Annotated in this window: 81 protein-coding genes, 1 other RNA gene and 1 other annotated feature (1 of these 83 only partly in view); of the genes, 5 read left to right on the top strand and 77 right to left on the bottom strand. The window is 52.9% G+C overall.

Annotated elements, in window-relative coordinates:
• Positions 1–450: 450 nt before the first annotated feature.
• The 37 genes from ileS to J2Z18_RS20940 all read right to left on the bottom strand — a co-directional run bounded on the left by ileS (position 451) and on the right by J2Z18_RS20940 (position 42,584).
• Positions 451–3,540, bottom strand: coding sequence for an isoleucine--tRNA ligase (gene ileS / locus J2Z18_RS21120; RefSeq protein WP_210095274.1), 3,090 nt, complete (start codon positions 3,538–3,540; stop codon positions 451–453).
• Positions 3,541–3,605: 65 nt separating this feature from the next.
• Positions 3,606–3,885: a binding site (T-box leader), on the bottom strand.
• A 64-nt stretch (positions 3,886–3,949) separates the two neighbouring features.
• Positions 3,950–4,444 (bottom strand): DivIVA domain-containing protein, encoded by a 495-nt coding sequence (locus J2Z18_RS21115; protein WP_007129483.1) that lies wholly within the window; start codon positions 4,442–4,444, stop codon positions 3,950–3,952.
• Positions 4,445–4,616: 172 nt separating this feature from the next.
• On the bottom strand, positions 4,617–5,399 hold the full coding sequence (locus J2Z18_RS21110; protein WP_007129482.1) for a YlmH family RNA-binding protein: 783 nt from the start codon (positions 5,397–5,399) through the stop codon (positions 4,617–4,619).
• Between the two features lie 6 nt (positions 5,400–5,405).
• Complete coding sequence (locus J2Z18_RS21105) at positions 5,406–5,681, bottom strand: YggT family protein (RefSeq protein WP_007129481.1); 276 nt, start codon at positions 5,679–5,681, stop codon at positions 5,406–5,408.
• An 8-nt stretch (positions 5,682–5,689) separates the two neighbouring features.
• The gene (locus tag J2Z18_RS21100) at positions 5,690–6,136 is read right to left on the bottom strand and encodes a cell division protein SepF (protein WP_007129480.1); all 447 of its coding nucleotides are present in this window, start codon (positions 6,134–6,136) and stop codon (positions 5,690–5,692) included.
• Positions 6,137–6,139: 3 nt separating this feature from the next.
• Positions 6,140–6,829 (bottom strand): YggS family pyridoxal phosphate-dependent enzyme, encoded by a 690-nt coding sequence (locus J2Z18_RS21095; protein WP_040738455.1) that lies wholly within the window; start codon positions 6,827–6,829, stop codon positions 6,140–6,142.
• 8 nt (positions 6,830–6,837) lie between these two features.
• Positions 6,838–7,695: a peptidoglycan editing factor PgeF gene (gene pgeF / locus J2Z18_RS21090; RefSeq protein ID WP_007129478.1), complete on the bottom strand. Its 858-nt coding sequence runs from the start codon at positions 7,693–7,695 to the stop codon at positions 6,838–6,840.
• Positions 7,696–7,808: 113 nt separating this feature from the next.
• On the bottom strand, positions 7,809–8,150 hold the full coding sequence (locus J2Z18_RS21085) for a YlmC/YmxH family sporulation protein (RefSeq protein ID WP_028406598.1): 342 nt from the start codon (positions 8,148–8,150) through the stop codon (positions 7,809–7,811).
• A gap of 161 nt (positions 8,151–8,311) precedes the next feature.
• On the bottom strand, positions 8,312–9,094 hold the full coding sequence (sigG, locus tag J2Z18_RS21080) for an RNA polymerase sporulation sigma factor SigG (RefSeq protein WP_007129476.1): 783 nt from the start codon (positions 9,092–9,094) through the stop codon (positions 8,312–8,314).
• A 77-nt stretch (positions 9,095–9,171) separates the two neighbouring features.
• The gene (gene sigE / locus J2Z18_RS21075) at positions 9,172–9,894 is read right to left on the bottom strand and encodes an RNA polymerase sporulation sigma factor SigE (protein WP_007129475.1); all 723 of its coding nucleotides are present in this window, start codon (positions 9,892–9,894) and stop codon (positions 9,172–9,174) included.
• 144 nt (positions 9,895–10,038) lie between these two features.
• Positions 10,039–11,055, bottom strand: coding sequence for a sigma-E processing peptidase SpoIIGA (gene spoIIGA / locus J2Z18_RS21070; RefSeq protein WP_084046871.1), 1,017 nt, complete (start codon positions 11,053–11,055; stop codon positions 10,039–10,041).
• 389 nt (positions 11,056–11,444) lie between these two features.
• Positions 11,445–12,563 (bottom strand): cell division protein FtsZ, encoded by a 1,119-nt coding sequence (gene ftsZ / locus J2Z18_RS21065; RefSeq protein ID WP_007129473.1) that lies wholly within the window; start codon positions 12,561–12,563, stop codon positions 11,445–11,447.
• Positions 12,564–12,620: 57 nt separating this feature from the next.
• Positions 12,621–13,904, bottom strand: a complete 1,284-nt coding sequence (ftsA, locus tag J2Z18_RS21060; protein ID WP_007129472.1) for a cell division protein FtsA — start codon at positions 13,902–13,904, stop codon at positions 12,621–12,623.
• A 213-nt stretch (positions 13,905–14,117) separates the two neighbouring features.
• Positions 14,118–14,873: a cell division protein FtsQ/DivIB gene (locus tag J2Z18_RS21055; protein ID WP_007129471.1), complete on the bottom strand. Its 756-nt coding sequence runs from the start codon at positions 14,871–14,873 to the stop codon at positions 14,118–14,120.
• A 58-nt stretch (positions 14,874–14,931) separates the two neighbouring features.
• Positions 14,932–16,215: a UDP-N-acetylglucosamine 1-carboxyvinyltransferase gene (murA, locus tag J2Z18_RS21050; protein ID WP_007129470.1), complete on the bottom strand. Its 1,284-nt coding sequence runs from the start codon at positions 16,213–16,215 to the stop codon at positions 14,932–14,934.
• Between the two features lie 16 nt (positions 16,216–16,231).
• A complete protein-coding gene (murB, locus tag J2Z18_RS21045; RefSeq protein WP_007129469.1) occupies positions 16,232–17,137 on the bottom strand; it encodes a UDP-N-acetylmuramate dehydrogenase in 906 nt (301 codons plus the stop codon).
• Between the two features lie 157 nt (positions 17,138–17,294).
• Positions 17,295–18,404 carry an undecaprenyldiphospho-muramoylpentapeptide beta-N-acetylglucosaminyltransferase gene (murG, locus tag J2Z18_RS21040; protein WP_210095273.1) on the bottom strand — a complete coding sequence of 370 codons (1,110 nt, stop codon included), beginning with the start codon at positions 18,402–18,404 and terminating at the stop codon, positions 17,295–17,297.
• A 5-nt stretch (positions 18,405–18,409) separates the two neighbouring features.
• Positions 18,410–19,507, bottom strand: a complete 1,098-nt coding sequence (spoVE, locus tag J2Z18_RS21035) for a stage V sporulation protein E (protein WP_028406602.1) — start codon at positions 19,505–19,507, stop codon at positions 18,410–18,412.
• Positions 19,508–19,556: 49 nt separating this feature from the next.
• On the bottom strand, positions 19,557–20,990 hold the full coding sequence (gene murD / locus J2Z18_RS21030) for a UDP-N-acetylmuramoyl-L-alanine--D-glutamate ligase (protein ID WP_210095272.1): 1,434 nt from the start codon (positions 20,988–20,990) through the stop codon (positions 19,557–19,559).
• A 3-nt stretch (positions 20,991–20,993) separates the two neighbouring features.
• Positions 20,994–21,959 (bottom strand): phospho-N-acetylmuramoyl-pentapeptide-transferase, encoded by a 966-nt coding sequence (gene mraY, locus J2Z18_RS21025; protein WP_007129465.1) that lies wholly within the window; start codon positions 21,957–21,959, stop codon positions 20,994–20,996.
• A gap of 4 nt (positions 21,960–21,963) precedes the next feature.
• Complete coding sequence (locus J2Z18_RS21020) at positions 21,964–23,382, bottom strand: UDP-N-acetylmuramoyl-tripeptide--D-alanyl-D-alanine ligase (protein ID WP_210095271.1); 1,419 nt, start codon at positions 23,380–23,382, stop codon at positions 21,964–21,966.
• Entirely contained in the window at positions 23,382–24,866 is a 1,485-nt protein-coding gene (locus tag J2Z18_RS21015) for a UDP-N-acetylmuramoyl-L-alanyl-D-glutamate--2,6-diaminopimelate ligase (protein WP_007129463.1), read from the bottom strand. Before J2Z18_RS21015 ends, J2Z18_RS21020 begins: the two co-directional genes overlap by 1 nt.
• 61 nt (positions 24,867–24,927) lie before the next feature.
• The gene (locus J2Z18_RS21010) at positions 24,928–26,874 is read right to left on the bottom strand and encodes a stage V sporulation protein D (RefSeq protein WP_007129462.1); all 1,947 of its coding nucleotides are present in this window, start codon (positions 26,872–26,874) and stop codon (positions 24,928–24,930) included.
• Positions 26,875–26,961: 87 nt separating this feature from the next.
• Positions 26,962–29,262 (bottom strand): penicillin-binding transpeptidase domain-containing protein, encoded by a 2,301-nt coding sequence (locus tag J2Z18_RS21005; protein ID WP_210095270.1) that lies wholly within the window; start codon positions 29,260–29,262, stop codon positions 26,962–26,964.
• Positions 29,263–29,279: 17 nt separating this feature from the next.
• The gene (locus J2Z18_RS21000; RefSeq protein ID WP_077565021.1) at positions 29,280–29,690 is read right to left on the bottom strand and encodes a cell division protein FtsL; all 411 of its coding nucleotides are present in this window, start codon (positions 29,688–29,690) and stop codon (positions 29,280–29,282) included.
• 31 nt (positions 29,691–29,721) lie between these two features.
• On the bottom strand, positions 29,722–30,675 hold the full coding sequence (rsmH, locus tag J2Z18_RS20995; RefSeq protein ID WP_210095269.1) for a 16S rRNA (cytosine(1402)-N(4))-methyltransferase RsmH: 954 nt from the start codon (positions 30,673–30,675) through the stop codon (positions 29,722–29,724).
• Between the two features lie 84 nt (positions 30,676–30,759).
• Complete coding sequence (gene mraZ, locus J2Z18_RS20990; protein WP_007129458.1) at positions 30,760–31,197, bottom strand: division/cell wall cluster transcriptional repressor MraZ; 438 nt, start codon at positions 31,195–31,197, stop codon at positions 30,760–30,762.
• 209 nt (positions 31,198–31,406) lie between these two features.
• Complete coding sequence (locus J2Z18_RS20985) at positions 31,407–32,675, bottom strand: adenosylhomocysteinase (protein ID WP_144878354.1); 1,269 nt, start codon at positions 32,673–32,675, stop codon at positions 31,407–31,409.
• 41 nt (positions 32,676–32,716) lie between these two features.
• A complete protein-coding gene (gene bshC, locus J2Z18_RS20980) occupies positions 32,717–34,348 on the bottom strand; it encodes a bacillithiol biosynthesis cysteine-adding enzyme BshC (protein ID WP_210095268.1) in 1,632 nt (543 codons plus the stop codon).
• Positions 34,349–34,518: 170 nt separating this feature from the next.
• Positions 34,519–35,457 (bottom strand): ABC transporter ATP-binding protein, encoded by a 939-nt coding sequence (locus J2Z18_RS20975; RefSeq protein WP_007129455.1) that lies wholly within the window; start codon positions 35,455–35,457, stop codon positions 34,519–34,521.
• On the bottom strand, positions 35,454–36,449 hold the full coding sequence (locus J2Z18_RS20970) for an ABC transporter ATP-binding protein (RefSeq protein WP_007129454.1): 996 nt from the start codon (positions 36,447–36,449) through the stop codon (positions 35,454–35,456). The genes J2Z18_RS20975 and J2Z18_RS20970 overlap by 4 nt, the downstream gene beginning before the upstream one ends.
• A gap of 13 nt (positions 36,450–36,462) precedes the next feature.
• Entirely contained in the window at positions 36,463–37,413 is a 951-nt protein-coding gene (locus J2Z18_RS20965; RefSeq protein WP_007129453.1) for an ABC transporter permease, read from the bottom strand.
• 2 nt (positions 37,414–37,415) lie between these two features.
• Entirely contained in the window at positions 37,416–38,348 is a 933-nt protein-coding gene (locus J2Z18_RS20960) for an ABC transporter permease (protein ID WP_007129452.1), read from the bottom strand.
• A gap of 263 nt (positions 38,349–38,611) precedes the next feature.
• Complete coding sequence (locus J2Z18_RS20955; RefSeq protein ID WP_007129451.1) at positions 38,612–40,273, bottom strand: peptide ABC transporter substrate-binding protein; 1,662 nt, start codon at positions 40,271–40,273, stop codon at positions 38,612–38,614.
• A 148-nt stretch (positions 40,274–40,421) separates the two neighbouring features.
• Positions 40,422–40,808, bottom strand: a complete 387-nt coding sequence (locus J2Z18_RS20950; RefSeq protein WP_007129450.1) for a DUF3397 domain-containing protein — start codon at positions 40,806–40,808, stop codon at positions 40,422–40,424.
• 13 nt (positions 40,809–40,821) lie between these two features.
• Entirely contained in the window at positions 40,822–41,781 is a 960-nt protein-coding gene (locus tag J2Z18_RS20945) for a ketopantoate reductase family protein (RefSeq protein ID WP_210095267.1), read from the bottom strand.
• A 152-nt stretch (positions 41,782–41,933) separates the two neighbouring features.
• Positions 41,934–42,584, bottom strand: coding sequence for an RsfA family transcriptional regulator (locus J2Z18_RS20940; RefSeq protein ID WP_007129448.1), 651 nt, complete (start codon positions 42,582–42,584; stop codon positions 41,934–41,936).
• Positions 42,585–42,927: 343 nt separating this feature from the next.
• Between J2Z18_RS20940 and J2Z18_RS20935 the strand changes: the two genes are divergently transcribed.
• Together J2Z18_RS20935 and J2Z18_RS20930 are read left to right on the top strand one after the other, a co-directional pair.
• Positions 42,928–43,164, top strand: coding sequence for a DUF2626 domain-containing protein (locus J2Z18_RS20935; RefSeq protein ID WP_007129447.1), 237 nt, complete (start codon positions 42,928–42,930; stop codon positions 43,162–43,164).
• Between the two features lie 269 nt (positions 43,165–43,433).
• Positions 43,434–44,543, top strand: a complete 1,110-nt coding sequence (locus J2Z18_RS20930; RefSeq protein ID WP_210095266.1) for a coiled-coil domain-containing protein — start codon at positions 43,434–43,436, stop codon at positions 44,541–44,543.
• A gap of 222 nt (positions 44,544–44,765) precedes the next feature.
• On the opposite strand, the gene J2Z18_RS20925 is transcribed toward J2Z18_RS20930, so the two are convergent.
• Positions 44,766–46,025 carry an extracellular solute-binding protein gene (locus tag J2Z18_RS20925; RefSeq protein WP_210095265.1) on the bottom strand — a complete coding sequence of 420 codons (1,260 nt, stop codon included), beginning with the start codon at positions 46,023–46,025 and terminating at the stop codon, positions 44,766–44,768.
• Between the two features lie 377 nt (positions 46,026–46,402).
• Complete coding sequence (locus J2Z18_RS20920; RefSeq protein ID WP_040738501.1) at positions 46,403–47,734, bottom strand: PhoH family protein; 1,332 nt, start codon at positions 47,732–47,734, stop codon at positions 46,403–46,405.
• A gap of 87 nt (positions 47,735–47,821) precedes the next feature.
• Here J2Z18_RS20920 and J2Z18_RS20915 point away from each other — a divergent pair, with 87 nt between their 5' ends.
• The gene (locus J2Z18_RS20915; RefSeq protein WP_007129443.1) at positions 47,822–48,520 is read left to right on the top strand and encodes a YhcN/YlaJ family sporulation lipoprotein; all 699 of its coding nucleotides are present in this window, start codon (positions 47,822–47,824) and stop codon (positions 48,518–48,520) included.
• Between the two features lie 71 nt (positions 48,521–48,591).
• Here the strand turns inward: J2Z18_RS20915 and J2Z18_RS20910 are convergent, their stop codons facing one another.
• The 6 genes from J2Z18_RS20910 to J2Z18_RS20885 all read right to left on the bottom strand — a co-directional run bounded on the left by J2Z18_RS20910 (position 48,592) and on the right by J2Z18_RS20885 (position 53,975).
• Complete coding sequence (locus J2Z18_RS20910) at positions 48,592–48,891, bottom strand: hypothetical protein (protein ID WP_007129442.1); 300 nt, start codon at positions 48,889–48,891, stop codon at positions 48,592–48,594.
• Positions 48,892–48,966: 75 nt separating this feature from the next.
• Positions 48,967–50,070, bottom strand: coding sequence for an LCP family protein (locus J2Z18_RS20905; RefSeq protein WP_007129441.1), 1,104 nt, complete (start codon positions 50,068–50,070; stop codon positions 48,967–48,969).
• 168 nt (positions 50,071–50,238) lie between these two features.
• Positions 50,239–50,532, bottom strand: a complete 294-nt coding sequence (locus J2Z18_RS20900) for a YlaH-like family protein (protein WP_007129440.1) — start codon at positions 50,530–50,532, stop codon at positions 50,239–50,241.
• 47 nt (positions 50,533–50,579) lie between these two features.
• Entirely contained in the window at positions 50,580–52,421 is a 1,842-nt protein-coding gene (typA, locus tag J2Z18_RS20895) for a translational GTPase TypA (protein WP_007129439.1), read from the bottom strand.
• A gap of 138 nt (positions 52,422–52,559) precedes the next feature.
• Positions 52,560–53,072, bottom strand: coding sequence for a hypothetical protein (locus tag J2Z18_RS20890; RefSeq protein ID WP_028404311.1), 513 nt, complete (start codon positions 53,070–53,072; stop codon positions 52,560–52,562).
• Between the two features lie 237 nt (positions 53,073–53,309).
• Positions 53,310–53,975, bottom strand: a complete 666-nt coding sequence (locus J2Z18_RS20885) for a TerC family protein (protein WP_007129437.1) — start codon at positions 53,973–53,975, stop codon at positions 53,310–53,312.
• Between the two features lie 130 nt (positions 53,976–54,105).
• On the opposite strand from J2Z18_RS20885, the gene J2Z18_RS20880 reads away from it, so the two are divergent.
• Positions 54,106–54,792, top strand: a complete 687-nt coding sequence (locus J2Z18_RS20880; protein ID WP_007129436.1) for a TerC family protein — start codon at positions 54,106–54,108, stop codon at positions 54,790–54,792.
• Between the two features lie 204 nt (positions 54,793–54,996).
• On the opposite strand, the gene thiI is transcribed toward J2Z18_RS20880, so the two are convergent.
• The 6 genes from thiI to J2Z18_RS20850 all read right to left on the bottom strand — a co-directional run bounded on the left by thiI (position 54,997) and on the right by J2Z18_RS20850 (position 59,890).
• The gene (thiI, locus tag J2Z18_RS20875) at positions 54,997–56,235 is read right to left on the bottom strand and encodes a tRNA uracil 4-sulfurtransferase ThiI (RefSeq protein WP_007129435.1); all 1,239 of its coding nucleotides are present in this window, start codon (positions 56,233–56,235) and stop codon (positions 54,997–54,999) included.
• Positions 56,232–57,392 carry a cysteine desulfurase family protein gene (locus tag J2Z18_RS20870; protein WP_028404315.1) on the bottom strand — a complete coding sequence of 387 codons (1,161 nt, stop codon included), beginning with the start codon at positions 57,390–57,392 and terminating at the stop codon, positions 56,232–56,234. Before J2Z18_RS20870 ends, thiI begins: the two co-directional genes overlap by 4 nt.
• Positions 57,393–57,553: 161 nt before the next feature.
• A complete protein-coding gene (locus J2Z18_RS20865; RefSeq protein WP_210095264.1) occupies positions 57,554–58,246 on the bottom strand; it encodes a lytic transglycosylase domain-containing protein in 693 nt (230 codons plus the stop codon).
• A 157-nt stretch (positions 58,247–58,403) separates the two neighbouring features.
• The gene (locus J2Z18_RS20860; protein WP_007129432.1) at positions 58,404–58,766 is read right to left on the bottom strand and encodes a hypothetical protein; all 363 of its coding nucleotides are present in this window, start codon (positions 58,764–58,766) and stop codon (positions 58,404–58,406) included.
• 95 nt (positions 58,767–58,861) lie between these two features.
• Positions 58,862–59,086, bottom strand: coding sequence for a DUF1540 domain-containing protein (locus J2Z18_RS20855; RefSeq protein ID WP_007129431.1), 225 nt, complete (start codon positions 59,084–59,086; stop codon positions 58,862–58,864).
• A gap of 297 nt (positions 59,087–59,383) precedes the next feature.
• A complete protein-coding gene (locus J2Z18_RS20850; RefSeq protein WP_007129430.1) occupies positions 59,384–59,890 on the bottom strand; it encodes a YpuI family protein in 507 nt (168 codons plus the stop codon).
• A gap of 256 nt (positions 59,891–60,146) precedes the next feature.
• On the opposite strand from J2Z18_RS20850, the gene J2Z18_RS20845 reads away from it, so the two are divergent.
• A complete protein-coding gene (locus J2Z18_RS20845) occupies positions 60,147–62,072 on the top strand; it encodes a S8 family serine peptidase (RefSeq protein WP_210095263.1) in 1,926 nt (641 codons plus the stop codon).
• A 142-nt stretch (positions 62,073–62,214) separates the two neighbouring features.
• Here the strand turns inward: J2Z18_RS20845 and J2Z18_RS20840 are convergent, their stop codons facing one another.
• The 26 genes from J2Z18_RS20840 to J2Z18_RS20715 all read right to left on the bottom strand — a co-directional run.
• Positions 62,215–62,499, bottom strand: a complete 285-nt coding sequence (locus tag J2Z18_RS20840) for a hypothetical protein (protein ID WP_007129428.1) — start codon at positions 62,497–62,499, stop codon at positions 62,215–62,217.
• A 208-nt stretch (positions 62,500–62,707) separates the two neighbouring features.
• Positions 62,708–63,114: RNase P RNA component class A (gene rnpB / locus J2Z18_RS20835), an RNA gene on the bottom strand.
• A 164-nt stretch (positions 63,115–63,278) separates the two neighbouring features.
• Positions 63,279–64,394, bottom strand: coding sequence for a Nif3-like dinuclear metal center hexameric protein (locus J2Z18_RS20830; RefSeq protein WP_210095262.1), 1,116 nt, complete (start codon positions 64,392–64,394; stop codon positions 63,279–63,281).
• Complete coding sequence (locus J2Z18_RS20825; RefSeq protein WP_210095261.1) at positions 64,370–65,131, bottom strand: tRNA (adenine(22)-N(1))-methyltransferase TrmK; 762 nt, start codon at positions 65,129–65,131, stop codon at positions 64,370–64,372. Before J2Z18_RS20825 ends, J2Z18_RS20830 begins: the two co-directional genes overlap by 25 nt.
• A 370-nt stretch (positions 65,132–65,501) precedes the next feature.
• Positions 65,502–66,632, bottom strand: coding sequence for an RNA polymerase sigma factor RpoD (gene rpoD / locus J2Z18_RS20820; RefSeq protein ID WP_007129424.1), 1,131 nt, complete (start codon positions 66,630–66,632; stop codon positions 65,502–65,504).
• Between the two features lie 41 nt (positions 66,633–66,673).
• Positions 66,674–68,491, bottom strand: a complete 1,818-nt coding sequence (gene dnaG, locus J2Z18_RS20815) for a DNA primase (RefSeq protein WP_007129423.1) — start codon at positions 68,489–68,491, stop codon at positions 66,674–66,676.
• A gap of 41 nt (positions 68,492–68,532) precedes the next feature.
• Complete coding sequence (locus tag J2Z18_RS20810; RefSeq protein ID WP_210095278.1) at positions 68,533–69,006, bottom strand: YaiI/YqxD family protein; 474 nt, start codon at positions 69,004–69,006, stop codon at positions 68,533–68,535.
• Positions 69,007–69,239: 233 nt separating this feature from the next.
• Entirely contained in the window at positions 69,240–71,315 is a 2,076-nt protein-coding gene (gene glyS, locus J2Z18_RS20805; RefSeq protein ID WP_007129421.1) for a glycine--tRNA ligase subunit beta, read from the bottom strand.
• Positions 71,308–72,195, bottom strand: a complete 888-nt coding sequence (glyQ, locus tag J2Z18_RS20800) for a glycine--tRNA ligase subunit alpha (RefSeq protein WP_007129420.1) — start codon at positions 72,193–72,195, stop codon at positions 71,308–71,310. The genes glyS and glyQ overlap by 8 nt, the downstream gene beginning before the upstream one ends.
• Positions 72,196–72,557: 362 nt before the next feature.
• Positions 72,558–73,310 carry a DNA repair protein RecO gene (recO, locus tag J2Z18_RS20795; RefSeq protein WP_007129419.1) on the bottom strand — a complete coding sequence of 251 codons (753 nt, stop codon included), beginning with the start codon at positions 73,308–73,310 and terminating at the stop codon, positions 72,558–72,560.
• 36 nt (positions 73,311–73,346) lie between these two features.
• Complete coding sequence (locus J2Z18_RS20790; protein WP_210095260.1) at positions 73,347–73,487, bottom strand: YqzL family protein; 141 nt, start codon at positions 73,485–73,487, stop codon at positions 73,347–73,349.
• Between the two features lie 152 nt (positions 73,488–73,639).
• Entirely contained in the window at positions 73,640–74,542 is a 903-nt protein-coding gene (gene era, locus J2Z18_RS20785) for a GTPase Era (protein WP_007129417.1), read from the bottom strand.
• A gap of 195 nt (positions 74,543–74,737) precedes the next feature.
• The gene (gene cdd, locus J2Z18_RS20780; protein ID WP_007129416.1) at positions 74,738–75,145 is read right to left on the bottom strand and encodes a cytidine deaminase; all 408 of its coding nucleotides are present in this window, start codon (positions 75,143–75,145) and stop codon (positions 74,738–74,740) included.
• 19 nt (positions 75,146–75,164) lie between these two features.
• Positions 75,165–75,503 (bottom strand): diacylglycerol kinase family protein, encoded by a 339-nt coding sequence (locus tag J2Z18_RS20775; protein WP_244869129.1) that lies wholly within the window; start codon positions 75,501–75,503, stop codon positions 75,165–75,167.
• Positions 75,504–75,547: 44 nt separating this feature from the next.
• Positions 75,548–76,045: an rRNA maturation RNase YbeY gene (gene ybeY / locus J2Z18_RS20770; protein ID WP_007129414.1), complete on the bottom strand. Its 498-nt coding sequence runs from the start codon at positions 76,043–76,045 to the stop codon at positions 75,548–75,550.
• Between the two features lie 3 nt (positions 76,046–76,048).
• Positions 76,049–78,355, bottom strand: coding sequence for an HD family phosphohydrolase (locus J2Z18_RS20765; protein WP_007129413.1), 2,307 nt, complete (start codon positions 78,353–78,355; stop codon positions 76,049–76,051).
• 14 nt (positions 78,356–78,369) lie between these two features.
• Positions 78,370–79,341, bottom strand: a complete 972-nt coding sequence (locus J2Z18_RS20760; protein ID WP_007129412.1) for a PhoH family protein — start codon at positions 79,339–79,341, stop codon at positions 78,370–78,372.
• Between the two features lie 6 nt (positions 79,342–79,347).
• Positions 79,348–80,541 carry a sporulation protein YqfD gene (gene yqfD, locus J2Z18_RS20755; RefSeq protein WP_144867004.1) on the bottom strand — a complete coding sequence of 398 codons (1,194 nt, stop codon included), beginning with the start codon at positions 80,539–80,541 and terminating at the stop codon, positions 79,348–79,350.
• Positions 80,538–80,831, bottom strand: coding sequence for a sporulation protein YqfC (gene yqfC, locus J2Z18_RS20750; RefSeq protein ID WP_007129410.1), 294 nt, complete (start codon positions 80,829–80,831; stop codon positions 80,538–80,540). Before yqfC ends, yqfD begins: the two co-directional genes overlap by 4 nt.
• 271 nt (positions 80,832–81,102) lie before the next feature.
• A complete protein-coding gene (locus tag J2Z18_RS20745; protein ID WP_144867002.1) occupies positions 81,103–81,684 on the bottom strand; it encodes a YqfB family membrane protein in 582 nt (193 codons plus the stop codon).
• A gap of 18 nt (positions 81,685–81,702) precedes the next feature.
• Entirely contained in the window at positions 81,703–82,716 is a 1,014-nt protein-coding gene (gene floA, locus J2Z18_RS20740; RefSeq protein WP_007129408.1) for a flotillin-like protein FloA, read from the bottom strand.
• Positions 82,717–82,823: 107 nt separating this feature from the next.
• Positions 82,824–84,185 (bottom strand): NfeD family protein, encoded by a 1,362-nt coding sequence (locus tag J2Z18_RS20735; protein WP_210095259.1) that lies wholly within the window; start codon positions 84,183–84,185, stop codon positions 82,824–82,826.
• A 245-nt stretch (positions 84,186–84,430) separates the two neighbouring features.
• Entirely contained in the window at positions 84,431–84,871 is a 441-nt protein-coding gene (locus J2Z18_RS20730; RefSeq protein WP_007129405.1) for a GatB/YqeY domain-containing protein, read from the bottom strand.
• A gap of 16 nt (positions 84,872–84,887) precedes the next feature.
• Positions 84,888–85,061 carry a 30S ribosomal protein S21 gene (gene rpsU / locus J2Z18_RS20725; protein WP_005547957.1) on the bottom strand — a complete coding sequence of 58 codons (174 nt, stop codon included), beginning with the start codon at positions 85,059–85,061 and terminating at the stop codon, positions 84,888–84,890.
• A gap of 181 nt (positions 85,062–85,242) precedes the next feature.
• Positions 85,243–85,602, bottom strand: coding sequence for a histidine triad nucleotide-binding protein (locus tag J2Z18_RS20720; RefSeq protein WP_144866998.1), 360 nt, complete (start codon positions 85,600–85,602; stop codon positions 85,243–85,245).
• Between the two features lie 288 nt (positions 85,603–85,890).
• Positions 85,891–86,371, bottom strand: partial view of an AAA family ATPase gene (locus J2Z18_RS20715; RefSeq protein WP_210095258.1) — the end only. Its footprint extends 2,972 nt past the window's final position; 481 of the gene's 3,453 nt are visible here — the last part of the coding sequence; the start codon falls outside the window, past its right edge; it ends in the stop codon at positions 85,891–85,893.

The raw sequence follows: 86,371 nt of genomic DNA, 5'->3' as shown, positions 1-86,371 counted from the left end.
TACCGGTACCTTGAATTTTTTTACAACCGAAAACGTTCTAACAGTACGATTGGGTATATGTCCCCGGTGCGTTTTGAGCAGTGCTATTACGAGTGCATAGCTTAGCTTAGAGGTGTCTACTTTCTTGACAGAAGAGCATTTAGGTACTTCTGGTGCGGAAACCGCCCTCCCTGGACCGAGCAAGTCCCTTTTAGGTACTTCTGGTGCGAACAATCGCTCACATTTGCCCAGTTCAGCCAATACAAGTTCTTTTAGGCTCCAATATAAAAAAGACCATGGAGGCCGCTTTGCCGCTCCATGGTCTTGTCGTTCTTATAAAGATTCGCGTTCAGGATTATAAGCTCTTGGCGATACTGCCCTGTCTTATTGATCCGAATTTAAGCAATCATCCCGAATTTCGTAATCATCCGGAATCTCGCAATCATCAGGACTTTCGCCTTCATACCGGATTTAAGCAATGGAAATCCCGATTGTCTTTCCACCGAGCTCAACCCGTTCCATATCGCCCGCTTTGCCGAAATGCAGCTCATTGACGAGCACATTCTCGCGCAGCACTTGTTCGAATGCCGTAATCGCCGCCTTCAGTTCCTCATCCGTATCCAGCGTCAGATTGACACGCTTCTCGATCGCGAGGTCCAGCTTCTTCCGGGTGTCTTGCACGGCCCGCACGACCTCGCGCACCCAGCCTTCCTGCTCAAGCTCAGGCGTAATGTCGGTGTTGAGGGCTACCGTCAATCCATAGCCGGACGCGGAAGCGAAGCCTTCCTTCGCTTTTTTCTCGATCAGCAGCTCTTCCGACGTAATCTGCAGCTCTTCCCCATCCGGCGAAGTGACGTTCACGCCGCCGTTCTGAACGACCGCACGCGTTTCATCGCTGCTCATGCCCTTCAGGAAGCCTTGCAGGAAGCCGACATTTTTACCGTACTTTTTGCCCGCCACCTTCAGGTTCATCTTCAAGGTAAAATCAACAAAGCCGCTGTCGCTCGTTTCCACGATGATGGACTTCACATTGATTTCGTCCCTGATGATCGCCTCATACCCGGCAAGATCAAATTGGCGATCCATCGAGATAATCAGCTCGGAGAGCGGTTGACGTGTCTTAATGCCGGTCTCGTTGCGGACATTGCGGGCAAGCTCGACGATCTGTCTTGCCGTCTCCATGTCCTGCTCGAGCGACTTGTCGATCAACGCTTCGTCCGCTTCAGGGAAGTCGGCCAAATGCACACTCTCTCCGCCGCCAAGGTTTACGAAAATATCCTCTGACAGCATCGGCGTAAACGGAGCCATCAGTTTGGCAACCGTCAGCAGCACATGGGTCAGCGTTCCGTAGGCGGCCAGCTTATCTTCACCGAGGCCGCTGCCCCAGAAGCGGTCCCGCGAACGACGGATATACCAGTTGCTCAGCTCATCGACAAACGCTTCGATCGCTTTCGCCGCATTCAAGAAGTCGTTCACCGACAGCCCTTTGTCCACGACTTGAATCAAGCTGTTCAGGCGGGACAGAATCCAGCGGTCGAGCTTGTTGTCCGAGCCCTTGAATGGATGCTCCGCCGGATTGTAGCCATCGATTCCGGCATACAACGTCAGGAAGGCATGGGTGTTCACAAGGGTATCGATGACCTTCGACTTGGCTTCCCCTACGATGCCCTTGGAGAAGCGTTTGCTGTTCCATGGCGCACTGTCGGCAAGCAGTGCCCAGCGGAACGCGTCGGTGCCGTATTCCTCGATGATTTCCCAAGGATCGATGACGTTTCCTTTGGATTTGGACATTTTTTGCCCGTTCTCGTCCAGGATATGCCCCGTAGCCATAACCGCCTTATATGGCGCCTTGCCCGTAAACAGCGTCGATACCGCGAGCAAGCTGTAGAACCAGCCCCGTGTCTGGTCAATCCCTTCGCAGATCATATCGGCAGGGAACTGCTGCGCGAATTTCTCATTATCCTCGAACGGATAATGGTACTGCGCGAACGGCATCGATCCACTGTCAAACCAGACGTCGATCACTTCGGAGGTCCGTTCCATGACGCCGCCGTCGCAATGCGGGCATTTCACCTTGACTTCATCCACGTACGGCTTATGCAGCTCCAGATCCTCGGAGACCTCGCCTACCGCTTGGGCACGAAGCTCCGCGATGCTGTGCGGCGCAAATTGTCCGTCGCATGTTCCGCACACCCACACGTTCAGCGGCGTTCCCCAATACCGGTTCCGGCTGATATTCCAATCCACCAGATCCTCAAGGAACTTGCCAAAGCGGCCTTCGCGCACATGGCCAGGATACCAGGTCACCTCGTTGTTGTTCGCGATGAGCTGATCCTTGACCGCGGTCGTTTCGATAAACCAGCTTTCCATTGCATAGTAGAGCAGCGGCGATTTGCAGCGCCAGCAGAACGGATAGCTGTGCTCGTACTTCTCTTTGCTGTACAGCAGCCCCTTCTCCGAAAGGGTCTTCACGATGTCCAGATCGCAATCCTTCACGAAGCGTCCGGCAAAATCCGTGACCTCGTCCGTATACCGTCCCTGACCGTTTACGACGCTTACGAAGCTGATGCCGTTCTCACGGCATACGCGGTAGTCGTCTTCCCCGTGGGCCGGAGCCATGTGCACGATCCCCGTACCGCTTGCATCCGTAACAAACGATGCTCCGACAACGATATTCGCCTTCTCGGCCTTCACATAGGTGAAAGGAGGTGTATAAGATTGGCCGACCAGCTCGGAGCCTTGGAGCGTAGACAGGACGGTGTACTCGCCCTTCATGACGTCTTCCACCAGGTTTTTCGCCACGATGTAGATGCCGTCCTCCTGCTGGACACGTGCATATTCCATATTCGGGTTCACCGCAAGCGCGACGTGGGATGGCAGCGTCCATGGCGTCGTCGTCCATGCAAGGATGTACTCACCGCTGTCATGCAGCTTGAACTTCGCCGTTGCACTCAAATCCTTCACATCTTCATAGCCCTGGGCCACTTCGTGGGAGCTCAGCGTCGTCTGGCAGCAAGGGCAGTACGGGCTGACGCGATGTCCGCGATACAGCAGCCCCTTGTCATGAATCGTCGCCAAAATGTTCCATACGCTCTCGATATAGTTGTTCTCCAGCGTGATGTAAGGATGGTCCAGATCGGTCCAGTAGGCAATCGCTTCAGTCAGCTCGCGCCACTTATGCTCATATTCGAACACGCTGGCTTTACATTTCTTGATGAACGCCTCTACGCCGTAATTCTCGATCTCCTGCTTGCCGGAAATGCCGAGCTGCTTCTCAACACCCAATTCAACCGGAAGCCCGTGCGTATCCCAGCCCGCTTTGCGGACAACATGGTAGCCCTTCATCGTTTGGTATCGGCCTACGAAATCCTTGATTACCCGGCCTAACACATGGCCGATATGCGGTGCACCGTTAGCTGTCGGCGGCCCTTCATAGAAAACATAGTTCGGCTTGCCCGCCCGGAGCTCGATCGACTTCTTGAACGTGTTCTCCTTATTCCATTTGTCGAGGATGCGAAGCTCTCTGGCCCGCGCCTTCTCTTTCACGTCTACTCTGTTCATTGCAGATCTTCCTTTCACTAATGTGAGTAAAGTTCCTCAAGGGAATAAAAAAAGGCCCTCATCCCGAAAGGGACGAGAACCTGTTCTCGCGCTACCACCCTAATTCCGCCCGCAAATCCAGCCGTGAACGACTGTGCCGGGCGACACCTCATTGTCCATGCCTATAACTACCGGCATGGTCCGATATAACGTTCGGCGGACGGCTCAGCTTACGCACGTTACGATAACGCTTCAGCTTCGCTTCTCCGGGATGATCTTCAGCCCAGGACTGACCGCCGACTCTCAGCAAATGCCGGCTCTCTGAAGGACAATTCCTCTGCCTACTGTTCCCATCAACAAATTTTCATCATAATCAAGAATATGATATTAGTTATAGACGACTTGAGGGGAAAAGTCAAGGCCGCCCCGCCTAGTACACCTCTTTAGGCTCCAGGCTCGGTTCGCGGCTTTCTAGGGTCTCCCATCCGTCCTGCTTCAGCAGCTCCAGCTGAGCCTCTACAAGAGAACGGAACCGGGTGCGGTAGATCGACGCCTGCTTCTTGAGCTCTTCTACTTCCAACGCAATTTTACGGGATTTTCCGAGCGCCTCGTTAATGATCCGGTCCGCGTTCTTCTCCGCTTCCTTCACGATAAGCTGCGCTTCCTTCTTCGCATTATTCTTTACCTCATCGGCAGCCTCTTGGGCTACGATGATTGTCTTGGACAAGGTTTCTTCGATGTTGGCGAAATGATCCAGCTTCTCCTGCATCGCCATCAGCTGATTTCCGAGCTCTTTATTCTCCCGAATGACGCTCTCGTAATCTTTAATGACCTGGTCCAAAAACTCGTTGACCTCGTCCTCATCATAACCGCGAATTCGACGGGCAAATTCTTTGTTATGTATATCAAGCGGTGTCAATGGCATGGTGTGCACCTCCTAAATATATGGGCCTCACAAGACGGTTTATCCGCTGTATAAGCCAGACCACCCGTCCATGAGGACAATAGCGGTCATTCTGATTTATCGGCAATTCATTCCGCATTTTGAATGTACGTCCTAAATGATTTCGACAAAAAAACGGCAATTCCTTCAAAGGTCAGACATATTTACCAACCTTGACACGGTACCGCCCTTTCTTCGTCAGGCCGCCGATCTCCAGTACGGCAAATCTGCCCATTCCCTGTATGGAGACGACATCGCCTTCTTTTAAATTGGTTGACGGATCCTCTTCTACCTTCCAGTTCACCCGGCACCGTCCGGCTTTGATCGGAACGACGATCTTCGTCCGGCTGATCCGGTGTGCATCGCTGGCAATGCCATCGAGTCTAAGCGAGGATACCGTAATGTCCATCGTTTCAAGCTTCGTCTCGGCTGCCTGCAGCTTGTCCATCGGCAGAAGCTCAGTCATCACATGCACCCTGTGCACCTGGCTCAGGTTTAAGTTCAGGAAAGAGCCGATCTCCTCCGATACGACGGCATGGCATCCGCTTTCGATGACATGAATATCTCCAATTTTCGAACGCTTGATGCCGAGGCCGAGAATCGAGCCCATATAATCCCCGTGCTCGAGCTCCAGGAGCTTCTGATCTCCCGACGTGATGCTGAGCACCTTGATTTTGAAGTCTTCGCCGTCCAGCTCGCGGTAATCGGGCGCAATGATTGCGCGTACCCGCTCGGCATCCGCATAGCCGCCCTCAAAAGCGGCATGGACGTCAGGGTGCCGGTTCACAAGCGTCTCCAGAATGAAGCGTTGGCGAGGGTCGAGAAAGTCCGTCAGCTTCACCTCGTGATACTGTCCTGCGTTGGCGACCCATTCCCAGGCCCGGTCGACGAACTCGCGCTCGTCTTGGTGAAAATGCTCATAGATGCCCGGTTTCATCGTTCGTCACCTGCTAAGAAAGAATTCCAGAATAGCATAAACTCCCCGCTCGGCTAGCTGCAGGACGAATAATGCAATGATCGGGGAGATGTCGATCATGCCCATGATCGGCGGAATAAACCGGCGAAACGGGGACAGATACGGCTCCACGAGCTTGCCCAGGAGCTCCCCGACAAAGCTCTCCCTCACATTCGGAAGCCATGACATTAACACATAGATCAAAATCATATAAAAATAGATTTGGAACAGCGTACGTACAATTTGGAAAATTTCCACTGACAAAGTCTAGGTCACCTCATTCTCGTATAGTCATGCTCGTCTGCCAATATCTCCGAGATGGAGCCCTGGATTTCAACCGTATCCGGGGTGCACAGAAAAATATTGCCGCCTACCTTCGATATGCCTCCGCTCAGCGCGTACACCGTCCCGCTAAGAAAATCGATGATGCGCAGCGCTTGATCGTTGCGGACGCGCTGCAGGTTCACGACGACGGTCCGGAAGGATCGGAGATGGTCTGCAATCTCCTGTGCTTCATCATATGAACGAGGCTCGACTAATACTACCTTAACATTCTTCTGGGAATGGATGCTGACGATATTGCCGCCCTTTTGGCTTTTGCGCTGCTCGAACGGCGTCGGCTCCACCGGCTCGTCCTGTGCGGCAAGCACTTCACGCTCCACAACCTCTTCCTCATCCTGCAATCCCAAGAAATTCATAAACCGGTTCATCACGCCCATCCCTCACTCCTCCTCTTTCCCTACTAAAATCGAGCCGAGACGCACCCAGGTCGCCCCTTCCTCAACAGCCACTTCAAAATCGTTTGACATGCCCATAGACAATTCCGTCAACGGCTCCTTCGTCAGCGCCTGCCGATTCAGCTCATCTCTTAGTTGTCTTAAGCCGCGGAATACGGGACGCGTATGCTCCGCCAATGATTCATAGGGAGCCATTGTCATCAATCCGATGACCTTTACATGGGACAAATCCGCGATCCCCTTCAAGAAATCTGCCGCTTGCTCGGGAGGAAGGCCGTATTTCGATTCCTCGCCCGAGATATTCACCTGCATGAACGCAGATACCTGAAGATCCAGGGCTGCAGCCCTCTTGTTAAGCTCCTTCGCCAGCGATAAGCGGTCCAGTGAATGAATATATTGAAATTTATCGATCACGTCTTTGACCTTGTTCGTCTGGAGATGGCCGATAAAATGCCATGTACCGCGGTCTCCAAGGGCCTGCCATTTGTGCTGGGCATCCTGCCAGCGGTTCTCGCCGATATGCCGGAGCCCCTGATCCAGTACCGAAGCTGTCGTATCCAAGGAGACATACTTCGTTACGGCGATGACATTGACCTCACTCCGGTCCCGGCCGCTGCGCGCGCATGCCTCCGTGATTCGCTGTTCTACCTGATCGATACGTTCCTTCAAACTCAAGGGACGACTCACCTCTTTCTCATCCCGATCCAGCTTGCCATACGACCTGTCGTTCCCCCGTCCTTGCGATACGAGAAGAACAAGTCGTTATTACAGCTTGTACACCATGTTGTACATTCGATATGTTCCGCCAATATTCCTGCTTTAATCATAATGCGTCTGTTTATTTCTTTCAAGTTCAGCATGTATTTCCCGTTTCCCTTGTCGATATACATGGCAGATTGCGGGTTCTCCTCGGAATCCTGCGGCGACAGGAGCAGCTGTCTTACGCGCTCCATGACGCGATCATCAACCTCATAACAGCAGGCTCCAATCGAGGGGCCGATCGCAGCCCGAATCTGGCTCGGATCGCTGCCATATTCGCTTGTCATCGCGCTGACCATGTTTCCGGCAATGCCGGCCACCGTACCCTTCCAACCGGCATGGGCAAGACCGACCGCCTCCGTTGCCGGGTCCCAGAAATACAGCGGTACGCAATCCGCGTAAAAGGATGTCAATAGAATGCCCGGCACGTTCGTAACCAGTCCATCCGTATCCTGAAAGGCGGAATCACGGTCGAGGCTGCCTCTTCCCCGATCCCCTGCCCGGACAATCGCGACATCCCCGCTGTGGACCTGCTCGCCGCACGTCCAGTCTTCCAGGGAGAAGCCAAGCGCTCCGGCTATCCGCCTCCGGTTCTCAATGACATGTTCGGGAACGTCCCCTACATGAAATGCCAAATTCAGGCTGTCATAGGGCTTCGCGCTGACCCCGCCATGCCGCCCGGTAAACCCCGCGGCGAGCCTACCATCCGGCGCACCGCGCTCCCAGCTTTCCAGCACAAACCGTCCGCATTCCTGCTGATGTTGTTTTACGAAAGGTTCCATCGAATCACTCACCTCTATCCCAGTGTAACAGAAAACGCAGCCCGGAGACACCGCTATCCGTTGCTGCATTTGCAAATCGCTGGATAGGATAATCCATTTCCTTTCTGACATGTTCAAAAATTTCTTCTGTCATGCCCGTTCGGCCGGTCCAAATATTCCACCGCGCCCTCTTCCTCCGGCACGCGTCTAAGCTCCTCCATTTTAACCAGGACAACGTCCGACCCGATCTTTACGATATTGCGCCAAGGAATGATCAGATCGCTTCCGCCCCCGAACAACCCCATAAACTTTCCGTAGCTGGGCACCACGATCGCCTCGATCCGTCCTTGACGCAGGTCAAGCTCCAGATCGCTGATCTGGCCGAGCCGCTTCCCGTCGATAATATTAATAACATCCTTCGTTTGAAAATCGGATATTTTCATCTTTTTCCCCACCATCTGATTATCTGGTATCATCCGCATCACACCTTAGATGTATTTAATCGGAGCTCAATCAAAGCCCTCTGGAATCCCTTGGTATACTATATGAGCAAAACGCGTAAAATAGCTTATTTTCATTAAAAAAACGATCCCGTAAATGGGGATCGTTATGTTTTGGGTTTGATAGCGGTACAACTTTAAGTTTTTACGTGCTTCTGCATCTGTTTGATCGCTGACTTCTCCAGTCTGGACACCTGCGCCTGCGAGATGCCGATTTCGTCGGCGACCTCCATCTGGGTTTTCCCTTCATAGAAACGCATGGACAAAATCATTTTCTCGCGCTGTCCGAGCTTATGCATCGCTTCCCGGAGCGCGATTTCCTCGATCCAGGAAATATCCTTGTTCTTGTCGTCGCTAATCTGGTCCATCACATAAATCGGGTCGCCGCCGTCATGGTAGATCGGCTCGAACAAGGAGACAGGATCTTGAATGGCATCAAGTGCAAATACAACATCTTCCTTGGGCACGTTCAGCGCTTCGGAAATTTCAAAAATGGTCGGTTCGCGCGAATTCGCATTCGTCAGCTGGTCTCTGACCTGCAGCGCCTTGTAGGCGATATCACGCAGGGAGCGCGAGACGCGAATCGGATTGTTATCCCTTAAGTAACGGCGTATTTCTCCGATAATCATCGGTACGGCATACGTGGAAAATTTTACGTTTTGCGACAAATCGAAATTGTCGATGGCTTTCATCAGACCGATGCAGCCGACCTGAAACAGATCGTCAACAAATTCCCCCCGATTGTTAAAACGCTGGATGACGCTGAGGACCAGCCTCAAATTTCCATTCACCAATTTTTCTCGAGCTGACCGTTCGTTGTTCTGCTGCAGATCATGGAACAGCTCCCTCATTTCCACATTCGTCAAAACCGGCAGCTTCGACGTATCCACACCACAAATTTCAACTTTGTTTCGCGTCATGATGACTAACCTCCCAAGGAGAAACATTACTGTACATTATCTCCGAGGGGGGTTATTTTATTCCTTGCCTTTTCCAGTTACACCATCTTGTTGAATTCCTTCCGGAGCCGCTTTATAATTCTCTTCTCCAATCGGGAAATGTAGGATTGCGAGATGCCAAGCAGGTCGGCAACGTCCTTTTGCGTCTTTTCCTCCCCGTCCTGGAGGCCAAATCGAAGCTCCATAATCATCCGCTCCCGGTCGCTCAGCTTATCCAGCGCCTTTTGCAGCAGCTTTCGGTCAACCTGCTCCTCGATGTTGCGGTAGATGGTATCATTCTCGGTGCCGAGCACGTCGGAGAGCAGCAGCTCATTGCCGTCCCAGTCAATATTGAGCGGCTCGTCAAAGGAAACCTCGCTCCGCGTTTTATTGTTGCGCCTCAAATACATCAAAATCTCGTTTTCGATGCAGCGGGAGGCGTAAGTGGCCAGCTTGATTTTTTTCTCGGGATCGAATGTATTGACCGCTTTAATCAATCCGATGGCGCCGATCGACACCAAATCCTCGATATTGATGCCCGTGTTCTCGAATTTGCGGGCAATATACACGACAAGACGAAGATTGCGTTCGATCAGCATGGCCCGGGTTGCCGCATCGCCTGACGGCAGCTTTTTCAGCAGGTATTCTTCTTCCTCTTTCGTAAGCGGAGGCGGAAGGGCCTCGCTTCCTCCGATATAGTAGATTTCCTGACTTTTCAAGCCTAGCAAAAACAATACGCGATAATATTGAAGCTGCAGCGCTAATCTCCATTTTACGGGCATCTCTTATCCTCCTAAAAGTTTTCCTGATGGGAAACGAACGTTTGATACTATGCCTGCGGGCTTTCCCGAAGGGAAAACGGACATGAATCATAGGTTTCATAGAAAGCGGTATACACCCAAGTTTTCAAAGACTCCTTCATAAGCTCATCCTGCCGGCTTGGCTTGCTCCGGTCCTGCACCATGGGTGCTCCCTACCGCTGCTGCCGCATCTGCTGCGGCATTCGAAGAAGTATTCGGAGTTCCCTCACCTTCCGTTAGCGCCGGGTGGATAATAGCCCGATAGGCTCTGTCCCCGGACAGGGTGCCTCCGTCTAGACCGATCAGTACTTTGGTAGTCGTATATTCGATGCCGCCGAGCTCAATTCGGACTGCATCCGGTTTCAAGGCGAGCATGAAGGCTGCTCCGCGGTTCACGCCGCGATAAGGAACGAGCCGCAGGCGATCCTGCCATTCAAATTCCTCCATCCCCAGATCCATAATCAGCCGGTCAGGCTCTCCTTCTACCAGCCGCTCGCTCCATCCCTCCGGCAGGAACGATTCCCAGAGCGAGGCCTCCATGACCATTACGGGTGTACGAGTCAAAGGATCGCTGAGCTGATTGCCGGTATCCAGTAGGCCTCTGCAGCTTATTTTCACGCTTCCGATCCAAACCGTTACCTCTCCCAGGAGCGTTTCCCTGCTCTCCATTTTGCGTTTCGTGGTCTGAACGGCCTTAAACCCGAATACAACTACAAAAAAGGTAATACACGCAGCCCAAAACCCCACTTTCAGCTCGAACGATAATCCCCCGGTTGCCGTATACCATATCCCGCTAAACAGCTCCCCCGAATTCTGAACCAAATAATGAACGCCGATAATTCCCCCGGCCGCAGCGAAATTGACCATGTAAAAGGCGCCTAAATGGTGAATATAGCTTTGCAGGCTGGTAAAGCCGAATGCGATCCACAGCATCAGCAGGGACAGTCCAAATTTGATCAGAAAGGTGTACAGAAAGGAAAGCTCCGGGACAAACATCATGACGACATAGAGAGCCCCTGCCGCGGATGACAAGGCAAGCCTCCACCACTTGAGCTTGGTCCTTCGCATCCAGGCCGTCAGCGCCAGCAGGACCCCGTCAATCAGCAGGTTCACGATAAAAATCAGATCGATATAAACAACCAGGATCTTCACCCGCCTAGTCTGAATTCCTTTTTCGCTCTTTGTTCGCTCGGATGCGTCTGTTCTTTTCAAGGCTTTGGGAGATGCTACTAGTATAAGAAGAATAGGGATCAAAGTCTGTCTAAACCTGTGGGCCGTTCGCAGACTTTTTTTGTCGATGGAGGGCAGTTTTTAGAGACAGGGATACGGTGCACGGGAAGCCCGCCCCGCCAATGCCGGGTGGACGGCGTTACAGGCTGCTCTGGGACGGCGCTTTGAGCCGGATGATCTCGTATAAGCGATATTCGCGAAAGTCTGACACTGGAGGGCTCTTCCTAAAACTTGCGGCGGATTTCATAACAAAAAAAACCTGCGCTTTAGCCGCAGGGGCAACAAGCGCAGGCTTATTCGTATTAATCATTATTACGCGAACGATTTCGAAGGAATGTAGGAATATCAAGCTGGTCATTGGTGCTCTGATTCCCGAATGGTCTCAGATTCACATTGCCCTTGTCGGAGGCCGGCTGCTGTTCGCTTTGCGGCATCGCTGGGCGCCGTCCCGGCGGTGTCGGCATCGGCTTGCTCTCAAAACCGGTCGCAATCACCGTTACCTTGATTTCTTCCTTCATGCTATCATCGATGATGGCACCGAAGATCATGTTCACTTCCGGATCCGAAGCGGAGGTTACGATCTCGGCCGCTTCATTGACCTCGTACAAGGAGAGATTGTTTCCTCCGGTAATATTCATGATGACGCCGCGTGCGCCCTCGATGGACGTTTCCAGCAGCGGGCTCATGATGGCCTTGCGGGCCGCCTCGGATGCGCGGTTCTCGCCGGTCGCCATTCCGATTCCCATCAGGGCCGATCCGCGTTCTGTCATAATCGTCTTCACGTCGGCAAAGTCGAGGTTGATGAGACCCGGTACCGCGATCAAGTCGGAAATACCTTGAACCGCTTGGCGGAGAACGTTGTCCGCTTCACGGAACGCTTCCAGCATCGGAGTCTTCTTGTCCACAATCTCGAGAAGCCGGTCGTTTGGAATGACAATAAGCGTATCCACCTTCTCCTTCAAAGCCTCGATGCCCAGCTCTGCATGAGAGGAACGCTTGCGTCCTTCAAATGTGAAAGGGCGGGTTACGACGCCGACCGTCAATGCTCCGCATTCCTTAGCGATTTCAGCAATGACAGGAGCAGCTCCGGTACCCGTGCCTCCGCCCATACCGGCGGTCACGAATACCATATCCGCACCTTTTAAGGTGTTCATAATCAAATCGCGGGATTCCTCAGCGGCTTTTTTGCCTACTTCCGGGTTGGCGCCGGCTCCGAGTCCTCGAGTCAGCTTGTCCCCGATTTGCAACTTGTGTTCGGATTTAGCAAGATGGAGCGCTTGGGCATCCGTATTTACCGTAATAAACTCAACGCCCTGCACGCCGTTTTCAATCATTCGGTTGACGGCATTGCTTCCGCCGCCGCCAACACCGATTACTTTAATTTGAGCTAAGCTCTCCATTTCGAAATCAAATTCCAACATCTATTCCATCTCCCCCTCAATGTGCGTGGATGGCACGTCCACAGTCAAATGAATCCGCTATATAAACTCGCTGAACATTTTTTTCAAGCGTTCAATAAATCCCGGCTTCTGGCTGGTCTCCTGAGTTGCTGCGACAGGATTTTGCGGCTTAGCGCGGTTCACCGGTTTCTTGCTATTTCCGCTGTTGCTGCTTCCTCCTGCACTGCTGCGCACTCGGACATTCCGGATTGCATTATGGAGGATGCCGACTCCGCTGCAGTATCCCGGATCACGCACGCCGATAAAATCGGGAACGGCAATCCGAACGGAAGTCGCCAGCTCGTTCTGTGCCACCTGCAGCACACCAGGCATGGACATCGTGCCCCCGGTAAGTATATAACCACCCGGAAGCTCATTGTAACCCAGGCGTTTGATTTCCTGACGCACCAGCTGGAATATTTCCTGAACCCGAGGCTCGATGATGGCGGCCAGGTCCTCTTGGTTAAACTCCTTGTCCACATTGCTTCCGATCCTCGTTACTTTAAACGTAACTTCAGGCGCAGCGCTCTCCATGAGCGCACAGCCGTATTTCAGCTTGACCTTCTCCGCCTGATCGGTTAACGTCCGCAATCCGTACGCAATGTCATTCGTCACGAAATCTCCGCCTACCGGCAGCGTGGAGGTCGCTGCAATGCTTCCCTCTTCAAACACCGCAAGCGTCGTTGATCCTGCGCCTACGTCCACGAGCACCGAGCCCATCGTCTTCTCGTCCTTCGAGAGAGCCAATTGGCCGGCGCCTAGCGGAATCAGCACAAGATCCTTGACCTTCAAGCCTGATTTCTCCACGCATCGGAGCAGATTATGTATTGCCGTCTTCGCGCCGGTAATGATCGTCGCTTCAACCTCAAGCCTTACACCAATCATGCCACGAGGGTCGGAGATTCCTTCTAACCCGTCTACTACGAATTGCTTTGCCACCACATCGATTATTTCCCGATCGGGAGGAAGCGCCACAACCTCCGCGGCTTTCAGCACGCGGTCGATGTCTTCTTCCCCAATCTCGCGATCCTCGTTCGATACTGCCACAACGCCGTGGCTGGATTGAAGTCCGATATGATTACCGGATATGCCGACATATACTTCGGATATTTGAATACCGACCATACGCTCCGCATGATCAACAGCGTTGCGAATGGATTGTACGGTCTGGTCGATATCTACGATTGCACCCTTACGAATTCCCTCCGAGTCGGCAGATCCAACTCCAATAATATTAAAGGTTCCATTATTAACTTCCCCAATAATAGCACGAACTTTGGATGTACCGATGTCCAAACTAACAATGATGTCATTGTTGCTCAAGCTCTGGCACCTCCTGTTTAACAAAATAAAGTCGTCATTCAAGATTTACATTTTTACTTATTCAACATGGAAGGGGCTATCCCTCTTTTTTCTACATTATTTTTACTGCCAACATTTACTATTGAGAGCCGTAAAACACATAAAATATAAATGAGAGCCCAATGTTGTCAATACTTTCAATTGTACCATTTATTCCTACGCCTGAGTAGGGGGTTATTCCCCTTCCGGAGCCTCTTCTTCAACTTCTTCCTCGAAAGGTACGTAGGAGTCAGCTTCCAGCATCGTTATGATACCCGGCTGTTCCAATTCCGTCACTTGATTGAGATACTCCACCTTATCCCGAAGCAGCGAAATGGAGGTGATGACTTCGAACTTGGAGCGCGTGTACAGCTTGATCCTGTCCGGGAAGGAAAGCGTGGGCGAAGGCATAATCTCCGAAATGTCGGAGGTCATGCTGCTCGGTATTTCGGCCAGCACCTGGCTGAGCTTCGCCTTGTTCGGATCGGCCGGGTCCCACTTGGTCAGAATCGGCTTTTCTACGGCGATTCCGCTGGCCGCAACGGGAACCGAAGTCCCGCTGGACAGGATAGCTTGAAAATCGCCGTCGGCGGACAGCTCATAGGCGACTGTAGGATACTCGGTGATCACGATGCTGATCTCGCCGGGAAAGCTCTTATTCACCTCAGCGGATTTAATCGTGCCGAGCTCGGCTAATCGCTGCTTGACCTCATCGGGATCGACTCCGAAATACTGCTCTCCGATCCGGAGTCCGCTTTGCTCCATCAGCTGCTCTTTGGTATTCAGTGTATTGCCCTTGATTTGAATCTCAGAAACCTGGCTGATCGGCGAGCGAAAGAATAGAATCGTCAGCAGGGCTATGAACAATAGCAGCAGAATCCATATAATCTTTCTCGCCGCCCTCGGTTTGGGCTTGTCCTGTTTCAGGACAGGTATATGAGTATTAGACATATCCTCTCTCTCCATAAAGACCTGCCACCCCCTCCGCAAGGAGGGGATGACCAGGACCTCAATTGGCTAAATCAAGCGGCTTCGGTACGGAAGTCTGGCGGTAAATACGCGCTCCCAAGCCTTGGAACATGTTTTCAATCCGATCATAACCGCGGTCGATGTGGTGCACTTGCTCAACCACCGTCGTCCCCTGCGCAGCCAATCCGGCGATGACTAGAGCCGCACCTGCCCGCAGGTCGGTTGCCTCTACGGTCGCTCCATAAATTCGCTGAACACCGCGTATAAAGGCATAGTTCATATCCGTGGAGATATCGGCTCCCATCCGGGAAAGCTCCTCCACATGCTTAAATCGTCCTTCAAATACCGTTTCTTTCATCACGCTGAAACCATCCGCTACAGACAGCAGCACCATCACCTGGGACTGCAGGTCGGTAGGAAAGGAAGGGTACGGCGAAGTCACGATTCGTTCCACCGCTTTTGGACGGCTCATGCAGCTTATGTTTATTATATCATTGCATACACTGGTTTGAACACCGGCGCGCTTCAGCACATGCATAAGGGAGGTCAGATGGGACGGATTCGTCTTCGTCAGCGTTACGCTCCCCCGGGTGACGGCAGCGGCGATCATAACGGTTCCCGCCACGATCCGGTCGGGAATAATCTCGTATTCGCAAGGCGTCAGGCGCTCCACGCCGTGGATCGTAATGGTATCGGTTCCCGCCCCGATGATGTTAGCACCCATTTTGTTCAGAAAATGCTGAAGATCCTGAATTTCCGGTTCCCTTGCGGCATTCGAAATGACCGTTGTGCCGTGCGCCGTTGCCGCTGCCATCATGATATTCTCGGTTGCTCCGACGCTGGCAAAATCCAGATGAATATCCGTTCCGACCAGCCGGCTGGCTCTGCAATGGATTTTATCGCTGCTTTCCTCGATTTGCGCACCCAGCGCCTGGAGCCCTTGCAGGTGAAGGTCGATCTTCCGCTCCCCGATCGCGCAGCCGCCTGGCTGATAAATGGTAACTTCACCGAAACGGGCCAGCAGAGGTCCCATCAAGAAGATGGAGGATCGCATCTGCTTCATTAAATCTTCCGGGACATGAAACGAATTGGCAGACGAGGTATCCACGGTAACCGTCTCCAGCTCGTGCTTGCATTTGGAACCGAGACGGCTGAGAATGCTGAGCATCACTTCAATGTCCAGCAGATGCGGGACGTTGCTTAATTTCACGGTCCCCTCTGCAAGCAGACTTGCGGCCAAAATAGGCAAAGCTGCATTTTTCGCACCATGGATACGTATGGTTCCTGATAGGGGCCTTCCACCCTCAATCACCAATTTGTCCAATGTATCACCTCCGAGTTTACCGCTCGCCTAGAACATACACCTCGGGTACCATATGAATTCCGTTCTTCTTCGCAATGGTCTCCTTGATATGCTCAATCAAGGCGAGCACGTCCTCTGCTGTCGCTTGACCGGTGTTTTCGATGAAATTGGCATGCTGCAACGAAATTTCCGCCCCTCCGATCCGCAGCCCCTTAAGACCCGCTTCTTCGATCAACCTCGCGGCATGGTCGCCGGGCGGGTTGCGAAATACACTGCCTGCCGTTGCCGATTGGAGCGGCTGCGTGCGCCGGCGGCGGTCCTTATAGGAAGCCATCCGAGCTGAAATTTCTTTGCGGTCCCCATACTGGAGCTCAAATACCGCTTCCGTCACAATCCCTTTTCGTTCGTGCAGAATGGAGTGCCGGTAATCGAACGCCATATCTTTGGTAGCATACGTAACCAATTCCCCTGTTTCCAGTACAATGTCAGCGGACTTAAATATGCGTGACACATCAGACCCGTGAGCGCCTGCATTCATGTAAACGGCCCCTCCGACCGATCCTGGGATGCCTCCGGCGAATTCAAGACCCGATAATCCTTGTTTCCCGGCCAGAACACTGAGCTTGACGAGCGACAGGCCGCCGCCTGCCGTCACCGTCTCCCCCTCGAAACGAAACTCCTCGAAGCCCTGGCCCAGCTTGATCACCGCTCCCCGAATGCCCTTATCGGATACCAGCATGTTCGAGCCGCGTCCCAGTTGTGTCCAAGGAATGCGATGGGCATGGAGAAGGGCGACCAGCTCAGCGAGCTGCTCTTTATTCTCGGGAACAACTAGGCAATCGGCTGGTCCGCCTATTTTCCAAGTTGTGTATTTGGCCAGCGGTTCATTCCATAAGACGGCTCCGACATTGGCTTCAGATAGTAGCGATTTCCACTGCTGCATTGTAAATAAACCTCCCTTGACTTTCAAAACAAAAGGCCATTCCCCCGAAACTGGCGGGAAGATGGCCGCTGTCTGTAATGCCGGCCTCATGGGTGTGTCACGATTATAGAGTATCTTATGTCAGGCTCCATAGGTGTGTGACAATCGCCCAGCCGATTTAGCGTTTACCGGTAAGCCGGCGGATTTCCTCCACAATGACGGCAGCGGAATCCGGTTTCCCGAGCTTTCGGGAAGCCTCGGACATCGACTTCCGGACATCGGGGCTTGTCATGATTTCCTCAAGCCGCCCAAACAAAGTTTCCGCGGTAAGGTCCTTCTCAAGGATCATCCTCGATGCGCCTGCATCCTCCAATTGTCTGGCATTGGCCTCCTGATGATTGTTGGTCACATTGGGTGACGGTATGAGGACCGAAGGAATGCCGAGCGAAGTGATTTCGGCCAGAAAGGAAGCTCCGGCACGGTTTACAATCAGGGAAGTCGCAGCAAGCACTTCCGGCATGTTATGAACATAAGGCATGATATGAAGATGGTTCGGCATCGTGCCGAGGCGGCTGCGTATCTCCTCGCGCGTGCGCTCAAAATAAGTATCGCCCGTTACGAACACAAAATGAATACCTGGCAGACGGCCGATATGAGAGGCCATGCCGATCATGGCATCATTGATCGCCTTGGCCCCCCGGCTTCCGCCGACGATCAGAACGACCTGACTGTCCATCGGGATGCCAAGCGAAGCAAATCCACGCTCACGATTGGCGGATTGGACCGTCGTCGCGCGTGGATTCCCTGTATACACCGCTCTTTTAGCTTTGGGGAAGGCCTTTTCGGAGCCCTCGAAGCTCACCGCTACCGTATCCGCGTAGCGGCTCAAAAACTGATTCGTCAGCCCGGGAATCGCATTCTGCTCATGGATCATGGTCGGAATCCCTAATTTTGCAGCTGCGTATACGACCGGTCCGCATACGTAGCCGCCGGTGCCGATCACAACATCGGGCTTAAACTGCGATAGCACCGCTTTCGATCGATGGACGCCTTTGAAAAAGCGCATGATCGTTTTCACATTTTCAAACGACAGCTTGCGCCGAAAGCCCGTAATATCAATGCTTTCAAACGGGAGCTTCTCCTGGGGCACCAGCTTGCTTTCCAGGCCCCGCTCCCCGCCGATATATAAAAATTCCGTCTTCGGATCTTCCAATTCACATTGCCTTGCAATGGCGACAGCCGGGTAGATATGCCCACCCGTCCCGCCGCCTGTTAATACGACACGCATACTGTTCACCTCGCATAACGGGAAATATTTAATAGAATGCCGAGCGCGGTCAGCATCAGTGTCAACGAGCTTCCTCCGTAGCTGATCAGCGGCAGCGTAATGCCGGTTACCGGCATCATTCCGATGACAACGCCGATATTAATGACAACCTGAATCGCGACCATTCCGACAATCCCTACGGAGAGCAGGCTGCCGAAGCCGTCCGGAACCGTCATGGCGACCCTCATGCCTCGCCATACCAAAGCCGCGAACAACAGCAGCACGATCAGCCCGCCAATGAAGCCGAGCTCTTCGGCCAAGATGGAAAAGATAAAGTCGGTTTGCGGTTCAGGCACATAAGCATATTTCTGGCGGCTCATGCCAAGACCGAGGCCGCCAAGGCCGCCGGGGCCGATTGCATACAGCGACTGAATGATCTGGTAGCCGGTCCCGAGCGGATCCGACCATGGATCGAGAAAGCCCGTAATCCGCTTCAACCGGTACGGAGCCGTAAGGATTAGTCCGGCAAAGCCCGCGACACCGCCTAAAGCAAGAAATCCCAGATGCTTCATTCGCGCACCGGCCGTGAACACGATCATCATGGCAGCCCCGAGCATAACCGCGCCGGTGCCGAGATCCGGCTGCAGCATGATCAATCCGAAAGCAAGGCCGATCAAACCTAGCGGCGGGAGCAGTCCCTTGCTGAATGAAGTAATATCATAGTCTTGTTTGCTGAGCCACCGAGATAGAAACAGAATCATCCCTAGTTTCATAAACTCGGAAGGCTGAATGCCGAACGAGCTGATGCCGAGCCAGCTTCTCGCGCCGCCCCGAACGACCCCGATCCCCGGGATCAGAACGATAACGAGCAGGAAGAAGCAGACGAGCAGCACCAGCTTGCTGTATTTCATCCATACTTTATAGTCGATTTTGGAAGTGAAATACATGGCCGCAAGCCCGAGGCAAGCAAAAAACGCCTGCCGTTTCACAAAATAAAACTTATCGCCGTAATCATGGAAGGCGAGCACGGAGCCTGCGCTGTATACCATTACGATCCCGATGGCCAGCAGGGCCAAAATGCATATAAGCAGCCACAGATCGGGCGCCTGGCGGTTCTTGTTCATGGAAAGGCCACCTCGTACATCCTTAGTAGGGGCTTATCCACCCCCCTACTTAAAGGTTATGCACCGCCTCTTTAAAAATGCGTCCTCTGACTTCAAAGGAAGGGAACATGTCCCAGCTGGCGCATGCCGGCGACAGAAGAACAATATCGCCGGGCTCGGCAAGCCGGGCCGCCTCCTGGACAGCCATAGTCAATGTATCGGCGGCGTCCTTTCCATTATCGACGAGGATAATTTGCTTTAACCCGGCTTTTTCCGCCGCAGCCGCGATTTTCTCCTTCGTCTGGCCTAGGAGGACGACAGCCTTCACCCGCTCTCTAAGAGAAGGCACGAGCTCCTCGTAATCCGAGCCGCGGTCAAGACCGCCTGCAATGAGCACGATGGGCTCCTTGAACGAGGTTAGCGCCATGTTGGTTGCTTTGGAGTTTGTCGCCTTGGAGTTATTGTAATAGGCAATGCCGTCCCGCTCGTCAACGAATTCAAGCCGATGCTCTACGCCGCGGAAGCTGGACAATACCGGCTCGAGTCTATCCGGACTCACGCCGGCCGTAATTGCGATTGCCGAAGCCGCGAGCGCGTTCCCGACATTGAATCTGCCGGGCAATCCGATGTTCTCCACACGGATGATCTCATGCGTAAAGCCTTTTTCGTCCGTATAGACGACAGTCCTCTCCGGCTCCTCGCCGCCCGGCATTTGACCCTCAGCCCCGTATGGCGGCATCACGTAAACACCTTCACGAAGGACTTCGTTCATCGAGAATGGCAAAATGCGGGCCTTGATATACGGGACGAGGCTCCTGCACACGGGATCATCCCAATTGAGCACAGCGGTATCGTCCGCCGTCTGATTCGCGAACAGCTTGGCTTTGGATGCGATATAATCGTCCATCCCGCCATGATAGTCAAGATGCGTTTCAGCTATATTCAGCAGCGCGGCGATGCGCGGCCGGAAATCCTCGGTTCCTTTGAGCTGGAAGCTGCTGAGCTCCACGACCATCCAATTGTCCGGATTCGCCTCCTGGGCGGCCTCCGACAGCGGTGTGCCGATATTGCCCGCAACGATCGGGGACAGACCGGCGTCCTCCAGCAGCTGACCGACCCAGGTCGTCGTCGTTGTCTTGCCGTTGGAGCCGGTGATGCCGATCATCGGCGCTGCACAAATATGATAGGCGACCTCTACCTCGGTTACGACCGGAACTCCCAGCTCCATTGCATTCTGAACAGGAGGAACCGAATAAGGAATGCCGGGATTTTTGACGAGGAGCGCCACGCCGGGATGAATCAAGTCATCCGGATGCCCCCCGCAAATAACAGAAATGCCCAAAGCTTCGAGCTCCGACGCTTCGGGACACTGCTCTCTTTCTTTTCGATCATTCACCGTGACCTCCGCCCCGGCTTTATGCAGTACTTTGGCTACTTGGACGCCGCTTCTGGCAAGTCCGAGTACAACGACGGTCTTTCCCCGGTATTCATCTGGATGCTTCATATGCTACAACCCCTTGTTGATATAGAGCCCGAGTCCCGCCAATACCAGTCCCACGGCCCAAAATGTGATGACGACGCGCCACTCCGACCATCCGGACAGCTCAAAGTGATGGTGGATCGGGCTCATCTTGAAGATGCGTTTGCCTCTTGTTTTGAACGAGATGACCTGGAGCACGACGGAAAGCATCTCGATGACGAATACGCCTCCGAGGATAAGGAACAACAGCTCGCTTTTCGTCACGATGGCGATGGCTCCGATCGCGCCCCCGATCCCCAGCGAGCCTGTATCTCCCATGAACACCTTGGCCGGATGCGCGTTAAACACCAGAAACCCGAGCACCGCGCCGATCATCGCCGCCGCGCAGAAGGCCGCCGCGAACGAAGTCGACTGGATCGCCACAATGGCATAGGCTCCGAAAGCAATCGCACTGACGCCGGATAACAGTCCGTCCACACCGTCCGTGAAATTGACCGCGTTGCTGATGGCCATCATCATCAGAACGATGAACGGATAATAGAACCACGGCCCCCAGTCGAATGACCAGTTCATCCCCGGTACCCCGATCGCCGTGCTGTGTCCGTTGGAAATGAGCAGCCAGCACATGATCCCCGAGAACAGAAGCTGTCCGAACAGCTTCTGCCGAGGGGTCAGTCCCAACGATCGGCGGAATACGATTTTAGTATAATCATCCAGAAATCCGATCAGGCCAAAGCCCAATGTTGCCACTAGAAGCACATAAAAGTCGGTATCGACCGGCGAAAACTTGATAAACGTCAGCGTGAACGCAAGCAGAATGACGACGCCGCCCATTGTCGGCGTACCTGCTTTTTTGAGGTGGCTTTGAGGACCGTCGTTTCGCACTTGCTGTCCGAACTTCAACCTGCGAAGCAGCGGAATCAGCAGCGGGGCCGAAATGACAGCCAGTATAAACGCTACACCGATGGTCAATAACAGCAGCTGAAAGTCCATAAGCTCACCCCCTCACTCCGTTGTTGCCGCCAGGCAGAGCTCTAAGCGCATCGACCACATGCTCCAGCTTCATTCCCCGCGAAGCCTTCACCAATACGATGTCCTTCTCGGTCACCCGCTTCAGCAGCTCCGTTATAAGCTGTTCCTTGTCCGTGAACGCAAGAACAGCCCCGTCCGGGTAATTCGCCTTTGCCGCCTCCGCCGTGTGCTGAGACAATGGACCGTAGGTCAATACGAGCTCCACTTGATCCGGCGAAAGGTAGCTTCCGATCTCTTCGTGGAATTCCCGCTCGCGCTGCCCAAGTTCAAGCATGTCCCCAAGAACGGCAATGCGGCACCGGTATCCCTTCATGTCGCCCAGCACATCGATCGCAGCCTTCGCGGCCGTCGGGCTGGAATTGTAGGCATCGTTCAGCACCGTCACCCCATGGTTCGTCTCAATCGCCTCGATCCGCATGCTCGTCAGCTTGAGACCAGCGAAGCCGCGGCGAATCTCCTCGTCGCTGACGCCCAGATGGGTCGCTACCGCCATGGCAGCCAGAGCGTTGATGACATTATGGCGTCCGAGCAGCGGAAGGCTGAAGCCCTCGCCCTCATACCGGTTCGAGGTGAACACAATGCCGCGGGCGTGAAACATCATGCCTGTCGGATAAGCGTCATTGGTGTCCCGGCTGCCGAACGTAAAGGTGTTCATGGACGCCGGCTTGACCGTTCCCGGCTCCTGCAGCACCTGATCGATCAGCGGCTCATCACCATGGTATACCAGCAATCCGCCGGGCTTCATGCCGCTCACGATTTCAAGCTTGGCCCGGGCAATCTCTTCCCGCGAGCCGAGCTGAAGCAAATGCGCTTCGCCGATATTCGTGATAACCGCGATATCCGGGCGCGCAATCGAAGAGAGCAGCTCAATCTCATGCCGGCCGCTCATCCCCATCTCGAGCACCGCGATATCCGTATCTTCCTTCATCGCAAGCACCGTTAACGGAAGACCGATATGATTGTTATAATTGCCCTGCGTCTTATGAACTTTGTAACGGGTTTCGAGGAGCGCGGTCACCATGTCCTTCACGGTTGTCTTGCCGTTGCTGCCAGTGATGCCGACCACCTTGGCGCGGCTCTCTGCCAAATAAGCGGCTGCAAGTTTCTGGAGAGCCGACAGCGTGTCATCCACAAGGATGACAGGACCGTCAGGGACCGGCCCATGATCCCGCTGCCATAGCAGCGCGCCGGCGCCGGCTGCAAGCACAGCCGCCCCGAATTGATGTCCGTCGAATTTTTCGCCGACAATCGGAACAAACAGATTGCCCGGCTGTATCGTGCGGGAGTCGGTTGCGACTCCTTGAATTACAATATCGTCGTCTTGGTTTCGTGAGAGCGTACCGCCGCACATGTCGGCAATGCTCCGCAATGATTTATGGATCACTATTGTCTGCCCCTTATCGCGTCTTTGGCTACGATGCGGTCGTCAAAATCAAGCACTTCGCCCGCAATCAGCTGGTAGGTCTCATGACCTTTCCCCGCAATCAATACTACATCGCCCGGGCTTGCCATTTCAATAGCCTTTTGAATGGCTTCGCGGCGGTCGACAATGAGCTTGTAGCGGTCTTCGGACACGCCGTCCTCAACCAATCCCGCCTCAATATCCTTAAGGATCGCTCCCGGGTCCTCGGTTCGCGGATTATCCGAAGTAACAAGCACGATATCGCTGTATTTGGCAGCGATCTTACCCATGATCGGCCGTTTGGTGCGGTCACGGTCGCCGCCGCAGCCAAACACGGTCAGCACCCGTCCTTCCGCAAATTCATTGACCGTCCGCAGCACGTTTTCGAGCCCGTCGGGCGTATGCGCATAATCGACGATCACCGCATACGGCTGGCCCTCATCGACAACCTCAACCCGGCCGTCGACACCCGGAACGGATTCCAGGCTGCTCTTAATGTCCTCAAGCGGAACGCCTTCAAGCAGCGCTGCAGCAATGGCAGCCATCGCGTTATATACATTGAACTTGCCTACCATCTTGATGGATATATCCGTGCTTCCTCGGAAGGTATCCACATGGAACGACGTGCCCTGCGCAGTAATCGCGATGTTGCTGGCCCGCACATCCGCCTGCTCGCCGAGGCCGTAATAGATGACTTCCGCAGCCGTCTGCTTGGCAAAATATGCGGAAGCCTCGTCATCGGCATTCAGGACCGCATATTTGCGGGACTGTTCGTCCTTGGGAAAAGCGTTGCCAAGGCGGGAGAAAAATAACCCTTTGGCCGCCCGGTATTCTTCCATCGTATGATGATAGTCAAGATGATCCTGCGTCAGGTTCGTAAATATCGCGGTGCGGAAATCCGTGCCCTTGACGCGTCCCTGCTCCAGCGCATGGGAGGAAACCTCCATCACGCAGCACTGCATGCCTGCTTCGGCCATCTCGTTCAGGTTCCGCTGAAGCTCCAGCGCTTCAGGCGTCGTGCGCGGCATTGGGAACGACTTGCCGGCGTATCGCATCTGAATGGTTCCGATCAATCCGGTCTTTAAACCATGATCATTCATGATTTTCTCGATCAGATAGGTGGTCGTTGTCTTGCCGTTCGTTCCCGTCACGCCGATGATCTTCATCCGCGAGCTAGGCTGATTGAAGAACGCATTGGCCAGCCCGGCCATCGCGAATCGGCTGTCCTTTACGATGATCTGGGGAAGGTGGATGTCAAGCTTCCGCTCCACGACCAGGGCAACTGCGCCCCGCTCGGCAGCCTGGGCGGCAAAGTCATGGCCGTCCACGGTATGACCCGGAAGGCATATAAACAGATCGCCCGGCTTTACTTCCCGAGAATCAACTTGGATTCCGGTAATTTCAACGTCACCGGCGCCGTCGATCACGGCGGCTGCCAGCACGGATGATAATTCGTTCAATTTCATGGATATCCCTCTCTCTATATATCCGTATCATCCGGCACGGCGTCTATCCGGATGATACGGCTTAATGTTCGTGTTTCGCTTCGTCCGGAGCCTCGCCCATGTAGATACGGATCGTGGATCCCCGCTCCACTCGGCTTCCCGGCTTCGGCGCCTGGGAAATGACCGTGTTGCCGGTCCCCGACTTGGCCAGGTTAAAGTTCATGTTCAAGTCCTCGTAGAGCTCCTGAACCGTCGCTCCAACCAGATCCGGCACGGTTACGGTCGGCACTTCCCCATATTTGTAATCGCGGGGAAGCTGATCCTTCCGCGGCGGAATATTCATATAGTGCAGCGCATCCTCCAAGATGTTCTGCACGATCGGAGCCGCAACCACGCCCCCGAATTGAATTCCCTTCGGATTGTCGACCGCGGTATACACAACGATCTCAGGATCGTCCGCCGGCGCGAAGCCGATAAAGGATACGATATGCTCGGTGGAGGAATAACGTCCGTTCACGACCTTCTGGGCCGTCCCGGTCTTCCCGCCGACGCGGTAGCCGTCGATGAAGGCAGGCCGTCCGGTTCCTTTGGCCACGACGCTTTCCAGCGCTTCGCGGACCTGCTTGGACGTCTCTTCCGAGATGACCTGCCTCACCATCTGCGGCTTCACTTCCTCCACCACCTCGCCGGTTTCCGGATGGATCCATGCCTTGGCCACATAAGGTTTGTAGAGCTTGCCTCCGTTAATGGCGGCAGATACTGCGGCCACCTGCTGGATCGGAGTCACCGAGACCCCCTGGCCGAAGGCCGTCGTCGCAAGCTCAACGGGCCCGACGTTGTCCAGCTTGAACAGGATGCCGTTCTCCTCCCCGTTCAAATCGATCCCCGTCTTCGAGCCGAAGCCGAAATCGCGGATATATTGGAACAGGCTTTCCTTGCCGAGCTTCTGGCCGAGTGCCACAAAGCCCGGGTTGCAGGAGTTCTGGACGACTTCCAAATAGGTCTGGCTGCCATGTCCGCCCCGCTTCCAGCAGCGGAGGCGAGCGCCCCCAACTTCGACTGCGCCTGAATCAAAGAAATGATCATGTTTCAGATCCACCTTCCCCTCTTCCAGCGCTGCGGCCAGCGTGATGATCTTGAAGGTCGACCCCGGCTCGTACGTCATCCAGATCGGAAGATTCCGATTGTACGTCTCGGGGGAGAATTCCTGATAATTCGCTGGCGAGTAGCTCGGACGGCTGGCCATGGCCAAAATCTCGCCCGTCTTCGGATTCATGGCGATGGACCAAGCCCCATTGGCCTGGTATTTCACCATCGCCTGATCAAGCTCCCGTTCCATAATGGACTGAATCGATTTATCGATCGTCAGCTCCAGATTCAAGCCGTTACGCGGTTCCTTATACGTCTCGGTGGAGCCCGGCATCAGCCTGCCCCCCGCATCCGACAGGTACGAGATATTCCCGTTGAACCCTTTCAGCTTATCGTCATGCTTCGCTTCCAAGCCGGTAAGTCCCTGATTGTCAATTCCCGCAAATCCCAGAATATGTGCGGCAAGATCGCCGTATGGATAATAACGCTTGTTGTCTTCGGCAACAACGATACCCGGCAGCTTCAAATCACGAATTTCCTGCGCCAGCTCCATCGTAATTTTACGCCCTCCGGGTTTGATTTGTTCCACCATGGATTTCCGTTTGGTAATGGCCTTCTTCACATCGGCTTCGCCTACCCCCAACATCCCGGAGAGCGTCTTGGCTGTTTCATCGGGGTTTTGGATCTGCGCCGGAATGGCCCATATGGTCGGCGTCGTGATGTTGGTTACAAGCGCGGTGCCGTTTCTATCGAGAATCTCGCCCCGCTTCGCCGAAAACGGAATGGCCCGGCGCCACAGCTCCTCTGCTTTCGCTGACAGCTCCGCGCCCTTTCCGATTTGGACATACCCCAGCCTGACGATCAATGCCGAGAACAGCAGGAGCAGCAGCAGCAGGCTCCAGAGCAGACGGCGCCGCTGTGATACCTTGGATACTTTCACCTTAAGCTTCCCTCCCCGTTTGAACCCGAAAGCTCATGAAATGCCTTCATCACATGAGTATTCGGGACAAACCGGGGATAGAACAAGCTATTCCTTGTCCTCTTCGCTTCCCGCCGCCTGGTCGGCGGCATCGGTTGCCTTCTCTTCTTGAGTTGCGGTTCCGGATTCAGCTTCGTTTTCGTTTTCGTTTTCGGTTTCGATTTCAGCTCCGGTTCCGCTGTCGCTTGCCTCCGACTTATCCTCGGCAGGCGTCAGTGTCAGATGCACGGTCCGCTGGCCGTTCTCACTCGTTTCCATTTGCTTGGTAACGTAGCCTTCGCCCTGGACCATGACCTTGACCCGCATCAAGGTCAGAACCTCCATCGCATCGCGAAGCGACTCGCCCTGCAAATTCGGAATTGACATCGTTGCTTCATCCTCGGTCAAGAGATAGATGCGCTGCGCGCCGCTGATCGGCGTGCCTGGCTCCGGAAACTGCTTCTTCACGGTGCTTCCGCTGCCGAGCGTCTCGAATACAACGCCCTCCTCGAGCAGCTTGGCCTTCGCTTCGCTTACCTTCATGCCCGTCATTTTCGGAGCTTCATAAGCCCCGTCGGGAATTACGGTCTCCTTCGACTTGCCCTTCTCCTCTGCATTCGATTTCGGGACGCCCCAGTAAGTCAGCGACTTGGATACGATCTCTTTGAAAATCGGGGCAGCGAGCTTACCTCCACCGACTTCCTCGTTCGGCTCGTCGATAATGACCAGGACGGCGATCTTCGGATCCTCCACCGGCGCGTAACCGATAAAGGAGACAACCTGTTTGGTCGTATCCTTATAACCGCCAGTGGATTTAACGGCAGTACCAGTCTTCCCTGCTACCCGGTAACCGTCGATATATGCCGCGTGCCCCGTACCTTTGTCTTCGTCGGCAACGACCTGCTCGAGATATTTGCCGGTTTCCCTGGCTGACTCGGGCGAGATGACCTGGCGGACCATCTCCGGCTCGATCTTCTCGGTCTTGCCGGTGTTCGGATCCTCGATCTCCTTCACCAAATGCGGCTTCATCAGCTTGCCGCCGTTCGCGACGGCCGAGATGGCCGCAATTTGCTGGATCGGCGAGACCGATACGGCATAGCCGTAGGTCATGGAGGCGATATCCGCATCATAAGTCATATTAAGGATGCTGGAGGTTTCGCCCGGAAGGTCGATGTTGGTCTTTTCCGCGAAGCCGAATTGCTTGATATAGTTGGTGAGCCGCTCCTTGCCAAGCATTTCGTACCCCAGCTTGACGAAGGCCACGTTACTCGACCGCTTTACGCCTTCCAGATACGTAATCGGCCCCCATCCTTCCGGACGGATGTCTTTGTGGGTTCGCCCCCCGGCCCGGATGGTACCTGACTGGTAAGCTGCATTCGGGTTGAACAGCTTCTCCTGGATGGCGCTGGCCAAGGTGACGATCTTGAAGGTCGATCCCGGCTCGTACCGCGATCTTACCGCATGATTGTAATAGTTCTTATATTCCGATTCCCAGTATGTATTGGGATTATAGGTCGGCAGGTTCGCCATGCCGAGGATTTCTCCGGTCTTCGGATCCGCCGCGATCACCGTCATGCTGATCGGCTTGTATTTGTCAAACGTTTCGCGCATCGCGTCCTCGATATAATACTGGATTGTATCATCGATCGTCAGCAATAAATTTTTCCCATTTATGGCAGGCTGGTATAAATCATCCTGGCTCGGCAGCTTGACGCCCTTCTTGTCGCTCTTGTAGGAGGCAAACCCATCCTTGCCCCTCAAATAGTCGTCGTAAAAGGCCTCAATTCCGCCAATCGCTTCTCCCTGAAGATCCGTATATCCTACGACATGCGCTGCCAGCGTCCCTTGCGGATAGAAGCGCTTCTGCTCCCGCTGGAGCCCGATGCCCGAATCGGCGATCTTGCCGGCCTTCTTCAGCTTCTCTTCCAAGCCCGTTCTCAATTCAACGACCTTGTCCTTGGTCTCCTCATCGATCTTCCAGCCCTCGCTGCGGACCTCGCGTCCGAGAAGGTATTCTCCCTTATCGTTCTTGGCCCGGACCATTTCCCGAAGCTCGTCCTCATCCTTGCCGAGAATGTCATGCAGCCCCTTAACGACATCCTCCTCCAGGCCGTTCGCCTGAATGACCTTCGGATTGACGACCACGGTATAGGCCGGCGCATCCATGGCCAGAATGTCGCCGTCCCGGTCCATGATCGTCCCCCGGGATGCCGGGAGATCCTGCGAGCGGGACCAGCGCTTCATCGCTTCCGCCTTCCAGAAATCGTTGTCGATGACCTGCAGCCAGAACACCCGACCAATTAATAAAGCAAAAAAGAGGGTTATACATCCCCCTATTAGCACGGTGCGCAGTTTGATTTTTTTAACCATTGGCGTAACCTCACACTTTAATCATTTTGTCCGGATTTCGAAGCCTCTGTTCCGGATTGTCCGGAAACCGGTGACAAATGAATGGCGTCTGTTTCATCAATGGGCACGTAGCCAAGCTCTTTTGCCTTGTCCAAAATTTGCATCTCCAGCGTCTGCTTCTCGACTTGAAGCTGTGTAACCGTCCGTTTCCCTTCTTCAATCTTATTCTCCGTTACATGAATCTGCCGATTCAAGTCATAGGAATGAACATGGCTCATGCCGATCACGCCCATGACGACAACCATGAATACCACGGACAACAAATACAGAAGCTTTTCTTTCTGGGGTAACTGGGAACGGCGTTTGATGACTTTCGTCTTCTCGAGATAGGCGGACTGCGTTTCCTTCTGTCTCTCCTGTACAGCCAAATTACCGCGTGTGTATGCCATGGCGATTCTCCTTCTTCAGGTATAATGTGTGCTACTGCTTTTCTGCAATTCGCAGCTTCGCCGATCTTGCTCTTGGGTTGCCCTCAATTTCCTCCGCCGACGGTATGATCGGCTTGCGGTTCACCAGCTTCAGATCCCCCTGGCCGCCTCCGCATACGCACATTGGAAAATCCGGAGGGCAAGTGCATTTAGGAATATACGAATTGAAAATCTGCTTGCATATCCGGTCTTCCAGCGAATGGAACGTGATCACGGACACTCTTCCCCCCGGGGCGAGGCATCTCACCGCCTGATGCAGCGCATCCTGGAATGCGCCAAGCTCATCATTGACCGCAATCCGGAACGCCTGAAAGCTGCGCTTCGCCGGATGGCCGCCCGTACGTCTTGCCGCTGCCGGAATTCCTTCCTTAATTAATTCGACAAGCTCTCCGGTTGTCTGAATAGGCCTCTGTGCCCTTCTTTCCGCAATGACCTTGGCGATGCGGCGCGAAAATTTCTCCTCGCCGTATTCGTGCAAAATTCGCGAAATCTCCTGCTCCGGCCACTCGTTGACGATCGTTGCAGCGGTCAACTCGGCGGATTGATCCATCCGCATATCCAGCGGCGCATCGTGATTGTAGCTGAACCCTCTCCCTCCCTCATCGAATTGGGGAGAAGACACGCCCAAATCAAAGAGTATACCGTCAACTTGCGGCTGTTCGTTCCCGCCTGGCGTCGTTTCGCTCCGGAGCACCTCCTCCAGATCCCGAAAATTCGTCTTGACGAGCGTAATCCGGTCTGCGTAAGGCTTCATTACTTCCCGGGCATTATTCAATGCCCAATCGTCCTGATCCAATGCGATCAACCGGCCTTTCGAACTTAGCTGGGAAGCAATGAGCGAGCTATGCCCCGCGCCTCCAAGCGTACAGTCAACGTATATACCATCTGGTTTGATGCGCAGCCCTTCTGTCGCTTCTTGCTTAAGCACCGTGATGTGATGGAACAAAGCTGCAGCCCTCCATTGTGTCTGAATTCAACATTCTAGTCGTTTACATTTGCTGCTCAATCGTCAAGTACTACTGCAAGCCGTTTAAAGATCGAAATCAAAATCGACCAGCTTCTCGGCGATGTCGTTGAATGTCTCCTCCGACTGCTCGTAGTACTTCTGCCACTGCTCCTTGCTCCAGATCTCCACGCGGTTGGATACGCCGATAACGACGCACTCCTTCTCCAGCTTGGCGAACTCGCGCAAATTGCCCGGCAAATTTACCCTTCCCTGTTTATCCCATTCGCATTCGGTTGCCCCGGAAAAGAAAAACCGGGTGAATGCGCGGGCATCCGACTTCATGAGCGGCAGGGATTTGAGCTTCTGCTCCATAATGGACCATTCTTCTCTGGGGTATACAAATAGGCATTGGTCCAATCCGCGGGTAACAACAAACGAGGCGCCTAAGAGCTCCCGAAATTTAGCGGGGATGATGATTCTTCCCTTGTCATCAATGCTATGCTGAAACTCCCCCATAAACATCAGGCATTCCACCCCTTAACCCCGTTTCCCCACTTTGCACCACTTTCCACCACTTTAGGATAATAGATTCGGCGTCAAGAATCAAATTCCTTCAAGCGGGATTTTGTTTTTTTGGTTATTTCTCTCAAGATGACCGCACCAAAAAACCTCCTTCCAAATCCCTGCCGGGAATGGAAGGAGGTTCTCAAGTGTTAAGGTGCCGTATAGGTTTAATGCTGGGCCCAGCTATCCAAGTAAGCTTTCTGCTCAGCGCTCAAGCTGTCGATTTGAATGCCTAGACTTTCCAGCTTATAAAGTGCCACTTGCTCATCCAACTCATAAGGAACGTTCAGCACCCGCGTACCGATCTGCTGATATTGTTCATTTACATACTTCAGGGACAGCGCCTGAAGCGCAAAGGTCATATCCATAATTTCAGCCGGATGGCCGTCGCCCGCTGCCAGATTGACGAGGCGGCCTTCGGCCAGCAAGTAAATTTTGCGTCCGTCTTTCAGATGATATTCCTCAATATTGCGGCGAACGGTGCGAACCGACTGGGCGCGCTCGGCCAAATCCGGCTTGTTGACCTCCACATCGAAATGTCCCGCATTCGATAGGATGGCTCCGTCCTTCATGACATCGAAGTCCTCGCCGCTGATTACGTCGCGGTTGCCGGTTACGGTAACGAAGAAATCCCCCAGCTTCGCCGCTTCGCGCATCGGCATCACCCGGAAGCCGTCCATATAGGCTTCAACCGCTTTAATCGCATCCACCTCGGTAACAATGACATTGGCACCAAGACCTTTGGCCCGCATCGCAACCCCTTTGCCGCACCAGCCGTAGCCGACGACAACCACTGTTTTTCCAGCCACGACCAGATTCGTCGTCCGATTAATGCCGTCCCATACGGATTGGCCCGTACCGTAGCGGTTATCGAATAAATATTTGCAGTATGCATCATTGACGGCCACCATCGGGAATTTTAGCGCCCCTTCTTTCTCCAGGGACTTTAGTCGCAGAATGCCGGTCGTTGTTTCTTCCGCCCCGCCGCGAACCCCTTCAAGCAGGTCTGTGCGCTCAGCATGCAAAATCGTAACGAGATCGCCGCCGTCATCAATAATGAGATCGGGTCTCGTCTCCAATGTCGAGATGAGATGCTGTTTATATTCTTCCGGATCGGGATTATATTTCGCGAACACGGTAATGCCGTCCTCCACCAAAGCCGCGCACACATCGTCCTGTGTGGACAGCGGGTTGCTGCCGGTGATGGTCACTTCGGCTCCCCCGGCCTGAATGACTTTTGCAAGATAGGCGGTCTTCGCTTCCAGATGCAAGGAGATGGCGACCTTCAAGCCTTTGAACGGAAGCTCCCGTTCGAACTGCTCCCGCACCCGGTTCAGTACCGGCATGTGCGCCTTCACCCAGTCAATCTTCAAATGACCCTCCGGCGCCAACTTGACGTCGGCGATGCTGCTGTTCTGTAATGCAGATGAGCTCATACAACTAACCTCCTATGGTCTGTTTAATGCATACCGGCTTATTATATGAATACGACACGATGGGTGCCCGAACCTTCATACGGGATTTCCATCAGGCGGTCCACCAGATTCAGCCCGTAGCGGTTCATGTATTCTACGATGTTGTACACCCTTTCCTGAGGGCTGCCCTCAGGCAGAAGCGACACTTCGATCCGCTTCCACTGCGCCAAAGCTGCTTCATGCTGCTGGGCCAATGCGCTTTTTGATCTGCTGAGCAGGAAATCCATCTGCTCCAAGATTTTCTCGCGGTTCGTTTCCCCTAATTTTAACAGCCCCTCCTGCATTTTACCAAGATCTTCTATCAAAGGCTGGTACAGCGTCTCAAACGCGTCCTTCGTTTGGGCAAACCGTTCATCCAAATTCAGCTTGTCTTGGCCAGCCAGCCACGCATCCCGCTTCTCCGCTAGATTGAGCAGCACGTCCTGGAAGGTCAGCTCATACTTATCCATGTATTTATGAACGGTCCCATCCAGAAGCGTAAAGGACATTCTCGGGATGATCAGCGGCATCCGCAATCCCAGATCGGCAAAAGCGTCGCGGGTGATCGCCCAATACGAAATCTCGCCTGGGCCGAGAATGGTTCCGAGTACGGGGAACAGTGAGTCCTGCATGATCGGACGGGTCAGCACATTGTTGCTGAACCGGGCCGGATGCTTATGCAGCTCGTCGAGAAGCTCCTGCCGTGTAAAGGATACGAGGCCCTTCCGGTCCGAGTAGACATCCCCCTCGCGGAACAGCAGAAGCCGTCTGCCTTCATGCACGTAGAAGAGATTCGCCCCATTCTCCGCGACCTCCGCCTGAACTTCATAGCCCCGTCCGGCGATTTCTTTAGCCGCAGCCTGGTAGGAGCGGCATAAATCTTCATTACGCTTGATCATCGCTTCGAACACGGGAACCTCCAGCTCCCGCAGCGCAGGGTCGGCGGAATCGAGTAAAATCAATCCGTATTTGCCGAACATCCCGCCGAGCAGCCTTGCAAAAGCATCGCTTAAACAGGGTGCATCCTGGACCGATTCGCTGACCAGCCTCAACAACTCGCCCTTGTGTTCGCTGTCAGGCAGCTGCTGCTGCAGCTCGTTCAGCAGCCCGTCCCAATCCGCACGGTCTACTTTCGTATAGCTGACAGAGGTTCTCAGTGCATCCTTCGGATCCAGCTTCACCTTGGCAAGGCTCTGATCCGGGGACAAGAAATACGTGTGATTCACCTCGTCCCAATCATGATCTTCCCCAGCGATCCAAAATACAGGCACCACCGGCCGGTTGAGCCGCCGCTGTGCTTCCCGGGCAGACTGGATGATCGTGATGGCCTTGTATACAACGAGCAGCGGACCTGTAAACAACCCGCTTTGCTGCCCGCCGACCATCACCAGCGTACCCTGCTGCTCCAGTGAATCCAGCGACGTATGTACTGCAGGATGATTATTGTGCTTCTTATTATATGCCCGAAGACAACTGACCAGCGCCTTGCGCGGCGTGCGCTTGTCTTCCGAAAGGTCCAGCCATGCTGCCCGCTCGGCAAAACTTCGCTCGCTGCGGTAATCTCCACCGTATAATCCGCTGACTTGATCGAAACGGTGAATATAGTCCTGAGCAAGACGCGAGGCGAGGTGTAATGGTTCCGGAACGATATTCATGAGGTCGCCTCCTATTCTTTCGTCGCCAAAATTCCAATATGTGTACGATCATTTATTCTAACCTAAATAAAACCTTTCTTGATTGTACCGAATGTTGGTATTGTGCGTCAAAGGAAAAGAATAGCCGCCGGCATGATTGCCTGCGGCTATTCCTACTTGTCAAGGCCGAATTATGCGTAAGCCTTGGCAACCCAATGGCCCTTGGATACCTCGACCAGTTCGGTATCATCCACATCCAGCTGAACCGTTCCGTCCTCGCCTTTGGCGGCCGAAATCGGTCCCTGCATGTCATTTTCCATTTTAAGACGCGTTTTGTTCGCCTCGATTTCCGGATCCGGAATCGGAATGGCGGACAGCAGCGTTTTGGTGTAAGGATGGATCGGGTTGGCGTACAGCTCTTCACTGTCCGCCAGCTCGACCATTTTCCCGAGATACATCACCGCTACGCGGTCGCTGATATGCTTGACCATCGACAGGTCGTGAGCGATGAAGAGGTACGTCAATCCGAGACGGTTCTGCAAATCCTTCAGCAGGTTGACCACCTGAGCCTGAATGGATACGTCGAGCGCCGAGATCGGCTCGTCGCATATGATGAATTTCGGATTGACCGCAAGCGCGCGCGCAATGCCGATCCGCTGCCGCTGACCGCCCGAGAACTCGTGGGGATAACGCGTTGCATGATCGCTGTTCAGGCCGACCATGTCAAGCAGCTCCTCAATCCGTTTCTTGCGCTCTGCGCGGCTTCCGGCCATGCCGTGAATATCCAGCGCTTCACCGATAATATCGGAAACCGTAAATCTCGGATTCAGCGATGCATACGGATCCTGGAAGATCATCTGCATATCGCGCCGCATCGCCTTCATTTTCTTCGGCGACAGCTTGTAAATGTCCGTACCATTAAAGTTAACACTGCCTGCCGTCGGCTCGTACAAACGCAGAATCGTCCGACCCGCCGTAGATTTGCCGCAGCCGGATTCCCCGACCATGCCGAGCGTTTCGCCTTCGCGGATATAGAAGTTCAGGTTGTCGACCGCCTTGAGCACATTGCCTCCGCCGACATTAAAGTATTTCTTGAGGCCTTTCACTTCAATCAGATGGTTATCCTTCATGAGCTTTGCGCCTCCTTCGCCATCGGATGCAAATTCCAGCAGCGCGCCATATGCGTGTCGCTGAATTCCGTCGCTCCCGGGTCGATCCGTTCGCAAATCTTCATCGCCTCATCGCAGCGGGCGCAGAACGGACAGCCGACAGGCGGCTTGATCAGATCCGGCGGCGTTCCGATGATCGGAATGAGCGGCTCGTCCTTCTTCTGATCCAGGCGCGGCATGGAACGAAGCAGACCTTTCGTGTAGGGGTGCTGGGGATTTTTAAAGATCTCCCATTTCGTTCCGGTCTCTACCACTTCGCCCGCATACATAACGATCACGCGATCGCACATGCCGGCCACGACCCCAAGGTCATGGGTGATCAGAATAATCGACGTGCCGAGACGCTGCTGCATTTCCTTCATGACATCCATGATTTGAGCTTGGATCGTCACGTCCAGCGCCGTTGTCGGTTCGTCCGCAATAAGCAGCGTCGGCTTGCAGGCAAGCGCGATCGCGATCATCGCACGTTGACGCATGCCGCCCGAAAATTCATGCGGGTATTGATCAAACCGTTCCTCGGCATTCTTGATGCCGACGAGCTTCAGCATTTCGATCGCCTGCTTCTTCGCTTCGGAGAACGACATGCGCTGATGCTTCACGAGCACCTCGGTTATCTGCTTGCCGATTTTAATGGTCGGATTCAGCGAGGTCATCGGATCCTGGAAGATCATCCCGATATCCTTGCCGCGGATCGCTTCCATCTGTTTATTCGTTTTTTTGAGAAGGTCCTGTCCTTGGAAAATGACCTCTCCTTTTTTGATCTCTGAGGGCGGCGACGGAATCAAACGCATAATGGTCTGGGCGGTAACGCTTTTACCGCTGCCGGACTCACCAACGATGGCAACCGTCTCCCCCTTGCCGACTTCAAAATTCACGCCGCGCACAGCCTTTACCTCGCCGCCTCGGACACGAAACGATACGTTGAGGTCTTTAACCTGCAAGATCGGTTCCATACCTTCCCACCTCCTATTTTTTCAATTTCGGATCCAGCGCATCGCGCAAACCGTCACCGAAAATGTTGAATGCAAGCATCGTCAAGCTGATAAACAGAGCCGGGAACAGCATCCGCCAAGGATAGTACATCCATCCCGACAGAGCGTCGTTAATCATGGAGCCCCACGAAGCGACAGGCGCTTGTACGCCAAGACCCAAGAAGCTCAGGAACGCTTCGGAGAAAATCGCGCTCGGCACCGACAACGTCAATGTAACGATGATCGGTCCCATCGCATTCGGAATCAAGTGCCGGAACAACAGCCGCGGCGCGCTTGCGCCCATCGACCGGGAAGCCAGCACGAATTCCCTGTTTTTCAGCTGCATAATTTCGCCTCGCACGATCCAGGACATGTTGATCCATCCTGTAATCGTCAAGGCAAGTATGATCGTCCCAAGACTCGGCTCAAACACGACCAGAAGCAAAATCGTTACCAGCAAATAAGGAATGGAATACAGAATTTCTGCAAATTTATTCATGAATTCGTCGACGCGCCCGCCGAAGTAACCCATAATGCCGCCGTAAATAACGCCGATCATCAGGTCAATGGCTGCCGCCGCAAGGCCAACCGTCAAAGATATGCGAGCTCCCATCCAGGTGCGGACAAACACGTCGCGGCCCAGATCGTCCGTACCGAACCAATGCTCGGCGGAAGGCGGAGCGTTCGTATTCATCAAATCATTGGTTTCATAGTCATAATTCGAAATCATCGGTCCGATGATCGCCATGATGACAATCAGGATCATGACAACGAGGCCCGTCATCGCAAGCTTATTCTTGCGCAATCGTTCCCAGGAATCCCGCCAGGAAGACAAGCTTTCCCGCTGGATGACTTCGGACTGCTTCTCATCCGGACCGATCTTCCGGAAGTCTTCAGGCGTTAATTGCTGAGCGGCCGGATGAGGCATTCCCTGTTCTGTCGCCATGTTTATCCCTCCTTCCCGCCGGATAGTTTAATGCGCGGATCCACAAATACGTATACGATGTCTGTAACGAAACGCGCCAGCATCAGCAGAATGCCGTAGAAAATCGTAATCCCCATGATCACCGTATAGTCACGGTTCGTAATGCTCTCCACAAACTGCTTGCCGATGCCGCCGATACCAAAAATTTGCTCGATAACGACAGAACCGGTAATGATATTGGCAGTCATTGGACCGACATACGTAACCACCGGCAGGATGCCGTTGCGGATGACATGGCGGAACATGATTGCAAACCAGTTAAGTCCTTTGGCTTTTGCTGTCTTGATATAATCCGAATGAAGCACTTCCAGCATGCTGGAGCGTGTCAAACGGGCGATAAACGCGATCGGCTGTGCGGACAAAGCCATGACAGGCAGGACATAATCGAGCGGACCGTCAAAGCCCATGACATTGAACAGGCCGGCTTTCTCCGCCAATACGAACTGCAGCATGGATGCCAGGACGAAGCTCGGAACCGCGATCCCGAGAACCGAGATAATCATCGCTAGATTGTCAATCAGCTTCCGGTGATAAAGTGCTGCCAGCATCCCCAGCAGTACACCGACGATTACGGAGACGACAATCGCGATCAGACCCAACCGAAGCGAAGGTCCGAACGTATCTACTATAATATCGGTGACCGATTGCCCCTGATGCTTCATAGACAAACCGAAATCACCTTGAATGATATTACCTAAATATTTCGTGTATTGTTGAAAAACCGGTTTATCCAAATCATACTGCTCCATCAGCCTCGCCAAGATTTCAGGCGATGGTTTTTTCTCTCCCATAAACGGATCTCCCGGTATGGCCTTCATAAGAAAAAAAGTGGCTGAGATCAGTATGAACAAGGATACAAGCATGTAAAAAAACTTACTCGCCACATACCTCAGCATTCTTGTCGTCCTCCTGCTCCTGTTGTTCTATACCAAGCCGTCTATTTCATTGTAGTCTTCCCTAATCAAATGAGCATCCAATAAGTTTCACCAAGGGACACAGGATTTGGTAACCGGGCGCTCATACAAAAAATCGGGATATATATGAGGTGTTAGAAGCCCCACATATATATCCCGAACTGCAACCTTTTAGAGGTTGTTCAAAAAGTCGTCTTTTAAACCGACTTTTTGAACATGCACTTTTATAAAGGAATTACAGAAGACTACTCGATATACGCACGTGTGAAATCGATATCGCCTTTATAATCAAGATGGAGGTTCTTCACCCAAGGTTTAACCAGGGAAACGCTAGAGTAGTAGTAGATCGGCATAACAACCTGGTTGTCCTGAACGAGAATCTTCTCCGCTTGAGACATCAATTCCATGCGCTTCGCATTGTCGCTGGTAGCATAAGCTTCCTTGACAAGCTTGTCATACTCTTCGCTCTTGAAGCCGGTATCGTTGTTGCCGCCGGTCGATGTCCACATGTCGATATAGGTCATCGGGTCGTTGTAGTCGGCTCCCCATCCGGAACGTGCAATTTGGTAGTTGAGATCCGTGCGGTTCTTCAAGAATACGCCCCACTCTTGGTTTTGAACCTTAACCGTTACGCCAAGGTTGTTCTTCCACATATCCGCGATGGCCAGCGCAATCTTCTTGTGGTTGTCATCGGAGTTGTGGATCAGCGTAACCTCCGGCAAAGTCGTATAGCCTTTTTCCTTCATGCCTTGTTCGAGCAGCTTCTTCGCTTCTTCCAGATTCTCATTGAAGTAGTTGTCCGGAACTTCTTTACGGTATTCATCCTTCTCGCCTTTAATGCCCGGAGGAACGAAGCCGTAAGCCGGGAGCTGTCCGCCTTGCGTAATTTTCTCTACGATCGCCTTGCGGTCGATTGCCATCGCAAAGGCTTTACGAATGTTTACGTTATCAAACGGTTCTTCCGTTGTATTGAAGATATAGAAGTACGTCGAGGCGATCCCCTTGATCACAAGCTCATCGCCAAGCTCTTTCTTCACCGCATTCAGCTGGTCTGTCGGAATGTTTCCTGTCGGATGTCCGGCATAATCCAGCTCGTCGTTACGGTAGCTTGCAAGCTCGGTCGCAGAGCTGTTAACGATGCTCATTTGTACTTTCTCAAGCTTGATGGAAGCTTTGTCCCAATACTGGTCGTTCTTCACAAGCTCGATCTTTTGGCCCTTCGTCATTTGTGAAACTTTGAACGGACCATTCCCGATCAACGTATCCGGTTTCGTCGCCCAAGAAGCGTTGCCTTCAACGGATTTATGAACCGGGAAATACGTTTGGAAGGACATGAGGCTCAGGAAGTATGGCGTCGGGTTCTCCAGCGTTACTTCCAGCGTGTAGTCATCGGTTGCTTTTACACCGACTTCGTTAGCGTCTTTCATTTCTCCTTTGTTATACGCTTCAGCGTTCTTGATGTAGTACAGCTGGTAAGCGTAAGGGGATGCAGGAGTAAAGTTAGGATCGAGCACGCGCTTCCACGCGAATTCGAAATCCTTGGCCGTTACCGGATCGCCGTTGCTCCATTTGGCGTCCTTGCGAAGGGTGAAAACATATTTGAGGCCATCTTCGGAGATGTCCCATTTTTCCGCTACGCCAGGTTCTTCCGTGCCGTCGGCACCTTTGCGAACCAGACCTTCAAACACAGCGTTGATAACCGTATTCGATGTATTGTCCTGGGACAATCCTGGATCCAATGTCGGAGGGTCGGAGGCAAGGTTCATGCGAAAGACTTGTTCTTTCGGCTTGTTCCCTGTTCCGCTGTTGGCACTTTGATCATTCTTGTCAGCTCCGCATGCGGCCAACACTGAACTGAAGGCAAGAATCAGTGTCATGAGAAGCAGCAGTTTCTTGTGTTTCTTCATCTTGCGTTATCCCCCTCATAAAATAGGTATATGCTTATCGATTATACAACCAGTGGTCAAAAAAATCCATAAATCAGAAAATTGAAAAATCTGCCTGATCCTAGATCTGGCAGATTCCCCAAGTGTTATCTTAACGATTAAGTTGTCCCTATGTAACCTTAATTATGTATGTAAGCAGTCCAAAAAATGTAAAAAGTAAGTATCCAGCGCTTAAGGCGACAAACCCCAGGCGCCACACCGCCCTGACGAGTCTCTTCCCATTGACCCGGCCCTTCCAGCGGTTTTGCGCACTCCCGATCAACCCTGCTGCAATGAGCAGCAGGAGCAAAACCAGATAAAAACCAAATTTTGACTGGAATATAATGTTAAACAAAGCCGAAACCGAGAATATCAAAAAGAAGGTCGTCACATCCATGGCGAGCTCAATCGCCTGCTTACGGCTGTTCCCCTTTCGAATGACGATGAAGTATACCAGGAAAAACGGAATGAATGGAATTACACTCAACCAAAAGAGCAGATTGTTCAAGAAACCCATACTATCGTACCTCCTATATAGTCATTCCCTCAATAAGCTGTAAAATGAGCTCGTGGTGTGGTGTAGCTACTCTATATCTTCTGCCCATGCGGACGATACTTCCGTTAATCCAGGCCGCTTCCGTCGTGCGTCCCTCGAGAACATCCTTCAGCATCGAGGAGGTGTTGTCCGAGGTAGACCGGCAGACTTGCTCGATCTGCTCCCATAAATGGCTCCCGCACGGGATATTGCCCGCCTTATATACCGCCATTCCTTCATCGTAAAGCGCCCTCATGATCGCCACCCGCTGCGGCGAGGCCAGCAGCTCTCCGTTTCGAACCCGCCACAAAGCCGTCAGCGGATTGATGACAGCATTCATGAGCAGCTTCCGGTAGATCATCTCTTCCATTTCTTTCGACAAAAACGACTCGAATCCTGCACGGTTAAGCTGTTTCACCAGCTCGATTTCGGCTTCGTCTTCCTGCTCCTGCCCACTGGACCCCTCAGCTTGAGGCAGCCTCCCGATCGTCGTCGTTCCATGTCCTGCATGAAGCACCGAGGCCGGACCCGTACGCTTGGCGCCCTCCGTCGTTATCGCTGCGTAAAGCTCCCAGGCCGGAAGGTAGCGGTTAAGAAGCTCCATATGGCCTGTTCCGTTTTGAAAGCAAATCAACCGGCGTTTCGCATGCCCGAACGGAAGAAGCACTTGCTTTGCCATATCCTCGATGCCCTGCTGTTTTAACATAAGAAAAAGAACATCTGCTCCTTCCGCCCCGCCCCGAGCCGCAAAGGCAGACAGCGGATACGCCTTGATCCGGTCCGGCTGGACCAGCGTCCGTTCGCCGGCCGTATTATCCAATGATATCCCCTCTGTCCCGATTCTCTCCGCCTGCTGAGCGCCGCGGCACCATAATGTGATGTCATTTCCGGCTGCCGCAAGCTTGGCGGCATATAACAGGCCCAAGGAACCGGCCCCCAAAATATGTATGTTCATCCTTACCTCCATCATCGCTAGAAATAACAAAATGCTGTACTAGCTCTAGTATATATCAGAAAGAATTCATATACGCACAAATAACCCGCCAAAGCGCATGAAATGCACTAATGCGGGTTACGGCTGCTAGGCACTGGATGTCTAGCCTGTTTCTATTCGATTCGTTCCAGATTTCCGTTGGCGTCCATTTTGAAGCGAGTTTTCAGCTCCTCGTCCTCTTCATTCAGGAAAGCCAGTCTTCGCGCCCGATCCATGATCTGGATCAGCGCCTTATAGTCATCATTGACGACATGGTAATCGGTTTTCACTTCACTGACTTCCTTCAAGAGACGCTCATTCTCGCTGCGAAGTCTTGCAAGCTCTTCCTCTTTCTCGCGCAGATTTTTCTCCAGCAGCTTATACTGGCGTGAGCTTTCCTGCAACCCGCCCTTCCATTGACGAAGGAAACGGATGACGGCATCAATGGACAGCGTTTCTTCCGTGGCTCCGTCGTTTTTATAGGCATCCTGTTCCAGTTCCTGGGCAGCTACGCCTGCAACCTGCGGGCCGCTAAGCGGCGACTGCTTCTTATAATAACTTCTTTTCTGGCGCTGGGATTTCGCCAAGCTGATTGCTTCCTCGTATTTTTTGCGCACACAGCTGTTCCATCGAAATCCGCAGGCGGCCGAAGTGCGGCCGATCCGCTCCCCTACTTCCTCAAAGGCAGCCAATTGGGTGCTGCCCTCCCGAATATGGCGCAGGGTCACCTCCGCTAAAATCAGATCATCCTCTGCGCTCCAAGCATCCTGTCTTACTGCTGACATACCATAAAACCCTCCTAACGACATCCTAAAATAACCGTCTTCAATACCGTAAATCGGCTGCTGAATAGGGTATAAAAACTGCTTAATTCATTCCTATGCCTCTCATAGAGTTCATAGAATCTATTTGATACTAAAATGTATTTCCATTTTGAATACAGATCATACGCTTAAGCGGGGAAATGGTGCGAAACCTTAGAAAAACTTCCTGATTATTTCGAAGCCTTCTCGGCACATAATAAAAATAAAGCAGGTTTTTCTTGAGTTAGGCGTTTACACCATTTTCCCGTAACGCTATAATGGGAATAGCGGCATTATGTGCGTACATACGAGAGGAGGATATATCGTGGCACGGATGTTTCGAGTGCTGGGCTTTTTTACCCTAACGATCGGGTTGATGGCCTTCGCCGGTGATCTTATTGAAATGGCTCTGCTGTTCTTCCTGCAGACGGCATTTTTCGTGATCCTGGGATATTTGAAATTCACGGAGAGAACCTATATTCTTCTCTTCTGGGCTTATATGATCGTGACCTTCACAGGCTTCAGCTACTGGACGGTCTTCGTTATGGGCAAGCCGCTCTAATGAATGCCAACAAACCAAGCAGGCGAATATCCGCTCCCGCTGGCGCTTGAACTTGGACAACCCGGCTAAGCGGACGGGTGCGGATGATTTCCTTGCGATTCGTGAACAGTGTCTTTAAAAAAAAGCGATCCGGAGCATTTGCTGCGGGTCGTTTTTTTTCAGTTTCCAAAAGGTTGATATTTATAACGTCATCATCATATATTGGTTAACAATGAAGGGACAGCGGACGGATTCCTTTCGTCTAAACAACCATTCAAGGAGGACTCCTGTTGATTGAACGATTAAAAACGCCGATCCTCCCGTTCATGCTCACGCTGCTTCTGTTGTTCTGTTTCATGTTTACTCCAGCGGTTTACTCCGAGCAGGATGCAAGCCCCGTCATGCCGGACTCGGAAGAGGCGCGCCGCATCTTGCAGGACAGTCTGTCCATTGTCGAGATCGATGAGGAGATTTCCCGGATTTCGAGCCGGATTGTGGAGCTTGAAGCGCTGCAGGACGAGCTTCAAGGGAAGATCGGAGAATTGGAGCTGACGATTCGTGACCGCCAGGAGCGCGCCGGAGCTGTGCTGCGTTCCTATTACATGGGCGAGCGCGAGCAGTTATATTACATGCTGTTATCTGCTAAAAGCTTGGCCGGGTTTTTCCGTGTACTGGATTTTTACGATTTGATCATTCAGAATGACCGGGACGTGTTAACGGCCTATAACAACCAATTTCAGGAGCTTGCCTCCTCCAAGGCTGAGGCCGCTCGGAATGCATCGGCGCTTGTTGAAGTGAAGGATAATCTGGTCAGGCAGCGGGAACGTGTGCTTGCGCTGGAGAAGCAGGTGGACAGCGCCGTATCGACAAGCAGCAATCCTGAAGCCATGAAAAAGCTGATTGAGGAGTTTACTTTATATTGGGAGAACGTCGGCCTCTACGAGGTGAAACGCCATTTCCGGGCCCTGGCAAACGCAATGGAGAATCTTCCGGATTTCGTTCAGGGCAGCAAGAACATATTGAAGACAAACGGGAAAGTGTATACGATAAACATTCATGAAGATGAGCTTAATGCCTTCCTCCGGTCCGAGGACGAGCTCTTCAACTCGTTCGCATTTCATTTCAATGACGGCAAAGTGATTGCATCCGGAGAAAGCGGCAATTTATCCCTTTTGATCGAAGGCCGGTATACGGTTGTCGAAGATCCGCAGAACGCCATTATGTTCCATGTCGACAAGCTTGTATTCAACCGGATCGAGCTGCCGGACACAACGCGCCAGGCGCTCCAGGAAGAATTCGACATGAACTTCTATCCGAAACAGCTGGTGTCCTTTCTGAAAGCAACAGAGGTTTCAAGCGCCAATCAGAGGCTCATGGTTACGATGGAGCTGGATTTATAGCTTGCTATAGCTTGTTTAACTTAAGAAACCACTGCAATTAAGCGCAGTACCGATAGTCCCGCCCCCCGGTCACTATCATCTTTAAGGCTGTATGGATTAACTGCCATTAGATTGACGCCTCTATTATCCACTACATAGGATGAACAAAAAAACAGCTGCCCGGAACATTCGCAATCTAACGTTCCGGGCAGCTGTTTGACGTGCTGATCCTAATTATGCGTTTCACTTTGCCTCAGGAGGATGCAGCTCCAGGTACTTCTCCATGGTTATTTCTCCGCTCAACAGGCTCCGGGCCGATTCGGCATAGGCCTGGAAGTTCACCGGCTCCCCAAAATCGAGCACCGAAGCTTCGTTCTCCGCAAGCAGCAGCTGAACCGGCACGGCCGCCTTTTGCCAGATGCCTTGGTCATGAAGCAAGTGACTGCTGGTCACGTAAAGCTCTGACAAAACAGGCAGCGTTCCTGCCGACTTGCTCCATTCGCGCTGCTGCTCTTTTTCCGTCATGTACGTTATCCATTTCATGGCGAGTGCGGAAGATTCCGTTTGGGCCGCAACGGCAAGACATCGTGTGCGAACGACAGGGGACTTTGGATGATTATTCCCCATCGCGAGAGCAAGAGTCCTACCGTCGGTGTCTTGATCGACAAAGGCTGAATAGGGCCCGATCTGAACGGTTCCCGGCTCGTCACTCGGTTCCGAATTTTCCCCGGGAACCTGCTGCTCGCCGCTCATTGACTCCGAAGCAGGTCTGATGCCCCGCAGCAGCAAGTCCAGAACATCCCGATCCGGACTGGACGGATCTCCTTCCATGAGGTGAACCGCAGCTGCAAAGGCGTAGGGGTCCCTTAAGTCAAAGGACAGCACCGCACCGGATGTATGTACGCCGAAATATTCTTTCCATTCTTTCCGGCTTCGGGGCAGCTTCTTGGAGGGTTCGTCCTTCCCTTGCCCGTTCCAGACCATGACATAGGGATCGATGTCGAAAGGCAAGCCCCATTGGTATCCGTTCCACTGCAGCGGCGTGAGCAGGCCATTCAAGGCCTCGCCGTCCGGCATAACCGCTTGGGAGGCATCGACCGGGAGCAAATAACCGTTCATTGCAAGCGCTTTTATATAATGCGAATCTGTCAAAAGGATATCCGGCCCTTCTCCCAGGCTTAACTGCATCATAAAGGAATCCAGGGATTCCTCCCCGTCTGGATCATTCGATTCCAGAGGAACTATCTTAACCTCGGCGCCGTACTCCTGCATAAACTGTTCGTTCAGCTCATTCAGCTTCCTCAGCTCGGCGCCGCTTAACTGAACCCCGACCTGAATCGGGCCCTGGTCGGCTTCCGGCGTTTCCGGCCGCTGTTCGGGCGGAATCGGCTCATCTCCGGGCGGCTCCCGCTTGGTATAATGAGTGAAGTCGAAGCTGGGAGATAAACTGGATAAAGACAATAATAAGACCGCAAAGAGGAACCAATATTTTTTCCGTTTCATATCCCCACTTCACTCCTTTAGCCACTTGCCCTTATTTTACCAAACCTCTAGTGCTCTTGTCCTATCTCATTTATAGATTATACCACCGGTTTGCAAGAACAGACAGATAGAACTATACGAAACCGTACCCTGCGCAGCTGTATAGTATGTTGTCAAGTGAATGCAGAACGCATTAAGCAAGCTCACTGCCCCGGAGTCTCTATACGGCATGAACCCAATACAAGCAAGAGTGAGGGATCCCTTCTTGCACCGCACCCAAGTGCTGCGGAAGATATTAGAAAAGACGGTCCGGAAATGATAAAGATTTCCGAACCGCCCCTTTTTCAAATATGAGATGCCGTTTGTTCCCTTTTTCTTTATTTCTCGGGAAATATCAGCTACAGCAAATCTGCCGCCAGTTGAGCCAGCTTGGAACGCTCGCCCTTCGTTAATGTGATATGACCGCTCAGGCGCTCCTGCTTAAACCGCTCTACCACATAGGTCAGGCCATTGCTCACCGCATCCAGATACGGATGATCGATCTGCTCCGGATCTCCCATAAGAATGACTTTGCTTCCTTCTCCGGCCCTAGACACAATGGTCTTGACTTCGTGCCGCGATAAGTTTTGCGCTTCATCCACAATAATGAATTGCCCTGGAATGGACCGGCCGCGAATGTAAGTCAACGCTTCGACCTGAATACTGCCGAGCCCCATGAGTATTTTATCGATATCGCCCGATTTCTTGGTATCGAACAAAAATTCCAGATTATCATATATCGGCTGCATCCAAGGTCTCAGCTTATCTTCCTTCTCGCCGGGCAAATAACCGATATCCTTGCCCATCGGAACGACAGGCCGGGCAATCAGCAGCTTTTTATATCGGTGCTCATCCTCGACTTTGGACAGACCGGCTGCAAGCGCCAGCAATGTTTTCCCTGTTCCCGCCTTACCCGTGATCGTCACGAGCGGGATATCGTCGTTAAGCAGCAGCTCGATCGCCATTCGCTGCTGGGCATTGCGGGCGCTTATTCCCCATACCGGTTCATTGCTCAAGTGCAGCGGCTCAAGCCGTGTAGCATCCTCATTGACGCGAAGCAATGCCGACTTGGCCGAGCCCATTTCATCCTTCAAAATGACGAATTCGTGCGGGTACAACAGATAAGGCAGCTGCAGCGGTTTGATCGGAAGATAACGGTAGCTGTAAAACTCGTCGATGACCGACGGGTGTACCTTGATCGTCGAATATCCGGGAAACAATTCGCTCGGATCGGCCGTCCGGTCGGACAAGTAGTCCTGTGTCGTTAATCCAAGCACATCCGCCTTGATCCGGACCAATACGTCCTTGCTGACGAGCACGACAGCCTTGCCGTCCTCCTTCGGTTCCTCCTCCAATTTATAATTTAACGCGACAGCCAAAATTCGATTGTCGTTGGTAGCCTCACTAAACAGTTCTTGTACCTTGACGAAGCTGCGATGATTCAGCTCGACCTTCAGTGTCCCGCCATTCTCCAGAAGCACCCCGTCATGCAGGTGCCCCCGTTCCCGTAATCCATCCAACAGCCGGGACACGGTGCGGGCATTTCGGCCGATCTCATCGGCATTACGCTTCTTCGAATCGATCTCCTCAAGAACCACCGCAGGAATGATGACCTCATGCTCCTCAAAAGCATAAATGGATTGAGGATCATGCAGCAGTACGTTCGTATCCAGCACAAAAATTTTACTCATCTTATCCCTCCACTGCTTCTTCATCATCAGGTACACATTAAACCATTTCGTCCCGGACATAATAAGCTTAGCCTCTGGAGTAATCGAATGAAATTTACGACGAAAGGACAGATTCATATGAAAGCTGCTCTATCCCTAGTGCTGACGATGGTGCTTCTCGCAGGCTGCGGGACTGCCAATAACAATGCATCACCCTCTCCTCGTAATCAAACGAATGGACAGACGAATAACACGACAGCCCAAAGCTTGAATGGTAACAGAGGCCTTGCCACCAACAATGTAGATGGCTGGGGCCCGGGTATCACGAACAGGGGGGACGCGGCTGACAATACCCAAGGTAATGCGCGTGTGGATACGTCGACCGCCAATCATTTGAAAGCGTTGGCCGAAAGTGTACCAGGCGTCAAGAATGCCAATTGTGTGGTCATGGGCAATACGGCCGTTGTGGGACTAAATGTCGATGGAAATCTCGACCGTGCTGAAGTGGGTACCATCAAATACACGGTCGCCGAAGCTCTACAGAAGGATCCTGCCGGAGCCAACGCGCTCGTTACAGCCGATTTGGACATTACCAACCGCATTGCCGATCTTGGCCGACATATTCAGGAGGGTCACCCGATAGCCGGACTGGCCAGCGAGCTTGCCGATATCGTCGGACGCATCATTCCGCAGCTGCCTAAAGATGTCACGCCTAGAAACGGTAATGCCCAAGATCACGGAGGACGCACGGTACAGCCGAACAGTCCTCAAGGGAATGCACCGCAAAACACCAACCGCAGCAGATAGACATTACATGACGGCAATCGATTCGTGACTAGGACGAAGATCCGTGTTTGTCCGCCAAGACTCCACATTTTTCATACAAAAAAGCCCAGTGAAATCCCACTGGGCTTTTTACATGGCCATAGCTTCCCCGTCTTCAGTAAAACCGCCGATCGAGGAGAACGGCCAGCGTATTCAAGAAACGGCAGCGAAAATCCGCCCGTTTCGATATCCAATTCCGACCCATGCGGCGGAAGGAGCTTCGAAACGGAGCAGATGCCGTCTTCTGCGGAGTGTATACGGATGGAAGTTGACCGCACAAATCCCCAAGCTGCTTCAGCAGCCTGATCAAGCCGGATCGGCGCGCGTGTCGTGTGCATCATTGGGTAGGACATAAATGAGGCCTCCTGTACAATGATCTCCATCTGTTACATTGTATTATATCACACGGTAAAACTTGCCTTCAATTGTCACGGTGAGACAGGAGTTGTACCTTCTTCCCCTGCTGTCCCGGCTTTATGATTGCCGGCCAGCTCCTCCTGCAGCGCTTGCTTCGCCTTCTCGAGCTCAGCCGAACTGATATACACATTCGGGCTTCGCCATTCGCCGGTCACCGGCATAAACCGTACGTCATCCTTCTTAATATCATAATACGTTGCGATCAGGTTGCGGATCTGATCCTGCTCCAGATCGGTGATCATATTGTCCGATACCGCATCCAGCGCGTTGCCGACCTTGGTAACCCCGCCTAAAGACTTCATGCGGTCCAGCAAGGAGTGAAGCACCTCGCTCTGACGGGCATTGCGGTCGAAATCGTTGGATTCCTTGGTTTTCGGGTTGCAGTTCATCGATTTCCGGTAGCGTACATAATCCAGCGCCTTAGCGCCGTCCAGCTTCTGCGGGCCTGCCTTCAGGTTGATATCCGTGCCATCGGCGGAGTCCCTGTGGCACATATTGTATTTTACGTTGACATCAACGCCGCCAAAGGTATCAACAATATCACGGAAGCCCTGGAAATCGATCACAGTGACGTAATCGATGTTCACTCCCATGTATTTGCTCATCATGACCTTCATCTCATCCTCAGGCTTAATTCCGCTGCCCGGCTGCTTCTTCTCGGCCTTGTTGAAGGCAGCTTTGAACTTCGGATAATACGAGTTTAGCTTGTTCGGCACATATCCTTCAAGCTCGATGAGCGTATCCCTTGGGAGCGATACCAGCGTCGCCGTATTCGTATCGGGATGCATCGAAACCACCATGACAACATCCGTCAAATAAGTTCCGGTTTTCGGACGGTAGTCCGTTCCGAGAAGCAGCATCGTGATCGGCTTTTCCTTGGCGGATTGCCCTGGAGGCACCGGCTTGTCGATTCCGCTCTTCTCGATAACTTCATTGCCTTTAAAGAACAAAAATCCTGCATAGCCTGCGGCGGATAGGATTGCGATCAGTAAAATAATCAGAATCGTTTTAAAAAATGTTTTTACACCGCTTTTTTTTCGCTTTGGAGCAGAGGTTTTCTTGCCCTTCCCCCCGCTTTTTGATCTTGGAGGGAGATTGGTATGATTAGAATTCATATCATTGCACCTGATTTCATTCAAATTAGATGAATGTCCGATGAACGCTCAGACCTTAGGACTGAGCATTCATCGGACCATGGGTTACTTCTCTCTCTTATTAAACGACGGGGACTGACAAAAGGTTGCCGAAATCAGCGTAAAATCGCGCGAATGTTCACTCGTTTTTTACGATTTGGATTCCGCCTGCGTCTTTTTCTTCTGGCGTTCCTCCACAAAATAGCGTATCCGAACCATGAACATCAAGGCGACCGCTACAAGCAGACATTGGATGATCGGCAGCTTATCGATTTGGAACACGAGCAGAATAGCCGATCCGAGCAGCATCAGGAAGTACAACAGAATCTCCTTAAGCAAGGGGAGCTTCTGTTTAACCCGAAACACCTTGTTGTACACGTAGGTAATCATCACAAAGATCAAAATATACGAGATGAGCGGATGCGCGGCCAACCATTCCTGCATGACAGGCTCACTCCTTTAAGGACAAGTAATCTTTAGCATATTCTCTATTATAGATTCGCTTGCGCCATTTTACGATGTTTTTCTGCACGCTCGCGTTCGCTCTTGTTCAAGATCTTCTTCCGCAGACGCACAGACTTCGGCGTAATTTCGCAATATTCGTCATCATTCAGATATTCGAGCGCCTGCTCCAAAGAGAAGATGCGAGGCGTCTTCAGCTTCACCGTGTCGTCCTTCGTTGCGGAGCGGACGTTCGTCAGCTGCTTTTCCTTACAGATGTTAACGACGATGTCATTGTCACGGGTATGCTCCCCGACGATCATGCCCTCATAAATTTCAGTACCCGGCTCAAGGAACAGTGTTCCGCGATCTTCTACAGACAGCATGCCATAGAAGGTCGACGTTCCGTTCTCCGTCGATACGAGCACGCCTTGGTGGCGTCCGCCGACCTGGCCGCCCACTAGCGGGCCATAGCTGTCAAATGCGTGGTTCATCACGCCGTAGCCGCGAGTCAGCGTCAAGAAATGGGTGCGGTATCCAATCAATCCGCGGGCCGGGATCAGGAATTCCAATCGAACCTGTCCGTTGCCGCTGTTCACCATATTCACCATTTCTGCCTTGCGTGTTCCAAGGCTTTCCATGACCGCACCCATGCTTTCTTCCGGCACGTCGATCATCAAGCGTTCGATCGGCTCCATTTTGACGCCGTCGATTTCGCGGACGATAACTTCCGGCTTGGATACTTGAAGCTCGTAGCCTTCACGGCGCATGTTCTCGATCAAGATGCCAAGATGGAGCTCACCGCGTCCGGAGACGATATATGCATCCGGGCTGTCGGTTTCTTCCACTCTCAAGCTGACGTCAGTCTCAAGCTCTTTGAACAGCCGGTCGCGCAGCTTGCGGGACGTTACCCATTTGCCTTCACGTCCGGCGAAAGGACTGTTGTTCACGAGGAATGTCATTTGGAGTGTCGGTTCATCGATTTTCAGCACCGGCAGTGCCTCCGGATGCTGAGGATCGGCGATCGTCTCTCCGATGTTGATATCCTTGATACCGGCAATGGCAACGATATCGCCTGCGCCGGCTTCCGAAACCTCGATCCGCTTCAAGCCTTGGAAGCCGAACAGCTTCTCGATCCGGGCATTCTTGCTTGATCCGTCGCGCATGATGACCGTAACGGATTGTCCCTGCTTGATAATGCCGCGGTTCACGCGGCCAATCGCGATGCGGCCCAGGTATTCGTTGTAATCCATCAAGGTAACGAGGAACTGAAGCGGCTCGTCCACTTTCTCCGTTGGGGAAGGAATGTGCTCGATGATCGTTTCGTACATGGCGAGCATATTGTCATCCTGCTTGTCCGGATCCTTGCTTGAGGTTCCGTTCAAGCCCGATGCATAAACGACCGGAAAATCGAGTTGATCGTCGTTTGCGCCGAGCTCGATGAACAGATCAAGCACTTCATCGATAACTTCAGCCGGACGGGCGGCCGGACGGTCGATTTTGTTAACAACGACGATTGGCGTCAAATTATGTGCGAGCGCTTTGCCGAGCACAAATTTGGTTTGAGGCATGCAGCCTTCATAGGCATCGACGACGAGCAGAACGCCGTCAACCATTTTCATGATCCGTTCCACTTCACCGCCGAAATCGGCGTGTCCCGGTGTATCTACAATATTGATCAGATAATCTTTATACGTGATAGCCGTATTTTTGGCCAAGATGGTAATCCCGCGTTCGCGCTCCAGGTCGTTGGAGTCCATCGCGCGCTCCTGCAGCGTCTCATGCTCCCGGAAAATACCGGATTGCTTCAGCAGCTGGTCTACAAGTGTTGTTTTGCCATGGTCAACGTGTGCAATAATGGCAATGTTGCGAATCTGATCTCTTGATTGCATAAATGTATCTCAAATCCCTTCTGTTCGAATGAGCCACAAAGAAAGCGCCGGACGACATGCCGACGCTTCAACATACTCCTAATAATATAGGGAAACGAATGGTGAAATCAAGTCTTTTCAGAAAACTTCCAATAATACTTACCATCCCCGACTCCACTTATTGTTTCGTCCCGAGCTATTCCGCCTGACAATCATCCATACGCCTGAAGCAATCAACAAAAATGCGATAATGTAGAGTGCCGCAGACGACAGCCATGTAAAGAAGAGGATAAGCACAGACAGCGCGGTTAGTCCGAGCGCAATCGGAAGCGCTCCTCCCGGCCGCGGAATTTCAAACAAATAATATTCAAACAAGCCGACCCCTACGCCCAAAATCAAGATCGGCCACAAGGATGACATGAGCCCCCATCCTGCAAAGTTGCAGATCAGGAACAGCAGACCATATACGGTCAAGATCCCGCCTGGAATAAGAATGCCGGCCGTCGCACGGCGGCTGAAATACAGAAAATGCAGAAATATGCCCGGCAGCAGCACGATCAGCGGCCATAACGTTCGGCCTAGAAAGCCGAATACGCCGAGTTTTCCAAGGAATATGACAACTCCGGCCCCGACGATGAACAAGCCCAGCGCCAAATCTTTTCTTGAGGACATCTGATCACCCTCTCTTCAGTATGTATCATTCATTACATCAGCGTGTTTTATTAGTCGTTCGATACGTTAATTTTAGCCCAAACCGACAAAAAAAACTATATCCCGAGCTTGTTCCATTTAAATATTAACCAGATTCGCGGTTTTCAACAAAAAAATGGATGACGGTCCATTACCGGACCCGTCACCCATCGTTATTCGTGCTTTCGCAAGCCGATTCAACCTTTACATCCACCAACGCTAGGCTCTATGCCTCTTGCCCATTGTCTGCATACCGCCGATCAGGATGACGGCGCCCGCAAGAAATATCGGGATCAGGTTGTGGCCGTGCGGCAGCCAGTAGGCGAGCAGCAAGCCGACACGCGCGTCCTGCGTCAGCATTTCCCCTGCGGTAAAAGCCAATATCCCTGCCCCGATATACAGCAGGAGCGGAAACTTATGAAGCATCGAAGAAATCAAGCCGCTCCCCCAAACCACGATTGGAATACTCAGTAATATGCCGATCGCGATCAATGCCAAATCGCCGTTAGCCAAACCGGCAATCGCGAGCACATTGTCCAGGCTCATCACAAAATCAGCTACCAGGATCGTATTGATTGCCGACCAGAGCGTAAGCGAAACGGATATCGAAACGTCATCGTCCGTTTTAGGGGCCATCAGCTTGATAGCGATCCAAACGAGGAGCAGGGCGCCTCCAGCCTGCAGAAAGGGGATCTTCAGCAGCAATACCGCTGCCAGGGTCAGCACGCATCTCATCAGGACAGCCGCAACGGTTCCGATCCATACGGCCCGCTTGCGGTGTTTATCGGGAAGATCCTTGCTGGCCATGGCTATAACCAGTGCGTTGTCGCCGCTTAATACCAGATTGATCATTAGAATTTGTCCAAGCAGAAGCATCGTCTCCATGCATGTCACACCCCCACTCTAACACATATGAGTCAGGTGGCCAGGCTATGCTTGCACAACCGGAAAAATAGGCATATAATGAATCGGCTTTCTGTTATTGTGGAACCGTATACGAAGAGGAGTGACATTCATGGAAACCACCGCCGAATTTTTTCTGGCCCTAATCAACATCGTTTTTCTCGATCTCATTCTAGCCGGAGACAACGCCATCGTCATTGGGCTCGCGGCAAGGAATCTTCCGCCGACCACCCAGAAGAAGGCGATCATATACGGAACGGGCGGAGCCGTCGTGCTCCGGATTATAGCCACCATTCTCGTTGTCTGGCTGCTCAATATTCCTTGGCTCCTGCTGGTTGGGGGCATTCTTTTGATCGGCATTGCGTACAAGCTGCTGACCGATGATAACAGCGACCATAACGATATTAAGGCAGGAAAAAGCCTGGGCTCTGCCATACGCACCATCATCGTGGCGGATGCCGCCATGGGTCTGGACAACGTCATCGCTGTAGCGGGCGCTTCCAAGCACAATATGGTGCTGGTTACGATCGGGCTGTTGATCAGCGTACCGATCGTGGTATGGGGCAGTACCCTTTTTATTAAACTGATCAACCGTTTTCCATGGATTATTTACCTCGGCTCGGCCGTACTCGCCTACACGGCTTCGTCCATGATTACCGACGAGAAGCACTTCCATGCTTATTTTGAAGGCCATCAGATCATCAAATATCTGTTCATTGCCCTCATTATCGTTGGAGTGCTTACGGCAGGCCATCTGAAGAAAAAGTCGCAGCAACGGCAATCGTCAACGATGTCCTAGTTTTCGGTTGCAGAAGAGGCGACCTTACAGAAGTTTAAACCCACGGTGGCCAAAAACCCTCCAAAGTCAAAAAAAGCAAGCAGCCAAGGAAGGCCTTAGCCGCTTGCTTTTTTTCGTATATGTGGCGGGAGCCCGCAGCGGTCCCCATGATAACCATGCTGACTCCAACAGCTGAGCTGCTGAAACACAAAACCACCTGCAGCCCTAGAACCAGTCCTCGTTAACAACCGCCCCGTCATCATTCGAAGAACCGGCGCTGATGTTCGTGTCAGGTTTAATGATCAGCGTCTCGGTTCCGGCCACGGCCGCCTCAATTCTTGCAGCCATATGCTCTAACGATGCCTCCACTCTCTCCACGACATGCAGGTTCGGATTGGTTGTCGGGGATTTGGGAACAAACAGCGTACAGCAGTCCTCATAAGGAAGAATGGACGTTTCATATGTGCCGATATCAATCGCCGTCCGAATAATCTCGTTCTTATCGGATGTAACAAGCGGACGCAGAATCGGCAGGTCGGTCGCCCGGCCGATGACGTTCATGCTCGCCAGCGTCTGGCTCGCTACCTGGCCCAGGCTGTCCCCGGTAACAATCGCAAGCGCCCCCTCCTTCTCTGCAAGGGTGGTCGCTATTCTCAGCATGGCCCTGCGCATGAGGGTGATGATCAGATTATCCTGCCCGATCCCGACGAAGGACGTCTGCACATCCGTAAACGGAACGAGATGGAGCTTCAGCCTGCCGGCATACCCGGATAAAATCCTGGTCAATTCCATGACTTTCTCCTTGGCGAGTTGGCTTGTGTAAGGGTAGCTGTAAAAATGAACGCACTGAATTTCAAGCCCTCGGCGCATTGCCTCCCAACCGGCCACCGGACTGTCGATTCCGCCGGACAAGAGCAGCATCGCTTTGCCGTTCGTTCCGAGCGGAAATCCGCCGACACCCGGGATCACCTCATAGAACAGATAGGTTCTTTCTTGCCGAATCTCAATCCGTAGCTCGATCTCCGGATTCTTGACCTGAACCTTCAACTGAGGGTAGGCCCGCAGCAGCGGGGAGCCGACCAGATGATTCATCTCCTGGGAGGAGTGGGGGAATGGCTTCCACACCCGTCTGGCGGTCACTTTAAAGGTTGTCTCCTTCGTCAATACCTTCTGCCCTACAAATTCAACAGCGGTCTTGATAATGCTGTCCAGCTCGGAGGGGCATACTCGGACGGGGCTGATCGATACGAGGCCGAATACCTTCTTAAGCGCTCCGGCAAGCGCCTCTGGGGACTCCCCGTTCAGTTCCACGTACAACCTGCCGTATTCCTTAATGATGTTCGCCTTGGGAAACGGCCGCAGCACGCTCTTGATATGGTTATGCACCGATCTCTCGAACCGGCTGCGGTTTTTTCCTTTTAACGTAAATTCGCCGAAGCGAAGCAGCAGCATATCGTATGTCATTCTCGTTGTCCCTCTCTTTCCATAATCGGGCGCAGCTTGCCGCACACCACGCGGAGCGCCTGCGCCAAAGAAGCCGCATCCTCAGGCTGATGCTCCTTGCCGAGGCTGATGCGGATACCCGAGGATGCATGGGCCGCATCCTTGCCCATGGCGAGCAGCACCCGGCTCGGCTCGCTTAATTTGGAGGAGCATGCCGACTTGGTCGACACGAGCATCCCGAGCTCTTCCAAGGCATGCACCATCACTTCCGGCTTCAATCCCGGACAGGAGAAATGAACGATATGCGGCGCGCTCCGTTCGCTGCTGTTCAGCTCCAGTCCCGGGATTTGGCGAATTTCGCGAAGCAGGATATCCCTGATTTCGGTCAAGCGGGCATGCAATTCAGGCTGGCCCTCCTGTGCAAGTCGCATCGCCTTGGACATCGCGACGGCACCGGCAACATTTTCGGTACCGGCCCGGTGGCCGCTTTCTTGCGATCCGCCCGACAGAATCGGAAACAGCTGTACACCCTGTTTTACGTACAGCAGGCCCATTCCTCTTGGACCGTTGAATTTATGTGCGGACAAGCTGTACAGGTCAGCCTGCCATGCGGACAGCTCAACCGGGAGCTTTCCGAAGCCTTGAACGCCGTCCACATGCAGCAATGTTCGCGGATTCCGCTCCTTCACGATCCGGCCGATATCGGCAAGCGGGGAGATGGCTCCCATTTCGTTGTTGACATGCATGATGCTTACAAGCACCGTATCTTTCCGTATGGCTGCCGCCAGCGCAGCCAGATCGACAATGCCCTCCGCATCCACCGGCAGATAGGTAACCTCCCAGCCCAGAGATTCGAGCTGCTTGCAGCATTCGTATACGGAGGGATGCTCGGTTCCTGTCGTAATGATATGCTGTCCTCTGCTGCGATACTTCATCGCTGCACCCTTAATCGCCATATTGTTGCTTTCCGTTGCCCCCGAAGTCAGGACGATCTCACCGGGCTGCACCTGCAGCGCGGCCGCACACACCTCTCTTGCGCGCTTCAGAAGCTTCCCGGCGGCCTCGCCTGAGCGATGAAGGGCTGACGGGTTCGCGTAATGCATCTTCATAATCTCGGACATCGTATCCACCACCTGCTCCAATGGAGGCGTCGTAGCGGCGTGATCCCAATATATCAAGGTCATATCCCCTTTCCATACCCACTAACGGCAATTCATTGTAACCCAGACTTTTATATTTACACAAAAAGATCAAACGGTAAAGCCGCCGTCCATGAATCGGACATCCTTAAGCTTACCGTTTGATCCTCAAGCGAGCGAGCGTGATGATTCCATCTTCGTTACGCCATATACTTCGTGCGTGCATTCATTACTTTGCCGATGTAGGCCTGGGTCTCTTTCGGGAGGACATGAAGCATGGACATGAGCTCCTCGTCGCTCGAAACCCCAAGCCCCGCAATTCGGGTTGGACCCGCATTGTAGGCGGCCAGCACCATCGCCAGCTCCCCGCCGAAACGCTGAAGCAGATTGGCCAAATACTTCGTGCCGCCCTCAATATTTTGCGCCGGGTCGAACGGATTGCTTACACCAAGGCCCCGTGCGGTACCGTCCATAAGCTGCATCAATCCTTTGGCGCCGGCCGATGAAACCGCATCGGGATTGAAGGAGGACTCCGCGTCAATCACGGCTTTGATCAATGAGACCGGTACACCATAGCGTTCCCCTGCCGCGGCGATTAAATCCTCAAAGCTTGTCTTGACGGTAGATCCCGTATCCTCGATTGAATAATCCTGAGTCCCAATATCCGCGTGCGTTTCGCTGACAGGCCCGAGCTGCTGCCACAGCAAACCGTCCTCCCAAGTCACGCCGGGCGGCAGCGCGCTTATCGTTCGGCCTTGCGGCACGGTTGTCGGCTCCTCCGTCAACAGCTGGCTCAGCACATCGCTAAACCCTGACACGGCCTCCCCCGAGCCGGTGTGCATCCGCTGCACATTGGTCGCGCTCTGCGACCAGAGAATCGGATCAATTTGCATGGTTCTAACTCACTTTCCTCCGTAAAATTCAATGTTCTGGTCCTATTCTACCATGGCTTTGGAACAATCTGCTAGGCCTATTCGACAAAAAAAGACGAATCCCCTTGTTTCCCGGATGGATTCGCCCAGTGTTGCTCCTGTTTAAGCGGCCTAAGATTTATCTGGCGAACGGAATCAGAATAAAATAACTGATCGTTGCCAGAATGCCAAGACCGATCGACCATGCGCCGGTCGTTCTGCTTCCTTTATTGTAAGCGTAGTAACCGACTACAGCCGCAATCGGCCCCAAAATAACAGACCACATGAACAAGGAAAGGATGCCGATCCCGAGCCCGACATATCCGGCGGTCCGGCCGGCAGTCGCCTCCCTGCCGGCATCATCGGTGCGCTTGACGGTAACGTCGCTTGGAGGGGCAACCTCAGCCGCATATTCCTCCCGGTGATCCTTGCGCGGAAAATCTACGCGGCTTCGTTTTCCATTGACCACTTTCATCTTGTTTCGTCCCTGTTTCTTATCCAAAGCATACACCTCCTGATTGAATAATCTTAAAGAGCGGACAGCTGCCAAATTTTAAGGATGAGACCATAGATCATTCCTGCGGTAGTCCCGAAGCATTATGCCCGAGGCTTGAAGGTCAAGCAGCAGGTTTCGGAGGATTTGTCCGCAACATCCTGGTGGTCATTCGTATACGCCTCTGCCCCGTATTCCTCATTCAGCTTCATGTGAGCATGGCGGTCAATTTCGATCATGATCATTTCGGCTTTGCACACGTTTTGTTCTCCCCAATAATGACAATTGCTTACACTGCATTTCACTAATGGTTTGGCTTCGTTGGCCATTTAGCATCACCTCGTCAACATTTTTTCCTGAGTTCAGCGGCGGTATGCACCGTTACGACTGTCAGTTGGTGTCAGGACGAAGGCGCCTCGGCTTTCGTCAAGGTATTCATTTCATCGCGAATTTACCCGCGGACGAAATCCAAAATTACGAAGCAAGATCAGCATCAATGCTTGATCTGAAGGGTCAAAAAAAGAGCCGTCCCCCGCTGTAGAAAAACTACATAGGGGCAGCTCTTTGTCAGGTTAAGGATGCTTCATCAACCAAGGAATGGCGTTCAGGCTTGCAGCATCTTATGTTTAGGCGTGGCTCTTCTCGGAATGCATCCGGCGCTCCGTCAAATAATCACTCTCGTAATAAGCCAGATCGTCACGGAGCTCTTCGTAGATCTTCGTAATGTTCATAATAACGTCGCGTGCCGGGCGCACCGGCTTCTTCCGGAAACGAATCGCGTCCTGACCGGTGTAGGCATAACGGCCGTCTTCGGAGTAGCTTTCGTTGACCGGATAAAAAAAGCTGTTTACGCAGCGGTGGTACACATTATACAAAGCCTTCTCGGCAAAATCGGCATCAAAATTAGGGCGACGCTGCACAACGCCAAGCTTCTCATACGAAACTTCTGAAAATACGAGCAGATGACGAACATCGGACAGAAATCCCTTATAAAAATGTACGGTCTCTTCATCGCGTTCCTCGACCAGCTGCGGTAAAGCATACTCGTTCAAAAACGCTTCCATAATCGAAATAGCAGATTTCAACTTGTCTCTGGACTCCGAACATAATTTCTGAAGATTGTCTGCTGGCATTACGATAGATCCCCCTTAATGGTGTGACCGCCAGGCTAATAACCTTGGACGCTAACGGTCGTACTAATATGTACTATCCTAACACAAATTTGGAGAGAGCGAAATCCCTTCTGAATGCACTTACAAGGATATTTATGGTGCGCCCCTTTGCGCAAGTTCTTCCACTTTTCACAAGCCCCTCACCGCGAATAAAATAGGTGCCCATTTCCCACGCTAACCATATCAAATCCGTCTTAGGCGGTGAGGAGGAATACATGTGAAATCACGTCAACTGTGGACTTGGATCGCTGCAGGGTCGGTTCTGGGAGTGCTTCTGGTGCTCCTGTTCATTCCAGGCTCCAAGGAGCCCGGCCAGACCGCACAGCCCCCGCAGCCGCTGAAGCCTCAGGGCGAGCATAAAGCGAAGCATATGACCCTGCTCAGCGATATCGAATCAACCGACCGATTGAACCGGGTTGATGCGAAGGGGCATTTGCGGGCGATGCTGAACAACGATAAACTGCGCAACGCCGGGCAAGTGAAATCCTATGCCCTCAAGGAGCAAAAATCCCATCAGCATTTCGAGCAGGTTAGATGGTATCAGCTCCGGAACAACCAAAGCACGGAAATTAACGGAAAGCTGCCGCCTATGAGTAAAAAGGATAAAGCTTTGATCGCCCACCATTTCCAGATGGCGCTGCAGAAGCTAAAGCAGGGTAAGCCTTACGATTCCCCGAAATTCTACGCGGCCGGGAAGCCTTACTTCGTTGTGGCCGAGCCCTCCAAGGACGGCAAGCATGGCGCCGCTGCCCTGGTGAATCAAGCGGTGCTGCATGAGGTGTCCAACCACCAAAAGCGAAATCTTCGCATGATTCCCTATCCGAAGGAGGGGAAATTCAAGGTCGAATCGATTCACGCGGATACGTTATCGGACATTACCGTCAAGACTGGGCATGACAACGAAAAGGCCAGCCATTATTACGAGAACGAAATCGTGGTGTCGTTTAAGTCTGAACCGACAAAGGAGGACCTCAGCCGCATCGAGCGTGATATCTCTGCCGAATCCTCCCGCAAACTTGGCTATGCCTATGTATTTCGTTCCAAACAGATGGACTACAACAGACTCCGTAGCTATTTCGAAAGACGGTGGAGAATTAACTACACCGAGCCCCACTATATTTATTTAACCAATGACCGGCAGGCTAAATCCGGCGCAGCCTCGGAGTCCATGCCCGAAGGTCCCGACGGTCAGGTTAACATCCCGAATGATCTGCTCTTCTCTGAGTATCAGTGGAATCTGCCGGTCATCGAGACGAACCGCGGCTGGGATATATCCAAAGGGAGCGAGGATGTGATCATCGCGGTGATCGACACCGGCGTAGATCTGGCCCATACCGATCTGGACGGACAGCTGGTCGAAGGCTACAACATCGTGGACAAGGAGGCGAAGCCTCAGGACGATGTCGGTCACGGAACGCATGTAGCCGGTATTATCGCCGCACTTGTCAACAACGGCGAGGGCGTTGCCGGCGTCAGCTGGTACAATAAGATCATGCCGGTCAAAGCACTTGACGGCACAGGTTCAGGTACAACCTATGCCGTCGCCGAAGGCATTATATGGGCAACCGACCACGGGGCCAAGGTCATTAATATGAGCCTCGGCAATTATGCCGATTCGCAATTTCTGCACGATGCTGTAAAATACGCCTATGATCGTGACGTTGTGCTTGTAGCCGCCTCCGGCAACGACAATACCGAGCGTCCAGGCTACCCGGCCGCTTATCCGGAGGTGCTGGCCGTTGCTGCCATCGATGCAGACCAAAAGCGTGCCGAATATTCGAACTACGGCGATTACATCGACGTATCGGCTCCCGGCACGAATATCGCCAGCACCTTTCCGGGCAATCAGTACGCCGCGCTCTCGGGAACTTCGATGGCCAGTCCGCATGCGGCTGCCATGGCGGGCCTAATCCGTTCCCTGAACCCCGAGCTGACCAACCAGGAGGTCATGGACCTCATGATCAACCATGCCGTTGATCTGGGGGATAAAGGAAAGGACAAATATTACGGTCATGGCCAGATCGATATTTTCCAATCGCTAAAGGCAGCCGGCAATTCCGAGGTCCCGCTCCAAATGTGGCCGAGCCAGGCGCTCCGCCATCTCGAAGACGAGCTTCGGAAGCTCGGCGGAACGAAGAAATAAGCTGTCTGCACCTGATATAAAGGACCCGCAGGGGTTGGTCGAAGCGTCTGTTAGCGGCCATTCCTTGCGGGTCAATTTCTTATATACGGCAGGTGAACTGCTCAGTCAGTAGTTAGACAGCTCTCCAAGGCGCGGGATGAGGTTATCTCTTGCGGCGAGAGCGGGCGCGTTCGGAGCGCTTCTTGGACGACTTGCCGGAAACGGCAACGTTTCTGACACCGGCACCGCCGCCGTAAACGCCGTCCTCAACTTCCTGCGAATACGTATAAATATGCTTCTCGACAGGGCAGCAATGAATTTTGTCCACCACTTTAATCGGATGGATGACAGGGACAATTTGCGGAACATAATGATCTCTTACGATGACGATCGGGTCGCATACGATTGGCGAAACTTCAGGACATGGTCCATGGTGATGACATGACATAATTTTTCGCATCTCCTTTCCGTTGATGATTATAGCTTATTAACAGAAGGACATTATGGTATGGACGACTGTCCTTTACAGGCAAATGTTATCGAAAAAAATATCCCGAACATGAAAAAACGCGCATGCTCTCTGCGTCCCGAAGGGAAGCGAAAGATTATGCGCGTTTATACGGTTGGTTTACATATGAAAATAACGGTTGTTCAGTTTGGAAAGTTTTCCGTAAGCCGGGTTCTGTGCTCTTCGTGGTCATCTCGGGAACTACCCTGCCACTATAAGCGACAATCATCTATCTAGGCCGATTATTACTAAACGGCTCAAGCGACCAACCCAGACGCGCCTCGGGCAAAGGCTGTCTCCTCAAGGGAGACTCGCGTCCCATTAGGTCTTGCTCCAGGTGGGGTTTACCAGGAACGAAGTCACCAGCGTTCCTCGGGGTCTCTTACACCTCGGTTCCACCCTTGCCTGTGCTGTGAATCCACAGCCATCGGCGGTCCATTTCTGTGGCACTATCCTTCAGCTCGCGCTGACTGGACGTTATCCAGCACCCTGCCCTATGGAGCCCGGACTTTCCTCTCGCGGCTTTTCGCCGCCAGCGATTGTCTGTCAAACTTTCCGGACAACATTACATATTATATCTTGATTTATGTCCATGCACAACCCTTAAAACATTAGCAGTCGATGATGAAATTACCAGAGCAGCCGTCATGATCATGCCTAAATATCAGCCGCCCGCCTTGTGCCATCTCCTACCTTGATAACGGCCGATAAACCTAAGCTTACATAAATTGAAACGGCTCCGTGTTGACCGACGAAGCGACGACCTTGGTATCATACTTGTTCTCCTGCAGCTTCTGCTGCATCCATTCGGCGACCTTGCCCTTCATGATTTTCTCGGCATTATGTCCTGGATCAATTAGGGTTAGGCCGGCGGCAAGCGCGTCCTGTGCCGTATGGTAATCAATGTCCCCCGTTACGAGCACATCGGCGCCCCGGAACAACGCCTGGGGATAGAAGCGCCCCCCGGAGCCTCCGATGACCGCCGCCTTGCGGAGCGTCCGGTTCAGATCGCCCACGACCCGGACGTTCGGAACGTCCAGCTTCTCCTTGACGACTTCAGCCATCTCCGCCAGCGTCAGCGGCTCCTTCAGCTTGCCGACCCGTCCGAGTCCCAGCGACCGTCCCTTAAGATCCATGGAATACAGATCGTAGGCAACTTCCTCGTACGGATGGGCCTTAAGCATCGCCTGGATGACTTTGTTCCGGATCGTATGCGGCACGATCGTCTCGATCCGCACTTCCTCGGCCCGTTCCATCTTGCCGGCTTTGCCTTGATACGGGTTGCTTCCTTCTCTCGGGATAAACGTACCGAATCCTTCAATGTTAAAGCTACAATGGCTGTAGTTTCCGATCCAGCCCGCACCGGCGTCCAGCACGGCGTTCAGCACTTCCTCGTGATGGCTCTTCGGCACGAATACTACCAGCTTGGACAGCTGCTCATTATGCAGATCATGAATCGGCGAAGTATTCTCGATTCCGAGCGCTTCGGCCATCCAGTCGTTCATCCCACCTTCGGTTACGTCAAGATTCGTATGGCTGACGTAGACGGCAATATCATGCTTGATCAGCTTCTCGTACACCTTGCCCATCGGCGTGTCGGTCTGAAGCTGCTTCAGCGGCCGGTAGATAATGGCGTGATGGGCAATAATCAAATCGGCTCCAAGGCGAATCGCCTCGTCAACCACTTCATCATTGACATCCAGCGCAACCAGCACTGTACGGATTTCCTTCTGAAGGGTACCGAGCTGAAGTCCGATCCGGTCCTCCGGCTCAGCCACATGCTTCGGAGCAAGCTGCTCCATATATTGTATTACGGTTTGTCCTTTGGCAAGCATGCCAGCACCTCCTCGATAAACTCGATATCCGCCCGAATCTCCGCCGCCTTGCCTTTAGCCGTATCCTGATCCGAGCGCGACAGCGACTTCAGAATTTGATTCATCTTCCCGATCTCCGATTTCCATTTATCATGGAACACGGTGCCTGCATCCCGGATTAACCACGGCCCCATGCGCAGCAGCCATTCGGCGGATAGGGATACCTTTCCGGCAATGGCCCGCTGCGAGTATATTTCCTCATTCGTCACGGGGCCCCCTGGTCGCTCGGGCTCGGCCACAAGCACCTCATAAATCTTTCCGTCTTCCTCCAGAATAAACTCGTCGATCAGCACCCACTCATGGGCAAGCAGCCATTTGCGCAAAATATCCTCACCGACGTTCGGCTGCAATACGAGCCGGCGCACCCCTTCAAGCTTGCCGATGCCCCGATCCAGAATCGCAGCGATTAGACTCCCGCCCATGCCTGCAATCGTAATGACATCCGCTTCGCCTGCGGACAGAACTTCAAGACCGTCTCCTCTCCGGACCTGAATGCAGTCCTCCATCCCGGATTCCTTCACCTGCTTTGCGGCAGCCTCGAACGGGCCCTGATTCACTTCGCCTGCAATCGCTTGGACGGCTGCGCCGCATTCTACGGCTGCAACCGGCAGCAGCGCATGGTCAGACCCTATATCGGCCAGCCGGCTGCCTTGGGGGATTTGGTCCAGGATTAGCTGTAACCTTTTTGATAATTTCACGATGACACTCCTACATCCATTATAGTTGCATGCGACACTACATTTTAACGTAACAGACCGCATGATAAACTGCAAATCCACTCTGGATATTGGGACCATCCATTCATTCCATCGCCATTTGGAAGTGATGCTATTCTCAGGTTTAGGGCTCGTCCATCATTTGCATTGATCTTGGAAAAGAGATAAAATAAAGACCGATACAACAAATACAGGCAGAAATTCCAGAACCAAGGAAAACAAGCCTTCCGGCGGCAGACCGCATTGCGATGGAACTCTAATATCCAATTGCCCAGAGCTTGTAAGCAGCGTACCTTCATCTCAGAAAAAAAAGACCTTGCTGCCGGAAAATGCAGAAGGTCCCTTGATCACTCTATTCGAGAAAATCCTTCAGCCGCTTGCTGCGGCTCGGATGACGAAGCTTCCGAAGCGCCTTGGCCTCAATCTGCCGGATCCGTTCACGCGTAACGCCGAACACTTTGCCTACTTCTTCAAGCGTTCTTGTGCGCCCGTCGTCAAGGCCGAACCGGAGACGAAGCACGTTCTCTTCCCGCTCCGTCAGCGTATCGAGCACGTCTTCAAGCTGTTCCTTAAGAAGCTCGTATGCTGCGGCATCAGCTGGAGCGAGAGCCTCCTGATCCTCGATAAAATCGCCGAGATGGGAATCGTCCTCTTCGCCGATCGGCGTTTCCAAGGACACCGGTTCCTGGGCGATCTTCATAATTTCCCGAACCTTCTCCACGCTAAGCTCCATCTCTGCCGCGATTTCTTCCGGCGATGGCTCGCGACCCAGCTCCTGCAGCAGCTGTCTGGATACACGGATCAGCTTATTGATCGTCTCAACCATATGCACCGGAATCCGGATCGTACGGGCTTGGTCGGCAATCGCGCGCGTAATGGCCTGCCGGATCCACCATGTGGCATACGTACTGAATTTAAAGCCTTTTTTGTAATCGAACTTCTCCACCGCTTTAATAAGGCCCATATTGCCTTCCTGGATCAGATCCAAGAACAGCATGCCGCGACCGACATACCGCTTCGCGATGCTGACAACCAGCCGCAGATTCGCCTCGGCCAGACGGCGCTTGGCCTCCTCATCCCCTTGCTCGATCCGGTTCGCAAGCTCAATCTCGTCGTCCGCGGACAAGAGCGGTACACGTCCGATTTCTTTCAAATACATTCTCACCGGATCGTTGATTTTGATGCCCGGCGGCAGCGACAAATCGTCATCGAAGCCGAAATCCTCATTGTCATGGGATTCGTGATCTTCCGATGCCCGGTGGCTGACCTCATCGTCGCTTTCGTTCACCACATCGATGCCGAGGTCGGCAAGCTGCTCGTAGAACTCCTCCATCTGCTCCGTATCCTGATCGAATGGCGACAGTTTCTCCATAATATCTTTATAGCTTAATACGGATCTCTTTTTACCCTGCTCAATCAATTGATCTTTGACTTGATCCAGCGTAAATTCCGTTTCTAGTTCAGTATGCTGATCATTCGCCATTTTTCGACTCCCTCCTCCCTAGAAGCAGCAATGTGCGGACATCATTGTCTTTCTAGGGCGATAATCTCACTTGCAATTTGTGCGGCCCGCAAAAAATCTCCCGAGCGCTCTGCTTTCATCATTTCTTCCTTCTTCTGCTCGATCTCTCGCTGCTGCGGATATTTCAGTACCTCCCGGATGCAGTCGTCAAGCACTTGAACATTCCACTCCGCGGGTGCCTCCATCATCATAATGGAGCTGACGGTCTTTTCCAGACGATCATCATGGAGAGATGACATGAAACGGCTAATATCCGGAGATTTGCCTTGTGCATAATAAGCATATAGATAAACAGCTATCGCCGCATGATCTTCGATATTAAACGCTTCTCCCAGCCGTTCGCCTACGTATCGCGCGGCTTCCGCATCCTGCAGCATCAGCGACAGCAGCCGCCGTTCAGCCGCATGATAGGCAGGCAGCAGCGCCGGGGCGGGCTGACGCCCGTTAATATGCCTACCATTATTCCACCTTTTTTCCTTATTATCCCCATCGCCCCTCTTTTTTTGCATGGACTGCCTGAGCAAATTGCAATCCTGCTTAAGGCTCTCGTAGGAAAGGTTCAGCTCCGAGGATAATTCCCTCAAATATACTTCCCGCTCGGTTGAGGAATGAAGTGCGGCGATAATCGGCAGCGCTTCTTTCGTATACGCGATCTTGCCATCTTCTTCTAGCAGTATATGGTTTTTCTTCAGATATATAAGTTTAAATTTTGTGGTTGAAACAGCTGTTTCCACTACATGCCTGAATCGCTCGGCACCGAATTTGCGGATGTATTCATCCGGATCCAGGCCTTCGCTGACAAGCGCAATCTTCACCCGAAGTCCGGCGCCCTCCAGCATCGGGATGACCTTCATCGCGGCTGCCATACCGGCCCTGTCGCCGTCATAGATGACAACAACCTCTTCGGCCATGGATTTCATAATCGCTACTTGATTTTCCGTAAGGGACGTGCCCATCGTTGCCACGCCGTTCTGAAGTCCAGCCTCCCAAGACGAGATCACATCACCGTAACCTTCGAATAATAGGATCTGACGCAATTTGCGTATGGATGTCTTCGCCTGGTGCAGGTTGTACAACGTACGGCTTTTGTTAAACAAAAGAGTTTCCGGGGAATTCAAGTACTTCGGCTGACCATCCCCGAGGATCCTTCCGGCGAACGCAATCACTTTGCCGCTGCGGTCATGGATCGGAAACATGATACGTCCCCGAAACCGGTCGAGATAGCCTTCCTGTTCATGTCTTGCGGACAACAAACCGCCCTTCTCCATCTCTTTCAGGTCAAATGACCGCTTGGTAAGAAATTGAACCAGCGTATCCCAGCGATCCGGCGCATAGCCGATCTGAAACTGATCGATCATCTTGTCGCTCATGCCGCGGGACCGTAAGTACTTCATCGCCTCGGTGCCATGCTCCGTATTCTTCAGCAGAAAATGATACAGCTTGGCGCTCAGCTCATAAGCTTCAAGTAAACGTTCTTTCTCCGGATTGCGAGGAATTACGGGAACCCCTTGACCTTCCGGTAACGAGATATCGTTCTCTTCGGCCATGGTTCTTACGGCTTCGGGGAAGGAAAATCCTTCGATTTCCATTCTGAATTTAATGGCGTTACCGCCCTTGCCGCAGCCATAGCAGTAGAAGATTTGGCGTTCCGGTGTAACCGTAAAGGATGGGGTCTTTTCCGAATGAAAAGGGCACAGGCCCTTTAAATACTTCCCCTGTTTCGTAAGATGCACGTATTTGCTGACCGTATCCACGATATCGCTTTTGGCCAGCACCGCCTCAATGACATCATCCGGAATATTGCCTTGTCCGGTACTCATCCAAACCACCTTCATCTCATTTGGCACGTAAATAGTATTCGCTACGGGTGGACATTCTCCTGCAATTCAAGCAAAAGTTTTGTCAGTTTATGTTGAAAAAAAACCCGGTCTTCGTCAAGCAGCTTTTTCGGTCCTTTGCCGTACTTCCCCTGCCTTCTTGCTTTGGCTTGATGGTGGCGCGAATCCAGCATGAAATCGATATCGGAATTGCGGAATATCCGGCCGCGGAACGAGATGACATAGCAGGATTTCGCTAACGCCAGCGCAGCCAAACCATAGTCCTGGGTGACCACGATATCCCCTTTCGATATATGGTTCGCAATATAGAGATCAGCGCTTTGGTCGCTCCGGTCCACTTGAATCGTCACGACGCCTTCCTCGGCCTGCTGCATATGATCATAGGAAGAAACGAGCAGCACCGGCACATGGAATGTACGGGCAGTTTCTGCGATTTCCTTCTTGACGGGACAGGCGTCGCCGTCAACCACGATCCGGCAGGAGGAACCTTCAATCATTGATATCACCGGCTTTTCCTGTACTCTTGGAACCATCCTGTGCTGTTTACTATTATATACGTCTTGAACCGATTAAAATCCTGCTTCCCAAAAAACAATGAGCTGCAGTCTGCCTTACTGTACGGCCATTGATTCTTACTCACAGCGAAAGCGCCATCCTGTGCCTTGACACGGGCTGTCGCTTTCGCTGAACAAACCATTATAACATTTGCAAAATCATCATGTCACTACGCTTACCACACTAATTTTGAAAAATCGGCGTACCGCTTCAAATCCCCATCGATGCCGGAGAGCAGTGCAAGGCGGTTAGCCCGCACCGATTCGTCCTCGGCCATGACCATGACGGAGTCAAAGAAGCCGGTAATCGGCGCCTTCAGTCCACTGAGCAAGGACAATGCGCGTTCGCCGTCCGCAGCATCCAGTGCCGCTTCGTAATCGCTCCGGATCGCCTGCCAGGCTTCATAAAGCTCGCCTTCCGCAGACTCCGTGAACAGCTCCCGGTTCACCGCAGCTTTCCCTGCCTTGGCCGCAAGGTTGCTGACGCGGTTCAAGGATTCCACCGTCGTCTTGAAGTCCTCGGCGGACTCAACCGCATGCATCAGCGCCTGTCCCCGGTTCACAACGGATACCACGGAATCGAAGCCGGCCGAAATCACCGCATCGACAACGTCATACCGCTGGTTCTCGGACAGCAGCTTCTTCACGCGAAGTCCGAAGAATTCCTGGAGATCCTTCCGGATTTCACCGGCGGACCGTTTGAGCGCCCGGATGTTCTCATGAACGTCCAGCGCAATGCCGAACACGTCGGACAAGGTAATCGGAAGCTTGTGCTCCAGAATGATCTGCACGATGCCTTGCGCCTGGCGGCGCAGTGCGTATGGATCCTGGGAGCCGGTCGGAATGATGCCGATGGAGAAGCAGCCGGTAATCGTGTCGATTTTGTCCGCTATGCTTATGATGGAGCCGACCTGCGTCGAAGGAACGGCATCGCCGGCAAAGCGCGGCTGGTAATGCTCGAATACCGCTTTGGCCACCTCTTCCTTCTCTCCCGCTTTACGCGCGTAATCCTCGCCCATAACCCCCTGAAGCTCAGGGAATTCATACACCATTTGGGTTACAAGATCGAATTTGCAGATATCGGCGGCGCGGCTGACGGAATCCGCTGCATCAGCGGCGATTCCAAGCTTGACGGCCAGCTGATCGGAAATGCGGCGGATGCGGCGCACCTTGTCCCCGATCGTTCCGAGCTCCTCATGGAAGACGATGCTTTCGAGCTTGGACAGCGCGTCCTTGATCTGGAGCTTCTGATCTTCTTCATAGAAAAACTTCGCATCCGACAAGCGTGCCCGCAGCACCTTTTCATTCCCTTTGGCAATAACATCAAGCGAACGGGAATCGCCGTTGCGCACCGTCACGAAATAAGGAAGCAGCTGCCCCTTGTCGTCCAAAACCGGGAAGTAGCGCTGATGCTCGCGCATCGAGGTGATCAGCACATCCTGCGGGATATGAAGGAACGAGGAATCGAAGGTTCCGTAGAGCACGGTAGGCGTCTCAACAAGGAACAATACCTCTTCCAGCAGATCATCCTTGATTGCGATATTCCAGCCCTTCTCTTTGGCGAGTGCCTGAATTTGCGAAACGATCATTTCTTGACGCTCATTCACGTCCACGATGACATGCTGTTCGCGAAGGATATCCCGATATGCCGACGCTTCCGGAATAACGGCATCAGATCCCAGGAAGCGGTGCCCTCTCGTGACATTGCCCGCCTGCACGCCGGCAACCTCAAGCGTGATCGTCTCGCTGCCCAGCAGCGCAACGATCCATTTGATCGGACGTACGAACTTGAACTCATGCGCACCCCAGCGCATATTTTTCGGGAACGTCATCGCTGTCAGTATGCCGTGAAGCCCCTCGGACAGAATCGACTGGGTATCGACGCCGACGCTGCTCTTGGTGACGTAGATATACTCGACGCCTCCAAGCTCCTTAAAGGTGAAGCTCTCCGGATCGACGCCTTGGCTTCGGGCGAAGCCGAGCGCCGCCTTGCTCCACTGACCGTTCTCGTCCAGCGCGATCTTCCGCGAAGGTCCTTTAACCTCCTCGCTGACATCCTCCTGCTTATCCGCAACATCCTTGACCCATACGGCAAGGCGACGCGGCGTTGCATAGGCGGTTACTTCCCCGTGCCCGATTCTGGATGCTTCCAGCCATTTCACGAGGCGGTCCTCCAGCTGTTCCATCGCTGCACGCAGAAATCTTGCCGGGACTTCCTCCAGCCCGATCTCAAACAATAAATCCTTAGGCATGTTCTGCGCCCCCTTTCTTAATCAACGGGAAGCCAAGCTTCTCGCGTTCCTCCAAATACGTAGCCGCCACCTGGCGCGCGAGATTGCGCACGCGCATGATGTAGCCTGTTCTCTCGGTCACGCTGATCGCTCCTCTGGCGTCAAGAAGGTTAAACGTATGGGAGCACTTCAGCACATAGTCGTACGCCGGGAAGACCAGATGTTGATTCATCGCCTTGTTGGCTTCCTCTTCATACATGTTGAACAGCGTAAACAGCATCTTCACATCCGACACTTCAAACGTGTACTTGGAATGCTCAAATTCCGGCTGATGGAACACGTCGCCATACGTAATGCCGTCCACCCATTCGAGGTCGAATACATTCTCTTTATCTTGAATATACGACGCAAGCCGCTCCATGCCGTAGGTAATCTCAACCGCAACGGGATTGGCATCGATGCCCCCGACCTGCTGGAAATACGTAAACTGCGTAATTTCCATGCCGTCGAGCCACACTTCCCATCCGAGGCCCCAGGCGCCAAGGGTCGGAGCTTCCCAGTTATCTTCGACAAAGCGGATGTCGTGATCGAGCGGGTCAATGCCAAGACGCTTCAGGCTCTCCAGATACAGCTCCTGGATATTGTCCGGGGAAGGCTTCAGAATGACCTGAAACTGATGGTGCTGGTACAACCGGTTCGGGTTTTCCCCGTAACGGCCGTCTGCCGGACGACGGGAAGGCTCAACGTAAGCGACATTCCACGGCTCCGGACCGATCGAGCGCAAGTAGGTCATCGGGTTCATGGTGCCTGCACCCTTTTCCGTGTCATACGGCTGCACGATGATACAATTCTGTTCTGCCCAGAACTGCTGCAGCGTCAAAATCATCTGTTGGAAATTCATGATTTTTAGCTCCTTTGCTTTCATTTTCATAATAAAACATCCGACAATCCAGTCTGTACAACGCAAAAAAGCTCTCGCCCCATGCCTGATGTACAGACATAGGGACGAGAGCTGTCGCTTCCCGCGGTTCCACCCTACTTGGCCAGCCTTCCCGCAGCTGCCGTGCAGCAGCGCTGTAGCTAAACCCACTTTATCGTTTCAAGAATGCTCCCGGGTGCCATGTTCATGAATGCTTCGTACCGGACTCCCACCGCCGCCGGCTCGCTATAACGAATGGCCATTCATTACTTTCCCGTTCAACGCATGTCAATATGCAATAACTCATAAACTGATAAATATAATACCTTAATCCGAACCTTACGTCAAATGTTGTATTTGTCCATCTGGTCCAGGAAGTTTTGGGATTTGAGCCGGAGGCCCAGCTGCATATCCATTAACGCCCTCATTACCTTCTTGAGCTCGTCCTTCGTCTCCGCCTTAACGTCCACATTACCGAGCCGCCTGAGATCCAGCCTGGCGAACAGGCGCAGCAGCTTCAAGGTCCGGACCGACACGGCCATCGCCGGCGGATCCAAATGCTTGCAATAACGGCATAGAACACCTCCGAGACGCGGGCTGACCAGCATATCCTCGTCATTTCTCGGCTGATTGCACGAAATGCATACCTCCAGCTCCGGTCCATACCCTGCCGCCTGCAGGATTTTCATCTCATAGAGATTGATAATAATCTGAGGATCCTTGTCTTCTTGAAGGGAGGTCAGGCATGCCTTCAGCTGATGGAACCAAAAAGCCCCCGTCTCCTCATCCTGCAGCACCCGATCCAAGAGCTCGCAGGCATAGGAAGCATAGGCGGCTTTGATCAAATCTTCCCGCAGTTCATGATGGGATTCTATAATCTCGCCTGCGTTCAGGGTTCCAAGCCCCGTATTGCGAAAAAACACATACTCCCCATACGTAAAAGGCTGGGTCAGAGCAGCATGCCGGCTCTTGACCTTTTTTGCTCCTCTGACCAGCACCCCTACCTTGCCCGATTCTTTGGTGCAAAGCGTAATGATTTTGTTCCCTTCACCGTAGTCCATGCTGCGGATGACAATTCCTTCCGCCCGATATAGCATGCATTATCCCCCAACCATTCTTGGAACAACCAATAATTACTCGTCCTCTTCATGCTGGGCCGCCTCATCTTCTGCGGATGCAGCTGCAAGAACCCGTTCACCGTCGGTTTCTTTATACAGCAAATAAGCATCGACATCTCCAGTCATCGCAAAATACTTCCACGAAAAATTTCGCATTCGTATTCATCCTTTCTTCGGAAATGACGTCTGCATCTACGAAAATAGGATGTGCGTACCGTGCGGATTTATGAATTGCAATTGTTGGCAGGCTGCCTGAGCAGCAACCGGCGGCACCAATCCCCCAGAAAGCTTCTTTCGGTACGGGTCAATTACTCCCCGCGGTGAAATCCAAGGTCACGAAGAACACGCTCCTGGTTGCGCCAATCTTTTTTTACCTTAACCCATAGCTCCAGGAAAATCTTGGAGCCGAGAAGCCGCTGAATGTCCTGGCGGGCCTGCTTGCCGACTTCCTTGAGCAGGGCGCCCTGCTTCCCGATAATAATGCCCTTCTGTGAATCGCGCTCGACAAAAATGACGGCGGATATATAGACGGTTCCGTTCTCCTCCTTGCGCATATCCTCAATCGTGACGGCGATGGAGTGCGGCACCTCCTCCCGGGTCATGTGCAGGATTTTCTCCCGGATGAGCTCGGCGCAGACAAACTGCTCGGGATGATCCGTCACTTGGTCCTCCGGATAATACTGCGGGCCCGGCGGCAAATATTTCTGGATTTGATCCAGCAGCGTGTCGACGTTGCTGCCAAGCTTGGCCGAAATCGGAACGATCTCCGCAAAGTCATGGAGCTTCCGGTATTCTTCAATAAGCGGCAGCAGCGCCGGCGGCTCGATCTTATCGATCTTGTTCATCACCAGCATGACCGGGGTCTTGATTTTGCTCAGCTGCTCGGCAATAAAGCGGTCGCCTCCGCCAATCCCTTCGGATGCGTCCACCAGAAACAATACGGCTTCCACTTCACCCAGCGTGCCGAGCGCCGTCTGATTCATGTAATCGCCGAGCTTGGATTGACGCTTGTGAATCCCCGGCGTATCCAGAAATACAACCTGGGAGTCCGGCGTTGTGTACACCCCGTGGATTTTATTTCTTGTTGTCTGCGGTTTATCCGACATAATGGCAATCTTCTGACCGATGACCTGATTCATCAGCGTAGATTTCCCTACATTGGGTCTGCCGATGATCGCCACAAAACCTGATTTAAACTGTTTTTTCTGCATACCATTCCTCCAGCTAACGTTACTAACACCTTAAGGCGAATGGGACTATGGCTGCTTCTTTTCGTCCCACACCGAGATACCATCATCAAGGGTCTTGGCCGCAATGGCCGTGGGTGACACGTCAGCTTGCCGGTCCTTCATCCGCCTTAACGTCGCTCATGATAACCTAATTTTCAGTCTGAACTTGTGCGAAGATTATTCCTTGTTCAGATCCCAAGGGCCAAACGCGCCGGGAAGCAGCTCGCTTACCGTCGTTTCGCGAATGTCTCCCTTCATATTCCCCAAAATGACCGTCATATCCGGCTTGCACAGCTCTACCAGCACCTGCCGGCATACCCCGCACGGCGTGCAGGGTCCTTCGGTGTCGGCGACGATCGCAATCGCCTTGAAGCTTCCCGGCTCATGTCCGTCGGCAATCGCGCGGAAGAGTGCGGTTCGTTCGGCGCAGTTGGTCGGCCCGTAGGCAGCATTCTCCACGTTGCAGCCATGGTGTACCTTCCCGCCCGTATCCAAGAGAGCAGCGCCTACACCAAATTTCGAGTAAGGTATGTAAGCCCGTGTGCGCGCCTTAATCGCTTCCTGCATCAATAACCCTGTATCCATACCGAATTCCTCCCTTTCGTCAGCCTGTTATGGACCTAACCCACTGCATGAGCGGTTCCCAAAAAATGAGGATGCCGACAGCCGCAGCATATATCGCAGCAACCAGCGATGCACCCGCAGCCGTATCCTTCGCCACCCGGGCAAGCGGATGCTCCGCCGGGGATACGAGATCAATAACGGCTTCGACCGCCGTATTCACCAGCTCCGCAATGAACACCGCCGCAACGGCGGATATTAGAAACAGCCAGCTGATTTTGTCCAACTGCAGCAAAGCTGCTGCGATGAAGCAACTCACGGCAGCAGCAATGTGAATCTTCATATTTCGTTCACGCTGTACGGCGGTCCATATGCCCGTCATCGCGTAACCAAAAGCTCTAAGCAAAGTAGATCTGTACGGCTTCACTATCTCGTCAGACCCACTTCGGCTAGGACGGCCTCCTGCTTGCCCATCATCTCAGCCTCGCTCGCCTCGTCCTGATGATCATAGCCGAGCAAATGCAGGAAACCATGGACGAATAGAAATCCGATCTCGCGCTCAAGCGAGTGGCCGTACTCTTCACTCTGCAGCTTCGCACGCGGGACCGAGATAATGATGTCCCCCAGCACGTCCGGGACGTTCCCAAGCTCTTCGCCTTCCTCCAGCTCATAAATGATCTCCAGCTCATCATTCGTGACTTCATGCATGGCGAAGGACAATACGTCGGTTGGACGGTCGATCCCGCGATATTCCCGGTTTAATTCGTGGATGGCTTCATCATCGACAAAGGTCAGGTCCACCTCTCCGCCCTCGATCCCTTCGGCCTCACCGGCCTTCTGCAGGATCGTTTCAAGCAAAGCGATGAGCTCCTCCGTAATCTCAAATTGCTCTTGTTCATTATTCCATACAAGCTCAAGGCTCATTCCTTAAACGCTCCTTCTCTGATCCGCTTCAGGCGCGGATGAATCTGCATGCTTGGTCGAATCTCCCGAAGACGCGCTCGAATCAGGCTTCGGCCGCTTGACCTCCTCCGGATACTCGATGCGTGAGTGGAATATCCCCATGACCGTTTCCTTCAAGGTTTTCGCAATGGTATCAAGCTCTTTCATCGTCAGGTCGCAGTCGTTAAACTGATGGTCATCCAATCGACCCTTAATGATCTTCTCGATCATCGATTCAACCTGCTCCACGGTCGGCTTGCGGAGGGAGCGGACCGCCGCCTCCACACTGTCGGCGATGCCGACGATCGCTGCCTCCTTGGACTGGGCTTTCGGACCGTGATACCTGAAATCGTCTTCCGTAAAATCAGGCTCGATCCCCTGCTCCTCAGCCTGTCGGATGGCTTTATGGTAAAAATAATGGAGGAAGGTCGTACCATGATGCTGCTCGGCGATATCCCGAATCGGCTTCGGCAGCTTGTACTCCTTCAGCATTTCAACCCCATCCCTAGCGTGAGCCACAATGATGGACTTGCTGAGCTTCGGCTCGATGGAATCATGCGGGTTCTCCATATTGTTCTGGTTCTCGATGAAGTAGATTGGCCGCTTCGTCTTCCCGATATCATGGTAATAGGATCCCACGCGGCACAGCAAGCCGTTGGCGCCGATCGCTTCGGCAGCGGCCTCCGACAGATTGCCGACCATTACGCTGTGGTGATACGTTCCCGGCGTCTCCGTCAGCAGCTTGCGCAGCAGAGGATGGTTCGGGTTCGATAATTCCACGAGCTTCAAAGCCGACAAGATGCCGAACGTAACCTCGAAGAATGGCATCAGCCCGATCACCAGAACGGCTGTAAGCAGGCCTCCGGCAATCGCAAACCCGATCGCATAGAGCGTTTCCGTCGTCGTCCAGGAATCGTCGTCGATCAGCAGCATGATCAATACGATCAATGCGCCGAACAAGGAGGCCATAATCCCGCCCTTCAGCATGGTGGAGCGCTGGCTCGCACGGTGAATCGAGAAGATGGCCACGCATGACGTCACTGCGGCGAACAGCCCGAACTGGAAGTCGAACATTTCACCCTGGACATTCAGGATGACGCTGGCCATGATGCTGAATATAATGACGCTGAAATAGGCAAGCGACATTTCCAGAAGCAGCGTCACCAGAATCGCACCGATGGCTACAGGAGCCAGGTACCCGACATAAATCCGCGAGTCGCTTTGCAAAATGGATGTCAAGTGCATCGTAATAAGCGTGATCACATAGATCAGCACGAGCATAAGCAGCTGGGAGTTATTGTATTTAAACTTCCCGGCATTCGACTGGCGGATGAACATCAGGATCCCGAGCGATAATAAAACGGACAGCAGCAGCACGCCGAGCTCAGGCCAATAGTTTACATCATCCTTGAGCAAACCATTCTTTCCAAGCAGCTCATACATCTCCGGCGTAATGACCTGCCCTTTCTTAACGAGAATATCTCCTTGCTTAATGAACACAGGCGGCGTATTCTCGCGTTCCTCGACGCGTGCTTCCTTGGTCGCTTCCTCATCCCTGAATTTGTTGGCCGTTATCGTTGCCCGGGCCAGTTCCTGAACGACCTCTCTGGCAACGCGATCATCCAGCGAGCTCGTGCTCACCATTTCCGCAACCCGCGCCCGGGCCGTCTGCGCGTCCACGATTTCGTTCATGGTCAGCTTGGAGACGATATCGCGGGCTACCGGCTTCATCGCATTGATGTCCTCGGCGCTTAATCTAGGTATTTTGATATAAGTTTCCTCCGGGATCCGGTAGGTCTGCTGGTCGATGACGCGCAGCATTTCCTCCAGCAGCTCGTTGGAGTAACCTTCATTGTCCCGATTGGCGGATACGAAATTTTGGACGAACTCGTCAATCCTGCGAGGGATTTCCTCGCGATAGATATTGACCTTCTCCTGGGTCGAGATATCCACATCCTGGTTCAGTCGCTCAATCCGGTCCAGGATCTGCGTCACCAGAACGTCGTTCCTCACATTGAGGTTGGTATAAATCGTCTGAACCCGCTCGGCCGCCTGCTCCTGCGCCTTCAGCGTCGCTTTGCTGTCCTCGATTTGGACGGGAGCGACGATATTCTTCTCGCTTTTCGTATTGACCTGAATGTCATAGCGTTCAGGCACCAGCTTCGATGCTAGACTGATATAAAAGAGCAGCGCAAGCAGCAAAAACAGAATATAGCGTGTTGCCACGCTATATTTCCAACCGCTGTGCCTGCCCCATATGGACTTGTCCGTCGATGGTTCTTTGGAGGCCATATCGACAATCCCCTTTAATCTTGGTTTTCTGCAGCTTGATCATAGGCAACGATGATTTTTTGTACTAAAGAGTGCCGTACAACATCCTGCTCAGCAAAATAAACGAATCCGATTTCCTCAATTCCGCTTAAAATGGCTTTCGCTTCGATCAGCCCGGATTTTTTGCCGCGCGGCAGGTCAATCTGCGTCACATCTCCGGTAATGACCATCTTGGATCCGAAGCCAAGCCGCGTCAGGAACATCTTCATCTGCTCCGGCGTGGTATTCTGCGCTTCGTCTAAAATAATAAACGAGTCATCCAGCGTCCGCCCGCGCATGTAGGCGAGAGGCGCGATTTCGATCAGTCCCCGTTCAAGCGCCTTCGCGACTTGCTCGGGACCCATAACATCATATAATGCATCGTACAGCGGTCTGAGATAAGGGTCTACCTTCTCTTGCAGATCTCCGGGCAGAAAGCCCAAGTTCTCTCCGGCTTCAACCGCCGGTCTCGTAAGGACGATCCGTTTCACAGAGCCTTCTTTAAGTGCAGCAACAGCCAGCACAACCGCCAAGTAGGTCTTCCCCGTCCCCGCAGGACCGATACCGAATACGACATCCCGTTTCTTGATCGTTGTCACGTAATGCTTCTGTCCGATCGTCTTGACGCGAATCGGCTTGCCTCTGTATGTTGACGTAATTTCACCCTTGAACAGATCAAGCAGCTGATCCGCTCGCATATCCTTGGCCAGCTCTACGGCGTACAGAATATCCCGTTCGGTCAAAGTATACCCGTTGCGGATGAGCTCTAGCAGCACTTCGAACAGCTGCTGAAGACGCTCGACGCTGCGGTGTTCTCCGCGGATCGTAATGACGGCTTCCCGCGAATCGATGGTGGCAGGGATTTCCGCTTCGATCAATTTCAGGAAGGCATCTTGCGGTCCGAATAAGGCCAAGCCTTCTGACGCACTTTGTAATAAAATTTGAATGCTGGTCGTTTGCTGTGGCAAATAGTCTCATTCTCCTTGATTGTATACTATGGGAAGTTCTTTCGCGATGGTCTCTTCCACCTCGAAAAGCACTTTCATATAAACTTTACCATTCTCTTTCTTCTCATGCAAAATTTTTTGGCTCACAAATCGGGAATCGGTGCCGTATTTCGCTAAAATATCGCGTCTTGCGCCCTCTATTCCTTCTTTTTTGGCCTCCTCCTCCGTGATCGTATGCTGAACCTCGGTGACCTCCATGATCTTCTCGGTCATCCATCCAAACGGGAGCGCACGTGATCGCCAGGTGAGAGGATCATAATAGGTGAGCATTTCCTGCTGCGAGTAAGGCACCTCCCCGTATCCCCACAGCTGGACGGCACGGTCGCCGAGAACGAGATATGACCGTTTCTTGCCTTCGCCCGTATACACCTTCCTTGTTTTAACGAGCGGAACCTCGATATCGTACTCATGCCAGACCAGTCCTTTAACCTCGCCTTTGGCAACGATCATCTCCGAATTTTCCTCATCGCCTAAAATGCCGGAGATCAGCACGTCGCCTTTCTTCACGCGGCTGTTGATCTGGACCTTGGGCAGCCCTTTTTCCGCGTAGATATAAGTAATGACCGCATCCTGCGTACTGATCAGATGCCTCGGGCTTTGCAAAGGCGGCTTCTTAGGAACGGAGGCCTCAACGACCTGGATCCGGATCCGTGTCCCATTCCGCTCCACGCCGACCCAGGACACGCCGTCGAGTCTGGATGCCAGGCTGCCGGACAGCTTGTCCATCGATTGCAGCTTGAAAATCCATTGATACGGGTAGATTCCTTCCTGCTTGGCGGCATCCAGAATGTCTTCCGTAGCAATGCTCTCATTTCCTTCTACCTCAATGTTCCATACCATGGAGGAGAGGGCGGTCAAAATAGCAAAAAACAATACTATCCCGAGAACGAACGCTTTGCGTTTCCACAAGCGCCTCAGTTTGAAAGGATAGCCGCTGCGCTCCTTGATCCGCGTCCGGCAGCCTGTCCGTTTCAAGAAGGGACGAAGGCCCTTAAAGTCTCTAAGCAGCAGCTTAAACTCCGCAGACTGCGTCCCGGTCGGTATCACATCCCACACCGGGATCCCCGCGTCCACTACGGAATTGATGAATGCTTCCACATGCTCACCGCGCACGGTGAGCGTCAAATAGCCTCGAAGCTGGATCATGGTTGGGATGTTCACGCTTTCTCCTCCGTTCCTATGTATTGAATATGATGGATTGTACCAATAATGGTCACTTCTTGACTTTGAATGGCCTGAATCGCGAGATCCGACCCCGATATCTCCAAGGAGCCCTGTGTTAGGGACAGCACAAGCCGCTTCTCGGAGAAATGCCGAACTCCTCGATGGTTTTCAATATGAAGCTCTTTATTGCCGATCAGGGTCAACCGCGGTAAATCAAACAACAGGTCCTGTGGCAAATCAAGCATTTCTTGGGTCCATTTCTGCAGCTTGCGGCTGATGCGGGACATATGGAGACTTTCCCCCTTCCTGTACTGTACACCATATGCCCCGGAATCCTGATTTATGAAATGTACAGCCAGAAACATGCGAAGATTTGTTCAGATAAGGGGCGGAGCGTATAACCCAATAGAAAAAGAGGCTGTACCAAAGTCGATTGACCTGGTACAGCCTCTTGGTATGTGGTGTAGACCCAGCGGGAATGAACCCTTACTTCCATTCGCTGCGGTCACCAAATGCAGGGCCATTGTTCATAGCCTGCAAACTCTCAAATATGGTCTCTTAACGGCGATAATTTAATGGGCGTCTGGAACGGGGCGGCCCCAAAATTTCGGACCACACGATGCCGTTTCGAGCCTGCTCCGCCATATTCGAATGGCTTCGACGTTCCGGTCCATGGTCCTCTTCGGTGAGCTTAACGACCGTTTCCGGAATATCGACCGTCATCCGGTTTAACTGCGCATGGATCCGGTCCAAATCCGACTCCATCATCGCCATCCGGTGATCCATGCTGTCCGGCTTCCGCTCCATCTCCTGGTAGCTGGGCGATCGGTTCAGCTCCTCATGCTCCAGCGAATACCCGTTTCCGGTGTTCAGCTCCTCTTCATCGTTAAAATCCGAACCGGCACTTTGCTGAACGGGGGCAGGGTGCTCAGCCTGCGGAAAGGGCTGTGGCCTTCCCCCTTGCGTTCTGCGGAGCTCCGGCTGTTGCGGCCCCCGGCCTTGACGATGACCGTCGCCGCCGAACGACGGCATGCGGGGCTGCCCCTTCTCCCCCGCATTCTTGCCACGCCTTCCCAGAGCGGAAATGATGAAGAAGCCTATAACAACTACGATATAAAAATTCTCGATTAACCAGCCCACTATAGGCTCACCTCATCATCATTTGTTATTGTTCGGATTGTCTCCCGGGTTGCCTGTATTATCGCCCATCTTGCCGATCGAGCCTCTCATCTGCGTATCGGCCTCAAGGTTCTTCAGGTTCATGTAATCCATCACCCCGAGCTGGCCGCTGCGAAGCGCTTCAGCCATTGCAAGCGGAACCTGGGATTCGGATTCGACAACCCGCGCTCTCATTTCGACGACGCGAGCCTTCATCTCCTGCTCTTGCGCTACCGCCATCGCACGGCGCTCTTCCGCTTTGGCCTGAGCGATGCGCTTGTCGGCTTCCGCCTGCTCGGTCTGCAGGTAGGCCCCGATGTTCTTGCCTACATCGACGTCGGCGATATCGATCGACAGAATTTCAAACGCCGTTCCGGCATCAAGCCCTTTCGCAAGAACGGTTCTGGAGATCAAATCCGGATTCTCCAGGACGTCCTTATGGGAGTTACTGGAACCTACCGTGGTAACAATCCCTTCACCTACACGGGCAATGATCGTTTCTTCACCAGCACCCCCGACGAGGCGGTCAATATTCGCGCGAACGGTTACCCGGGCTTTTACCTTAACCTCGATGCCGTCTCTTGCTACGGCAGCGACAACCGGCGTCTCGATGACACGCGGATTAACGCTCATCTGCACGGCCTGAAGAACGTCCCGGCCGGCAAGGTCAATCGCTGCGGCCCGTTCAAATTCAAGCGGAATATTCGCCCGCTGTGCAGCGATCAGCGCATTGACGACGCGGTCTACGTTACCGCCTGCCAGATAGTGGCTCTCGAGCTGGTTAATATTCAGTCCCAGCCCTGCCTTTGTCGCCTTGATCAGCGGATTGACGATCCGGCTAGGCGTTACGCGCCGCAGCCGCATGGCCACGAGCGTAATGATTCCGATGCGCACGCCGGAAGCGAGCGCCGAAATCCAGAGCATCAGCGGGAAGAAGCTGAAAAACACGCTAAGTGCGATGATCGCAACGACCGCGATCAGCAAAATTGTCACCAAGGAACCATCCAAATCCATTGTTACTTCACCCTCCATCTTTTGAATAACGAATGTAATCAGGTACTGCTGTTAACCAAGCTTAACTTCACTTCTCTATCCCATACTACACATTTCCTGATGAAGCTTCACCCTTTTTCTTCCTCGACGACAATCCGCGTTCCATCGGTCTTCACCACGCGGACCCGGCTGCCGGATTCAATATACCCTCCGAGCGTGACGACATCCAGCCGTCTTCCTTCCAGCTCCATCGTACCGGCCGGACGGAGTGGCGTTATAGCTGTTCCGATAAGACCTATCAGGCTGTCCCGGTCCTCATTCGGAATATAGCCCTGCTCTTTCGTCAAGCTGTCGTTCAGGATGAACTTTCGCCATATTCCCCGCTCCTTGAACACCAAGGCCACAACCACGATGGCGACTAATGCTGACGCCACCGCGATTCCGAGAGACAACGCGACATGCGAGGTGCTGTACGCAGCCCGGACCACACCGGTTATCAGACTGATCGAGCCGATGATCCCAAGTATGCCGAAGCTCGGAACGAACAGCTCCATCGCCAGCATCAGAATTCCGATAATGAATAAGAGCCAGGTCTCCCAGCCTGCAAAGCCGGCCACGTAGTTCCCGAAGAAATACAGCACGAAGGCGGCGATGCCAAGAATGCCCGGAACACCGAAGCCCGGTACAAGCACCTCAATAATGACGCCCGCAATACCGATGAACAAGAGCAGCGTCATGACGCCGGGATGCGTCAGAAACGTCGCCAGCTTCTCAGAAAAGGTTGGCTCCATCCGGAACACATCCTGGGTGGAAAAGTCCATCCAGGTAATCACTTCCTCTGTGCTGCTAGCGATCGTATCTGCATACCCTGTCTTCAACGCTTCCTCGTTGGTTAACGAGATGATTTCCCCCGGTCCCTTCGTCCGGCCGATCTCCGGCATCTCCACCTGGATGTTGACATCCGCCATCCCCATGGCGATCTCCTTGTTCCGGCCGCCGGCTTCAGCCGCACTGGCCATCGTCGTCTTCCACCAGGACACGAGCTTGGCATCTTCAATCGGGTTGCCGCTGCCGTCCACCATCGCTGCGGCTCCGATCATGGTTCCCGGCGCCATGGCAATCTTGTCGGCGTTAAGGGCGATATAGCTTCCGGCCGAAGCCGCCTCGCCCGTAACGAAGGCTACGATCGGCATATTACTCTCTTTCATCAGCTTGGCGATTTCCCCCGCCTGATCAACAAGTCCGCCCGGCGTATCGATCTCAAGGATAATGAGCCCGGCCTTCATCTTCTCGGCTTCCTTGAAACCGCGTTCCATAAAGCTGGTCAAGCCGCGTTCAATCGGCTGTTTGACCGGTATTACGTATACTGAGCCGGTGTTGGCTCCCGAAGCCGGCTGTGACGGGGACACCCACATCAAGGCGGTTATGAACAAAATAGCGGCAGCGGCCGTCATCGCGATCCTTTGGCGCAGCCCATTCATGATTTTCATCGTATTCCTCCTTTCTCTTCGACTTATACGGACATCCTTCTTCTGTCTTCGACATGAAGGAGAGGATGACCTTCCTGCATAAGCATATGTATCAAGTCACTCTCCTATGGTTATATTTACGGATCAGCCGCGATTTCGTTTCAAGAAAGTATACCCTGACCGCAATATTCCATCACGCTTCGCTCAACAAGCCCGAAAACAAGAAAAAACACCCCCTGAAATCAAGGGGTGTTTCACTTATGTTGTTACAGAAATTGTTGAACAACTTGATTGACAAGCTTTCCGTCCGCACGCCCTTTAACCTTCGGCATGAGAGCGCTCATTACTTTACCCATCTCGGCTTTTGAAGAAGCACCGGTTTCCTGGATGGTCTGCTGTACAATGACTTTAATTTCTTCTTCAGTAAGCTGTTCCGGGAGGTAGGCGCTTAGGAGCTCAATTTCTGCTTTCGCATCGGCGGCAAGATCGTCGCGTCCCGCTTTTTCAAATTCTTGGAGGGCATCTTTTCGCTGTTTGATTTCACGACTTAAAATATCAAGCACTTCGTTGTCATCCAAACTTCTTTTCAAATCTATTTCAAGATTTTTTATCGTCGAACGAACCATCCGAATCGTAGAGAGTTTGAACTTGTCCTTACTCTTCATCGCTTGCTTCATATCTTCGTTCAATCGTTCGCTAAGATTCATGCTAGTTCAGATCCTCCTAAAACTTTCTCTTACGAGCAGCCTCGGACTTTTTCTTGCGCTTTACGCTTGGCTTTTCATAATGCTTGCGTTTCTTCACTTCAGCCAATACGCCATCTTTAGCGATGGAACGCTTGAAGCGACGAAGTGCAGCATCAATTGTCTCGTTTTTGCGAACTTTAGTTTCAGACACCAGTTTTCCCTCCCTCCGACCAGACCGTCCAAGAGCAATAACACGGTTCATCAAACTTCATTATAGGGCAAACGGAAATATGGTGTCAACCTTGACGGCAACTAAAAAAAGTCAGGCAAGCAAAAGCAGCCCCGCCGGCTTAAAATGCCGCGAAGCTGCAGTGTATCGGCTGGTCCAGCCGTTATGTATGCGATGGCGAGATTCCTGTCAACGCACCCAGCCGTTTGCCACCCATCAAATGGTAATGCAGGTGAAACACTGTCTGTTCTCCATTTGGGCCGCAATTGTTGATTAGGCGGTATCCGCTCTCGGCGATGCCGAGCTGGGCGGCAGCCTCTTGCGCAGCGCGGTGCATCTCGCCGATCAGGGCCAAATCCTCCTCCTGAACATCGTTCATCGAGGCGATATGCTTCTTCGGAATGATGAGCACATGGACCGGCGCCTCCGGATTGATATTTTGGAATACCAGCACCTTATCGTTCTCAAGCACCTTGGTGGAAGGGAGATCTCCATTTACGATTTTGCAGAAAATACAATCCATCACATCATTACCCCTTTCATAGAGTCTCATGCTCCCATCATATAAGAAAAGGGGGGATTCGTCCATTATGCCGCCTTTTATGATAAAAAAAGAGAAGCACCCGCCAAGGACGAAAAGTCCGGCATGGCAGGCCAAGCCTCGCAGGGGAAGGGAAGAGCGTGCCCGCTGGAAGGCATTAGCACTGTCAGGTGCTTCTATTGCATGTCGGCTTGACTGTATTATAACAGTGCCATATAGCTGTATCTGTGATCCCCGTCACATTGAAAGAATCCTTCTGCAGCCTGAAATTTACATAGATTCGATTAGGATTTGCGAGCCTTCGCCTGCCTGCTCCGCAGGCCGTACCACCAGCTTACGCGGAAGACGGGCCCGGAGCTCCGGCACGTGGCTGATGATTCCGACGGTCAGTTTATCGGTATGCAGACGCTCCAGTGCTGTAATAACGGTCTCCAGCAGCTCCGGATCAAGCGTGCCGAAGCCTTCGTCCAAGAAGAAGAACTGCAGCGGATACTGCCCTCTCAATTGAATCTGAGCCGATAGAGCCAAGGCCAAGGCCAATGAGGTGAGGAACGTTTCGCCGCCGGACAGCGTCGAGACCGGACGCCGGACGCCGCCGTTGGCATCGTCCCGGATCACAAACCCGCCGCCGGAATCCACCTCGAGCGAGTAACGCTGTTTGGTGAGATACCGCAGCCGCTGGGAGGCCGCCTGGCTGACCTGCATCAGCTGCTCCTCGGCAATATACTCCACAAATGCGTTTCCGCGCAGA

The organism is Paenibacillus lactis (assembly GCF_017873605.1).
GTDB lineage: Bacteria > Bacillota > Bacilli > Paenibacillales > Paenibacillaceae > Paenibacillus_AQ > Paenibacillus_AQ lactis.
This window is presented reverse-complemented; position numbering and strand designations above follow the sequence as displayed.

Excerpts from the sequence above, each read along its gene's own strand:
- ileS (WP_210095274.1), bottom strand. The coding sequence starts at position 3,540 with ATGAACAGAGTAGACGTGAAAGAGAAGGCGCGGGCCAGAGAGCTTCGC.
- J2Z18_RS21115 (WP_007129483.1), bottom strand. The coding sequence starts at position 4,444 with ATGCCATTGACACCGCTTGATATACATAACAAAGAATTTGCCCGTCGA.
- J2Z18_RS21110 (WP_007129482.1), bottom strand. The coding sequence starts at position 5,399 with ATGAAACCGGGCATCTATGAGCATTTTCACCAAGACGAGCGCGAGTTC.
- J2Z18_RS21100 (WP_007129480.1), bottom strand. The coding sequence starts at position 6,136 with ATGGGCGTGATGAACCGGTTTATGAATTTCTTGGGATTGCAGGATGAG.
- pgeF (WP_007129478.1), bottom strand. The coding sequence starts at position 7,695 with ATGGAACCTTTCGTAAAACAACATCAGCAGGAATGCGGACGGTTTGTG.
- J2Z18_RS21085 (WP_028406598.1), bottom strand. The coding sequence starts at position 8,150 with ATGATACCAGATAATCAGATGGTGGGGAAAAAGATGAAAATATCCGAT.
- sigG (WP_007129476.1), bottom strand. The coding sequence starts at position 9,094 with ATGACGCGAAACAAAGTTGAAATTTGTGGTGTGGATACGTCGAAGCTG.
- sigE (WP_007129475.1), bottom strand. The coding sequence starts at position 9,894 with ATGCCCGTAAAATGGAGATTAGCGCTGCAGCTTCAATATTATCGCGTA.
- ftsZ (WP_007129473.1), bottom strand. The coding sequence starts at position 12,563 with ATGTTGGAATTTGATTTCGAAATGGAGAGCTTAGCTCAAATTAAAGTA.
- J2Z18_RS21055 (WP_007129471.1), bottom strand. The coding sequence starts at position 14,873 with ATGTCTAATACTCATATACCTGTCCTGAAACAGGACAAGCCCAAACCG.
- murB (WP_007129469.1), bottom strand. The coding sequence starts at position 17,137 with ATGCAGCAGTGGAAATCGCTACTATCTGAAGCCAATGTCGGAGCCGTC.
- murG (WP_210095273.1), bottom strand. The coding sequence starts at position 18,404 with ATGCGTGTCGTATTAACAGGCGGCGGGACGGGTGGGCATATCTACCCG.
- spoVE (WP_028406602.1), bottom strand. The coding sequence starts at position 19,507 with ATGAACAAGAACCGCCAGGCGCCCGATCTGTGGCTGCTTATATGCATT.
- murD (WP_210095272.1), bottom strand. The coding sequence starts at position 20,990 with ATGAAGCATCCAGATGAATACCGGGGAAAGACCGTCGTTGTACTCGGA.
- mraY (WP_007129465.1), bottom strand. The coding sequence starts at position 21,959 with ATGGACTTTCAGCTGCTGTTATTGACCATCGGTGTAGCGTTTATACTG.
- J2Z18_RS21015 (WP_007129463.1), bottom strand. The coding sequence starts at position 24,866 with ATGAAATTGAACGAATTATCATCCGTGCTGGCAGCCGCCGTGATCGAC.
- J2Z18_RS21005 (WP_210095270.1), bottom strand. The coding sequence starts at position 29,262 with ATGGTTAAAAAAATCAAACTGCGCACCGTGCTAATAGGGGGATGTATA.
- J2Z18_RS21000 (WP_077565021.1), bottom strand. The coding sequence starts at position 29,690 with ATGGCATACACACGCGGTAATTTGGCTGTACAGGAGAGACAGAAGGAA.
- mraZ (WP_007129458.1), bottom strand. The coding sequence starts at position 31,197 with ATGTTTATGGGGGAGTTTCAGCATAGCATTGATGACAAGGGAAGAATC.
- J2Z18_RS20985 (WP_144878354.1), bottom strand. The coding sequence starts at position 32,675 with ATGAGCTCATCTGCATTACAGAACAGCAGCATCGCCGACGTCAAGTTG.
- bshC (WP_210095268.1), bottom strand. The coding sequence starts at position 34,348 with ATGAATATCGTTCCGGAACCATTACACCTCGCCTCGCGTCTTGCTCAG.
- J2Z18_RS20975 (WP_007129455.1), bottom strand. The coding sequence starts at position 35,457 with ATGAAGGATAACCATCTGATTGAAGTGAAAGGCCTCAAGAAATACTTT.
- J2Z18_RS20970 (WP_007129454.1), bottom strand. The coding sequence starts at position 36,449 with ATGGAACCGATCTTGCAGGTTAAAGACCTCAACGTATCGTTTCGTGTC.
- J2Z18_RS20965 (WP_007129453.1), bottom strand. The coding sequence starts at position 37,413 with ATGGCGACAGAACAGGGAATGCCTCATCCGGCCGCTCAGCAATTAACG.
- J2Z18_RS20960 (WP_007129452.1), bottom strand. The coding sequence starts at position 38,348 with ATGCTGAGGTATGTGGCGAGTAAGTTTTTTTACATGCTTGTATCCTTG.
- J2Z18_RS20955 (WP_007129451.1), bottom strand. The coding sequence starts at position 40,273 with ATGAAGAAACACAAGAAACTGCTGCTTCTCATGACACTGATTCTTGCC.
- J2Z18_RS20950 (WP_007129450.1), bottom strand. The coding sequence starts at position 40,808 with ATGGGTTTCTTGAACAATCTGCTCTTTTGGTTGAGTGTAATTCCATTC.
- J2Z18_RS20945 (WP_210095267.1), bottom strand. The coding sequence starts at position 41,781 with ATGAACATACATATTTTGGGGGCCGGTTCCTTGGGCCTGTTATATGCC.
- J2Z18_RS20940 (WP_007129448.1), bottom strand. The coding sequence starts at position 42,584 with ATGTCAGCAGTAAGACAGGATGCTTGGAGCGCAGAGGATGATCTGATT.
- J2Z18_RS20925 (WP_210095265.1), bottom strand. The coding sequence starts at position 46,025 with ATGAAACGGAAAAAATATTGGTTCCTCTTTGCGGTCTTATTATTGTCT.
- J2Z18_RS20920 (WP_040738501.1), bottom strand. The coding sequence starts at position 47,734 with ATGAGTAAAATTTTTGTGCTGGATACGAACGTACTGCTGCATGATCCT.
- J2Z18_RS20915 (WP_007129443.1), top strand. The coding sequence starts at position 47,822 with ATGAAATTTACGACGAAAGGACAGATTCATATGAAAGCTGCTCTATCC.
- J2Z18_RS20910 (WP_007129442.1), bottom strand. The coding sequence starts at position 48,891 with ATGTCCTACCCAATGATGCACACGACACGCGCGCCGATCCGGCTTGAT.
- J2Z18_RS20905 (WP_007129441.1), bottom strand. The coding sequence starts at position 50,070 with ATGAATTCTAATCATACCAATCTCCCTCCAAGATCAAAAAGCGGGGGG.
- J2Z18_RS20900 (WP_007129440.1), bottom strand. The coding sequence starts at position 50,532 with ATGCAGGAATGGTTGGCCGCGCATCCGCTCATCTCGTATATTTTGATC.
- typA (WP_007129439.1), bottom strand. The coding sequence starts at position 52,421 with ATGCAATCAAGAGATCAGATTCGCAACATTGCCATTATTGCACACGTT.
- J2Z18_RS20890 (WP_028404311.1), bottom strand. The coding sequence starts at position 53,072 with ATGTCCTCAAGAAAAGATTTGGCGCTGGGCTTGTTCATCGTCGGGGCC.
- J2Z18_RS20885 (WP_007129437.1), bottom strand. The coding sequence starts at position 53,975 with ATGGAGACGATGCTTCTGCTTGGACAAATTCTAATGATCAATCTGGTA.
- J2Z18_RS20880 (WP_007129436.1), top strand. The coding sequence starts at position 54,106 with ATGGAAACCACCGCCGAATTTTTTCTGGCCCTAATCAACATCGTTTTT.
- thiI (WP_007129435.1), bottom strand. The coding sequence starts at position 56,235 with ATGACATACGATATGCTGCTGCTTCGCTTCGGCGAATTTACGTTAAAA.
- J2Z18_RS20865 (WP_210095264.1), bottom strand. The coding sequence starts at position 58,246 with ATGCAAATTGATCCGATTCTCTGGTCGCAGAGCGCGACCAATGTGCAG.
- J2Z18_RS20855 (WP_007129431.1), bottom strand. The coding sequence starts at position 59,086 with ATGGCCAACGAAGCCAAACCATTAGTGAAATGCAGTGTAAGCAATTGT.
- J2Z18_RS20850 (WP_007129430.1), bottom strand. The coding sequence starts at position 59,890 with ATGCCAGCAGACAATCTTCAGAAATTATGTTCGGAGTCCAGAGACAAG.
- J2Z18_RS20840 (WP_007129428.1), bottom strand. The coding sequence starts at position 62,499 with ATGTCATGTCATCACCATGGACCATGTCCTGAAGTTTCGCCAATCGTA.
- J2Z18_RS20830 (WP_210095262.1), bottom strand. The coding sequence starts at position 64,394 with ATGCTTGCCAAAGGACAAACCGTAATACAATATATGGAGCAGCTTGCT.
- rpoD (WP_007129424.1), bottom strand. The coding sequence starts at position 66,632 with ATGGCGAATGATCAGCATACTGAACTAGAAACGGAATTTACGCTGGAT.
- dnaG (WP_007129423.1), bottom strand. The coding sequence starts at position 68,491 with ATGAGTACCGGACAAGGCAATATTCCGGATGATGTCATTGAGGCGGTG.
- J2Z18_RS20810 (WP_210095278.1), bottom strand. The coding sequence starts at position 69,006 with ATGATTGAAGGTTCCTCCTGCCGGATCGTGGTTGACGGCGACGCCTGT.
- glyS (WP_007129421.1), bottom strand. The coding sequence starts at position 71,315 with ATGCCTAAGGATTTATTGTTTGAGATCGGGCTGGAGGAAGTCCCGGCA.
- glyQ (WP_007129420.1), bottom strand. The coding sequence starts at position 72,195 with ATGAATTTCCAACAGATGATTTTGACGCTGCAGCAGTTCTGGGCAGAA.
- recO (WP_007129419.1), bottom strand. The coding sequence starts at position 73,310 with ATGCTATATCGGGCGGAAGGAATTGTCATCCGCAGCATGGACTACGGT.
- J2Z18_RS20790 (WP_210095260.1), bottom strand. The coding sequence starts at position 73,487 with ATGCGAAATTTTTCGTGGAAGTATTTTGCGATGACTGGAGATGTCGAT.
- era (WP_007129417.1), bottom strand. The coding sequence starts at position 74,542 with ATGCAGAAAAAACAGTTTAAATCAGGTTTTGTGGCGATCATCGGCAGA.
- cdd (WP_007129416.1), bottom strand. The coding sequence starts at position 75,145 with ATGGATACAGGGTTATTGATGCAGGAAGCGATTAAGGCGCGCACACGG.
- J2Z18_RS20775 (WP_244869129.1), bottom strand. The coding sequence starts at position 75,503 with ATGACGGGCATATGGACCGCCGTACAGCGTGAACGAAATATGAAGATT.
- ybeY (WP_007129414.1), bottom strand. The coding sequence starts at position 76,045 with ATGAGCCTTGAGCTTGTATGGAATAATGAACAAGAGCAATTTGAGATT.
- J2Z18_RS20765 (WP_007129413.1), bottom strand. The coding sequence starts at position 78,355 with ATGGCCTCCAAAGAACCATCGACGGACAAGTCCATATGGGGCAGGCAC.
- yqfC (WP_007129410.1), bottom strand. The coding sequence starts at position 80,831 with ATGTCCCGCATCAGCCGCAAGCTGCAGAAATGGACCCAAGAAATGCTT.
- floA (WP_007129408.1), bottom strand. The coding sequence starts at position 82,716 with ATGGATTTGGATGGTTCCTTGGTGACAATTTTGCTGATCGCGGTCGTT.
- J2Z18_RS20735 (WP_210095259.1), bottom strand. The coding sequence starts at position 84,185 with ATGAAAATCATGAATGGGCTGCGCCAAAGGATCGCGATGACGGCCGCT.
- J2Z18_RS20730 (WP_007129405.1), bottom strand. The coding sequence starts at position 84,871 with ATGAATCTTAGCGAACGATTGAACGAAGATATGAAGCAAGCGATGAAG.
- J2Z18_RS20720 (WP_144866998.1), bottom strand. The coding sequence starts at position 85,602 with ATGGATTGTATTTTCTGCAAAATCGTAAATGGAGATCTCCCTTCCACC.